This window comes from Streptomyces netropsis (genome assembly GCF_014203545.1).
GTDB lineage: Bacteria > Actinomycetota > Actinomycetes > Streptomycetales > Streptomycetaceae > Streptomyces > Streptomyces netropsis.
On sequence record NZ_JACHJG010000011.1, the window covers coordinates 1 to 112,682 of the forward strand.

Annotated in this window: 108 protein-coding genes, 1 rRNA gene, 1 pseudogene and 1 riboswitch; of the genes and pseudogenes, 65 read left to right on the top strand and 45 right to left on the bottom strand. The window is 71.4% G+C overall.

Annotated elements, in window-relative coordinates; all coding sequences use genetic code 11:
• From rrf to FHS38_RS24010, 11 genes are all read left to right on the top strand, one after another.
• Positions 1-66: ribosomal RNA gene (gene rrf / locus FHS38_RS36555) — 5S ribosomal RNA — on the top strand; the annotation flags it as partial.
• A 179-nt stretch (positions 67-245) separates the two neighbouring features.
• The gene (clsA, locus tag FHS38_RS23965; RefSeq protein WP_184736677.1) at positions 246-836 is read left to right on the top strand and encodes a cardiolipin synthase ClsA; all 591 of its coding nucleotides are present in this window, start codon (positions 246-248) and stop codon (positions 834-836) included.
• 116 nt (positions 837-952) lie between these two features.
• Positions 953-3,448, top strand: a complete 2,496-nt coding sequence (locus tag FHS38_RS23970; RefSeq protein ID WP_184736679.1) for a mannose-1-phosphate guanyltransferase — start codon at positions 953-955, stop codon at positions 3,446-3,448.
• Between the two features lie 129 nt (positions 3,449-3,577).
• Positions 3,578-4,498: a DUF881 domain-containing protein gene (locus FHS38_RS23975; protein ID WP_184736681.1), complete on the top strand. Its 921-nt coding sequence runs from the start codon at positions 3,578-3,580 to the stop codon at positions 4,496-4,498.
• Complete coding sequence (locus tag FHS38_RS23980; protein ID WP_184736683.1) at positions 4,495-4,827, top strand: small basic family protein; 333 nt, start codon at positions 4,495-4,497, stop codon at positions 4,825-4,827. The genes FHS38_RS23975 and FHS38_RS23980 overlap by 4 nt, the downstream gene beginning before the upstream one ends.
• Positions 4,828-4,832: 5 nt before the next feature.
• Positions 4,833-5,864: a DUF881 domain-containing protein gene (locus FHS38_RS23985; protein ID WP_184736685.1), complete on the top strand. Its 1,032-nt coding sequence runs from the start codon at positions 4,833-4,835 to the stop codon at positions 5,862-5,864.
• Between the two features lie 148 nt (positions 5,865-6,012).
• On the top strand, positions 6,013-6,834 hold the full coding sequence (locus FHS38_RS36400) for a double zinc ribbon and FHA domain-containing protein (RefSeq protein ID WP_373301779.1): 822 nt from the start codon (positions 6,013-6,015) through the stop codon (positions 6,832-6,834).
• Positions 6,835-6,852: 18 nt separating this feature from the next.
• Entirely contained in the window at positions 6,853-7,623 is a 771-nt protein-coding gene (gene ftsR / locus FHS38_RS23995) for a transcriptional regulator FtsR (RefSeq protein WP_184736686.1), read from the top strand.
• A gap of 53 nt (positions 7,624-7,676) precedes the next feature.
• Positions 7,677-8,150, top strand: coding sequence for a bifunctional nuclease family protein (locus FHS38_RS24000; RefSeq protein ID WP_184736688.1), 474 nt, complete (start codon positions 7,677-7,679; stop codon positions 8,148-8,150).
• A gap of 179 nt (positions 8,151-8,329) precedes the next feature.
• Positions 8,330-8,944, top strand: coding sequence for a MerR family transcriptional regulator (locus FHS38_RS24005; RefSeq protein ID WP_184736690.1), 615 nt, complete (start codon positions 8,330-8,332; stop codon positions 8,942-8,944).
• 116 nt (positions 8,945-9,060) lie between these two features.
• A complete protein-coding gene (locus FHS38_RS24010) occupies positions 9,061-10,599 on the top strand; it encodes a DNA polymerase IV (RefSeq protein WP_184736691.1) in 1,539 nt (512 codons plus the stop codon).
• On the opposite strand, the gene FHS38_RS24015 is transcribed toward FHS38_RS24010, so the two are convergent.
• The gene (locus FHS38_RS24015; RefSeq protein ID WP_184736693.1) at positions 10,569-10,946 is read right to left on the bottom strand and encodes a PRC-barrel domain-containing protein; all 378 of its coding nucleotides are present in this window, start codon (positions 10,944-10,946) and stop codon (positions 10,569-10,571) included. The two genes, FHS38_RS24010 and FHS38_RS24015, sit on opposite strands and share 31 nt — an antisense overlap.
• Positions 10,947-11,116: 170 nt before the next feature.
• A riboswitch (glycine riboswitch) is annotated at positions 11,117-11,224 on the top strand.
• A 187-nt stretch (positions 11,225-11,411) separates the two neighbouring features.
• Between FHS38_RS24015 and gcvP the strand changes: the two genes are divergently transcribed.
• Complete coding sequence (gene gcvP / locus FHS38_RS24020) at positions 11,412-14,297, top strand: aminomethyl-transferring glycine dehydrogenase (protein ID WP_184736696.1); 2,886 nt, start codon at positions 11,412-11,414, stop codon at positions 14,295-14,297.
• A gap of 133 nt (positions 14,298-14,430) precedes the next feature.
• Here gcvP and FHS38_RS24025 read toward each other — a convergent pair whose 3' ends face one another.
• Together FHS38_RS24025 and FHS38_RS24030 are read right to left on the bottom strand one after the other, a co-directional pair.
• On the bottom strand, positions 14,431-14,637 hold the full coding sequence (locus tag FHS38_RS24025; RefSeq protein ID WP_207303840.1) for a DUF5999 family protein: 207 nt from the start codon (positions 14,635-14,637) through the stop codon (positions 14,431-14,433).
• A gap of 336 nt (positions 14,638-14,973) precedes the next feature.
• Positions 14,974-15,561: a hypothetical protein gene (locus FHS38_RS24030; RefSeq protein ID WP_184736700.1), complete on the bottom strand. Its 588-nt coding sequence runs from the start codon at positions 15,559-15,561 to the stop codon at positions 14,974-14,976.
• A gap of 485 nt (positions 15,562-16,046) precedes the next feature.
• On the opposite strand from FHS38_RS24030, the gene FHS38_RS24035 reads away from it, so the two are divergent.
• Both FHS38_RS24035 and FHS38_RS24040 read left to right on the top strand, forming a co-directional pair.
• Positions 16,047-17,549, top strand: coding sequence for a glutamate-cysteine ligase family protein (locus tag FHS38_RS24035; protein WP_184736702.1), 1,503 nt, complete (start codon positions 16,047-16,049; stop codon positions 17,547-17,549).
• A 233-nt stretch (positions 17,550-17,782) separates the two neighbouring features.
• The gene (locus FHS38_RS24040; RefSeq protein WP_221495337.1) at positions 17,783-18,520 is read left to right on the top strand and encodes a CPBP family intramembrane glutamic endopeptidase; all 738 of its coding nucleotides are present in this window, start codon (positions 17,783-17,785) and stop codon (positions 18,518-18,520) included.
• Between the two features lie 40 nt (positions 18,521-18,560).
• Here the strand turns inward: FHS38_RS24040 and FHS38_RS24045 are convergent, their stop codons facing one another.
• Together FHS38_RS24045 and FHS38_RS24050 are read right to left on the bottom strand one after the other, a co-directional pair.
• Positions 18,561-19,376 (bottom strand): PhzF family protein, encoded by an 816-nt coding sequence (locus FHS38_RS24045; RefSeq protein WP_184736706.1) that lies wholly within the window; start codon positions 19,374-19,376, stop codon positions 18,561-18,563.
• Positions 19,377-19,515: 139 nt separating this feature from the next.
• Positions 19,516-19,893 carry a VOC family protein gene (locus FHS38_RS24050; protein WP_184736708.1) on the bottom strand — a complete coding sequence of 126 codons (378 nt, stop codon included), beginning with the start codon at positions 19,891-19,893 and terminating at the stop codon, positions 19,516-19,518.
• Positions 19,894-20,145: 252 nt separating this feature from the next.
• On the opposite strand from FHS38_RS24050, the gene FHS38_RS24055 reads away from it, so the two are divergent.
• The 5 genes from FHS38_RS24055 to FHS38_RS24075 all read left to right on the top strand — a co-directional run bounded on the left by FHS38_RS24055 (position 20,146) and on the right by FHS38_RS24075 (position 26,457).
• Positions 20,146-20,745 carry a PadR family transcriptional regulator gene (locus tag FHS38_RS24055; protein WP_184736710.1) on the top strand — a complete coding sequence of 200 codons (600 nt, stop codon included), beginning with the start codon at positions 20,146-20,148 and terminating at the stop codon, positions 20,743-20,745.
• A 233-nt stretch (positions 20,746-20,978) separates the two neighbouring features.
• Positions 20,979-23,237, top strand: a complete 2,259-nt coding sequence (locus FHS38_RS24060) for a glycoside hydrolase family 3 N-terminal domain-containing protein (protein ID WP_184736712.1) — start codon at positions 20,979-20,981, stop codon at positions 23,235-23,237.
• A gap of 436 nt (positions 23,238-23,673) precedes the next feature.
• Positions 23,674-24,198, top strand: a complete 525-nt coding sequence (locus FHS38_RS24065) for a Clp protease N-terminal domain-containing protein (protein WP_184736714.1) — start codon at positions 23,674-23,676, stop codon at positions 24,196-24,198.
• 59 nt (positions 24,199-24,257) lie between these two features.
• Positions 24,258-25,262, top strand: coding sequence for an EamA family transporter (locus FHS38_RS24070; protein ID WP_184736716.1), 1,005 nt, complete (start codon positions 24,258-24,260; stop codon positions 25,260-25,262).
• Positions 25,263-25,419: 157 nt separating this feature from the next.
• Positions 25,420-26,457, top strand: a complete 1,038-nt coding sequence (locus FHS38_RS24075; protein WP_184736718.1) for a DMT family transporter — start codon at positions 25,420-25,422, stop codon at positions 26,455-26,457.
• Here the strand turns inward: FHS38_RS24075 and FHS38_RS24080 are convergent.
• Positions 26,444-27,130, bottom strand: a complete 687-nt coding sequence (locus FHS38_RS24080; RefSeq protein ID WP_229822084.1) for a pyridoxamine 5'-phosphate oxidase family protein — start codon at positions 27,128-27,130, stop codon at positions 26,444-26,446. The two genes, FHS38_RS24075 and FHS38_RS24080, sit on opposite strands and share 14 nt — an antisense overlap.
• A gap of 35 nt (positions 27,131-27,165) precedes the next feature.
• Here FHS38_RS24080 and FHS38_RS24085 point away from each other — a divergent pair, with 35 nt between their 5' ends.
• Positions 27,166-28,497: an aminotransferase class I/II-fold pyridoxal phosphate-dependent enzyme gene (locus FHS38_RS24085; protein WP_184736721.1), complete on the top strand. Its 1,332-nt coding sequence runs from the start codon at positions 27,166-27,168 to the stop codon at positions 28,495-28,497.
• Between the two features lie 61 nt (positions 28,498-28,558).
• On the opposite strand, the gene FHS38_RS24090 is transcribed toward FHS38_RS24085, so the two are convergent.
• On the bottom strand, positions 28,559-29,653 hold the full coding sequence (locus FHS38_RS24090) for a DMT family transporter (RefSeq protein WP_184736723.1): 1,095 nt from the start codon (positions 29,651-29,653) through the stop codon (positions 28,559-28,561).
• A 75-nt stretch (positions 29,654-29,728) separates the two neighbouring features.
• Between FHS38_RS24090 and FHS38_RS24095 the strand changes: the two genes are divergently transcribed.
• On the top strand, positions 29,729-30,643 hold the full coding sequence (locus FHS38_RS24095) for a LysR family transcriptional regulator (RefSeq protein ID WP_184736725.1): 915 nt from the start codon (positions 29,729-29,731) through the stop codon (positions 30,641-30,643).
• Between the two features lie 156 nt (positions 30,644-30,799).
• On the opposite strand, the gene FHS38_RS24100 is transcribed toward FHS38_RS24095, so the two are convergent.
• Complete coding sequence (locus FHS38_RS24100; protein ID WP_184736727.1) at positions 30,800-31,267, bottom strand: pyridoxamine 5'-phosphate oxidase family protein; 468 nt, start codon at positions 31,265-31,267, stop codon at positions 30,800-30,802.
• A 167-nt stretch (positions 31,268-31,434) separates the two neighbouring features.
• Between FHS38_RS24100 and FHS38_RS24105 the strand changes: the two genes are divergently transcribed.
• Entirely contained in the window at positions 31,435-32,079 is a 645-nt protein-coding gene (locus FHS38_RS24105) for a cysteine hydrolase family protein (RefSeq protein ID WP_184736729.1), read from the top strand.
• A 27-nt stretch (positions 32,080-32,106) separates the two neighbouring features.
• Here the strand turns inward: FHS38_RS24105 and FHS38_RS24110 are convergent, their stop codons facing one another.
• Entirely contained in the window at positions 32,107-32,604 is a 498-nt protein-coding gene (locus tag FHS38_RS24110) for a Rieske (2Fe-2S) protein (RefSeq protein ID WP_184736731.1), read from the bottom strand.
• A gap of 138 nt (positions 32,605-32,742) precedes the next feature.
• A complete protein-coding gene (locus FHS38_RS24115) occupies positions 32,743-34,842 on the bottom strand; it encodes a S9 family peptidase (protein ID WP_184736733.1) in 2,100 nt (699 codons plus the stop codon).
• A 95-nt stretch (positions 34,843-34,937) separates the two neighbouring features.
• Here FHS38_RS24115 and FHS38_RS24120 point away from each other — a divergent pair, with 95 nt between their 5' ends.
• From FHS38_RS24120 to ung, 5 genes are all read left to right on the top strand, one after another.
• Entirely contained in the window at positions 34,938-35,762 is an 825-nt protein-coding gene (locus tag FHS38_RS24120; RefSeq protein ID WP_184736735.1) for a HipA family kinase, read from the top strand.
• A complete protein-coding gene (locus FHS38_RS24125; protein ID WP_184736737.1) occupies positions 35,759-36,154 on the top strand; it encodes a DUF3037 domain-containing protein in 396 nt (131 codons plus the stop codon). Before FHS38_RS24120 ends, FHS38_RS24125 begins: the two co-directional genes overlap by 4 nt.
• 166 nt (positions 36,155-36,320) lie before the next feature.
• Complete coding sequence (fabG, locus tag FHS38_RS24130; protein ID WP_184736738.1) at positions 36,321-37,082, top strand: 3-oxoacyl-ACP reductase FabG; 762 nt, start codon at positions 36,321-36,323, stop codon at positions 37,080-37,082.
• Between the two features lie 17 nt (positions 37,083-37,099).
• The gene (locus FHS38_RS24135; RefSeq protein WP_184736740.1) at positions 37,100-37,852 is read left to right on the top strand and encodes an SDR family oxidoreductase; all 753 of its coding nucleotides are present in this window, start codon (positions 37,100-37,102) and stop codon (positions 37,850-37,852) included.
• A 123-nt stretch (positions 37,853-37,975) separates the two neighbouring features.
• The gene (gene ung, locus FHS38_RS24140; RefSeq protein WP_184736741.1) at positions 37,976-38,662 is read left to right on the top strand and encodes a uracil-DNA glycosylase; all 687 of its coding nucleotides are present in this window, start codon (positions 37,976-37,978) and stop codon (positions 38,660-38,662) included.
• Between the two features lie 21 nt (positions 38,663-38,683).
• Here the strand turns inward: ung and FHS38_RS24145 are convergent, their stop codons facing one another.
• From FHS38_RS24145 to FHS38_RS24155, 3 genes and pseudogenes are all read right to left on the bottom strand, one after another.
• Positions 38,684-39,361, bottom strand: coding sequence for a hypothetical protein (locus FHS38_RS24145; protein ID WP_184736743.1), 678 nt, complete (start codon positions 39,359-39,361; stop codon positions 38,684-38,686).
• 96 nt (positions 39,362-39,457) lie between these two features.
• Positions 39,458-39,553: pseudogene (locus FHS38_RS24150) on the bottom strand (mycothiol transferase); the annotation flags it as partial.
• Positions 39,554-39,586: 33 nt separating this feature from the next.
• Positions 39,587-40,189, bottom strand: coding sequence for a TetR/AcrR family transcriptional regulator (locus tag FHS38_RS24155; protein WP_184736745.1), 603 nt, complete (start codon positions 40,187-40,189; stop codon positions 39,587-39,589).
• A gap of 90 nt (positions 40,190-40,279) precedes the next feature.
• Between FHS38_RS24155 and FHS38_RS24160 the strand changes: the two genes are divergently transcribed.
• Positions 40,280-41,470: an FAD-dependent monooxygenase gene (locus tag FHS38_RS24160; protein WP_184736747.1), complete on the top strand. Its 1,191-nt coding sequence runs from the start codon at positions 40,280-40,282 to the stop codon at positions 41,468-41,470.
• Between the two features lie 17 nt (positions 41,471-41,487).
• On the top strand, positions 41,488-42,393 hold the full coding sequence (locus FHS38_RS24165) for a Gfo/Idh/MocA family protein (RefSeq protein WP_184737152.1): 906 nt from the start codon (positions 41,488-41,490) through the stop codon (positions 42,391-42,393).
• Here FHS38_RS24165 and lnt read toward each other — a convergent pair.
• Positions 42,365-43,921 (bottom strand): apolipoprotein N-acyltransferase, encoded by a 1,557-nt coding sequence (gene lnt, locus FHS38_RS24170; RefSeq protein ID WP_184736748.1) that lies wholly within the window; start codon positions 43,919-43,921, stop codon positions 42,365-42,367. The two genes, FHS38_RS24165 and lnt, sit on opposite strands and share 29 nt — an antisense overlap.
• Positions 43,922-44,538: 617 nt before the next feature.
• On the opposite strand from lnt, the gene FHS38_RS24175 reads away from it, so the two are divergent.
• Both FHS38_RS24175 and FHS38_RS24180 read left to right on the top strand, forming a co-directional pair.
• Complete coding sequence (locus tag FHS38_RS24175; protein WP_184736750.1) at positions 44,539-45,447, top strand: SAM-dependent methyltransferase; 909 nt, start codon at positions 44,539-44,541, stop codon at positions 45,445-45,447.
• Positions 45,448-45,451: 4 nt separating this feature from the next.
• Positions 45,452-46,663: a terpene synthase family protein gene (locus FHS38_RS24180; protein WP_184736752.1), complete on the top strand. Its 1,212-nt coding sequence runs from the start codon at positions 45,452-45,454 to the stop codon at positions 46,661-46,663.
• Here the strand turns inward: FHS38_RS24180 and FHS38_RS24185 are convergent.
• The 5 genes from FHS38_RS24185 to FHS38_RS24205 are packed head-to-tail and all read right to left on the bottom strand — an operon-like array spanning position 46,555 to position 50,874.
• The gene (locus tag FHS38_RS24185; RefSeq protein ID WP_184736754.1) at positions 46,555-48,009 is read right to left on the bottom strand and encodes a cytochrome P450; all 1,455 of its coding nucleotides are present in this window, start codon (positions 48,007-48,009) and stop codon (positions 46,555-46,557) included. The two genes, FHS38_RS24180 and FHS38_RS24185, sit on opposite strands and share 109 nt — an antisense overlap.
• Positions 48,006-48,629: a GTP-binding protein gene (locus FHS38_RS24190; protein WP_184736756.1), complete on the bottom strand. Its 624-nt coding sequence runs from the start codon at positions 48,627-48,629 to the stop codon at positions 48,006-48,008. The genes FHS38_RS24185 and FHS38_RS24190 overlap by 4 nt, the downstream gene beginning before the upstream one ends.
• Entirely contained in the window at positions 48,610-48,969 is a 360-nt protein-coding gene (locus FHS38_RS24195) for a DUF742 domain-containing protein (RefSeq protein WP_184736758.1), read from the bottom strand. The genes FHS38_RS24190 and FHS38_RS24195 overlap by 20 nt, the downstream gene beginning before the upstream one ends.
• Positions 48,966-49,352, bottom strand: coding sequence for a roadblock/LC7 domain-containing protein (locus FHS38_RS24200; RefSeq protein ID WP_184737155.1), 387 nt, complete (start codon positions 49,350-49,352; stop codon positions 48,966-48,968). Before FHS38_RS24200 ends, FHS38_RS24195 begins: the two co-directional genes overlap by 4 nt.
• Before the next feature lie 25 nt (positions 49,353-49,377).
• Positions 49,378-50,874, bottom strand: a complete 1,497-nt coding sequence (locus tag FHS38_RS24205) for an ATP-binding protein (protein ID WP_184736760.1) — start codon at positions 50,872-50,874, stop codon at positions 49,378-49,380.
• Positions 50,875-51,275: 401 nt separating this feature from the next.
• On the opposite strand from FHS38_RS24205, the gene FHS38_RS24210 reads away from it, so the two are divergent.
• Positions 51,276-53,981, top strand: coding sequence for an ATP-binding protein (locus FHS38_RS24210; RefSeq protein ID WP_184736762.1), 2,706 nt, complete (start codon positions 51,276-51,278; stop codon positions 53,979-53,981).
• Between the two features lie 4 nt (positions 53,982-53,985).
• On the opposite strand, the gene ku is transcribed toward FHS38_RS24210, so the two are convergent.
• The gene (ku, locus tag FHS38_RS24215) at positions 53,986-55,023 is read right to left on the bottom strand and encodes a non-homologous end joining protein Ku (protein ID WP_184736763.1); all 1,038 of its coding nucleotides are present in this window, start codon (positions 55,021-55,023) and stop codon (positions 53,986-53,988) included.
• A 32-nt stretch (positions 55,024-55,055) separates the two neighbouring features.
• On the opposite strand from ku, the gene ligD (FHS38_RS24220) reads away from it, so the two are divergent.
• A complete protein-coding gene (ligD, locus tag FHS38_RS24220; protein ID WP_184736765.1) occupies positions 55,056-55,958 on the top strand; it encodes a non-homologous end-joining DNA ligase in 903 nt (300 codons plus the stop codon).
• A 4-nt stretch (positions 55,959-55,962) separates the two neighbouring features.
• Here ligD (FHS38_RS24220) and ligD (FHS38_RS24225) read toward each other — a convergent pair whose 3' ends face one another.
• Together ligD (FHS38_RS24225) and FHS38_RS24230 are read right to left on the bottom strand one after the other, a co-directional pair.
• Complete coding sequence (ligD, locus tag FHS38_RS24225) at positions 55,963-56,910, bottom strand: non-homologous end-joining DNA ligase (protein WP_184737157.1); 948 nt, start codon at positions 56,908-56,910, stop codon at positions 55,963-55,965.
• 53 nt (positions 56,911-56,963) lie between these two features.
• Positions 56,964-57,971, bottom strand: coding sequence for a PHP domain-containing protein (locus tag FHS38_RS24230; protein WP_184737159.1), 1,008 nt, complete (start codon positions 57,969-57,971; stop codon positions 56,964-56,966).
• A 176-nt stretch (positions 57,972-58,147) separates the two neighbouring features.
• Here FHS38_RS24230 and FHS38_RS24235 point away from each other — a divergent pair, with 176 nt between their 5' ends.
• The gene (locus FHS38_RS24235) at positions 58,148-59,575 is read left to right on the top strand and encodes an FAD-dependent monooxygenase (RefSeq protein WP_184736767.1); all 1,428 of its coding nucleotides are present in this window, start codon (positions 58,148-58,150) and stop codon (positions 59,573-59,575) included.
• Positions 59,576-59,578: 3 nt separating this feature from the next.
• On the opposite strand, the gene FHS38_RS24240 is transcribed toward FHS38_RS24235, so the two are convergent.
• A complete protein-coding gene (locus FHS38_RS24240; protein WP_184736769.1) occupies positions 59,579-61,009 on the bottom strand; it encodes a lipase maturation factor family protein in 1,431 nt (476 codons plus the stop codon).
• A gap of 68 nt (positions 61,010-61,077) precedes the next feature.
• Here FHS38_RS24240 and FHS38_RS24245 point away from each other — a divergent pair, with 68 nt between their 5' ends.
• From FHS38_RS24245 to meaB, 4 genes are all read left to right on the top strand, one after another.
• A complete protein-coding gene (locus tag FHS38_RS24245; protein WP_184736771.1) occupies positions 61,078-63,165 on the top strand; it encodes a SpoIIE family protein phosphatase in 2,088 nt (695 codons plus the stop codon).
• 131 nt (positions 63,166-63,296) lie between these two features.
• Positions 63,297-65,210, top strand: coding sequence for a methylmalonyl-CoA mutase small subunit (gene mutA / locus FHS38_RS24250; protein ID WP_184736772.1), 1,914 nt, complete (start codon positions 63,297-63,299; stop codon positions 65,208-65,210).
• The gene (scpA, locus tag FHS38_RS24255) at positions 65,210-67,468 is read left to right on the top strand and encodes a methylmalonyl-CoA mutase (protein ID WP_184736773.1); all 2,259 of its coding nucleotides are present in this window, start codon (positions 65,210-65,212) and stop codon (positions 67,466-67,468) included. The genes mutA and scpA overlap by 1 nt, the downstream gene beginning before the upstream one ends.
• Positions 67,469-67,481: 13 nt before the next feature.
• Positions 67,482-68,579 carry a methylmalonyl Co-A mutase-associated GTPase MeaB gene (gene meaB, locus FHS38_RS24260; RefSeq protein ID WP_184736774.1) on the top strand — a complete coding sequence of 366 codons (1,098 nt, stop codon included), beginning with the start codon at positions 67,482-67,484 and terminating at the stop codon, positions 68,577-68,579.
• Positions 68,580-68,618: 39 nt separating this feature from the next.
• On the opposite strand, the gene FHS38_RS24265 is transcribed toward meaB, so the two are convergent.
• On the bottom strand, positions 68,619-69,944 hold the full coding sequence (locus tag FHS38_RS24265; RefSeq protein ID WP_184736776.1) for an aldehyde dehydrogenase family protein: 1,326 nt from the start codon (positions 69,942-69,944) through the stop codon (positions 68,619-68,621).
• A 265-nt stretch (positions 69,945-70,209) separates the two neighbouring features.
• Between FHS38_RS24265 and FHS38_RS24270 the strand changes: the two genes are divergently transcribed.
• From FHS38_RS24270 to FHS38_RS24290, 5 genes are all read left to right on the top strand, one after another.
• Positions 70,210-71,157 (top strand): ATP-grasp domain-containing protein, encoded by a 948-nt coding sequence (locus tag FHS38_RS24270; RefSeq protein ID WP_184736778.1) that lies wholly within the window; start codon positions 70,210-70,212, stop codon positions 71,155-71,157.
• Positions 71,154-72,029, top strand: coding sequence for an ATP-grasp domain-containing protein (locus FHS38_RS24275; protein WP_184736780.1), 876 nt, complete (start codon positions 71,154-71,156; stop codon positions 72,027-72,029). The genes FHS38_RS24270 and FHS38_RS24275 overlap by 4 nt, the downstream gene beginning before the upstream one ends.
• 139 nt (positions 72,030-72,168) lie before the next feature.
• Entirely contained in the window at positions 72,169-72,726 is a 558-nt protein-coding gene (locus tag FHS38_RS24280) for a glycoside hydrolase family 25 protein (protein ID WP_184736781.1), read from the top strand.
• A gap of 248 nt (positions 72,727-72,974) precedes the next feature.
• On the top strand, positions 72,975-73,394 hold the full coding sequence (locus tag FHS38_RS24285) for a hypothetical protein (RefSeq protein WP_184736782.1): 420 nt from the start codon (positions 72,975-72,977) through the stop codon (positions 73,392-73,394).
• Between the two features lie 23 nt (positions 73,395-73,417).
• Entirely contained in the window at positions 73,418-74,338 is a 921-nt protein-coding gene (locus tag FHS38_RS24290; RefSeq protein ID WP_184736783.1) for a hypothetical protein, read from the top strand.
• Positions 74,339-74,369: 31 nt separating this feature from the next.
• Here FHS38_RS24290 and FHS38_RS24295 read toward each other — a convergent pair whose 3' ends face one another.
• Together FHS38_RS24295 and FHS38_RS24300 are read right to left on the bottom strand one after the other, a co-directional pair.
• Positions 74,370-74,546, bottom strand: a complete 177-nt coding sequence (locus FHS38_RS24295; RefSeq protein WP_184736784.1) for a hypothetical protein — start codon at positions 74,544-74,546, stop codon at positions 74,370-74,372.
• A gap of 103 nt (positions 74,547-74,649) precedes the next feature.
• Positions 74,650-75,522, bottom strand: coding sequence for an undecaprenyl-diphosphate phosphatase (locus FHS38_RS24300; RefSeq protein WP_184736785.1), 873 nt, complete (start codon positions 75,520-75,522; stop codon positions 74,650-74,652).
• A 271-nt stretch (positions 75,523-75,793) separates the two neighbouring features.
• Here FHS38_RS24300 and FHS38_RS24305 point away from each other — a divergent pair, with 271 nt between their 5' ends.
• Entirely contained in the window at positions 75,794-77,092 is a 1,299-nt protein-coding gene (locus FHS38_RS24305) for a helix-turn-helix transcriptional regulator (protein WP_184736787.1), read from the top strand.
• A 67-nt stretch (positions 77,093-77,159) separates the two neighbouring features.
• Here FHS38_RS24305 and FHS38_RS24310 read toward each other — a convergent pair whose 3' ends face one another.
• From FHS38_RS24310 to FHS38_RS24350, 9 genes are all read right to left on the bottom strand, one after another.
• Positions 77,160-78,092, bottom strand: a complete 933-nt coding sequence (locus tag FHS38_RS24310; protein WP_184736788.1) for an NADP-dependent oxidoreductase — start codon at positions 78,090-78,092, stop codon at positions 77,160-77,162.
• An 8-nt stretch (positions 78,093-78,100) separates the two neighbouring features.
• Positions 78,101-78,496: a nuclear transport factor 2 family protein gene (locus tag FHS38_RS24315; RefSeq protein WP_184736790.1), complete on the bottom strand. Its 396-nt coding sequence runs from the start codon at positions 78,494-78,496 to the stop codon at positions 78,101-78,103.
• Between the two features lie 125 nt (positions 78,497-78,621).
• On the bottom strand, positions 78,622-79,647 hold the full coding sequence (locus FHS38_RS24320) for a methyltransferase (RefSeq protein WP_229822075.1): 1,026 nt from the start codon (positions 79,645-79,647) through the stop codon (positions 78,622-78,624).
• A gap of 62 nt (positions 79,648-79,709) precedes the next feature.
• The gene (locus FHS38_RS24325) at positions 79,710-80,861 is read right to left on the bottom strand and encodes an acyl-CoA dehydrogenase family protein (protein WP_184736792.1); all 1,152 of its coding nucleotides are present in this window, start codon (positions 80,859-80,861) and stop codon (positions 79,710-79,712) included.
• 43 nt (positions 80,862-80,904) lie between these two features.
• The gene (locus FHS38_RS24330; protein WP_184736794.1) at positions 80,905-82,824 is read right to left on the bottom strand and encodes a flavin-containing monooxygenase; all 1,920 of its coding nucleotides are present in this window, start codon (positions 82,822-82,824) and stop codon (positions 80,905-80,907) included.
• A gap of 22 nt (positions 82,825-82,846) precedes the next feature.
• Positions 82,847-83,323 carry a flavin reductase family protein gene (locus tag FHS38_RS24335; RefSeq protein WP_184736796.1) on the bottom strand — a complete coding sequence of 159 codons (477 nt, stop codon included), beginning with the start codon at positions 83,321-83,323 and terminating at the stop codon, positions 82,847-82,849.
• Between the two features lie 15 nt (positions 83,324-83,338).
• Positions 83,339-83,596, bottom strand: coding sequence for an acyl carrier protein (locus FHS38_RS24340; RefSeq protein ID WP_130876636.1), 258 nt, complete (start codon positions 83,594-83,596; stop codon positions 83,339-83,341).
• A 2-nt stretch (positions 83,597-83,598) separates the two neighbouring features.
• Positions 83,599-84,864, bottom strand: coding sequence for a ketosynthase chain-length factor (locus FHS38_RS24345; protein WP_184736798.1), 1,266 nt, complete (start codon positions 84,862-84,864; stop codon positions 83,599-83,601).
• The gene (locus FHS38_RS24350) at positions 84,861-86,129 is read right to left on the bottom strand and encodes a beta-ketoacyl-[acyl-carrier-protein] synthase family protein (protein ID WP_184736800.1); all 1,269 of its coding nucleotides are present in this window, start codon (positions 86,127-86,129) and stop codon (positions 84,861-84,863) included. The genes FHS38_RS24345 and FHS38_RS24350 overlap by 4 nt, the downstream gene beginning before the upstream one ends.
• A 375-nt stretch (positions 86,130-86,504) precedes the next feature.
• Here FHS38_RS24350 and FHS38_RS24355 point away from each other — a divergent pair, with 375 nt between their 5' ends.
• The 6 genes from FHS38_RS24355 to FHS38_RS24380 are packed head-to-tail and all read left to right on the top strand — an operon-like array spanning position 86,505 to position 93,180.
• Positions 86,505-87,650: an acyl-CoA dehydrogenase family protein gene (locus FHS38_RS24355; RefSeq protein WP_184736802.1), complete on the top strand. Its 1,146-nt coding sequence runs from the start codon at positions 86,505-86,507 to the stop codon at positions 87,648-87,650.
• 55 nt (positions 87,651-87,705) lie between these two features.
• Positions 87,706-89,421, top strand: a complete 1,716-nt coding sequence (gene accD / locus FHS38_RS24360) for an acetyl-CoA carboxylase, carboxyltransferase subunit beta (RefSeq protein ID WP_184736804.1) — start codon at positions 87,706-87,708, stop codon at positions 89,419-89,421.
• Between the two features lie 13 nt (positions 89,422-89,434).
• On the top strand, positions 89,435-90,787 hold the full coding sequence (locus tag FHS38_RS24365; protein ID WP_184736806.1) for an acetyl-CoA carboxylase biotin carboxylase subunit: 1,353 nt from the start codon (positions 89,435-89,437) through the stop codon (positions 90,785-90,787).
• A 46-nt stretch (positions 90,788-90,833) separates the two neighbouring features.
• Positions 90,834-91,826, top strand: coding sequence for a DUF6081 family protein (locus FHS38_RS24370; RefSeq protein ID WP_184736808.1), 993 nt, complete (start codon positions 90,834-90,836; stop codon positions 91,824-91,826).
• Positions 91,823-92,257 (top strand): lipocalin-like domain-containing protein, encoded by a 435-nt coding sequence (locus tag FHS38_RS24375; RefSeq protein WP_184736810.1) that lies wholly within the window; start codon positions 91,823-91,825, stop codon positions 92,255-92,257. The genes FHS38_RS24370 and FHS38_RS24375 overlap by 4 nt, the downstream gene beginning before the upstream one ends.
• On the top strand, positions 92,254-93,180 hold the full coding sequence (locus FHS38_RS24380) for an alpha/beta hydrolase (RefSeq protein WP_184736812.1): 927 nt from the start codon (positions 92,254-92,256) through the stop codon (positions 93,178-93,180). Before FHS38_RS24375 ends, FHS38_RS24380 begins: the two co-directional genes overlap by 4 nt.
• A gap of 104 nt (positions 93,181-93,284) precedes the next feature.
• Here FHS38_RS24380 and FHS38_RS24385 read toward each other — a convergent pair whose 3' ends face one another.
• Entirely contained in the window at positions 93,285-93,863 is a 579-nt protein-coding gene (locus tag FHS38_RS24385) for a flavodoxin family protein (protein ID WP_184736815.1), read from the bottom strand.
• Positions 93,864-94,393: 530 nt separating this feature from the next.
• On the opposite strand from FHS38_RS24385, the gene FHS38_RS24390 reads away from it, so the two are divergent.
• Complete coding sequence (locus FHS38_RS24390; RefSeq protein WP_184736817.1) at positions 94,394-95,161, top strand: AfsR/SARP family transcriptional regulator; 768 nt, start codon at positions 94,394-94,396, stop codon at positions 95,159-95,161.
• Between the two features lie 109 nt (positions 95,162-95,270).
• Here FHS38_RS24390 and FHS38_RS24395 read toward each other — a convergent pair whose 3' ends face one another.
• On the bottom strand, positions 95,271-95,765 hold the full coding sequence (locus FHS38_RS24395; protein WP_221495322.1) for an acetyl-CoA carboxylase biotin carboxyl carrier protein: 495 nt from the start codon (positions 95,763-95,765) through the stop codon (positions 95,271-95,273).
• 46 nt (positions 95,766-95,811) lie between these two features.
• Positions 95,812-96,606: a cyclase family protein gene (locus FHS38_RS24400; RefSeq protein ID WP_221495323.1), complete on the bottom strand. Its 795-nt coding sequence runs from the start codon at positions 96,604-96,606 to the stop codon at positions 95,812-95,814.
• 247 nt (positions 96,607-96,853) lie between these two features.
• On the opposite strand from FHS38_RS24400, the gene FHS38_RS24405 reads away from it, so the two are divergent.
• Positions 96,854-98,404: an FAD-binding oxidoreductase gene (locus FHS38_RS24405; protein WP_221495324.1), complete on the top strand. Its 1,551-nt coding sequence runs from the start codon at positions 96,854-96,856 to the stop codon at positions 98,402-98,404.
• A gap of 148 nt (positions 98,405-98,552) precedes the next feature.
• The gene (locus tag FHS38_RS24410) at positions 98,553-99,509 is read left to right on the top strand and encodes an aromatase/cyclase (RefSeq protein ID WP_184736821.1); all 957 of its coding nucleotides are present in this window, start codon (positions 98,553-98,555) and stop codon (positions 99,507-99,509) included.
• A gap of 58 nt (positions 99,510-99,567) precedes the next feature.
• On the opposite strand, the gene FHS38_RS24415 is transcribed toward FHS38_RS24410, so the two are convergent.
• Positions 99,568-100,011, bottom strand: a complete 444-nt coding sequence (locus FHS38_RS24415; protein ID WP_184736823.1) for a nuclear transport factor 2 family protein — start codon at positions 100,009-100,011, stop codon at positions 99,568-99,570.
• A gap of 225 nt (positions 100,012-100,236) precedes the next feature.
• Between FHS38_RS24415 and FHS38_RS24420 the strand changes: the two genes are divergently transcribed.
• From FHS38_RS24420 to FHS38_RS24450, 7 genes are all read left to right on the top strand, one after another.
• Entirely contained in the window at positions 100,237-101,022 is a 786-nt protein-coding gene (locus tag FHS38_RS24420) for an SDR family NAD(P)-dependent oxidoreductase (RefSeq protein ID WP_184736825.1), read from the top strand.
• 48 nt (positions 101,023-101,070) lie between these two features.
• Positions 101,071-101,838, top strand: coding sequence for an SDR family oxidoreductase (locus FHS38_RS24425; protein WP_184736827.1), 768 nt, complete (start codon positions 101,071-101,073; stop codon positions 101,836-101,838).
• 269 nt (positions 101,839-102,107) lie between these two features.
• Positions 102,108-102,965: a metallophosphoesterase family protein gene (locus FHS38_RS24430; RefSeq protein ID WP_184736829.1), complete on the top strand. Its 858-nt coding sequence runs from the start codon at positions 102,108-102,110 to the stop codon at positions 102,963-102,965.
• Complete coding sequence (locus tag FHS38_RS24435) at positions 102,962-103,627, top strand: 4'-phosphopantetheinyl transferase family protein (protein WP_184736831.1); 666 nt, start codon at positions 102,962-102,964, stop codon at positions 103,625-103,627. Before FHS38_RS24430 ends, FHS38_RS24435 begins: the two co-directional genes overlap by 4 nt.
• A 77-nt stretch (positions 103,628-103,704) precedes the next feature.
• Positions 103,705-104,043, top strand: a complete 339-nt coding sequence (locus FHS38_RS24440; protein ID WP_184736833.1) for a hypothetical protein — start codon at positions 103,705-103,707, stop codon at positions 104,041-104,043.
• Positions 104,040-104,633: a hypothetical protein gene (locus tag FHS38_RS24445; protein ID WP_184736835.1), complete on the top strand. Its 594-nt coding sequence runs from the start codon at positions 104,040-104,042 to the stop codon at positions 104,631-104,633. Before FHS38_RS24440 ends, FHS38_RS24445 begins: the two co-directional genes overlap by 4 nt.
• 154 nt (positions 104,634-104,787) lie before the next feature.
• Positions 104,788-105,156 carry a nuclear transport factor 2 family protein gene (locus FHS38_RS24450; protein ID WP_184736837.1) on the top strand — a complete coding sequence of 123 codons (369 nt, stop codon included), beginning with the start codon at positions 104,788-104,790 and terminating at the stop codon, positions 105,154-105,156.
• A 67-nt stretch (positions 105,157-105,223) separates the two neighbouring features.
• On the opposite strand, the gene FHS38_RS24455 is transcribed toward FHS38_RS24450, so the two are convergent.
• From FHS38_RS24455 to FHS38_RS24465, 3 genes are all read right to left on the bottom strand, one after another.
• Positions 105,224-105,568, bottom strand: coding sequence for a DUF1036 domain-containing protein (locus FHS38_RS24455; RefSeq protein ID WP_184736839.1), 345 nt, complete (start codon positions 105,566-105,568; stop codon positions 105,224-105,226).
• A gap of 12 nt (positions 105,569-105,580) precedes the next feature.
• A complete protein-coding gene (locus FHS38_RS24460; protein WP_184736841.1) occupies positions 105,581-105,808 on the bottom strand; it encodes a hypothetical protein in 228 nt (75 codons plus the stop codon).
• Positions 105,809-105,979: 171 nt separating this feature from the next.
• On the bottom strand, positions 105,980-106,699 hold the full coding sequence (locus tag FHS38_RS24465) for a TVP38/TMEM64 family protein (protein WP_184736843.1): 720 nt from the start codon (positions 106,697-106,699) through the stop codon (positions 105,980-105,982).
• Between the two features lie 206 nt (positions 106,700-106,905).
• On the opposite strand from FHS38_RS24465, the gene FHS38_RS24470 reads away from it, so the two are divergent.
• The 3 genes from FHS38_RS24470 (at position 106,906) to FHS38_RS24480 (ending at position 108,292) form a co-directional block, all read left to right on the top strand.
• Positions 106,906-107,091 (top strand): AbfB domain-containing protein, encoded by a 186-nt coding sequence (locus FHS38_RS24470; RefSeq protein WP_184736844.1) that lies wholly within the window; start codon positions 106,906-106,908, stop codon positions 107,089-107,091.
• A gap of 45 nt (positions 107,092-107,136) precedes the next feature.
• Positions 107,137-107,352: a hypothetical protein gene (locus FHS38_RS24475; protein ID WP_184736846.1), complete on the top strand. Its 216-nt coding sequence runs from the start codon at positions 107,137-107,139 to the stop codon at positions 107,350-107,352.
• A 94-nt stretch (positions 107,353-107,446) separates the two neighbouring features.
• Complete coding sequence (locus FHS38_RS24480) at positions 107,447-108,292, top strand: spermidine synthase (RefSeq protein ID WP_229822068.1); 846 nt, start codon at positions 107,447-107,449, stop codon at positions 108,290-108,292.
• A 78-nt stretch (positions 108,293-108,370) separates the two neighbouring features.
• On the opposite strand, the gene FHS38_RS24485 is transcribed toward FHS38_RS24480, so the two are convergent.
• The gene (locus tag FHS38_RS24485; RefSeq protein ID WP_184736848.1) at positions 108,371-109,393 is read right to left on the bottom strand and encodes a DUF8017 domain-containing protein; all 1,023 of its coding nucleotides are present in this window, start codon (positions 109,391-109,393) and stop codon (positions 108,371-108,373) included.
• An 83-nt stretch (positions 109,394-109,476) separates the two neighbouring features.
• On the opposite strand from FHS38_RS24485, the gene FHS38_RS24490 reads away from it, so the two are divergent.
• Both FHS38_RS24490 and FHS38_RS24495 read left to right on the top strand, forming a co-directional pair.
• Entirely contained in the window at positions 109,477-109,929 is a 453-nt protein-coding gene (locus FHS38_RS24490; protein ID WP_184736850.1) for a DUF4442 domain-containing protein, read from the top strand.
• Positions 109,930-110,174: 245 nt separating this feature from the next.
• The gene (locus FHS38_RS24495; RefSeq protein WP_184736852.1) at positions 110,175-110,858 is read left to right on the top strand and encodes a DedA family protein; all 684 of its coding nucleotides are present in this window, start codon (positions 110,175-110,177) and stop codon (positions 110,856-110,858) included.
• 128 nt (positions 110,859-110,986) lie between these two features.
• Here FHS38_RS24495 and FHS38_RS24500 read toward each other — a convergent pair whose 3' ends face one another.
• Complete coding sequence (locus FHS38_RS24500; RefSeq protein WP_184736854.1) at positions 110,987-111,955, bottom strand: asparagine synthase-related protein; 969 nt, start codon at positions 111,953-111,955, stop codon at positions 110,987-110,989.
• 137 nt (positions 111,956-112,092) lie between these two features.
• Positions 112,093-112,671, bottom strand: a complete 579-nt coding sequence (locus FHS38_RS24505; protein ID WP_184736856.1) for a gamma carbonic anhydrase family protein — start codon at positions 112,669-112,671, stop codon at positions 112,093-112,095.
• Positions 112,672-112,682: the final 11 nt, after the last annotated feature.

Genomic DNA, 112,682 nt, shown 5'->3' on the forward strand with positions numbered 1-112,682 from the left:
GCTAAGCCTTTCAGCGCCGATGGTACTGCATGGGGGACCGTGTGGGAGAGTAGGACGCCGCCGAACAATTTTTAAGAGTAGCCCCTGTGGGAACCATCTGGTTCCTGCGGGGGCTACTCTGCGTTTCCGGGCCTTTTTCGCATTGCATAAAAAGCCCTCCCTTGCCCCCCTCTGCACGGAGCGCCGAAGTCTGCGGGTAGGGTCAGGGGGCATCGTTGGTACATATCCCCACAGGAGGCCCCCGGGTGGAGGTCCAGGAGACGCGCGTCCAGACCGACCGCGTCCTCACCATCCCGAACATCCTCAGCATGGCGCGCCTCGTCGGCGTACCCCTCTTCCTGTGGTTGATCCTCCGGGGAAGCGACGGCTGGGCACTGCTCGTGCTGGGACTGAGCGGCATCAGCGACTACCTCGACGGAAAGCTCGCCCGGCGCTGGAACCAGATCAGCAGCCTCGGCCGGCTTCTCGACCCGGCCGCCGACCGGCTCTACATCCTTTCCACACTGGCCGGCCTCACCTGGAGGGAGATCCTTCCGGTCTGGCTGACCGCGGCCCTGCTGGCGCGGGAAGCGATGCTGCTGGTCATGGTGTGGATTCTGCGACGCCACGGCTATCCGCCGCCGCAGGTCAACTTCCTCGGCAAGGCAGCCACCTTCAACCTGATGTACGCCTTCCCCTTGCTCCTTCTCAGTGATGGAGACGGCTGGCCGGCTTCACTCGCTGCTGTTTTCGGATGGGCGTTCGCCGGGTGGGGTACAACCCTGTATTGGTGGGCAGGGATCCTCTACGTGGTCCAGGTCCGCCGACTCGTCAAGGCGGACGCCACCACCGACTGACCTCGCCGTTGTTCATGAGCCGCACCAAGGAGCGGAAGCCGTACGCGAGACGCGTCGGCGATCCGAGCGGGTGAAGTCGGAACAGACCGTCGTCTCGCAAGGAGGACGTTTCCGACATGAAGGCCGTCGTGATGGCCGGCGGTGAAGGCACCCGCCTTCGCCCCATGACCTCGAGCATGCCCAAGCCGCTCCTGCCGGTGGTGAACCGGCCGATCATGGAGCATGTGCTGCGTCTGCTCAAGCGGCACGGGCTCACCGAGACCGTGGTGACCGTGCAGTTCCTCGCCTCACTCGTCAAGAACTACTTCGGTGACGGCGAGGAACTGGGCATGGAGCTCACCTACGCCAATGAGGAAAAGCCACTCGGCACGGCGGGCAGTGTCAAGAACGCCGAAGAAGCCCTCAAGGACGATGCCTTTCTGGTCATCTCCGGCGACGCCCTCACTGATTTCGACCTGAGCGACCTGATCCGTTTCCACAAGGAGAAGGGCGCACTTGTCACTGTCTGTCTGACGCGGGTACCCAATCCGCTGGAGTTCGGCATCACCATTGTCGACGAGGCGGGCAAGGTCGAGCGTTTCCTGGAGAAGCCCACCTGGGGCCAGGTCTTCTCCGACACCGTCAATACGGGCATCTACGTCATGGAGCCCGAGGTTTTCGACTACGTCCGGCCCGATGTGCCCGTCGACTGGTCGGGCGATGTCTTCCCGCAGCTGATGAAGGAAGGCAAGCCGATCTACGGCTATATCGCCGAGGGCTATTGGGAGGACGTCGGTACCCATGAAAGCTATGGCAAGGCCCAGGCCGACGTGCTCGAAGGCAAGGTCGATGTGGACATCGACGGCTTCGAGATCTCGCCCGGGGTCTGGGTGGCCGAGGGCGCCGAGGTCCACTCGGACGCGGTCCTGCGCGGTCCGCTCTACATCGGTGACTACGCGAAGGTCGAAGCGGGCGCGGAGATCCGTGAGCACACGGTGGTGGGCTCCAACGTCGTCGTGAAGAGCGGTGCCTTCCTCCACAAGGCCGTGGTGCACGACAACGTCTACATCGGCCCGCAGAGCAATCTGCGCGGCTGCGTCATCGGCAAGAACACCGACATCATGCGCGCCGCCCGGATCGAGGACGGCGCCGTCATCGGGGACGAGTGCCTCGTCGGTGAGGAATCGATTATTCAGGGCAACGTCCGGGTCTATCCCTTCAAGACCATCGAGGCGGGCGCGTTCGTCAACACCTCGGTCATCTGGGAGTCCCGCGGCCAGGCCCATCTCTTCGGGACCCGTGGTGTCTCCGGCATCCTCAACGTGGAGATCACCCCCGAACTCGCGGTGCGGCTCGCCGGTGCGTACGCGACGACGCTCAAGAAGGGCTCCACGGTCACCACGGCTCGCGACCACTCCCGTGGCGCGCGGGCGCTCAAGCGCGCGGTGATCTCCGCGCTGCAGGCCAGTGCCATAGACGTACGGGACCTGGAAAACGTACCGCTGCCGGTCGCCCGGCAGCAGACCGCGCGGGGCAGCGCCGGCGGAATCATGATCCGTACGTCACCGGGCGTGCCGGACTCGGTGGACATCATGTTCTTCGACGAGCGTGGCGCCGACCTCTCCCAGGCCGGGCAGCGCAAGCTCGACCGGGTCTACGCCCGGCAGGAGTACCGACGGGCCTTCCCGGGCGAGATCGGTGACCTGTCCTTCCCGTCCAGCGTCTACGACTCGTACACGGGCTCGCTCCTGCGGTCGGTGGACACGACCGGGGTCGCCGAGTCGGGGCTCAAGGTCGTCATCGACGCCTCGAACGGCAGCGCGGGGCTTGTTCTGCCCAGCCTGCTCGGCAAGCTCGGCGTGGACGCCCTCATCATCAACCCCGGCCTCGACGAGGCGCATCCGACCGAGACCGCCGACACCCGGCGGTCCGGCCTCGTGCGGCTCGGGGAGATCGTCGCTTCGGCGCGGGCCGCGTTCGGAGTGCGGTTCGACCCGGTGGGCGAGCGGATCTCGCTCGTCGACGAGCGCGGCCGCATCGTCGAGGACGACCGCGCCCTGCTGGTCCTGCTGGACCTGGTCGCCGCCGAGCGGCGCAGCGGGCGGGTGGCGCTCCCGGTGACCACGACCCGGATCGCCGAGCAGGTGGCCGCGTACCACGGTACCCAGGTCGAGTGGACGACCACGTCGCCCGACGATCTGACCCGGGTCGGTCGCGCGGAGTCGACGATCTTCGGCGGGGACGGACGCGGGGGGTTCATCGTCCCGGAGTCCAGCAGCGTCTTCGACGGTACGGCGGCGTTCGTACGCCTCATCGGTCTGGTGGCGCGTACGCAGCTCACCCTCAGCCAGATAGACGCACGCATTCCGCGGGCGCATGTGCTGCGACGTGACCTGGCCACCCCGTGGGCGGTCAAGGGACTCGTCATGCGGCATGTGGTCGAGGCGGCCGGGGACCGCTCGGTCGACACGACCGACGGTGTGCGGGTGGTCGAGGCCGACGGGCGCTGGGTGATGGTCCTGCCCGACCCGGCCGAGGCGGTGACGCACCTGTGGGCGGAGGGCCCGGACGACGCCTCCGCGCAGGCCCTGCTGGACGAGTGGTCGGCGATCGTGGACGGCGCCGGGCGCTGACCGGCGCGAAGCGAGGTACCGGACAGCGGTACCCGAGAGAGTCAACGGGACGTCGTCTCCCCGGTCCGGATCCGGCACGCCGGTGGGGCCATTGGGAGACGACGGCTCCGACGTGCGACGATGTGCGGCATGTCGCAGCAGCCCCCCGTTCGGAGCACCGCATCGCCGGCTCCGCGCCCCGATGCCTCCATGTCGCTGCTGACCAATGTCATGGACCACAGCCTCGACGACGGTTACGCGGAGGCGGCCGCCCGGCGCGCGGAGGGCGGCAAGGGGCTGCCGAACACGCTGCGCGCCAAGTTGGGGCTCGCCGCCGCCCTGTTGCTGGCCGCGGCGGTGGTGACGCTCGGTGCCGCGCAGGCGCGGATAGCGGCACCCACCCTGGCCAAGGAGCGCCAGCAGCTCATCGACCGGATCGAGACCGAGACCACGGCCGCGGACAACCTGCAGAAGAATGTCGACACTCTGCGCGACGCGGTCGGCACGAAGCAGCGTGACGTCCTGGAGAAACACGGCGGGGACAGCGCCGAGTTGGTGTCGCTGCTCGCGGGGGCCACTCCGGTGCGCGGCCCCGGGGTCAAGGTGGTCGTCGACGACGCCAAGCAGACCAAGCAGAGCGGCGCCGGGGGACCGCGCGAAAGCACCGGATTCTCCGACACGGGCCGGGTGCGCGACCGTGATATGCAACGCATCGTCAACGGTCTGTGGCAGTCCGGCGCCGAGGCGATCGCCGTCAACGGACAGCGGCTGACGGCGCTGTCGGCGATCAGGGCCGCCGGTGACGCCATACTGGTCGACAACAAACCGCTGGTACCGCCCTACACGGTGCTGGCGATCGGCGACGGGCAGCGGCTGAGCACCGCTTTCCAGGACAGTGCCGACGGACAGTATCTGCATGTTCTCCAGCAGAATTACGGCGTCCGGGCCAGCATTTCCGCCGAGGGTGAGGTCCGGTTGCCGGCCGCGCCGAGCCTGCTCGTACGTACCGCACAGCCGCAGGGCGGTGGCGCGGAGAAACGCGGCACCGACACAGGGAAGGGCACATCGTGATCGCCGTATTGGGCCTCATCGTGGGAGTCGTGGTCGGACTGTTCGTCCGTCCCGTGGTGCCGACGGTGGTCGAGCCCTACCTTCCCATCGCTGTCGTGGCGGCACTCGACGCGGTGTTCGGCGGCCTTCGGGCGATGCTGGACGGAATCTTCGACGACAAGGTCTTCGTCGTCTCCTTCCTGTCCAACGTGGTCGTGGCCGCGCTGATCGTCTTCCTCGGTGACAAGCTCGGTGTCGGCGCGCAGCTCTCCACCGGTGTCGTGGTCGTCCTGGGTATCCGTATCTTCTCCAACGCGGCCGCCATCCGGCGGCACGTGTTCCGGGCGTGAGGCCGATGAGCAGCGACGACACGCCGGAGAAGTCCGGAAAGCCGGAGCCGATCGAGGAGCCGGAGCAGCAGCGGGCGCCCGAAGGGCCCAGCGGACAAGCTGACAAGGGCGACGAGGCCGAGAAGGCACCGCAGCCCGACGAAGCCGCAGCGTCCGAAAAACCGGACAAGCCGGACGAGGTGAGCCGGCCCGAGCGACCGGAACAGCCGGATCGGTCGGAACAGCCGGAACAGCCGGAGCGGCCGGAACCCGCGCCGCCCGAGGACGACACGCCCGAACCCGTGACGTCGGCGGAAGAGCCTGCCGGGGCCGGGCCGTTGACCGGTCGTCAACGGCTCGCCAAGGGGCTGTGGCCCCCGAGGCTGACGCGGGCGCAGCTCATCGTGGCGCTGCTGCTGTGCGTGCTCGGACTGGGCCTGGCCATCCAGGTCCGGTCGACCAACGACAGCAGTGCCCTGCGCGGAGCCCGCCAGGAGGACCTGGTGCGGATCCTGGACGAGTTGGACAACCGCACGAAGCGGCTGGAGGACGAGAAACGGCGGCTGGAGAACCAGCAGTCGGAGCTGGAGAGCAGCTCCAACCAGGCCGCCGAGGCGCGTAAGCAGACCGAGCAGAAAGAGGGACAGCTCGGTGTGCTCGCCGGCACGGTGGCGGCCCGAGGGCCCGGCATCCAGCTGACGGTCAGCGACACCAAGGGCAAGGTCGAGGCGGACATGCTGCTCGACGCGATCCAGGAGCTGCGCGCCGCGGGTGCGGAGGCGATCCAGATCAACAACGTCCGGGTGGTCGCCGACACCTATTTCTCGGGTGCCGCGGGCCGGGTGGAGATCGACGGCAAGAAGGTCTCGCAGCCCTACCGGTTCAAGGTCATCGGCAAGCCGCAGGACCTGGAGCCGGCTCTGAACATCCCCGGGGGTGTGGTGCAGACTCTGGAGAAGGAGCAGGCGGGCGTGGCGGTGGCCCGGTCTGAGAAGATCATTGTGGATGCCTTGCGCCCGGCGAAGCGGCCTGACTACGCTCGGTCGTCATCGCAGTGAGGCGGGCATGGATGAGGGCTCCACGGGGAGCGTGGGAGGTTGCGGGGGGTCGGCGCACCAAGTTGGGGGCGCGTGGTGGAAACTGTGAGCTGACCACGGACGTTGTAGAGGTGTCCGGGTCGGACGGTGTGTGCATCGAGGGTTTGTCCTGCCCCACGGGCGGGTCTGTTTCGGTCAAGGGGAATCGCCCGTGAAGTTGTTTGGGAAGTTGTTCGGCAAGAGCGCACGCCAGGACGGCGGCTCCGCCCGTCACAGGGCGTCGCGTCCGTCGGAAGGCGGCGAGGGGGCCCAGGAAGGTCGCCCTCTGTTCCGGGATCAGGTGGGTGCCCCCGGAGGTGGTGTCCCTGGCGGTCAGGGCGCGCCCTCTGTTGACCCTGCCGCAGCCGGACGCATAGGTTTCGGAGCACCAGAGGCCTCAAGTGCGGGTGGAGGGTTTGCCTTGCCGGTCTGTACGAGGTGTGGTCACCGGGCCGGCGAGGCCAGCCGGTTCTGTTCCAACTGCGGTGCGCCGCTGCGGCCCGGCGCCGCTGCCGAGCGCGCCTCCGAGACGACCTCGACCATCTCCATCTCCGGTCTCGAGGCGTACGACTCGGAGACCACCGGGCAGACGCCGATTCCGTCGCTCTCCCCGGAGGCCCAGGCGGCCGTCGACGCGCTGCCGCTGGGCTCGGCGCTGCTGGTGGTCAGGCGAGGTCCGAATTCGGGCAGCCGCTTCCTGCTGGACGGCGACGTGACCACCGCGGGCCGTCACCCGCAGAGCGACATCTTCCTCGACGACGTCACGGTCTCGCGACGGCACGTGGAGTTCCGCAGAGGACAGGACGGCGGTTTCACCGTCACGGACGTCGGCAGCCTCAACGGCACGTACGTCAACCGGGAGCGCATCGACACGGTTCCGCTGTCGAACGGCGACGAGGTGCAGATCGGTAAGTACCGTCTGGTCTTCTACGGCAGCCAGCGCGGCATCTGACCCCGCGAGGGAAGGGCCATGCTTCGAACATCGTCGGGCGGTACCGGATCCTCCGGTACCGCCGGCGCGGACGGCCGACTGGTGAGCATCGGCACGGTGCTCAACCTGCTGCGGGACGAGTTTCCCGAGGTCACCATCTCCAAGATCCGATTCCTGGAGGCGGAGGGCCTGGTCGAGCCGCAGCGCACCCCGTCCGGCTACCGCAAGTTCAGTGCGGAGGACGTGGAGCGACTGGGGTTCGTGCTGCGCATGCAGCGTGACCACTACCTTCCGCTCAAGGTCATCCGGGAGCAGCTGGACGCCCTGGCCCGGGGCGAGCGGGTCCAGCTGCCCGCGCCGGGGCAGCAGCGGGACGCTCTCGACGCCCCGGTGGACCCCATCGGTCCGGAGGCCGTGGAGGCCGGCTCGAAGCCGCCTGTGGCCACGCGCATCGGCCGTGCCGAGCTGCTGGCGGTCACCGGCGTCACCGAGCCCGAGCTCGGTGAATGGGAGTCGTACGGCCTGATCGGCGCCCACCCGGACGGTGGATTCGACGTCGATTCGGTCGCCGTGGCCAAGCTCGTCGCGGATCTGGGCCGTTTCGGCCTGGAACCCCGGCACCTTCGCGCCATGAAAGCCGCCGCCGACCGCGAGGCCGGACTGGTCGAACAGGTGGTCGCACCCCTGCGGCGACACCGCAATCCGCAGACCAGGGCGCACGCCGAGGCCACCGCGCGGGAGCTGGCCGCGCTGTCCGTACGGCTCCACGCGGCCCTTGTGCGCAGCGCCCTGCACCCGCGTCCGCACTGACCGGAGGGCGGCCCGACTACCCAAACCTGCCGGGCACGTCCTAGGGTTGCTGTGTGAACGAGCTCGATGTCGTGGGTGTCCGGGTGGAAATGCCCTCCAACCAGCCGATCGTGCTCCTGCGTGAAGTGGGAGGCGACCGCTACCTCCCCATTTGGATCGGACCGGGGGAGGCGACGGCCATTGCCTTCGCCCAGCAGGGCATGGCCCCCGCCCGCCCGCTGACGCACGACCTCTTCAAGGACGTGCTGGACGCAGTGGGGCAGCAGCTCACGGAGGTCCGCATCACGGACCTGCGTGAAGGGGTCTTCTACGCGGAGCTGGTCTTCGCCAGCGGCGTGGAGGTCAGTGCCCGGCCGTCCGACGCCATAGCGCTGGCGCTGCGCACGGGCACGCCGATCTACGGCAGTGACGGGGTGCTGGACGACGCGGGAATCGCCATCCCGGACGAGCAGGAGGACGAGGTGGAGAAGTTCCGCGAGTTCCTCGACCAGATCTCGCCGGAGGACTTCGGCACCAACAGCCAGTGAGGCGTGCCCGCGGTTCCCGTAGGGGCGGCCGCGGCGCATTCGAGTAGCCCTTCCCGGCGCTGGGACACGTAAAACCACTCTCTGGGTGATTATCACTCGGCGTGCCGAGTGTGGCGATCGTTGACGCACCCCGAGTGACTGCCTACCGTCGAGAAGGCAGGTCAAGGACGGAGGTCGGCGTGAGAAGCACGGGCGACGGTACGGCGGTCGGCGGTCCGTATCCGCTGCATGGGGGAACGGTCGAACCCGGACCCCGTCATGGTGCGTCGGCGGCGGTCAGCGCGCCGCAGGAGCCGGGGGACGACCACGTCGGGTACCGGGGTCCCACGGCGTGCGCGGCGGCGGGCATCACCTATCGACAGCTGGACTACTGGGCGCGGACGGGGCTCGTGGAGCCGAGCGTGCGGCCCGCCTACGGCTCGGGCAGCCAGCGGCTCTACAGCTTCCGGGACGTGGTCGTCCTCAAGATCGTGAAGAGGCTCCTGGACACCGGGGTCTCCCTGCAGAACATCCGCACCGCGGTGCAGCACCTGCGTGCGCGCGGCGTGGCCGATCTGGCGCAGATGACGCTGATGAGCGACGGTGCCACGGTCTACGAGTGCACCTCCCCCGACGAGGTCGTCGACCTCCTCCAGGGCGGGCAGGGCGTCTTCGGGATCGCCGTGGGGGTGGTGTGGCGCGACGTCGAGAGCGCGCTGGCCAAGCTGCACGGGGAGCGCGTCGACACGGGCGAGACGCTCATCGGCCACAACCCGGCGGACGAGCTGGCGAGGCGGCGCAACCGGGTCGGCTGAGCGGCACCGCCGCCGCGCCCTCGGCCGGGTCGGGCCGGGCCGGGTGCCAGGCCCGGTGCGGGACGCTCCGCCGCAGGTCAGCGCGATTGTCAGTGGTGTAGGGCAGCATCGGAGATGTGAGAGCCGCACCGACCATCCTGCATCTGGACATGGACGCGTTCTTCGCTGCGGCGGAGCAGGCGGCCAAGCCCAGCCTGCGCGGCAAGCCCGTGGTGGTCGGCGGGATCGGCCCCCGGGGCGTGGTGGCCACGGCGTCGTACGAGGCACGGGCCTTCGGCGTCCATTCGGCGATGGCGACTGCCCAGGCACGGCGGCTGTGCCCCAACGCCGCCTATCTGGCCCCTCGGTTCACGCTCTACCGAGAGGTGAGCGAGGTGGTCATGAGGCTGCTCGGAGAGCTGTCGCCGCTGGTGGAGCCACTGAGCCTGGACGAGGCGTTCGTGGATCTCGAGGCCGGCGGCGTCGAGCCCTCCTCGGCGGCCGTGCGGGCGGTGGGGGAGCAGCTGCGGCGGGAGATCCGACAGGCCACGGGGCTCAGCGGGTCGGTGGGGCTCGCCGGTTCCAAGATGCTGGCCAAGATCGCCTCCGAGCAGGCCAAACCCGACGGCCTCGCCGTCATCGAGCCGGGCTCCGAGCTGGAGCTGCTGGCCCCGATGTCGGTGCGGGCCATCCCCGGCGTCGGACCGGCCACGGCCGAGACGTTGCGGCGGGCCGGGCTCACGACGGTGGGCGAGACGGCGGAGGCGGGCGAGGCGGAGCTGGTGCGGCTGCTGGGCAAGGCGCACGGCGCGGGGCTGTACGCCCTGGCGACCGCCCGCGACAACCGCCCCGTCGTCGCCGAGCGGGACGCCAAATCGGTGTCCGTGGAGGACACCTTCGAAGAGGACCTCACCGACCGGACCCGCGTGGAGCTGGAGCTCGCGCGGCTCGCCGACCGGTGCGTGCAGCGGCTGCGGGCTGCGGGACGGTCCGGACGCACCGTCGTGATCAAGGTGCGGAGCTATGACTTCTCGACGCTGACGCGCTCGGAGACGCTGCGCGGGCCGACGGACGACCTCGGGGTGGTGCGGGAGGCCGCGGGGCGGCTGCTGGACGGCGTGGACACCACGGCGGGGGTGAGGCTGCTGGGGGTCGGCGTTACCGGCCTCGCCGACTACACCCAGGAGGACCTCTTCGCCCAGGCGGCAGCTACGGCCGAGGCCGCCGCCGACGCGGAGAAGCCACCGACCGCCGAGGCGGAGGAGGAGCCGACGGCGGACGGGGCGGCCGGGACGGCGGGGCGAGGGCCGCGGCGCTGGCTGCCCGGGCTGGACATCCGGCACGCCGAGTACGGGACCGGCTGGATCCAGGGCAGCGGGGTCGGCCGGGTCACCGTGCGCTTCGAGCAGCCCTGGTCCGGGCCCGGCCGGGTACGGACCTTCGCCGTGGACGACCCCGCGCTCGAGCCGGGGGAGCCGCTGCCGCTGATCAGAGCCGCCTGGGAGCAGCCGCCGGAGCCGCCGGAGCCGGCGACCTCGTCCAGACCGGCGGCCCCGTCCAGACCGGCAAACCCGTCCGAGCCGACTGAGCCGTCCGAGCCGTCCGAGCCCGAGCCGGCCGTCGGGCCGGGGGCGCGGCCCGACGGTCAGCCGCTGGCCGGTGGCGTGTCCGGCTGAGCGCCGGGCCGAGGGGCGGGCTCGGGGTCCGGCGGGGGGAGGTCGAGTCCGTAGTGGTGGTAGAGCTGCAGTTCCTGTTCGGGGGAGAGGTGGCGGCCGACCCCGAAGTCCGGGGCGTCCTTGATGAGCGCCCGGTCGTAGGGGATGTGCAGGGTGTCGTCCTCGACCCGGCTCGGCTCCAGCGGCACGAACGCGTCCCGGCTGAACAGCCCGGTGCGCACCGCCGCCCACTCCGGTTCCCCCGTCGCGTCGTCGAGGTACACCTCGTCCACGGTGCCGATCTTCGCGCCATTGCGGTCGAACGCCTTGCGGCCGATGAGACTCCGCGGATCGATATCGGTCTGCACGGTTCCTCCCGTGGTCGCGCCTGCCCTCCGGAACTCCAGCGACCTCCGAGGCCCCTGAGAAAGCACAGAGAAGCACAGAGAAGCCCTGAGAACCACGAAAAGGCACAAAGCGGGAACCGGCCACTCGAGGGATCCGCCTGGACCCGCGCTGGTAGGCTGACAGTGGCTGCAGACCCCACGCGGGAGAGTCCTCCGAGATCCTTTGACAGGTTCGACGGGGGCGCCGAAGGAGCAAATCCTCCCCGGAATCTCTCAGGCACACGTACCGCGAGGACGAGGTCACTCTGGAAAGCAGGGCGGGCCGGGTCGGGTACAGCGACGAAGCCCCTCCTCACCGACGGTGAAAGTCGGCCCGCCTCGTGCGGCCGGTGAAGCTCTCAGGTTGAGATGACAGAGGGGGAGGCCGTCCGGGTACCCGCGCCGTGGTACCCCTCGCAGGTCGCAACGACCAGGAGGCCTCCGCAGATGACAGCCCACCGCATCTCCCTTTCCGACCTGGAGCGTGGCACGCCGTTCGAGCACCGCCACGTGGGGCCCGACAGCGCGGCCCAGGCGAAGATGCTCGCCCAGGTAGGGTTCGGCTCGCTCGACGAGCTCACCGCCGCCGCCGTACCGGCCGTGATCAAGAGCACCGAGGCGCTCCGGCTGCCCGACGCCCGCAGCGAGGCCGAGGTCCTCGCCGAGCTGCGCACGCTCGCGGACCGCAACGAGGTCCTCGCCCCGATGATCGGGCTCGGATACCACGGCACCTTCACCCCGCCGGTGATCCTGCGCAACGTCATGGAGAACCCCGCCTGGTACACGGCCTACACGCCCTACCAGCCGGAGATCTCCCAGGGCCGGCTGGAGGCGCTCCTCAACTTCCAGACCGTCGTCGCCGACCTGACCGGGCTGCCCACCTCCGGCGCCTCCCTGCTCGACGAGGGCACCGCCGCGGCCGAGGCCATGTCGCTGTCCCGGCGCGTGGGCAAGGTCAAGGACGGCGTCTTCCTCATCGACGCCGACGCGCTGCCGCAGACCGTCGCGGTGATACGGACCCGTGCCGAGCCGACCGGCGTCGAGGTCGTCGTCGCCGACCTCTCCCAGGGCATCCCCGACGACATCGCCGAGCGCGGCGTCTTCGGTGTGCTCCTGCAGTACCCCGGCGCCTCCGGTGCCGTGCGGGACCCGCGCCCCGTCATCGAGCGGGCCCACGAGCTGGGCGCGATCGTCACCGTCGCCGCCGACCTGCTCGCGCTGACCCTGCTCACCTCGCCCGGCGAGCTGGGCGCGGACATCGCGGTCGGCACCACCCAGCGCTTCGGCGTGCCCATGGGCTTCGGCGGTCCGCACGCCGGGTTCATGGCCGTGCGCGAGAAGTTCGCCCGCAGCCTCCCCGGCCGCCTCGTCGGCGTCTCCGTGGACGCGGACGGCAACAAGGCCTACCGCCTGGCCCTGCAGACCCGCGAGCAGCACATCCGCCGCGAGAAGGCCACCAGCAACATCTGTACCGCCCAGGTCCTGCTCGCCGTCATGGCCGGGATGTACGCGGTCTACCACGGCCCGGACGGTCTCGCGGGCATCGCGCGGCGTACGCACCGCTACGCCACGCTGCTCGCCGAGGGCCTGCGCGCCGGCGGGGTCGAGGTCGTGCACGGCGCGTACTTCGACACCCTCACCGCGCGGGTGCCCGGCCGGGCGGCCGAGGTCGTCGCCGCCGCCCGTGAGCGGGGCGTCAACCTGCGCCTGGTCGACGCCGACCAGGTCGGCATCGCCTGCGACGAGACCACCACGCGTACCGAGGTGGCGTCGGTGTGGTCCGCCTTCGGGGTGGACGCCGACATCGAGGCGCTCGACGCCCACGTCGCGGAGGCGCTCCCCGAGGGCCTGCTGCGCACCGACGACTACCTCACCCACCCGGTCTTCCACCAGCACCGTTCCGAGACCGCGATGCTGCGCTACCTGCGCCGGCTCGCCGACCGGGACTACGCCCTGGACCGCGGCATGATCCCGCTCGGCTCGTGCACCATGAAGCTCAACGCGACCACCGAGATGGAGCCGGTCACCTGGCCCGAGTTCGGTGCGCTGCACCCCTTCGCGCCGGTCGAGCAGGCGGGTGGCTATCTCACGCTCATCACCGAGCTCGAGGAGCGGCTCGCGGAGGTCACCGGCTACGACAAGGTGTCCATCCAGCCCAACGCGGGCTCGCAAGGTGAGCTGGCGGGTCTGCTGGCGGTGCGGGCGTACCACCGTGCCAACGGCGACGAGGGACGCACCGTCTGTCTGATCCCGTCCTCCGCCCACGGCACCAACGCCGCGAGCGCCGTGATGGCCGGCATGAAGGTCGTCGTGGTCAAGACCGCCGACGACGGCGAGGTCGACGTCGAGGACCTGCGCGCCAAGATCGCGCAGTACCGCGACGAGCTGTCCGTGCTGATGATCACCTACCCGTCCACGCACGGTGTCTTCGAGGAGCACGTCGCCGACATCTGCGCGGAGGTCCACGAAGCGGGCGGGCAGGTGTACGTCGACGGCGCGAACCTCAACGCCCTGGTCGGGGTGGCCAAGCCGGGCAAGTTCGGCGGCGACGTCTCGCACCTGAACCTGCACAAGACGTTCTGCATCCCGCACGGCGGCGGCGGTCCGGGCGTCGGTCCGGTCGCTGTCCGCGCCCACCTCGCCCCCTACCTGCCCAACCACCCGCTGCAGCCCACCGCGGGCCCGGCGACCGGCGTCGGCCCGATCTCGGCGGCCCCCTGGGGCTCCGCCGGCATCCTGCCGATCTCCTGGGCGTACGTCCGGCTGATGGGCGGCGAGGGCCTCAAGCGCGCCACGCAGGTCGCGGTGCTCGGTGCCAACTACATCGCCAAGCGCCTGGAGCCGCACTTCCCCGTGCTCTACACCGGCCCGAACGGCCTGGTCGCGCACGAGTGCATCGTCGATCTGCGGCCGCTGACCAAGGCGACCGGCGTCAGCGTGGACGATGTCGCCAAGCGCCTGATCGACTACGGCTTCCACGCGCCGACGATGTCCTTCCCGGTGGCCGGGACCCTGATGATCGAGCCCACGGAGAGCGAGGACCTCGCCGAGCTGGATCGTTTCTGCGAGGCGATGATCGCGATCCGTGCCGAGATCGAGAAGGTCGGCTCGGGGGAGTGGGACAAGGACGACAACGCGCTGCGGAACGCCCCGCACACCGCCGCCTGTGTGGCCGGCGCCTGGGAGCACCCGTACAGCCGCGAGGTGGCCGTCTTCCCGGCCGGGGTGTCCGCCGCCGACAAGTACTGGCCGCCGGTGCGCCGCGTCGACGGTGCGTACGGCGACCGTAACCTCGTCTGCTCGTGCCCCCCGATGGACGAGTACGACGGCTGACGGTCCGGGCCGCCCGGACGGGCGGCCCTTCCCGGGGAGATCTCCCCGGGGCTGACATAGGTCGGGGCCGGTTCGGCGATGTCGCCGGGCCGGCCCCTTCTGTATGCGGTTTTCGCGCTGTGCGGTGCCGGCACTACGCGGCGGTCACCACGTGCTCGGTGCCCAGCGGCCGGTGCGGAGCGATGATCTGCCCGTCCGGCAGCAGCTCACCGGTGTCCTCGAAGAACAGGACGCCGTTGCACAGCAGGCTCCACCCCTGTTCCGGGTAGTGCGCCACGAGATGGGCGGCTTCCCGGTCGGTGGAGTCGGCTGACGGGCATGCGGGCTGGTGCTGGCACATGGAAGGGTTCTTTCGCTGCGGTGTGGTCTGTGTCCTGCGGCTCGATGCGGTGGTCATGCCGCCCCCCGTTGTGAATCGTTCGGTCGCTCCCAGTGTTGCCCTACGGGCGTGATTCCGCAGGGATTTCCCGGCAGCTCTCCTCACAGGGAGGAGACGCATCACCCGTGCGGGCGGTTGCTGTCAACAAGACGGCCCCTTTGGGGGGTTCGGGATAGTCAATGTGGGCTACGCCTGGAGGGTGAGGGCAGCACGGCGCCCCGCGACCGGTGGGTCGCGGGGCGCTCGGTGCTTCGTAGCGGGACGGGTGGTTCGAAGATCTGCCCGGCCGACCCTGCCTCAGGCCGAGGTCTTCAAGCGTGGGGCGGGGGCGAGTCGGTGGGTGAGGACGGCCAGCAGTTCGGCGACCCGGTGCGGACGGTGGGCCGCGATTCCGGGCGGCGCGGGGGCGAGCGGCACCAGCAGATCGCCCGGCCCGGGGACGCCTGACGAGGCGTCGGCGGTGATGTCGGCATGCAGCCAGAGGGTGAGCATGTAGAGCTCGGGGACGGACAGCAGCCGCGGTTGGTACGGCGTCGTCATCGACTCGGCCTGTCGCAGGGCCAGCTCGGTGGAGGCGACGTACGGCCCTTCGAAGAAGTACGAGAACACCCAGCCGTCGGCGGTCAGCGTCGTCTCGCCCGCGGCCACCGCCCGCTCGGCTCCCTTGATCAGGAAGCGCCAGCCGGTGAGCCGGGTGCGCGGCGCGCCGCTCCGGGCGGTCACGTGCTCCAGGACGTGGACGGGCAGGGGGAGTTCGGCGGTGAGGGGGCCTTGGGCGGACTTGAGGGAAGGGGTGCGTGCCTCACGGACCGCGGTGGGGGAACCGAGGGCCGTGAGGACCGTGCGGAGGGCAGGCGCGGGGGCAGGGGGGACATGCAGGGGCATGGCGGGTCGCCTCTCACTTCGGAGACACGGTGATGCTGGGCAGGTGCGGACGACGCTGTCGGTGTGCAGGGTCAGAGGGGGGCCGGGACCGACTGCCAGGGCGCCTACTCTCTGCCTTGTCCATGGAGTTTATACGACACATGTTCACAGGGTGTTTCCGCTAGCTGTCGCGAGTATTTCCGGCAAGGGGAAATCCGGGCTCAGTTCCGGGGGGATTTCGGTGAATTTGTTCCCGGCCCGCTCTCGTGACCTCGGAATCTGCCCCGGATACGGTCGGCCGAATCTCGTCGGTGTTTATCACCAGCGCAATGCGATATGCCCGGGGTGTCGCTTCATGCCGACGGAATGTGCCGGAGTGCGCTTCGGGCCGAGCCTACCGGGTATGTGGCACCGGCATGGCGTTATCGATCACATTGCCTGGGCATCATCGATGCTGACACGAGCGCCTGGCGCCGCGGGCGACCCGCGTGAGGAGGGACCCTTCGATGGGTGAGAAGGTCGTGGCCGAGGGGTTCGACCTCGCTGACCGGCAGCGGTACCGGGACAAGCTCCGGCAGTGTCTGTGCGGGCTCGGGAGGTTGCTGGAGGAGAAGCGGTTCGACCGCCCCAGGAATCTCATGGGTGTGGAGATCGAGCTGAATCTCGCGGGGCCCGACGGGATGCCGAGCATGATGAACGCGAAGGTGCTGGAGCGTATTGCGAGCCGTGATTTCCAGACCGAACTGGGGCGGTTCAACCTGGAAGTGAATATCGTGCCGCACCGGCTGTCCGGAAGCGTTCTGGACCAGCTCGCCGAGGAGTTGCGCACGGGGCTTTCCTACGCCGACCGCAAGGCCGGGGAAGTCGATTCCCGGATCGTGATGATCGGTATTCTGCCGACCCTCACCCCGGAGGACCTGGTCTCCGCCAACCTCTCCGAGGCCGATCGTTACACCCTGCTCAACGACACGATCGTGGCCGCGCGCGGCGAGGATTTCACCATCGACATCGATGGCGTCGAGCGGCTGGCCTGCACCGCGAAGTCGATCACGCCCGAGGCGGCGTGCACGTCCGTGCAGTTGCACCTCCAGGTGACCCCGAGCCGGTTCGCCGCCGTGTGGAACGCGGCGCAGGCCGTCGCCGCCGCGCAGATCGCCGTCGGCGCCAACTCCCCCTTCCTCTTCGGCAGGGAGCTGTGGCGCGAGTCCCGCCCGCCGCTGTTCGTGCAGTCCACCGACACCCGGCCGCCCGAACTCCAGGCGCAGGGCGTACGGCCGCGCACCTGGTTCGGGGAGCGCTGGATCGAGTCGGTCTACGAGCTCTTCGAGGAGAACCTCCGCTTCTTCCCGCCGCTGCTGCCCATCTCCGCCGACGAGGACCCGATCCGGGTACTGGACGAGGGAGGAGTGCCCGGGCTGTACGAACTCGTCCTGCACAACGGCACCGTCTACCGCTGGAACCGGCCCGTCTACGGCATCGCCGACGGTGTCCCGCACTTACGGGTGGAGAACCGCGTCCTGCCCGCCGGCCCCACCGTCCCCGACACCATCGCCAACGCCGCCTTCTACTACGGGCTGGTCAGGGCGCTCGCGGAGGAGGGCCGGCCGGTGTGGACGCGGCTGCCGTTCGCCGTCGCCGGGGACAATTTCGACGCGGCCTGCCGGGACGGCATCGACGCCACCCTGCGCTGGCCCAAGGCCGGGCGCAACGGCACCCTGACCCGGGTGCCGGCCGTACGGCTCGTACAGGAGGAGCTGCTTCCGCTGGCCGCCGCCGGGCTCGACGCGTGGGGTGTCGAGCCCGCCGACCGCGACCGCTACCTCGGCATCGTCGAGGAGCGCTGCCGCCGCCGGGTGAACGGGGCGTCCTGGCAGGCCGACACCTATCACCGGGCCCGGGACGCGGGCATGGACCGGGACCGGGCGCTGGCCGCCACCACCCGGCGCTACCGCGAGCTGATGCTGACGGGGGAGCCGGTGCACACCTGGCCCGTCGGCCCCGGGGCCTGACGCGGGCCCCCGGCCGTCGGCCGTTTGGCGGGCGCGAGGTCGTCGGGCAAGCTGGTGACGACCATGGGCGACGCTCCTCTCCGCGGGTGTGAGGGCGGGAGGAAGTGGAGGCAGGTGTGCGACGAGGTGCGCGCGACGAGGTGGACGTTCCGCCCGGCGGCCTTCCCGGTGTTCTCCCCGGCTCCACGCCCGGGGCGGCCGAGGCGCGCGGCGCGGGGCTCACGCGGCGGACGCTGCGGGTCGAGCTGCTGCTCGTCCTGGCGCTGTCGCTCGGGGCCAGTGGCGTCTCGTCGCTGATCAGCTTTGTCGGCGCGGCCACCCGCCCCGGCGGGCTGAGCGACCAGGCCGCCACGCTCAACGGCAGCCACGCCCCCGGCCGGCCGTGGCTGGACCTCGCCTGGCAGCTCTTCGGCATCACGACCTCGCTGGTACCCGTCCTCCTCGTCGCGCACCTGCTGCTGCGCGAGGGCGCGGGACTGCGTGCCATCGGCTTCGACCGGCTGCGGCCGGGTTTCGACCTGAAGTGGGGGACGGCCCTCGCCGCGGCCATCGGCGGCACCGGGCTGCTCTTCTACCTCGGCGCCCGCGCGGCGGGGTTCAACCTGACCGTGGTGCCCGAGGCGCTCCCCGACGTCTGGTGGAAGCTTCCCGTGCTGATCGCCTCCGCCGCGCAGAACGCGGTGCTGGAGGAGGTCGTCGTGGTCGGCTACCTGCTGCGCAGACTCGGGCAGCTGGGCTGGACGCCGATGGCGGCCCTGGTGGCCAGCTCCGCGCTGCGCGGCTCGTACCACCTCTACCAGGGCATCGGCGGTCTCATCGGCAACATGGCCATGGGCGTCGTCTTCGTCCTGCTCTACCGGCGTTGGGGGCGCGTCGGGCCGCTGGTCGCCGCGCACGCGCTGATCGACGTCGTGGCCTTCGTCGGCTACGCGCTGCTCGCCGGCAAGGTGGGCTGGCTGCCCACGGCCTGACCGGGCCGGTCCCCGGGAGCCGTGGGCGGACGCGGCCCCCTTACGCGAGCAGTTCGCCGTCGATGACGGTGACGGCGGTGCCGGTCAGCAGGGTGCGGTCGCCGCGCACGGAGGTCCGTACGAGCCCGGAGCGGGTGGACGCCTGGAGGCCCGTCAGGTCGCCCTGGCCCAGACGGGCGGACCAGAAGGGGGCCAGCGCGGTGTGCGCGCTGCCGGTCACCGGGTCCTCGTCGATGCCGACGTTGGGGAAGAAGCAGCGCGAGACGTAGTCGTAGCCGCGCGCGGGGTCCTCGGCCGCGGCGGTGGCGATGATGCCCCGGCGGGAGTGCCGGGCGAGCGCCCGGACGTCGGGGGACAGGCCCCGGACGGTCTTCTCGTCGGCCAGCTCCACCAGGAGGTCGCCGATGTGCGGTCCGGTGTCGAGCACGGAGACCGGTTCGGCGCCGAGCGCGGCGGCGACACCGTCGGGGACGGTGGCCGGGGTGAGCGGCGACGTCGGGAAGTCCAGGGTGATCGAGCCGTCGTCGTGCGCGGTCGCGGTGAGGACGCCGCAGCGGGCCGAGAAGCGCACGGTGCCGGTGGCGGTGCCCGTGCTGTGCAGGACGTGCGCGGTGGCGAGCGTGGCGTGCCCGCACATGTCGACCTCGGTGGTGGGGGTGAACCAGCGCAGCGCCCAGTCGGCGGCGGCGTCCCCGGGCAGCCGGTGCGCGAACGCGGTCTCGGAGAGGTTGACCTCGGCGGCGATCCGCTGGAGTCGGGCGTCGTCGGGGAAGGTGTCGGAGTCGAGGAGCAGGACCCCGGCCGGGTTGCCGGCGAAGGGGCGGTCGGTGAAGGCGTCGACGATTCGTATCCGCATGGCCCGGACGGTAAAGGGCCGTTGACCTGCTGCGACACGGCCAATCCGGAAAATGTGGCCCTGTTCGGGGGGTGGGTGACAAGCACGTCGCCTGTACGCACTCCGGCAGAGCGTCGGCCCTCGTTGCCGACGAGGGCCGTCAGAGTGCGGCGAGGCGGGCCTTGAGCAGGCAGAACTCGTTGCCTTCGGGGTCGGCGAGGATGTGCCAGGGCTCCTCCCCGGTCTGGCCGACGTCGACGATCTCGGCCCCGGCGGCCAGGAGGCGCTCGAGCTCGGCGTCCTGATCGCGGTCGGTGGGATTGACGTCGATGTGCAGCCGGAGTTTCCCGTTCTTCGGCTCGTCGCTGCGGCTGAGGATGATCGTCGGCTGCGGGCCGCCGAACCCTTCGCGCGGCCCGATCTCGATGTCGCCCTCGTAGCGATCGAGCACGACGAAGTCCAGGACCTCGCACCAGAACCGCGCCAGCGCCTCGGGGTCGTGGCAATCGAGCACGAGCTCACTGATACGGCATGCCATCGACGAAATCTCCTTCAGCGTGGGTCCTGCCGGGGTGGCCGCGCGCGGATCTCCTGGGTTGCCCGCAGTGCGAACACCCTCGCGACCGTACCGGGCGGGGCGGGCGTGGGCGAGGGATTTCAGGCTCTCGCCCGGCCCGGCCGCCAGGCGAGGGTCGTAGGTCGCGCAGGAGGGCGGCCGGCATTGTCATGCGACCGGTTCCGATATATCGTTGATGCATCACGACGGATCAACGATGGGAGAAACGTCATCATGCGTTTTCATGGGCACGAGCACGGTGGACCCAGCCCTCGCGGTCGGGGTGAATCCGGTGGCGGCCGCGCCGCCTTCGGGCCGTTCGGACCTCCTTTCGGCGGGCCGCCCTTCGGCCGGGGTCCGTTCGGCGGTCACCGGCGCGGGGGCCCGGGCGGCCGGGCCCGGCGGGGCGATGTGCGGACCTCGATCCTGGCGCTGCTCAAGGACCGGCCGATGCACGGCTACGAGATGATCCAGGAGATCGTCGAGCGCAGTGGCGGGACCTGGAAGCCGAGCCCGGGATCGGTCTACCCGACGCTCCAGCTGCTGGAGGACGAGGGGCTGATCAGCAGCGCGAGCGAGGGCGGCAAGAAGCTGTTCACGCTCACCGAGCCTGGCCGGGCCGAGGCCGAAGCGGGGGCACAGGCCCCGTGGGAAGAGGCCGGGCGCGGTGCCGACTGGGAATCCGCGAACGAGATCCGCCAGGCGGGCTTCGGGCTGATGGAGGCCTTCGGCCAGGTCTGGAAGACCGGCAGCGAGGAGCAGCGGCAGAAGGCTCTCGCGGTCATCAACGAATCGCGCAAGAAGCTCTATCTGATCCTTGCCGAAGAGGACTGAGCCAAGAGGCCGCATGACGAGGGCGTTCCCGCGGTTTCCCGTGGGAACGCCCTTCCGGCGCCGGGGACGAGCGGGGTGTCGTGCCTTGACGGTGTGTCATGGCGCGGAAAGACTCCGGCATCCGACAGAAACGGAGTGCCGCCATGGCTTTGCGTCCCCGTGGGAATCCCGGAAACCGCCGGACCCGCGCGACCGGCCGGCCCCGCTCGCCGCGATGGCGGTACCCCACCTCCGTGCTCGCCGCCGTCACCGCCTGTGCGGCCGCCGTCGGCGCCGTCCCCGCGGGGTCCGCGACCTCCGCGGGCGGGGGCGGGCCGCTCTATACGGACGCCCGCGCCGGTACGGAACGGCGGGTACGGGATCTGCTGGACCGGATGACGCTCGACGAGAAGATCGGGCAGATGGACCAGATCGCCGTCGTGCGGATGCAGGGCGACTGCCGGGCAGGCGGTGGCGAACTCGTCGAGAGCTGCATGAAGACCGTGCTCGGCGACCACGCCACCGGGTCGGTGCTCTCCGGCGGCGGCATGGGACCGACGAGGAACACGCCGGGCGACTGGGCCCGCATGGTCAACGCGGTACAGCGATACGCCGTGGAGAAGACCAGGCTGCACATCCCCGTGCTGTACGGGGCCGACGCGGTCCACGGTCACAACAACGTCCTCGGCGCCACCGTCTTCCCCCACCAGATCGGCCTCGGCGCCACCTGGGACCCCGCGATCGTCCGGGCCGTCGCCGCTTCGACCGCCCGGGCCGTCGCCGCCACCGGCGTCGACTGGAACTTCGCGCCCGTCGCCGATCTCGCCCGCGACCAGCGCTGGGGCCGTTACTACGAGACCTACGGCGAGGACCCCCTGCTCGCCGGAACCCTGGCCGCCGCTCATGTGCGGGGGACCGAGGGCGCACAGGGCGCCAAGCGGGTCGCGGCGACGGTCAAGCACTTCGGCGGCTACTCCGAACCCGCCAACGGGCACGACCGCGTGCCCGCCGACGTGTCCACGCGCTACCTCCAGGACACCCTCCTCGCGCCGTACCGCACGGCGATCGAGGCCGGGGCGAAGAGCGTCATGGTCAACTCCGGCGCCCTCAACGGCGTACCGGCGACCGCTTCCCCCTACCTGCTCACCAAGGTGCTGCGGAAGCAGTGGGGGTTCACCGGCGTGGCCGTCAGCGACTGGGAGGACGTCCGCGCGCTGCACACCAGGTACAAGGTCGCGGCCGACTACCCGCAGGCCATCGCGCTCGCGGTCAACGCCGGCGTCGACATGACGATGGAGCCGTACGACGCGCGTCGGTTCACCGAGGGGCTGCGGGCGGCGGTAGAGCGCGGGCTGGTCGGCCGGGCGCGGATCGACGAGGCCGTCGGGCGGGTGCTGCGGCTCAAGTTCGACCTCGGGCTCTTCGAGCACCCGTACGTCGACGCGGACCGGGCCGACGCGGCGGTGCTCGGCGCCGACCGGGACCTCGCCCGGCGCGCCGCCACCGCGTCGCAGGTCCTGCTGCGCAACGAGAAGGGCACCCTGCCCCTCGGCCCGGCGACGAAGAAGATCGTCGTCGCCGGGGACCACGCGGACGACATCGACAGCCAGGCCGGCGGCTGGACCGTCGGCTGGCAGCGGGTGCCCGACGGGGTGCGGCTGCCGGGTACGACCGTGCTCGACGGGATCAGGCACGCGGCACCCGCGGGCACCCGGATCGTGCGGCCGCGGGACGCGGCCGACGCCGTGGCACAGGCCAGGACCGCCGATGTGACGGTCGTGGTGGTCGGTGAGAAGGCGGCGGCGGAAGGAGAGGCCGACAGCCCGCGGCCCGGACTCGCCGCGGACCAGCGGGCCCTGGTGAAGTCCTTGAAGGCGAGCGGCCGGCCGGTCGTGGTGGTGGTGATCGCCGGGAGGCCGCTCGCGCTGGGTGACGCGGCGGGGACCGAGGGGCTGCTGATGTCCTGGCTGCCGGGCACCGAGGGCGGGCACGCGGTCGCGGACGTGCTGTTCGGCAAAGCGAACCCGGGCGGCCGGCTGCCGGTGTCCTGGCCCAGGAGGACCGGGAACGAGCCCGTGCACCACCAGCAACTGCCCGGGACCAACGCGGGAGCCGAATCCGCGCACGACGTCGCGTACGACTTCGGCGCCGGGCTCTCCTACACCGACTACGGCTTCGACGCGATCGGACTCGGCTCCCCCTCGGTGCCGGCCGGTGCGGACGTGCGGGTGAGCGTGCGGGTGCGCAATACGGGCGCGCGCGACGGGGAGACGGTCGTGCCCGTCTACGTCTCCCGGCCGGTCAGCGCGGTGCTGGCCCCGCCGCGCAGGCTGGTGGCCTTCACCAAGGTGCGGCTGGCGGCGGGCGAGGCGCGGACCGTCCGTCTCACGGTCCCGGCGCGGGTGCTCGCGGTGACGCCGGGCGACCTCGACGGCTCGGGGAGCCCGCGCGTCGAGCGCGGGGAGTACACGTTCACGGCCGGGGAGCGGCGAGCCACGCTGAACGTCACCTAGGGCGCCTGTCCGGCGGATCTCCGTGGATCGGCGAGCGACGTCCGGTGCGTGTGAGCGCACGGGGGAGGACTGCCCTCGTCCCGGGCGTACTCGGGTGACTCCGACGGCGCGGCGAGCTCCCGCGGCCCCTGCTGGAGGCGGCCCCACTGCCGGTCGTGGAGAGCCCGCGAAGATCCACCGGACAGGCCCCAGCGGCCCCGGCACGGCAGCCGCGCGAGGCCGTCCGATGACGGGGGAGGGACGAACGGGGCGTGCGGCGTGGCTGTGTGCCGGTGCGCACGCGGCGTGCGGATGAGTGCCGTACGCCCCCGAGAGGGGATCCGGCGCCCTCCTCCTCAAGGATGAGAGTCTGATCGTCCGTACCCAACTGGCGTCGGATGCGGGAATGCTTCCCTCCGGGGATGCTCCGTCAGGACGGGACTGATGGGGTGGGAGGGTGCAAAGCCGTACTCCTGACACCGGACCGGCCGACGCCGCGGGCGAAGAGCCGCTCAGCGCGCAGTTGGCCTTCGCGGTCGCGGGAGCGCGCCGGCGCGCCCAGCGCGACGGCGACCGGCAGGTCGACACCGCTCATCTGCTGCACACCCTGCTGGAAGTCGACCCCGCGACGTCCCGGGCCTTCGACGGCGGACCGGCCCAGGTCGCCCGGCTGCTCGGCTACCTCGTCCAGCGCACCATCGGCTACGGACTGCGCTGGCGCGGCACCGTCGAGGACTCCTGTCTCCCGCCGGCGACCGGCGACGGGGGCGTGCCCCGCTGGTCGCCCGCCGCCGCCACCGCGATGGAGGGCGCACAAGCCCGCGCCCGCGCGCGGGGCGCGGACCGGGCGGAAGGTCTCGATCTGCTGGCGGCCCTGACCCGCGACCGCCGATGCCGGGCCGTTCACGTGCTGCGCCGGGCCGGGGTCGACCCCGACGTCCTCACCGCGCGTCTCGACAACCTCTTTGACCTGGAGAAGTAGCGAATTCGCCAGGAGCCAAAGGGGGTGACGCCCCTGACAACGGCTGCCATGATGCAGCGATGCAATCGTCTCAAGTCAAGGGCACGGGCAGGGTCTCGGGCCTCGGTCCGGCTCTGGTGTCCGCGCTCGCGTTCGGAGGCTCCGGTGTCGCGGCCAAACCACTGATCGAGGCGGGCCTGGACCCGCTCCACGTGGTGTGGCTCCGGGTGGCCGGGGCGGCGCTGGTCCTGCTGCCCGTCGCGTGGCGGCACCGCGCCCTGGTGATGCGCCGGCCCGCGCTCCTCGCGGGGTTCGGGCTGCTCGCCGTCGCGGGCGTACAGGCCTGCTACTTCGCGGCCATCGCCCGGATCCCCGTCGGGGTGGCCCTGCTGGTCGAGTACCTGGGGCCCGCCCTGCTGCTCGGCTGGGTGCGGTTCGTCCAGCGACGTTCCGTCAGCCGGGCCGCCGCCGTGGGCGTCGTGCTCGCCGTCGCCGGTCTCGCCTGCGTGGTGGAGGTGTGGGCCGGGCTCGGTTTCGACGCCGTGGGCCTGCTGCTGGCCCTCGGCGCGGCCTGCTGCCAGGTCGGCTACTTCGTCCTGTCCGACCACGGCTCCGACGGCGACGAGCCCGTCGACCCGGTCGGGGTCGTCGCCTACGGGCTGCTCATCGGCGCCGGGCTGCTGACGGCGGTCGCGAGCCCCTGGACCATGGACTGGCAGGTGCTCGCCGGACGGGCGGAGCTGGCAGGGGCGGCCGTGCCGGCCGGGCTGCTGCTCGCCTGGATCGTGCTGGTCGCGACCGTGGCGGCGTACCTCACCGGGGTCCTCTCCGTGCGCCGGCTCTCGCCGCAAGTTGCCGGTGTGGTCGCCTGCCTGGAGGCGGTCGTCGCCACCGTGCTGGCCTGGGTGCTGCTCGGTGAGCACCTGTCCACGCCGCAGATCGTGGGCGGCGCCGTGGTGCTGCTGGGTGCCTTCATCGCGCAGACCTCCACGCCCAAGGCGGCCCCGGCCGCTCCGGTGGCCGGCGGCGGAGCCGCCCCGGTGGGTGTCGAGGGGGAGTTGTCGAGCGGCTCCCGTCCGGCTTAGTGTGCTGATCATGCCGATGACTGTTCTGCCGCCTCCCGCCGCGTAGCGCGGGCGGCCGCTCCCGGAGGACCGGGCTCGGGGCGATGCCCCGGGCGGATCGCCGCTGCCCGCACAGGGGACCACGCGATCACCTCTTGTCTTCCGCGGGAGAACAGTCATGCAACGCTCCACCCTTTCCCCCTGCCCTGAGACGGGCGTCTCCTCCCCGCTGCCCTCGGGTGACCGGCCCTTCGGGGCCGGGCCCTCCGTCGGGCGCGGGCTGCTCTACGTGGCCTTCGCGGCCGCCGCCTGGGGGACCACGGGCGCGACCGCCGCCCTGGTCTTCGACAGCAGCGGGCTCGGCCCCGTCGCGCTCACTTTCTGGCGCACGGCCGGAGGCCTCGTCCTCCTGCTCGCCGTAGGGGCCGTGCGGGCGCGCCGCGCGCAGGCGGGCCCCGTGCGGCCGTACGAGCCGAAGCGGCGCCGGGCGGTCCGGACGCTGGTCATCGGTGTGGGGCTCACGGTCTTCCAGACCGCCTACTTCGGGGCGGTGGACGGGACGGGCATCGCGGTCGGCACCGTCGTCACCCTGGGGGCCGCGCCCGTGATGGTGGCGCTCGGCGGCAGGCTGCTGATGGGCGAACGGCTCGGCGCGGGCGGCCGGGTGGCGGTGTGCGGCGCGCTCCTCGGGCTGGCCGTGCTGATGCTGGGCAGCGACGGTACGGGCACGGTGCGGCCGACGGGGGTCGCCCTCGGGCTGCTGTCCGCCGCCGGATACGCGCTCGTCACCCTCGCCACGCGGTTCCTGGGCCGGAAGGGCGCGGGCGCCGACCCGTTCACCACGACGCTGACGTCCTTCGCCGTCGGCACGGCCTGCCTGCTGCCGCTCGCGGCCGTCGAGGGGCTGTGGCCGCACGGGCGTGAACTGGGCCGCACCCTGTGGCTGATGGGGTACCTGGTCACCGTGCCGACGGCGCTCGCCTACGGGCTGTTCTTCGCCGGTCTGCTGGTGGTGCGGGGCACGACGGTCGCGGTCGTCACGCTCATCGAACCCGTCACGGCCGCGGTCATCGCCGTCGCCCTGCTCGGTGAGCACCTCACCGCCGCGACCGTGGCGGGCACGGCGGTACTCCTGTGCGCGGTGGCGGCGCTGGCCGTCGTCGAGGCGCGTGGCGCGGCCGCCCCCGCGGTCGGGGCCCCGCTCAGAGAGCGGTGAGGTAGCCGGGCACGGGAATGCCCGGCGCGAGGTCGTCCGCGGGGACCGGGGCGCCGTAGCCGGTGGTGAGGGGGACGACGCCGCTCCAGAAGGGGAGGGCGAGGTCCGCCTCGGAGTCCATCGGCCCGGCGTCGCGGACCTTGGCGGACACCTCGGTCAGATCGATGCCCAGCACGGCCGTCGCGGCCAGTTCCTTGGGCGACGCCGGCCGGGAGTCGGCGGCGCGGCCCGGCATCACCTGGTCCACGAGGGCGTCGAGGGCGGCCTTCACCTCTTCCTCGTCCGTCACCGGCCGGGCCGTGCCGTGCACCACGACGGAGCGGTAGTTGAGGGAGTGGCTGAAGGCGGAGCGCGCGAGGACGAGCCCGTCGACATGGGTGACGGTGACGCACACGGGGAGGCCGACGTCCGTCTGCCCGGCGGCGCGCAGCGGGCGGGAGCCGGTCGAACCGTGCACGTAGAGCCGCTCGCCGATGCGCCCGTAGAGGGTCGGCAGGACGACGGGCGCCCCGTCACGGACGAAGCCGAGGTGGCAGACGTAGCCCGCGTCGAGTATCGAGTGGACCAGCTCGCGGTCGTAGTGGGCGCGCTCGCGGTGGCGGGTGAGGGTGGTCCGCTCGGTCCGCTCGTACGCGGACGTCTCCTGCGAGGCGGGGGCGACGGGTGCCGACATTGCGCTCTCCATTGCACTAGTGCATACTTGGCTTTGTGCTAGGAGACTATCGGATCGAAGGCCGTCGCGCAGCGGACATCTCGGCGAACGTGGAGCGGGCCGTCGGGGCGGGCAAGCTCCCTCCGGGCGAACTGCTGCCGCCCATGCGGGAGTTGGCGGTCGAGCTGGGGGTCAATCCCAATACGGTCGCGGCCGCTTACCGCATCCTGCGCGAGCGGGGGGTGATCGAGACGGCGGGCCGCCGGGGCAGCCGGGTGCGGCACCGCCCGGCCAGTACGCACCGTGAGCTGATCCGCGTGGAGGCGTCCGAAGGCGTGCGTGACGTGTCGACCGGCAACCCCGACCCGACGCTGCTGCCCCCGCTCGGCGAGGCGCTCACCGAGGCCGCCGCGCGCGCCGCCGAGGGCCCGGTGCTCTACGGCTCGTCCGCCGTCGACTCGGAGCTGGAGCGGATGGCCCGCGCCGCCTTCGACGCGGACCGCGTCCCGGCCGGGCCGCTGGCGGTCACCTCCGGGTCGCTGGACGCCATCGAGCGCGTGCTGAGCGCCCATCTGCGGCCCGGGGACGAGGTGGCGGTCGAGGACCCCGGCTGGGGCAGCCTCCTCGACCTGATCTCCGCGCTCGGCCTGCGCGCGGTCCCCGTCGCGCTCGACGACGACGGGCCGCTGCCCGAGGACACCGACCGGGCGCTCCGGCAAGGGGCCCGGGCCCTGGTCGTCACCGACCGGGCGCAGAACCCCACCGGCGCGGCCGTCAGCGCGGCGCGCGCCCGTGAGCTGCGGGCCGTGCTCGCCGGGCACCCGCACGTGCTGCTCATCGAGGACGACCACGGCCACGGCATCGTCGACCTCCCGCTGCACCCCCTCGCGGGCGGCACCGACCACTGGGCACTCGTGCGCTCCGTCGCGAAGGCGTACGGGCCGGATCTGCGGCTCGCGGTGCTCACCGGCGACGCCGTCACCGTGGACCGGGTGCGCGGGCGGCAGCGCCTGGGGCCGGGCTGGGTCAGTCATGTGCTGCAGCGGGCCGTGGCGCACCTCTGGCGGACCGGCGCGGTGGACGCCGCGGCGGTCGCCGGCTCGTACGGACACCGCCGTGAGGCGCTCGTGCGGGCGCTGCGGGACCGGGGGGTCGTGGCACACGGACGCAGCGGGATGAACGTATGGCTTCCGGTGCCGGACGAGACGGGGGCGGTGGCGCGCCTGCTGCAAGCGGGGTGGGCGGTGGCGCCGGGTGCGCGTTTCCGGGTCTCCTCCCCGCCCGGAGTGCGGTTGACCGTGTCGCCCCTGTCCATGGACGACATAGGGCCGGTCGCGGACGCGCTGGCGTCCGTGACCGGCCCGGATACGGCGGGGCGTTACGACTGAGGCGGTTGCCGGACCGTTCGCCGGACCGCTTGTCCGATGGCCGGCCGGATCGGGTGCCGGGTCACTTCCCCGGGTGCTGCTGTGCCGGCCGCCGGGTGGGCTCGGGGACCGCGTCGGCGGCGGGCCGGCGGGAGGCCTTCGCCCGGGAGCCGCCCTGGGTGAGCGCCGCTCCGGCCAGCACGATGAGCGCTCCGACCGGGGTGTTCCAGGTGAGCCGCTCGTCAAGGAGGGCGACACCGGCCGCGGTCGCGATGACCGGGATGAAGTACGTGGTCATGGTCGCGGTCGTCGGCCCGACCTCCGCGACCAGCCCGTACTGGAAGAGGAAGGCGAGCCCGGTGCCCAGCGCCCCGAGCGCGACGATCGCCAGCACGGGCACCACGGGGAACGAGGTGGGCAGCGGGCTGAACACCGGGGCGACGACGGCGAGCTGGGCGGTGGCGAGGAGCAGCTGGGCGCCGGACATCGACAGATGGGAGTTGCCGGTGTCGGACAGCGTCCGCCGGACGTAGATCCAGCCGATCGCGTAGCTGAGCGAGGCGATCAGGGCCAGCAGCGTCCCGGTCGGGTCCTGCCCGTCGAAGCCCTGCCAGGCGCCGAGGACGGTGAGCACACCGATGAAGCCCAGGCCGAGACCGGCGAACCGGCGCCGGGTGGGGCGGTCCTCGGAGAGGGCCACGAGTGAGAGGACCATCCCCCACAGCGGGGTGGTGGCGTTGCAGATGCCGGCCAGGGTGGAGGAGATGGTCAGCTCGGCGTAGGCGAAGAGCGAGAAGGGGAGGGCGTTGAGCAGGAGCGCCGCGACGGCGAGGTGCCCCCAGGTGCGGGCGCCGCGCGGCAGTCGCTGCCGCTTGACGGCGAGGATGGCGACGAGCACCAGGGCGCCGAAGAACACGCGCCCGAAGGAGACGTAGAGCGGGGCGAAGCCGTCCGTGCCCAGCTTGATGAAGAGAAAGCTGAAGCCCCAGATGAGCGAGAGCGCGCCGAAGCGGATGCGCCAGTCCACCGTGGACCGGCCCTGACCGGAGCCTCCCGCGGTGCCGGGGCCGCCGGGGCGGGCCGCGGTGCCGGTCGAGGGGCCGGTGGCAGAAGGGCCTGCCGTAGAGGGGCGGGTGGTGGCTGTGGCGGAAGGTGATCCTGATGCGACGACGCTCATGGAGATCACCATGCAGGGGCGATACCTATTAGAACAAGCAAATAATTGTGTGTGGCATCGCGTAGCATCCCTTACATGTTGAACCTGGACCGCCTGCGCACCCTCAACGCCGTCGCCCGCCACGGTTCCGTCAGCGGCGCGGCGGACGGACTGCACGTGACGACCTCCGCCGTTTCGCAGCAGCTGGCCAAGCTGGAACGGGAGACCGGTCAGCAACTGCTGGCCAAGAACGGCCGGGGCGTGCGGCTCACCGACGCCGGCCGGCTGCTCGCCGAGCACGCCTCACGCATCCTCTCCCAGGTGGAGCTGGCCCAGGCCGACCTGGAGGCGCAGCGCGGCCAGGCCGTCGGCGAGCTGCTGCTCGGTGCCTTCCCCACCGCGGCCCGCGGGCTGTTCCCCGCCGCCCTCGCGGAGTTGCGCGACGCGCACCCGCAACTGCGCGCCCGGCTGGAGGAGATGGAGCCCGACGAGGCCGTGCCGCGCGTGGTGCGCGGCGACATCGACGTCGCGGTCGTCCTCGACTGGTACAACAAACCGCTGCCGATGCCCGACGGCCTGGCCAAGGCCCCGATCCTCGACGACCCCGCCGACGTGGCGCTGCCCGCGGGTCATCCGCTCGCCGACCGGGCCGAGCTGGATCTCGAGGACCTCGCCGACGACGAATGGGTCTCCTGGCCCCGAGGGGAGTTCTGCCACGACTGGCTGATGCTCACCCTGCGCGGCAAGGGCATCGAGCCCCGCATCTCGCACATGGCCGAGGAGCACCACACCCAGCTCGCCCTCGTCGCCGCCGGGCTCGGGGTCGTGGTCGCGCCCCGCCTCGGCCGGGGCCCGGTGCCGGACGGGGTGCGGGTCGTGCCCGTACGGCACACCATGTGCCGCCATGTGTACGCGGTCTGGCGGGCGGACGCCGACCGCAGGCCGTCGATCCGGGCGGCGGTCGACGCGCTGCGCACCGCGGGGGAAGCGGTCGGCGGCCGGACCGGCTGAGCGGACGTCGCGAGCCCGCGCTCGGAGCCCCGCGGCGTCCGGTGCGGGCGACGGTGAGGCGGAGGGTCGCCGCCGTGTCGGGCGCGCCAAGGTGACACCGACACGCTGCGGGTCTGTGCCGGGATGCGCGGGGCCGGACGGGACTTCGTGGACGCCCTACGCGCGGGGCAGCTTGCGGAAGTCCCAGGAGGCGACGGCCTCCGGAGTCAGCCGCAGCCAGGCGTGCCGGCCGTCATGGGGCATGACGTCCAGACCGAAGTACTTGGCGGCGAACAGTGCCTCCGGAGCGTCGAGTTCGGGGCACGGCTCGCCGGTGCGCGGGGCCTCGCCGACGAACGCCGCAGTGCCGGACAGCTCGGCGCCGCGCAGCTCCCCGTACTCCCGGCCGTCGTCGACGACCACCGCCACCCGCGGGTCCCGGCGCAGATCGGCCCACCGTCGGCTGCGGGTCAGGGAGTACAGCCACAGCGCGGCCCCGTCCCAGACGAACCACAGCGCGCCGACGTGCGGCCGCCCATCGGGGCCGACCGTGGCCACTCGGCAGGTGCGCCGCTCGGTGAGGAAGGCGTCCAGTTCGGGCTGCGTCATCATGATCCGGCGGCCCCGCCGCTGTGTAGCGGTCATCTCCCGCACCACCCTCCCCAGAGCTGACTGAACGTCAGAAATCATGGACGTCGGAAATCATCGGGCAACTTCCCCCGTCGCGCAATGCCCGCTACCCTCACGCGACTTGGGTCCGGGGCCTGCGCGGCCCGCCCGTACCGTACCGAGAAGCCGACGAGGAGCGCGCCATGGCGCCGCAGGACCAGCCCGGTGAGCGGCTCGACCCGGCGACGACCGTGCTCCTGACCGTGGAGTGCCAGCGCGGTGTCGTCGGCCCCGACAGCGCACTGCCCGAGCTCGCCGCCGTGGCCCGCGCCTCCGGCGCCCTGGGCAACGTCGCACGGCTCGTCGAGGGCGCGCACGCGGCGGGCGTCCAGGTCGTGCACGCCATCGCCGAGCGCCGCCCCGACGGCCGCGGCGCGGGCCGCAACGCCCGCCTCTTCCGCGCCGCCGAACGACTGCCCGTCCAGCAGCTGACCGGCACGCTGGCCGTCCGCGTCGCCGAGCCGATCCCGGTCGGCGAGGACGACCTCGTCGTACGGAGACTGCACGGGCTCTCGCCGCTCGCCGGCACCGGCGTGGACGCGCTGCTGCGCAATCTCGGCTGCCGCGCCCTGATCGTCACCGGGGTCTCGGCGAACGTCGCGATCCCCAACGCCGTCTTCGACGCCGTCAACCTCGGTTACACCGCCGTCGTCCCCGCCGACGCCATCGCCGGCGTGCCGGCCGACTACACCGCGGCGATGGTCCGCCACACTCTGGCCCTCGTCGCCACCATGACCACCACCGACGCCGTCCTGCGCGGGTGGCGGCGCCCGGGCGGGCCGCGCTGAACGCGGCCGCGCCCGGCCGCCGTGACCTCAGACGAGCCCGATGGAGTCGCCCTGCACGGAGATCTTCATCTCCGGCAGCGGCAGCTTCGCCGGGTCGTGCCGGACGCTGCCGTCCTCGATGCTGAATTTGCTGCCGTGGCAGGGACAGTTGATCGTCCCGTCCGACACGTCCTTGACCACGCACTTCTGGTGGGTGCACACCGCGGAGAACGCCTTGAACTCACCCTTGGAGGGCTGCGTCACCACCACCCGCCGGTCCGCGAAGACCTTCCCGCCGCCCTCCGGGATCTCCGACGTCCGGGCCAGCGCCCGGCCTCCGGTGGCCCCGGCGGCCGAGGACTCCTGCCCGGCCGTGGAAGGCGGCCGCGCCGTGTCGGGCGTGGCATCCGCGTCGGGGGTGCCGGGCGTCGTCGACTTCTCGTCCGAGCCGCACGCCGCGAGCGCGGCGGCGAGGCCGGTGGCCCCGACCGCCGCGACGACGCTGCGGCGGCTCGCGCCGCCCGGGGCGGGTGACGTGTGCGTCATGTTCGCTCCTTGGTGCCGTTGCCGTACTGTCGGCGGGCCGGTGCCGGGCCCGCCGTCGTGCGCGCGACCGGTGCACGACGCGACGGGCACGCGATGCGACCGGTACAAGGAGACCTACGGGCCCGACGCCGCCCGCGTTCAGCGCTCGAGTGCCTTTCGCAGAAAGTCCAGCTCGAACAGCAGGAGGTTCTCGGTGGTCCGCTCCGCCGCCATGTGCGTCGATCCCACCAGCGGCAGCACCGAGTGCGGCCGCCCCGCCGCCAGCAGCGCCGCCGACATCCGCAGCGTGTGGGCCACGGCCACGTTGTCGTCCGCCATGCCGTGGACGAGCAGCAACGGGCGGCGCAGCAGGCCCGCGTCACCGATCGTCGACGAGCGCGCGTAGTTCTCCGGCTCCTCGTCCGGGTGGCCGAGGAAGCGCTCCTTCCAGTGTGTGTCGTACAACCGCTGATCGGTCGGCGCCGCACCGGAGACCGCGGCGTGGAAGACCTCGGGCCGGCGCAGGACCGCGGCCGCCGCGACGGTACCGCCGAACGACCAGCCGCGGATCGCCACCCGCCCCGGGTCGAGGTCCGGGTACCGCTCGCAGGCCGCCCGCAGCGCGTCGGCCTGATCCTCGAGGACGGGCGTCAGCTGGTCGCCGCGCACCGCTTTCTCCCACGCGGGCCCCCGGCCGGGCGTGCCCCGGCCGTCCACGATCAGCACCGCGAAGCCCTGCTCGGCGAACCACCGCGCCACGCACGTCCACCACGCGCGGGCCCGCACCACGAGCCGCACCCCTGGCCCGGCGTACGGGCAGAGCAGCACCGGCAGCTTCCGCGCCCCCGGCTCGTGCCAGGACGGCAGAAACAGCATGCCGGGCAGTTCCCGCTCACCGAGCGTCAGGAACTCCGGCCGCGGCGCGAGCAGGGGGTCGGCGACGGACGAGGCGATCGAACCGGCCGGCTCGCCGTCGCGCAGGACCGTCACCGTGTGCCCGTCCTGGGTCAGGCCGTCCAGCACCACCGTGGAGCCGCCCATGACGGCCGTGTACATGCCCGGCTCCCGGCTCAGCCGGGTGAGACCGTGACCCGGTTCGTAGGACCAGACGTGGCACTCGGTCGGCTCCTCCCAGGCCGTGAACAGCACCCGTTCGCCGTCCGTGCCGAGCACTGCGGCCAGGTGCAACCCCTCGGGGGTCACCGGGTGACCGCCGATCCCCAGCCGCCTGGTGTCCTTGGACTCGAGGGGTTCCACCAGGGCGCCGGAGCGGGTGCGGGCCGGGGTGCCGGGGACGAGCTCCACCCACGCGGGGTCGTGCCGCTCGCCCGCCGTCCCGGTCGCGCCGGTGTCCGGATCCACCGTCAGCACCCGCAGGTGACGCTGGTCGCGGCTCTGCACACCGATCAGCGGACCGTGCGCGTCCCAGCCGGCCGTGGCCAGGTATTCGAAGGCCGCACGGTCCCAGCTCACCTCCGTGCGCCGGCCGTCGAGCGTCACCACGGACAGGGTGACGTCGGCGTTGGTGGTGCCCGCCGCCGGGTAGCGGAGGGGGCGGGGCGTCTTCGCCGGGTCGGCCGGGTCGGCGAGGTACCACAGCGGTACGGGCGTGGGGTCGACACGGGCGACCAGCAGCGCCCGCCCGTCCGGCGCCCACCAGTGGCCCCGTGAGCGCCCCATCGACTCCATCGCCGTGTACTCCGCCAGGCCGTAGGTGACCTCCGGTTCCTCCGGCGCCAGGCGGAGCAGCTCCTCGCCCGCCACGGACACGACGTGCAGCGCGCCGCCGCTGACGTACGCGACATGACGGCCGTCGGGTGAGGGCCGCGGGTCCACGACCGGCCCGGCCGTCGGCAGCCGGAAGGGCGCGGTGCCGTCCGTGCGGACCGCCCAGAGCGCGCCGCCCAGGGCGAACACGGCCAGCCGCGCCTCGCGGTCGGTCGCGTACGACACGATGCCCGCCGACTGCTCGCGTGCCCGCTCCCGCCGTGCCCGCTCCGCGTCCGGTATGCCGGTGCCGCCCGTCATCGCCGTCGGGTCGGCGAGCAGCCGCTCCCGCCCGTCCTCGTACAGCCACAGCCGGCTCAGTGGGTCCAGCCCGCCGCCGGTGCGCGTGAACAGCACCCGCCGTCCGTCGGGCGAGACCGTGAAGCCGCGCGGCGCGCCGAGGGAGAAGCGCCGGGAACGGGCGAACCGGCGGGGGAATCCGGCGACGTCCGTGCCGTTCCCGGCACCGGGGTCCTCTGCCTTGTCGATCATGTTGTCCATGCTGGGCACCCTGACAGGAATCCACCCCCGCCGGTACCCGGGCCACCGTGCTCGGACCGCCTCCGCCGCCGCAGTAGCCTGAGGCAATGCTCCCCGAAGTCACCGCCACCCGCTATGTCACGCCCTTGCGTGAGGGTGGCTCGCTCCCCGGCATCGTCGAGGCCGACGATCTCGGTACGTACGTCATGAAGTTCACCGGCGCCGGCCAGGGCCGCAAGACACTGGTCGCGGAGGTCATCTGCGGACAGCTGGGCCGCCGGCTCGGGCTGCGCGTCCCGGACCTGGCGGGGATCCAGCTGGACCCGGTGATCGGCCGGGCCGAGCCGGACCAGGAGGTGCAGGGCCTGCTGAAGTCGAGCGGCGGCCTCAACCTCGGGATGGACTTCCTTCCCGGGGCACTCGGCTTCGACCCGCTCGCCTTCGAGATCGGTGCGGCCGAGGCCGGGCGCGTGGTCTGGTTCGACGCGCTCATCAACAACGTCGACCGCTCGTGGCGCAACCCCAATCTGCTGGTCTGGCACGGCGAGCTGTGGCTCATCGACCACGGTGCCACGATGATCTGGCACCACAACTGGCCCACCGCGCAGGCCGCCGCCGGCAAGGCCTACGACGCCTCCGACCACGTCCTGGCCACCTTCGGCCCGGACGTCGCCGCCGCCGGGGCCGAACTCGCGCCCCGGATCACCGAGGAACTGCTGACCGAGGTCACGGCCGACGTGCCGGACGAGTGGCTGGTCGACGAACCGGGCTTCGCCGACCCGGACGCGCTGCGGCGCGCGTACGTCGAGACGCTGCTGGCCCGCGCCACGACCATCGGTGACCGCATCACGCTCGGCGAGCGCAGCAAGGACAAGCCCTCGCAGGCCCCGGAGTGGGTGCGGGTCAGGCTCGACGGAAGGGCCGGAAAATGACCGGGCGCCACAATGGACGCGAAGTTTTCGAGTACGCGCTGCTGCGCGTCGTGCCGCGCGTGGAGCGCGGTGAGCTGATCAACGCCGGGGTGGTCGTCTACTGCCAGGCGAAGTCGTTCGTCGCGGCCCGCGTCCACCTGGACGAGGCCCGGCTGCTGGCGCTCGACCCGACGGCCGACGTGGCGGGCGTGCGGGCGGCGCTGGGCGCCGTCGAGGGCGTCTGCTTCGGCGGGGAACGGGCCGGTCAGGCCGCCGGGGACGACCCCGGGCGGCGTTTTCGCTGGCTGATCGCGCCGCGCAGCACGATCGTCCAGCCCGGGCCGGTGCACACCGGGCTGACCGCGGATCCCGAGCGGGAGTCCGAGCGGCTGCTGGACCTGCTCGTGCGGTGAGGGCGGGCGGGCTCCCGGGGGAGCGTTGACAGCGGGTGGCGGGGCTTCTAGCGTCTGTCTGCTGAAGCTACTAAGCGGTTGCTCACCCAAGGGCCGGCTCCGGGACCCGGGGCCGGATTCCTCGGCGAGCCGCCGTGCCCTGTCGTCCGAGGTGAGGAGAACCCGCATGTCCACCACCGAGCAGCGCGTAGCCGTCGTCACGGGCGCGGCCCGTGGCATCGGCGCCGCGACCGCCGTACGCCTGGCCGCCGAGGGCCGCGCGGTCGCCGTTCTCGACCTCGACGAGGCGGCCTGCGCGGACACCGTGGAGAAGATCACGGCGGCCGGCGGCAAGGCCCTCGCCGTCGGCTGCGACGTCTCGGACGCGGCACAGGTGGACGCCGCCGTGACCCGTGTCGCCGCCGAGCTGGGCGCGCCGGTGATCCTCGTCAACAACGCCGGGGTGCTCCGCGACAACCTGCTGTTCAAGATGAGCGAGGACGACTGGGACACCGTCCTCGACGTGCATCTGCGCGGCGCGTTCCTGATGTCGCGGGCCTGCCAGAAGCACATGGTGGACGCCGGGTTCGGCCGGATCGTCAACCTCTCCAGCAGCTCGGCCCTCGGCAACCGCGGCCAGGCCAACTACGCCGCCGCCAAGGCCGGGATGCAGGGCCTCACCAAGACCCTCGCCAAGGAGCTCGGCAAGTTCGGCATCACCGCCAACTCCGTCGCCCCCGGCTTCATCGCCACCGACATGACCGCGGCCACCGCGGCCCGCGTCGGGATGGGCTTCGAGGACTTCAAGACCGCCGCGGCCTCCCAGATCCCGGTGCAGCGCGTCGGGGAGCCCGCGGACATCGCCAACGCCGTCGCCTTCTTCGCCGACGAGCAGGCGGGCTTCGTCTCCGGCCAGGTCCTGTACGTGGCCGGCGGACCGCTCAACTGACAGGGGTGCAGCACCACATGACCACACAGGACAGCGGAAAGGTCGCCCTCGTCACGGGCGCCAGCCGGGGCATCGGTTACGGCATCGCCGAGGCGCTCGTCGCCCGCGGCGACCGCGTCGTGATCACCGGCCGCAACGAGGAAGCGCTCAAGGAGGCCGTCGAGAGGCTCGGTGCCGACCGGGCGGTCGGCGTCGCGGGCAAGGCCCACGACGAGGCCCACCAGGCCGTCGCCGTCGAGCGCGCCATGGAGGCCTTCGGCCGCGTCGACTACCTGGTCAACAACGCCGGCACGAACCCGGTGTTCGGCCCCATCGCCGAGCTGGACCTCGCGGTCGCCCGCAAGGTCTTCGAGACCAATGTGATCTCGGCGCTCGGCTTCGCCCAGCAGACCTGGAAGGCGTGGCAGAAGGAGAACGGCGGGGCGATCGTCAACATCGCCTCCGTCGCCGGCCTCGGGGCGTCCCCGTTCGTCGGCGCGTACGGGATCAGCAAGGCCGCCATGGTCAACCTCACGCTGCAGCTCGCGCACGAGCTGGCGCCGGGGGTGCGGGTCAACGCCATCGCCCCCGCCGTGGTGAAGACCAAGTTCGCCGCCGCGCTCTACGAAGGGCGCGAGGAGGAGGCCGTGGCGTCCTACCCGCTCGGCCGGCTCGGTGTCCCGGAGGACATCGGCGGCGCGGCGGCGTTCCTGCTCTCCGACGCCGCCGGGTGGGTCACCGGCCAGACGCTCGTCGTGGACGGCGGGCTCTTCCTCAACGCGGGGGTCTGAGACGGGCGGCCGCCCGGGTGCCCCACCGGGCCCCGGGCGGCCGAACGGCTCCGTGGCGGGCGTTGTCAGTGGTCGCCGGTAAGTTCTCCGATGAGAACAGAACGAACCCCGGAGGTTGTTGACGTGACCTACACCGACATGCTGCCCGAGTCCTGGCGCGGAGTCCTCGGCGAGGAGCTGGAGAAGCCGTACTTCAAGGAGCTCGTCGACTTCGTCGAGGAGGAGCGGGCGGCCGGGCCGGTGTACCCGCCGCGCGAGGAGGTCTTCGCGGCCCTCGAGGCGACCCCCTACGACCAGGTGAAGGTCCTGATCCTCGGGCAGGACCCCTATCACGGCGCGGGGCAGGGCCACGGCCTGTGCTTCTCGGTCCGCCCCGGGGTGAAGACCCCGCCCTCGCTGCGCAACATCTACAAGGAGATGCACGAGGAGCTGGGCCACCCGGTGCCCGACAACGGCTACCTCATGCCGTGGGCCCAGCAGGGCGTCCTGCTGCTCAACGCCGTGCTGACCGTCAGGGCCGGCGAGGCCAACTCCCACAAGGGCAAGGGCTGGGAGAAGTTCACGGACGCCGTCATCCGCGCCGTCGCCTCCCGGCCGGACCCGGCCGTCTTCGTGCTGTGGGGCAACTACGCCCAGAAGAAGCTGCCCTTGATCGACGAGGAGCGCCACGTCGTCGTCAAGGGTGCGCACCCCTCGCCCCTCTCGGCGCGGAAGTTCTTCGGCAGCCATCCCTTCACCCAGATCAACGAGGCGATCGCGGCCCAGGACCACCGACCGATCGACTGGCGGATCCCGAACCTCGGCGCCTGATCACCCCGGCCGGGGCGGCGGTCACCGCCCGTACACCTGGCGGCAGATCCGCGACGCGTCGTCGCCCTTCTGCCAGCGCCCGTACGATTCGCCCAGCCCGCACACGTTCGAACCGGAGCGGGGCGGGGCCTGCTGTGCGGGGCGCGACTCGGAGCGCTGCGGCGGCGGAGGCGCCTGCTCGGAGTGGTGCCGGGAGGGCGGGGCCTCGCCGGGCGGGGGCGCGGGCGCCGATTCCGGCTCCCGGTCCGGTGCCGAGCGGGTCGGGGGAGCGGCGCGCGGCGAGCGCGGATCAGGGTGGTCCGGGCCGTCCCACCGGTCCGGATCGGCCGCCCGCGACGAGGACGGCCGTGAGTCCGCCCGCGGGTCCGCGTCGTCCTCCGTGCGGGCCTCCGCCTCGGTGCTCCGGCCCGGCTCCCCGTCCTCGCCCCGATCCCGGCCCTCCCCGGTCGCCGACGGCGTCTTCGCCGTCGCCGCCGCGGACGGGGACCGTGAGCCGTCCGATCCCTCCGGGCCGCCCGGCCCCGTCATGCCCAGGGATTCCCGGGCGGGGGCCGGTGACATCCTCGGTTCGGTGACGCGGGCGAAGCCGGAGCGGCCGTCGGACGCGGGGGAGGCGGCGTGGGGCGAGAGGGCGACGCAGCCGACGGCGGCCGACATCGCCACCGCCGCCAGAGCCGCCGCCGCGGGCATTCGATGCATTCGCCCCACCCTGCTGCCTGACGAGGCGAGTTGGGTATTCCCCGCACGGGTGACGCTCGACGACCCGTCGGCCGCGGGTGTTCCCCCGGGGCCGGGTCAGTAGCCGGCCGCGCCGTCGATCCGTTCGCGGACGAGGTCGGCGTGACCGTTGTGCCGCGCGTACTCCTCGATCATGTGGAGGTAGATCCAGCGTCCTCACCCGGGCCGGGCGCCCGATGCCACGGGTTATCGCCCGAGCACGCCGCGCAGCAGCTCGCCGATCCTCTCGCGCAGTTCCTCCCGCCCCGGCACCTCCGCGTGGTAAGCCCCTGCCGCGCACGAGAACATCAGCCCCTCGCCCCACGCGAGCACGGACAGCGCATGCCGCTCCGGGGTGGCGGACCCGGCGGCGGCCATCAGGGCGATCAGCGGCTCGCGGAAGGCCCGGCCCTCCTCGTCGTAGATCTTCCGCAGCTCCGGCCGCCGGGTCGCCTCCAGCGCCAACTCGTACCGCGCCACGAGCAGTTCGCGGTGGTCGGTGAGCGTGCGGTGCAGCGCCAGGGCGAGCGCGTCGGCCAGCGTCTCCAGCCCGGCGGCGGGGCCCGGCAGCTCCTCCAGCGTCAGCGCCCGGGCCTCGCGTGCCGCGTGCCGCCGCAGCGCCAGTTCCAGCAGCGCCGCGCGGGTGCGGGCGTGGTTCGAGGTCGAGCCCGGCGGCAGTCCGGCCGCCTCGTCCACCGCGCGGTGCGTCAGCCCCCGCATGCCGCGCCCGGCGAGCAGGGCGATGGCGGTGTCGGCGATCAGTTCGGCACGGGAGACGCCCGAGGTACGGGCGCTGCGGTCGGCGGTCATGGTGCCAACCTAGCCGTTCCACTACGAACGTAGTAATCTCCCACTACAGTTGTAGTGACTACGGATGTAGTGACGAAACGGGGAGGAATCATGCGGCAACCACGTGCCGTCGTCATCGGAGCCGGGATGGGCGGGCTCACCGCGGCGGTGGCCCTCCACCGTCAGGGCTGGCACGTCACCGTTCTCGAACGCGCGGCCACCCTCGAACCCGTGGGCGCGGGCATCTCCCTCGCCCCCAACAGCCAGCGCTCCCTCGACGTCATCGGCCTGGGCGACGACGTCCGGGCGCTGGCCGCCTGGCAGGGTGACGGCGGCCTGCGCGCGCCGGACGGCCGCTGGCTCTCGCGCACCAGCAGCGAGGCCGCGGCCCGCCGCTTCGGCGGACCCCTGGTCCTCCTCCACCGCGCCACCCTCGCCGACCTGCTCGCCGGTCACCTGCCGGACGGCACCGTCCGTACGGGCGGTGCCGCCACCCTCGCCGACCCCGGCGCCGCCGACCGGCCGGCCCGGGTCACCACCCCGGACGGCGACATCGAGGCGGACCTCGTCGTAGCCGCCGACGGCATCAACTCGGCGGCGCGCGCCGTGCTCTTCCCCACCCACCCCGGTCCCGTGTACTCCGGGTTCACCACCTGGCGCGTCGTCACCCCCGCCCCCGACCGGCCCTTCGCGGCGCACGAGACCTGGGGCCGCGCCCGGCTCTGGGGCACCCATCCGATGAAGGACGGCCGGACCTACGCCTACGCCGCGGCCGCGGCCCCCGCGGGCACGCGCGCCCCCGACGACGAGAAGGCCGAGCTGCTGCGCCGCTTCGGCGCCTGGCACCACCCGGTGCCCGACATCCTCGCGGCGGCCGCGCCCGGGCGGATCCTCCGCCACGACGTCCGTTTCATGGCCGAGCCGCTGCCCGCCTACCACCGCGGCCGCGTCGCCCTGCTCGGCGACGCGGCCCACGCGATGGCCCCCACCCTCGGCCAGGGCGGCAACCAGGCCATCGAGGACGCGATCGTCCTCGCCCACCACGTGACTCCCGGACCCGGGGACCTCTCACCCGCGCTCGCCGCCTACACCCGGGACCGGCTGCCCCGCACCATGGACGTCGTGCGCCGCTCGGCCCGGACCGCCCGGCTGTTCCTGCTCTCCGGCGCCCCCGCCGTCGCCCTGCGGGACACGGCTATCGCCGCCGTCAGCCGTTTCGGCCCCGGGCTCCTGCTGCGTGGCTTCGACGGCATCGCCGACTGGGAGCCACCCGTACGGACGTATGCTTCTCCAACGGGATGACGCACCAGGGAGGCTCCGTGAAGGTCGGCTGCATCGGGCTCGGGGACATCGCACAGAAGGCCTATCTGCCGGTCCTGGCCGCCCAGCCGGGACTCGAACCCCACCTCCACACCCGCACCCCGGCCACCCTCCACCGGGTCGCCGACACCTATCGCGTCCCCGAGGGCCAGCGCCACACCGACCTCGACTCACTGATCGAGGCCGGGCTCGACGCGGCGTTCGTGCACGCGGCGACCGCCGCGCACCCCGAGATCGTCACCCGGCTCCTCGAAGCGGACGTGCCGGTCTACGTCGACAAGCCCCTCGCCTACGACCTCGCCGCGAGCGAGCGCCTGGTCCGCCTCGCCCAGGAGCGCGGAGTGAGCCTCATGGTCGGCTTCAACCGCCGCTTCGCACCCGGCTACGCGCAGTGTCAGGACCACCCGCGCGAGCTGATCCTGATGCAGAAGAACCGCGTCGGCCTCGCCGAGGACGCGCGCTCCCTGGTCTTCGACGACTTCATCCACGTCGTGGACACCCTGCGCTTCCTCGCACCCGGCACCATCGACCACGTCGACATCCGGGCGAGGGTGCGCGACGGCCTCACGCACCACGTCGTCCTCCAGCTCTCCGGCGACGGCTTCACCGCCATCGGCACCATGAACCGGATGAGCGGGTCCACCGAGGAGATCCTCGAGGTCTCCGGCCAGGACACCAAGCGCCAGGTCCTCAACCTCGCCGAGGTGGTGGACCACAAGGGGCAGCCGACCGTCCGCCGACGCGGCGACTGGGTGCCGGTCGCCCGTCAGCGCGGCATCGAGCAGGTCGCCCTCTACTTCCTCGACGCGGTCCGCGCGGGCAAGGTCCTGGACGCCGAGGACGCGCTGCGCACGCACGAACTGTGCGAGCGGATCGTCACCGCGGTGACCGAGCAGGCTTCCTGACCTCACGCCGCAGCGCGCGGGCGCCCTCGATGGCGCAGAAGACACCGAGGGCGGCCAGCGAGCCGTACACCACCCAGTCCCCGAACCGGACGTAGGGGCTGGTGCCCCGCGCGAGCGGCACGTCGTAGACGGCGAAGGCGCTGCGATCGGTGCCCAGCCGCTCGCCGACCTGCCGTCCTCGGGCGTCCGCCACCGCGCTCACCCCCGTCAGCGTCGCGTGCGCCATCGGCCGCCAGGTCTCGGCGGCCCGCAGCGCGGCCAGTGAGGCGTGCTGCCGGGGTGCCCAGCTGTGCTGGAAGGTCGAGGTCGCGGACTGGGCGACGATCAGCTGGGCCCCGTCGCGCACCAGCCGACGGCTCATGTCGGGGAACGCCGACTCGAAGCACACCAGCGGGCCGATCAGTGGCCCGTCGGTGCCCGGCAGCCGCATCAGCACCGGGCCGTCGCCGCGCCGCCGGTCCTCGCCCGCCGCCTTGCCCACGGAGGTGGCCCAGCCGAGCAGCGAGCGCGCCGGGACGTACTCGCCGAACGGCACGAGACGCGTCTTGTCGTAGCGGTCACCGGTCGGCCCGTCCGGTGAGACCAGCACCGAACTCTTGAAGATCCCCGGGCGGTCCGCGCGTCGCGCGTCGACGTTGACGAGCAGAGGCGCTCCCACCTCCCGGGACAGGGCGGCCAGCCGTCGCCGCAGGTCGGGCCGACGGTCCAGGTCCTGGCCGACGCTGCTCTCGCCCCACACCACCAGATCCACCCGGCGCCCGGCCAGTTGGCGGGTGAGCACCTCCTCGCGGTCGAAGCGCCGCTGCGGACTGTGACCGCCGGCGATCACGCCCGGCTGTACGAGCGCGATCCGTACCGTGCCCGCCCGCTCCGGCAGCGGTGCCCACACCCACACCCCGGCCACCGCCACCGCGCACGCGAGCACCCCCGCCGCACCGGCCGCCCGGGCCCGGGGTGCCGAAATCAGCGCGGCGACCGCGGTGTTGACCGCCACCAGCACGAAACCCACGAGCCAGACCCCACCGACCGAGGCGACCCGCAGGGCGGGCGCGACCTGCCACTGGCTCGCGCCGAGCAGCCCCCACGGCCCGCCGAGGTACTCCCAGGAGCGGACCAGCTCGACCGTCAGCCACCCGGACGGCACCAGGACCAGTGCCGCCGCCACCCGGCCGGGACCCGGGGCCCCGCCCAGCAGCCGTCGCACCAGCAGCCCCCAGGGCGCCCACAACAACCCCAGCAGCGCGGCCAGTACGAGGATGAAGACGTGCAGGCTCGGCAGCAGCCAATGGTGCACGGCGAGCAGGAAGCCGGCGCCGCCGAACCAGCCGTCCAGGGCGGCGCGCCGGGGCGTGGCGGCCGACGCGACGATCAGCAGCCACGGGACGAGGGCCGCGTAGGCCAGCCACCACAGCGCGGGGGCGGGAAAGGCCAGCGCGGGCAGCGCCCCCGCCAGCAGTGCCGCCACCGCCCGCCACCAGGGTGAGGCACCGGGCCGAGACCACCGCCGTACCGCCGACATCAGTGCCATGCCGCGCCTCCCTTGTCCCGGCCGGTCCACCAGTGTGCGGGAGTGAGGCGATCAAGGGCAGGGTGCGGCGGCCGCGACACGCTGAGCGGCCGAGCGGTCCGTGCCCGGACCGGCGCCGCCGCCCCGGCCGAAAGTGCCACAGGCGTCCCTGAGTCCGCGTGGCCCTGCTGCTTCCCCAACAGTCCAGGGGCGCATACGCAGAAGCCGTGCCCCCCTCCGGTCGCCTGCACACCATATGCGTAAGAGGGTTCCGGCCATCCCCGGCACGTCTGGATACTGGCCTGTCGGAAGGCCAAAACCCCGACAACAGCGCGCAATTTTCAGCCTTTCTGGTCGTGAAGCAAGCCAATGTCAGCTCAATTTGGTCTAAATTGAGCTGAAGTGATCCTGGCGTCATGCGTCAGAAAGGCGCACGACGGTACGTAATGTGGGTTATCGCTGGCCCGGCATGGGCAGGTACCGGGCAAAACTGGACAGGCGTGCTGGTTGTGTGTCGCTGGGGGGCGGCGCGACATACGTGCGAGACCGAACATGCGATTCAGTCACCAGAGAGTCCCTCCCGTGGCCCATCTCCCCGTCCGCCTCTTCACCGACAGTCGACGTCTCGGAGGTATCCCATGGAGAACCTTGTCGCCGAGGTGACCGCTGCTCCTGACGCGGTGCGCGATGAGACCCAGGTGCCGCTGTACTACTCGAGGAAGACCGCCGACATCCTGCACAAGTACGGCCCTGGCCCCCGAGTCCACTTCCATGTGGGGCTGTTCGACTCCGGTGCGGCACCGAACACCACGGTCTCCCAACGCGTCATCCGGCGCCGCCTCTTCGAGTCCCAGGAGGCGGCACTCGATCACGCCGCCGACTCCTGGGGGGTGACGGGCAACCCGCCCGGCTCGCTCTTCGACATCGGCTGCGGCCTGGGCGGCGGGTCCATCTACTGGGCCCAGGAGCACGGTTGCGCGGTCACCGCGATGACCGTGACCGCGAAGCACGTACCCGTGATGGCGGACCTCGTACGGCAGGCGGGCGTGGAGCACCTCGTCACCCCGGTCCTCGGAGACATCCACGACCTGTGCGAAGAGCGTCAGTACGACGCCGCCGTGGCCATCGAGAGTTCGGGCTACATGGACCGCGAACGGCTCTTCTCCGTCGTGGCCAAGGCACTCAAACCCGGCGGCTGGTTCGGGATCCAGGAGCACTTCCTGTGCCGGCCGGAGTGGACCAGCTTCATCGACGGGTACTACAAGACCAGGCTGGGCACCCTGTCCGAATACATCGACGCCGGTCACGCGGCCGGCTTCGAACTGGAGCAGGACGAGGACGTCACCGACCAGGTCGCGGAGTTCTGGGTGCAGTCCATGGCCTGGACGACGGCCGAGCTGGACCGGATGGCCCGGACGGGCGACCAGTCCCCGATCGCCACCGACCGGCTCGTCGAATCGGCCCTCACCCACGGGAAGTTGTTCCGTGTCTGGCGGGATCACGCGGTCGAGACCAGGCTCCTTCTCTTCCGTCTCGAAGGACACTGACGCCATGACCGAGACCGCGACGCGCGCATCCGCCATCGGCTGGCGGCTGCCCCCCTTCTACTGCCCGATCGACTCCGCCATCCATCCACGGGCGGACCAGCTGGAAGAACGGGCCATAGCCTGGCTCGACGCGATGGGCATCTTCCGCGACGGCACCGAGCGGGCCTGGAGCATCGCCACCCACAGCACCGACTTCAGCTGCCGGATGATCCCGTACGGGATGGACGAACCGCTGCTGCTGTTCATCGAGTGGAATCACTGGGCGTTCGCTCTCGACGACTTCTGGCACGATACGGGCTCCGCGGACATCCGCACCTCCCGCATCGTCGACCTCAACGCCCGGATCTCCCGCTGCCTCGAAGCACCGGGTTCCGCCATGCTCGGCAACACCCCGTTCGCCGCCGCCCTGGAGGACCTCGCGGCCCGCACCAGGGACCTGGCCACCCCCGTCCAGCTCCGGAGGGTGGCCGAGGGCATGCGGGACTGGCTGTTCGGTGCCGCATGGCAGGTCAGCAATGTGGAACGCGGCATCATGCCGACCCTGTCCGACTACGTCGCCTTACGGCCCTCGATCAACGGCACTCGCTTCTCCCTGGCCTGGAGCGAGATCGCGAGCGGCATCGAGATCCCGGACGGGAAGCTGTACTCCGCCCCCGTCCAGGCCCTCACCGACGCCGCGGGATTCATCGTGAGCTGCGACAACGACCTTTTCTCGTATGCCAAGGAGGACAACCAGGAAACCACCGACCAGAACATCGTGAACGTCCTGGCCCACCAGGACGGCAGCCCCCCGGACAAGGCCCTCGGCGAGGCCCTCGCCATACGCGACCGGGCCATGACGCTCTTCCTGGAGCTGCGCGACCAGATCGCCCGGGACGCCGACCCCGAGCTACGCCGCTACCTCGAAGCCCTGGGGCACTACATCGCCGGCTGCATACGGTGGATGAACGCGGCCCCCCGCTACGCCAGCCCCCGCAACCGGCACGAACTCCCGGTCCCAGGGGCGACGTACGGCATAACGTGGCGGGACACGCCCAGCGATCCCGGCACCGGACCGCTGCCCATAGCGTCGGCGGCCTGGTGGTGGGACCAGCTGGACAGCGTCACTCACCGCCGCCGGAACCACCCGGTCAGCGACTTCCACACCGACGTCCGGGAGCGGGACGACTTCGGCGGCGCGGGGATCCCCGCGGACCTGTCCGCCGTGGAGGTCTGAGGCTCCGGGGAATCCTGCTCCGAGGCGTCCGCCGCGGACGGGACGGGCAGCCCCGACTCCTCGGGCGGCTGCGGCTGCTGCGGAGTGAACTGCACGGGCAGCGCGACCAGATGACGCGACATCAGGGAGGAGACCCAGTTCAGTTCGGACTCCGCGACGGCCAGCCGGATGTCGGGCAGCCGGTTCAGCAGCGCGTCGATGCCCGTGTCGGCGATGGCCCGGCCGATGTCCTGGCCGGGGCATTCGTGCGCGCCCCCGCTGAAGGCCAGGTGGGAGCGGTTGCCGTGGACGGGCGCCGTCGGGTCGGGGCGGATGGCCGTGTCCACGTTGGCCGCGGCCAGCCCCAGCACGAGGGCGTCACCCGCCTTGATCTTCTGGCCAGCGAGCTCGGTGTCCTGGGTGGCCCAGCGGCCGAGGATCGTCGTGAACGGCGGTTCGTCCCACAGGACCTGCTCGACCGCGTCCGGCAGGGTCATGTGGCCGCTGGCCAGGTTGGCGCGGCACCGCGGGTCGGACAGCACCATGCGCACCGTGTTCGCGATCAGGTTCGCCGTGGTCTCGAATGCCGCGATGAGCACCAGCCGCAGGTGCTGCTGGACCTCCTCGTCGGAGAGCTTGGCGGGGTGCTCCAGCAGCCAGCTGGTGAAGTCGGGGCCCGGGTCGGCGTGCTTGCGCACCACCAGCTTGCGCAGCGTCTCCTGCACGTAGGCGTTGCTGGCGACGGCGGTTTCGGTGCCCTTGATCATGTCGCGGGCGGCCTTGACCAGCTGCGGCCCGTACTCCTCGGGCATCCCGAGCAACTGGGTCAGCACCAGCATGGGCAGGTGCTCCGCGAACTCGTGCACCAAGTCGGCCTTGCCGGTGGTGCAGAAGCGGTCGACGAGCTGGTTGGCGAAGCGGGTGATGTGGCGGCGGACACCGCGCCGGTCGAAGCGGCCCATGGCGTCGTTGATGGCCCCGCGCCACCGCTCGTGCACCTGGCCGTCGGCGAACGCGCAGATGGGCTGCCAGGTGGAGATCGGAGCCAGCGGGTGATCGGGGGGGAGCTTGCCCTCGCGCATGTCGCGCCAGTTCCGGGAGTCGCGCGAGAACCGCGACGGCGTCCGCGTGACGTCGAGGTTCTCGCGGTAGCCGAGGATCAGCCAGGCCGGGAGATCGCCGTGCAGCAGCACCGGGGCGACCGCGCCGTGCCGGTCGCGGAGCTGTTCGTACAGTCCCATCGGGTCGGCCTCGGCCGCGGGTCCGTACAGTCGCGCGACGCCGCCCTCGCCGTAGGCATGGGCGGGGCACTGCGGGGGAGCGACCGTCGCGGAGTCGGCGCGGGAGTGTTCGTCACGGGGGGTCACTGTGGCTCCGGGGATTCGTTCGTGAGGGTGTAGAGGTAGCGCATGAGGGTCATCAGCGCGTCCCGGCAGGAGGCGCGCTCGCGGGCGTCGCAGGTGAACATGGGCACGGAATCGGGGAGGTCCATGGCCGCCCGCAGCTCCGCCATGGCGTGGACGGGGGAGCCGGGGAAGGTGTTGACGGCGACGACGAAGGGCACGCCCCGCTCCTCCAGCAGGCCCATCACGTCGTAACTCACCTCCAGACGGCGGGTGTCGAGGAGGACCACCGCGCCCAGCGCGCCTTCGAACAGGCCGTCCCACAGGAACCAGAAGCGCTCCTGGCCGGGCGTGCCGAACAGATACAGCACCAGCTGTTCGTTGATGCTGATCCGGCCGAAGTCCATCGCCACGGTCGTCTCGGTCTTGTGCTCGATGCCGGCCAGGTCGTCCACGCCGACCCCGGCCTGGGTCATCGTCTCCTCGGTGGTCAGCGGTCTGATCTCGCTCACCGCGCCGACGAGGGTCGTCTTGCCGACCCCGAATCCACCGACGATCACCACCTTGACGGCCGCCGCGGTCGAGGCGGGGAGGATGTCCTCGGTCCTGGGTCCGGCGTGTGTGTCAAAGGTTCTGTAGTCCATGCATCACCGCCTCCAGGAGTCGCACATCGGGTAGTGCGGCGACCGGGACCGGGGGCCTGGCCTCCACTTGATCGTTCGTGAGCAGATCCGTGAGCAACACGGTCACGGTGCTGACGGGCAGGGTGAGATAGGCCGATATTTCGGCGACGGAGAGCGGGTAGTCACACATCCGCACAATGGCGGCGTGCTCGGGCTGGAGTCCGGGATCGGTCTCGGACCGGGCGACGATCAGCGTCACCAGATCGAGCCTGAGGTCCTTGTCGGTGCTGGCGCGCCCGGTGGTGAGGATGTATAACCGATCCGGATTTCCCTGGTCCCACGGATTTTTGGGCTTACTCACGTGACCGGCCCGCTGACGCGCGGCGGACTGGTGAGATGCTCGCCGATCCGGGCCACCAGATCACGCATCCGCTGCCCCATCAGCCCGGCGTCGACGTCGTCGTCCGCCAGCACCGCCAGATACGCCCCCGCGCCGGCCGCCATCAAATAGAAGAAGCCGCCGTCGACCTCGATCACGACCAGTCGCATCTGCCCGTCGCCGTGCGGGAACTCCGCGGCCACCGCCGTGGACAGGCTCTGCAGTCCCGCACAGGCGGCGGCCAGGCGATCCGCGGCGTCCGTGTCCGAACCGTGCTGCGCCATGCGCAGACCGTCCGAGGACAACACGATCACGTGGCGGGTCTGAGGAACGCTGGATGCCAGGTCCTTGAGCATCCAGTCCATGTTGAACCGCAGCTGCGTCACTTGGCTACTCTTCCTTGTCTGACGATTCATCACTGAACGGTCCCCGCGAGTCGGTCGTCGGCTCCTCACCGTTGACGGCACTCGTGAAGGCGGCCAGCCACAGGCCCGGCTGCGGGGGAGGCTCGGCCGCCGGGGAGCGCCGCCGGGGGGGACGGCCCGCCGCGGCGGCCGCAGCCTGCCGGGCGGCCCGCGAGGGGATGCCGGGAGCGCGCCGACGGCGCTGCGGAAGCCCGCCCGAGCCGTCGGACTCCTCGGTCGGCTGGTCGAGCTCCGGGGGCGGCGGCAGCGGCCGGCCCGGCTTCTTCCTGGGCTTGGGGGGCGGCAGGGTGGCCGCACGGGCGATCTCGCCGCCCGGTGTGGCGCTCGCCGTGATCAGGTTCTCCGGCACGATCAGTACGGCGCGCACACCGCCGTACGCCGACGGCCGCAACGAGACCCGGAAGGCGTAGGTCTTGGCGAGCCGGCTGACGACGGCCAGCCCCAGCCGCGGCGTCTCGCCGAGGTCGTTGAGGTCGAGGCCGCGGTCGGCGAGCTCGAGCACCGCGTCGGTGCGGCGGCGGGCCTCGTCGGTGAGGCCGACGCCGGCGTCCTCGATCTCGACCGCCACTCCCGACTGCACCTCGACGGCGGTCAGGTGCACCCGGGTCTGCGGGGGCGAGTAGCGGGTGGCGTTGTCCAGCAGCTCGGCCAGCGCGTGGATCAGCGGCTCCACCCCGGGGCCGGTGACCGCGACGTCCGCCACCGAGTGCAGGTCCACCCTGCGGTAGTCCATGATCCGGGACATGGCGCCGCGCAGGACGTTGTAGAGGGGGATCGGGTTCTTCCACTGGCGTCCGGGGCGGGAGCCGCCGAGTACCGCGATGCTGTCCGCGAGCCGGCCGATCAGCGCGGTCCCGTGGTCCAGGTGCAGCAAGTCGCCGAAGACGTCGGGGTCGTTGCCGTGCCGGTCCTCCATCTCCCGGAGGTCGGTGGCCTGTTGGTGCACGATCGCCTGCACGCGGCGGGCGATGTTGACGAAGGCGCGGTGCGCGGAGTCGCGCAGCCCCTCCTCGGCCTGCACCGCCTCCACCACCGAGCGCAGGACCGAGCGGTGCGCGGCCTCGAACGACGGGTCGAGCGGGGTCAGTGGCCTGACCTCGCGGAGCACCTCATCGGCTGACGCCCCCTGCTGCAGCAGGTTCACCGCGGCGGGCAGCAGCTCGCGGGCCAGTCGCCGGGTCTCGATCTCCTGTTGGACGAGCCGGTGACGGAACGCGGCCTCCTGCTCGGCGCAGCGCCGTCGCAGCGTGTCGATGATGCGGCCCCGCCGCACCGCTTCCGACGAGGTGAGGGCCACCGCGACGGTCGCCGCGGTCCCGCACCAGGCCACGGGGGAGCGGGCGCCGAGGGGTACGAGGACTGCGGCGGTCACCGTGCAGACCGCCAGCACGACAGGGGGGACCAGCCATATGAGAGCGGAGGCGGGCCGCCTGCCTTGGTGTGACGATCCAGTACCAACCATCGAGATCCTCGGTGTTCTTGGGAAAAGGCTTACGGGGCGCCGCGGAAATGGGCGACGCCGTACGCGGAATGCTGGGTGATGTTCTCCGGCCTGCGGTGGCACGGCGGTTGGGGCAGTCGGCTCGAGTTGCCTCGACCCGCTGCGCGACATGGAGCGTAGCCTGTCACGCGGTGCCGGGGCCGCGAAGTTGTCATATTCGCGGATTGGGCTGACGGGTGAATTCGAAAGGCTTCACAATGACCCCGATCTCGGAATATCGAAGAGATTTCCGAGTGCAACGAATATGTGTTCGGCGTCGGGGGAGGGTCACGCGGGTGGGTGGATCCCTGTGGTGAACCCTGCCCCAACGTCCGCCGACGGGGCTAGGCTCGGCCCACCACATCCCTACAGGAGACACTGCCATGACGGGGCATCAGCGTGATCGACGCCAGTACACCGCCCTGTTCGAGCGCGAGCAGGAGATCGCCGCCGCGGAACAGGCTGTAGACGGTCTGTGCGGCCGTATCGCCGACGGGGAAGCCATCCTCGGCGGACTGTTGCTGTACAGCGGGGAGGCGGGAGTCGGTAAGACGGCCCTGCTCGGCCGGTTGCGGAGGGTCGCCGCCGAGCGCGGCTGCACCGTGCTGACCGGCCGGGGCAGCGAGTCGGCCCAGTCCGTTCCCTTCCACATCGTGCGCCAGCTCCTCCAGCCGGCCCTGGCGCCCATGACACCGGCCCGGCGGCAGGAGTTGCTGGGCGACTGGTACGACGTCGCGCTGCCGGTCCTCGGCATCGCGCCGCCCCTCGGGCCGCCGGCCGACCCCCAGGGTGTGCGCGACAGCCTCGACTGGGTGGTCACCCAATTGGCGATGACCAACTCGCCGTTGGTCGTCGTCATCGACGACGCCCAGTGGGGCGACGCCGAATCCCTCACCTGGCTGGCCTCCTTCGCCGTGCGGCTGCGGGAGCTGCCACTGCTCGTGGTCGTGGCCTATCGGCCGGACGAACTGCCCGAGAACACACCGGCGTTCAACGATCTGGTCAACGGCCGCGGCAACCGGCCCGTCAGTCTGCACGCCCTCACCCCGGCGGCGGTGGCCGAGCTCGTACGGGCCACTCTCAGCAGGGAGGCGGACGACCCGTTCTGCCGTGAGGTGTGGGCCGTCACCGGCGGCAATCCCTACGAGGTCGTCGAGCTCATCGCCAAGGCGCAGGACCGGGGGCTGCGGCCGGCTGAGGAGTCCGCCTGTCTGCTGCGCGAACTCGGCGCCGCCGCCCGGGGCAGTGGCCTCGTCACCCGGCTGGAGCGGCTCGGCACCTCCGTCACCCGCTTCGCCTGGGCGGCGGCCGTCCTCGGTACGGAGATCTCACCGCGCGTCGCCGCGATGCTCGCCGGAATGAGCCCGTCGGAGGCCGCCGAGTGCGCCGACCGGCTGCGCGAGGCCCGCATCCTCACCGGCGCCGCCGATCTCGAATTCGTCCACCCGCTGATCGCCACCTCCGTCTACCAGGCCGTGCCGCCCGCCACCCGCACCGCGATGCACGGCCTCGCCGCCTGGGCGATCACCAACGCGGGCCACGGCGCGGCCGCCGCCTCGCGGCACCTGCTGGAGGTCCACCCCGACGACGACCCCGATCTGGTCCGGCAACTGCGCGCCGCCGCCCAGGAGCACCTGGCCGTCGGCGCTCCCGAAGCGGCCCGCCGCTGTCTGGAGCGCGCGATGGCCGAGCCGCCGCCGGACGAGGACCGGGCCTCGGTGCTCTACGAGCTCGGCTGCGCCGTCCTGCTCACCTCGCCGTCCACCACCATCAACCATCTGCGCGCGGCCCTCGCCCTGCCGAGCCTGCCCAAGGACCTGCAGGTCGAGGCCACCTACCGGCTCTCGCAGGTGTACGCCCACAACGGCCAGCTCGTCGACGCGGCCGAAGTGGTGGCCGCCCGGGCGGCCGAGATGCCGACCGGCTCCGGACGGATGCGGCTCCAGGCCGCCCACTTCCTGTGGAAGGGCATTCAGTACGAGGAGGAGGGCGCCGAACAGCGCTCACGGCAGATCGCCGACCTCGCCGACGGCCTCGAAGGGCGGAACAACTCCGAGCGTGCCCTGCTCGCGCTCCGCGCCTTCGACGGCATGGTCCGCGGTGAGGACGCGGTACGCGTGGCCGAGCTGAACGACCGCGCGCTCGACGACGGCCGGCTCGCAGCGGGCATGTCCTGGACCAACACCGGATGGGGCTTCGAGGTCCCCAGCGTCATCGGGATCACCTACGCCTACACCGACCGGCTCGACCGTGCCGAGCGGCTGTTCAGCGAGGCGGTGCGGGCGTTCGAGATCTCCGGCTGGAGCGGTGCCCATCTCGCCTTCGCCCACGACTTCCTCGGACTCGTGCACCGACGGCGCGGCAATCTCGCCCTCGCCGAGGACTTCCTGCGCGAAGGGCTGCGGCTGGCGGGCCGGCTCGGTCCCGGACTGCCCATCCAGTGGGACGGCACCTGCTTGCTGGTGGAGACCCTGCTGGCCCGTGGCCACTTGGCGGAAGCCGAGGCCGTGGCGGAGAAGTACTCCTTCAGGCCGCCCTATCCTCCGGCGATGGTGATGCCCGACGCCCCCTCCGTGGTCGGTCGGCTGCTGCTCGCCCGTGGCCGCAGGAAGGAGGCCATCGCCGAACTCGAGGCCGTCGGTCGGATCATGGAGGAGCGCGGCCGGAACAACACGCTCTGGGCGCCGTGGGCGCTCGACCTGGCCTCGGCGGTCGCGGAGGACAACCCCGAGCGGGCCCGTGCGCTCGCCGACCAGGCGATCCGGCACGCCGGGCGGTTCGGCACCGACACCGCGATGGGCGAGGCGCTGCGGCGGGCGGCGCAGTTGACCGAAGGGGACGAAGCCCTGGACATGCTCGGCCGTGCCGTGACGCATCTGCGCAGATCTCCCTGCCGGCACGAGCTGGCGATGGCACTGGTGGACCACGGCACCGCGCTGCGCGGTGTCGGTCTTGCCCACGAGGCCGCCGAGTTGCTCCGCGAGGGCCTCGCCCTCGCAAAGCGCTGCGGCGCGGACGGACTCGTCGAGACCGCCCTCGGTGAACTCAAGGCGTCCGAGGAGGAAGGGGCGGCCGGGTCCGGCGGGTAGCGGTTCAGGAGGCGCGGCTCGACTTCCGCGCGGCGGCCTTTTTGGTGGTTTTGGCGGCGGTCTTTCCGGCCGCCGCCGACTTCTTCGCGGTCGTGCCTTTGCCCGACCGGCCGGAGGACGAGCTCGACCGCTCGGTCTTCTTCGCGGCACTCTGTGCCGTCGCCTTCGCCGGTTTCCGTTCCGCCGTCGACTTCTTGGCCGTCGTCTTCTTCGCGGCCCCCCGGGAGCGCCGTCCGGCGGGCTCCTCCTTCCGGTCGCCCGTGTCGCCGCGCTCGGCGGCCCGGTCGATGGAGGCCTGGAGCGCGGCCATCAGGTCGATGACGTTGTCGGGCGCCGGGGCGGTCTCCTTCTTCGGTGCGGGCCTGTCCTCCAGATGGGCGGAGATCAGCTCGGCGAGGGCGACCTCGTACTCGTCCTCCAGGGCGTCGAGGTCGAAGTCCTCGGAGAGGGTGTCCATCAGGCTCGTGGCCATCTTCAACTCCTGCGGCCGCACGGTGACCGAGGAGGGCGGGGCGAGATCGCCGCTGTCGCGGACCTCGTCGGGCCAGTACATGGTGTGCAGGGTCAGCAGCTCGTCGTGGACCCGCAGCAGCGCCAGCGACTCCCGGGTGCGCAGCGCGATCTTGGTGACGGCGACCCGCTCGGTCTGCTTCAAGGTCTCCCGGAGCAGGACGTACGGCTTGTTGGCCGCCGGGCTCTCGGGGGCCAGGTAGTACGCGCCGGAGAGCTGGAGCGGGTCGATGCTCTCGGCGTCCACGAAGGCCAGCACGTCGATGAGGCGCTTGCTCGGCAGCGGCAGCCCCGTCATCTCCTCCTTGGTGACGACGGCGACGTGCCCCTCGTCGTCCTCGTAGCCCTTGGCGATGTGTTCGAAGTCGACCTCCTCGGAGCAGAGGTCGCAGACGCGCTTGAGATGGATCCGGCCCCCGTCGGCGTCGTGGACCTGGTGCAGCTTGACGCCGTGCTCCTGTGTGGCGGCGTACAGCCGTACGGGCACGGACACCAGCCCGAAGCCGATCGCGCCTTTCCACATCGTCCGCATAGTTTTATCCCTCCAAGGGGAATTCCTACCTTATGCCCGCTTCTTCGGACCGGCAGGTGGTGGAAGTCGACGGTCACCGGCTGTCCCTGTCGCACCTGGACCGGGTGCTGTTCCCCGCCACGGGCCACACCAAGGCGCAGCTGCTGCGGTACTACGCCGGGATCGCCCCGGTGATGCTGCCGCACGTCACCGGGCGGCCCGCCTCCTTCGTCCGCGCCCCCGAGGGCCCGGCCGGGGAGAGCTGGGTCGCCAAGAACCCGCCGCCCGGGGCACCCGGATGGGTGCCGGTGGTGCCGGTGGAGCACCGCGAGGGGACCACCGAACAGGTCGTGATCGACTCCACCGCCGCGCTGGTGGCCATGGCGAACCTCGGCGCGTACGAGGTGCACGTCCCGCAGTGGAAGGCCGCCGCCGGGCGCGACGGCCACGACCGGCTCGTCCTCGACCTGGACCCCGGCCCGGGCGCCGACCTGGTGCTCTGCTGCCGCGTCGCCCAGCGGCTGCGCCAACTCCTCGACGCCGACGGGCTCACCGCCCACGCCGTGGTCTCCGGTTCCAAGGGCCTGCACCTCTACGCGCCCATCCACCCCGCCTCCGGCCGCGCCACCGCGCACTACGCCAAGGACCTGGCCGGCCGCATGATGGGCGAACACCCCGGGCTCGTGGTCGTCTCCATGACGCGCGCGGAACGCCCCGGCAAGGTCCTCATCGACTGGTCGCAGAACGCGAGCGCGAAGACCACCGCCGCCCCCTACACCGTGCGCCTGCGCGAGAGCCCCGGCGTCGCCGCCCCGGTCGGCTGGGACGAGGTCGCCGCCGCCGGCGAGCCGGGCGACCTCGCCTTCACTCCCGAGGAGGTCCTCGACCGCGTCGCCGCGCACGGCGACCTCCTCGCGCCGCTGGCCGCCGACGCCCCCCGCGGCGCGCTCCCGTGACGGCTCATTCGAGCCGCGTCAGATCCGGGCGCAGCCGGTGCCAGGTCGGATGCCGCATCCGGCCGGCGGGCGTCCAGCCGGAGAAGGCGACCTCGGCGACCAGCCGGGGCTCGACCCAGTGCGCACCCGGTACGTCGACCGGGTTCACGAACGGCGGATCGGCGCGCCGGAGCACCCCGAGATAGCGTGCGAGATCCCGGCGCTCGTACTCGGACAGGCCCGACCCGACGGAGCCGATGTACCGCAGACCGGCCGGCTCCCACAGACCCGCCAGGACCGCCCCGGGCAGCCCGGTGAGCCCGCCGCGGCCCTCCGCCCAGCCGCCGATGACCACGTCGAGGGTCGACAGGTGCTTGGTCTTGCGCCACTCGGGTGACCGGACCCCCGGGGTGTACACGGACCACAGCCGTTTCGCCATCACCCCCTCCAGCCCGTTGCGCAACGTGGCATCCCACGCCTGTCGCCCGTGCCCCTCCAGATACCCCGGCACCGACCAGCTCGGTCCGCCGAGCCCCATCCCGGACAGCACCGCACGCCGCTCCCGGTAGGTGGAGCCGAGCAGCGACCAGCCGTCCAGATACATCAGGTCGAACAGCATCAGGTGGACCGGGCACTCCATCGCCAGGTGTGCCGCGCGGCGCGGATTGACCACACCGATCCGGCGCTGGAGCAGCCCGAAGTCGGGGCGGCCCGAGGCGTCCAGGACCACGACCTCGCCGTCGAGGACCGCGGGCCGGCCGCGCAACTGCTCCCCGAGCGCGGCCAGCTCGGGATAGGTCGTGGTCGCGTCGTTGTCCGCCCGGGTGGTGAGCTTGAGGGTGCCGTCGCCCGGCGCGCCGACGACGAGGCGCACCCCGTCCCACTTGGCCTCGAACGCCCAGCCCGCGTCCTCCCCCTCTGCCGGCAGCGGGCCGGGGGTGGCCAGCATCGGCCGGATCACGGGCAGCGTCATGTCTTCGATGATCAGGGGGGTCGCGGACGCTCGCAGGTCGGCCGCGCGGGCCGTCAGCGGGAGCGGGTCCACTTCAGCAGCTCCGGCGCGCTCCACGTGTTGACGATCCGGTCGGCGGGCACCCCGCACTCCTCGGCGCGGGCGCAGCCGTGGATCTGCCAGTCCAGCTGGCCGGGCGCGTGGGCGTCGCTGTCGATGGAGAACAGCACCCCCGCGTCGAGGGCCTGCCGGAGCAGCCGGCGTGGCGGGTCGAGCCGCTCGGGACGGCTGTTGATCTCCACGGCGGTACCGAAGCGGGCGCACGCGGCGAAGACCATCGCCGCGTCGAACTCCGACTCCGGTCGGCTGCCGAGCAGCCGCCCCGTGCAGTGACCGAGGATGTCCGCGAGGGGGTTGGCCACGGCCGACACCAGACGACGGGTCATGCTCTCCGCGTCCATCCGCAGCTTCGAATGCACCGAGACGACCACCACGTCCAGCCGCTCCAGCAGCTCGGGATCCTGGTCGAGCGAGCCGTCGGCGAGGATGTCGCACTCGATCCCGGTCAGCAGCCGGAAGTCCTTCCCGAGCCGCTCGTCGACCTCGGCGACCACGTCGAGCTGCGCCCGCAGCCGCTCCGCCGTGAGGCCCCGGGCGACCGTCAGCCGGGGGGAGTGGTCGGTGAGCACCGCGTACTCGTGCCCGAGCGCCTTGGCCGTGGCGGCCATGACCTCGATCGGGCTGCCGCCGTCCGACCAGTCCGAATGCAGATGGCAGTCGCCGCGCAGTGCGGCCCGCAGCTCCTGCCCGCCCTCGGTCAGCGGCCCGCCGGCCTCTTCCTCCAGCCGTGCCAGGTATTCCGGTACCCGGCCCGCCGAGGCCTCGGCGACGACCGCCGCGGTCTTCGGCCCGATCCCCTTCTCCCGGGTGAGGGAGCCGTCCGCCGCCCGTCGGCGTACCTCCTCGGCGGGCAGCGCGGAGATCACCTCGGCGGCCGTACGGAACGCCTTCACCCGGTACGTCGGCGCCCCGGTCCGCTCCAGCAGGAACGCGATCCGGTCCAGCGCCTCCACCGGTTCCACCACGTCACCGCCTCGCCTCGTCCCGGACCCGGGCCCCACCCTCTACCGTGCGCCACCCCCCGCCCGGGCGCACGCCGTCCCGCCCGGGAAGGGTTCAAGGCTTGGGCCGTATGGGCAGTGACCTCTCGTCACTGCCCCTCGCGCGCCTGCGCCCAGCCCGTCAGGAGAGCCGAGCCATGAGCGATCCGCACAGCGGCACTACCGCCCGACGCACCGGGACCGGCCGGGCGGTGGTGCTCGGTGGCGGGATGGCCGGGATGCTGGCCGCGTCCGTCCTCGCGGACCGGGTCGACGAGGTCGTCGTCGTCGACCGGGACCGGATGCCGGCCGGGGCCCGGTCGCGCAAGGGGCTGCCGCAGGCCCGCCACGCCCATCTGCTGATGGCCGGTGGCGCCCGGGCCGTCGAGGCCCTGCTGCCCGGCACGACCGACCGGTGGGTGGCCGCCGGCGCCCGGCGGATCGCGGTGCCGACGGATCTGGTGGTGCTGGGGCCGCACGGCTGGTTCCCCCGTCGGCCCGAGATGCAGTTCATGGTGGCCTGCACCCGTGACCTGCTGGACCTGGTCGTACGCGAGCAGGTGCTGGCCCGCCCGGGGATCACCCTTCGGGAGGGCACCGAGGCGGTGGCCCTGACCGGCGGCGCCGGGCGGGTCACCGGGGTACGGGTCCGTGACACCGGCGCGGACCGGGCCGGGACGATCGAGGCCGACCTGGTCGTCGACGCCTGCGGCCGTGGTTCCCGGGCGGCCCGCCGGCTCGCGGAGCTGGGGCTGCCCGACGTCCGAGAGGAGACCGTCGACGCCGGGCTGGTCTACGCGACGCGGATCTTCCGGGCCCCGGCGGGCAGCGAGAACTTCCCCCTCGTGACCGTCCAGTCCGACGCGCGAGTCCCCGTGCCCGGCCGCGGCGCGACACTGGTCCCGATCGAGAACGGCCGCTGGCTGGTCACCGCCTCCGGGACGCGCGGCGGCGAACCCTCGCGCGAAGCCGAGGATTTCGAGCCGTTCCTGCGCAGCCTGCGCCACCCCCTCGTCGCCGATCTGATCGCGGGCGCCGAGCCGCTCACCGAGGTGCACCTCACCCGCAGCACCGTCAACCGCCGCCGCTATTTCGAGCGGCTGCCCGTCTGGCCCGAGGGGTTCGTGGTGCTGGGCGACGCGCTCGCGCAGTTCAACCCCGTCTACGGGCAGGGCATGTCCGTGGCGGCCCAGAGCGCCGCCGCGCTGCGCGACGTCCTCGGGGAGCGGGAGCCGGACGCCCCCGGACTGGCCCGGAGCGTCCAGCGGTCGGCCGCCCGGGTGGCGGGCCGCGCCTGGGACCTGGCGACGGGCGAGGACATCAACTACCCCGGTGCCGTCGGGGCACGGCCCCCGGTCGCGGCCCGGCTGCTGCGGGGCTATTTCATGCGGCTGATGCGCACCTCGACGGGGAACCCGACGGTGCTGCGGCACCTGATGGACGTCATGACGCTGTCCGCACCGATGACCGACCTGGTCAGGCCGGAGGTGGTGCTCGGTGTGCTGCGCGGCCCCGGACGTGCCGCCCAGGCCGGGCCGACGATCACCCCCGCCGAGCTGGCGCTGTGCGGACCGGGCCCGAGCTGAGGCTCAGCGGGGCCGCAGGGCCACCGGCGGCAGGAACTCGTGCTCCAGCGTCCGGTGCCACCAGGCGCCGGTGGCCCGCCGCTCCTGGCGGGTGGTGAAGCGGTAGCGGTAGACCCGGGCCCGGACATGGGTGGGCGGGGCGTCGGGAAAGGGGTTGTACCGCAGCAGGCGCAGCGTCGCCGGGTCGCCCTCCAGCAGCCTTTCGACGAACGGGCCGAACCAGGACTGCGCGTAACTCGGCGAGATGCCGGCGAACCACATCAGCCAGTCGAGCCGTAGATGGTAGGGGGCGAACTGGCGCGGCGTCCGGCGGACGTCGCCGGGCTTCCCCTTGAAGCCGTACTCCTTCCACACCGTCCCGGGCCCGAGCCCCGCCGCGTCGGTGCCCTCCACCACCACCTCATGACGGAGGCGGTTGATGCTGCCGAACGCCCCGTAGGTGTTGACCAGGTGAAACGCGTTGAAGGACATATTCATCCGCTGGTGCCGCGAGAGCATGTTGCGCGCGGGCCACCAGCTCATGACGACCACGAGGGCCGTCGCGGCGACGACGAGGACCTCGTACCAGAGCGGGGGAGCGGGCAAGGGGGTGTGCGCGGGCAGCGACAGCAGCTTCGCCAGTGCCGCCCCGTCGACGGCGGCGAAGGCGAGGACGATCGTCAGCCAGTTGAGCCAGGCGAAATTGCCGGAGGCGACGAGCCAGAGCTGGGTGCAGATGATCAGCCCCGCCGCGCAGCTCGCGACGGGCTGCGGGGTGAAGAGCAGGACGGGCACCACCAGCTGGGCGACGTGGTTGGCGGCCACCTCGACCCGGTGCAGGGGCCGGGGCAGACGGTGGAAGAACCAGCTCAGCGGGCCGGGCATCGGCTGGGTCTCGTGGTGGTAGTACAGACAGGTCAGGTCCCGCCAGCAGCTGTCCCCGCGCATCTTGATCAGCCCGGCGCCGAACTCGACGCGGAAGAGCAGCCAGCGCATCAGCCACAGCACCAGCACGGGCGGGTCGGTGCGCGCGTTGCCGAGGAAGACGGCGAGGAACCCCGCCTCCAGCAGCAGGGATTCCCACCCGAACGCGTACCAGGTCTGGCCCACGTTGACGATCGACAGATACATCACCCACAGGGCCGCCCACAGCACCATCGACGCCCACAGCGGCACCGCGTCCGCCGCCCCCGCCACGACCGCGCCCGACAGCAGGACACCAGCCCACGCCCAGACGGCGAAGAAGCGGTCCGAGTAGTGCAGCTGGAAGACCCCGGGAGCCCGTAGGAAGGGCACCCCGCGCAGGTACCGCGGCACCGGCAGCATGCCCCGCTCCCCGATGAGCGGGCGGAACTGCAGGGCCGCACCCAGGAAGGCCACCAGGTAGACCGCGGCGAGGGCCCGCTGGAGCACCAGTCGGCTCAGCCAGTACCCGGACTCCGTGAACCACTCCATGGCGTATCCGTACCACCCGACCGCGCAGTCGCATCGAAGAAACGGACAAAAGATGGCAGAGTGGCTCCATGGTTGATCGGGGAGCGACGCCTGCCGCCGGAGCGCAGCCGGACGACTGGCCCGCTCGCCCGGAGCTGAGCCTCGCCCTCAACCGCATCGGCACCTTCGACTGGGACCTCGACAGCGGGCGGCTGCACCTGGACCCCGAGGCGCTGGAGATCCTCCATGTGCCGACGGAGGAGTTCGAGGGCCACATCACCGACATCGGCGGCCGCGTGCCGCGGTCCGACGCCGTCATGCTCGACTCCCTGGTGGCCAGGGCGATGAAGGACGGCAGCGAGACCTACGGCGCGTACTACCACGTGCGGGACGACGACGGTGCGCTGCACTGGACCTACACCCAGGGCCGGATCCTCCGCGACGAGCAGGGGCGCCCCTGCCGCATCGTCGGCGTCGTCCGCGACGCCGCCGAGGAGCTCAGCCACGTCGCCGAGCCGCGCGACGGAGCCGAGGAGCCCCGCCACCAGACCACCGTCGTCGAGACGACCACCGCCGCCCTCGCCCACGCCAGAACGGTCGAGGACGTCATCGACTTCTTCAAGGACTCCCGGGCCGTGGAACACCTCGGCGCCGACCTCCTGGTCCTCGGCCTCGTCGACTCCGGCCGGATCCATCTCGTCGCCGAGGGCCCGGAGGAGCACTACATCCCCGGCACGCGCTACACCCGGATCGACGACAACTTCCCCATGAGCGAGGTCATCCGCACCCTGACCCCGCGCTTCATCGAATCCCGCGAGGAGTTCGCCACCTCCTACCCCTGGCTCTGGGAGCGCATCAAGGACATCGGCATCTCCTCCGCCGCCTACCTGCCGCTGATCGCCCAGGCCCGCCCCATCGGCGCCCTCGGCCTGCTCTACCGCGAGGGCCGCGGCTTCACCCGGCAGGAGCGCAACCTCTTCATCGCCCTCGGCAGCAGCCTCGCGCAGAGCCTGGCCCGGGCGATGCTCTTCGACCAGGAGCACGACCTCGCCGAGGGCCTTCAGCAGTCCATGCTGCCGCGCCGCATCCCCGACGTCCCCGGCGCGCAGATCGCCGTGCGCTACCGCTCCGCCCGGATGGGCCGGGACATCGGCGGCGACTGGTACGACGTGATCCCGCTGCCCGGCGGCCGGGTCGGAGCGGTCATCGGGGACGTACAGGGCCACGACACCCACGCCGCCGCCGTCATGGGCCAGCTGCGGATCGTCCTGCGGGCCTACGCCACCGAGGGGCACGCCCCGGCGACGGTGATGGCCCGCGCCTCGTCGTTCCTGCACGAGCTGGACACCGACCGCTTCGCCACCTGCTCCTACGTCGAGGCCGACCCTTCCACCGGCATGCTGCAACTCGTCCGCGCCGGCCATATAGACCCCCTGCTGCGGCACCCCGACGGCACCTGCCGGCGGCTGCCGCTCGCGGGCGGGCTGCCGCTCGGGCTCTCCGCCGAGTTCGGCCGGACCGACTACCCGGTGACGACCGTGGAGCTGGACCCGGGGGAGACCCTGCTGCTGTTCACCGACGGCCTGGTCGAGCAGCCCGGGGCCGACCTCGACGACGGCATGCAGATCCTCGCCGGCATCGTCCGCGACGGCCCCTACGACCTCCAGGCCCTGGCCGACAAGCTGTGCGACGTGGTCGAGGAACGGGTCGGCGAGGACGACATGGCCATCCTGCTGCTGCGCCGCGAGGGCGTCGCCGCCCGTGGCGGCGGCCGGCTCCAGCAGCACATCGCCCCCGCCGACCCCGAGGCGCTGTCCGCGGCCCGTCATATGATCCGGGCGGCGGTACGGGCCTGGGGCGCCCGGGAACGCTCGGACGAGATCGAGCTGGTCGCCGACGAGTTGGTGACCAATGCCCTGCTGCACACCGACGGGGCCGCGGTGGTGACGATCCGTATGCTCAGCGGCCCCGAACGCCGGCTGCGGCTCGAGGTGGAGGACAAGTCCAGTACGCTGCCGCGCCGCCGGGAACCGGGCGAGTCGGGGGTCTCGGGCCGGGGCCTGCTGCTGGTGGACCGGCTGGCCGACGTCTGGGGCGTGGAATCGCGCGGCACCGGCAAATCCGTATGGTGCGAATTCGTCGTGCCCGAACGGCACGAACGCCAGGAAGCGGACTGACGAACGGCGTTCGAAGACCACGCCGAAGCAGGGGGCGCCGAACGGCGGCGGGCGCCGTCGGACCCGGAAGAGGCCAAGGTCACAGCGGTTGCCCCTGCTACGGGACGCGTCCGCGCCCTAGCCTTCCCCCCATGACGGTCCAGCCTGATGACGGCTTCTCCCTGGCCGCCGAGTTCCCGGACGCGACCCGTGAGCAGTGGCAGCGCCTTGTCGAGGGCGTACTACGCAAAGCGGGCACGGCGGATGCCACGGGCTCGGCGGCCGAGGACGCGCTGAACACCGCACTCCAGGACGGGCTCACCACCCGCCCGCTCTATACCGCCGAGGACGCCGAAGCGGCCGGTACGGGCCCCGCCGGGCCCGGCTATCCCGGCTTCCCGCCGTTCGTCCGGGGCGGACGCGTGGCGGGCACCGCCGTCGCGGGGTGGGACGTCCGCCAGCGCCACGCCCTCCCGGACCCCCGGCGCGCGAACGACGCCGTACTCGCCGACCTCGAGAACGGCGTCACCTCCCTCTGGCTGACCGTCGGCGCGGCGGGCCTGCCCACGGACGGCCTCGCGGCCGCCTTGGAGGGCGTCTACCTGGACCTCGCACCCGTCGTACTCGACGCGGGCACCGAGACCGGGGCCGCCGCCCGCGAGCTGCTGCGCCTCTACGACGAGCGCGGGGTCGCGCCGCACGCGGCGATGGGCAACCTCGGCGCGGACCCACTGGGCACCCTGGCCCGTACGGGCACCGACGGCGACCCGGCCGAGCCCCTGGCGGCCGCCGCCGAGCTCGCCGCGCTGTGCGCCCGCGACTACCCCGGCCTCCGGGCCCTGACCGTCGACGCGCTGCCCTACCACGAGGCCGGCGGATCGGCCGCCCAGGAACTCGGCTGCTCCCTCGCCACCGGCGTCGCCTACCTCCGAGCGCTCACCGCGGCGGGGCTGGGCACCGAAGCGGCCTGCGCGCAGCTGGAGTTCCGCTACGCGGCCACCGCCGACCAGTTCCTGACCATCGCCAAGCTGCGCGCCGCGCGCCGGCTGTGGGCCAGGGTCGCCGAGGTGTGCGGCGCGACCCCGGGCGCGGCAGCACAGCGCCAACACGCCGTCACCTCCTCGGTCATGATGACCCGTCGCGACCCGTGGGTGAACATGCTGCGCACCACCGTCGCCGCGCTGGGCGCCGGAGTGGGCGGCGCCGACTCCGTGACCGTACTGCCCTTCGACGACGCCCTCGGCCTGCCGGACGCCTTCGCCCGCCGGATCGCCCGCAACACCTCCTCCATCCTGCTGGAGGAGTCCCACCTGGCCCGGGTCATCGACCCGGCCGGCGGCTCCTGGTACGTGGAGCGGCTGACCGACGAGCTCGCCCACGCGGCCTGGGCCTGGTTCCAGGAGATCGAGCGCGCCGGCGGTCACGCCGCGGCGCTCGGCTCCGGGCTCGTGGGGGAGCGGCTGGCGGACACCTGGCAGCAGCGGTCCGCGCGGCTCGCGACCCGGAAGGAACCGATCACGGGCGTCAGCGAGTTCCCGAACCTGGCCGAGGAGCCGGTGCGGCGCGAGGCACCGGCCGCCGCGCCGGCCTCGGGCGGCCTGCCGAGGGTCCGCCGCGACGAGGCGTTCGAGGCGCTGCGGGCCCGCTCCGACGCGCACCTGGCACGGACCGGGGCCCGGCCGCGGGTGTTTCTGGCCAATCTGGGCCCCGCCGCGGCCCACACCGGCCGCGCGACCTTCGCCGCCAACCTGTTCCAGGCCGGCGGCATCGAGGCCGTGCCCGGTGGCGGCCCCCTCGGCGTCGACGCGGACACCGCCGCCAAGGCCTTCGCCGACAGCGGAGCCACCGTGGCCTGCCTGTGCTCCAGCGACAAGCTGTACGCGGAGCGGGCCGAGGACGTCGCGACCGCCCTCAAGGCGGCGGGAGCGCGATGGCTGTATCTCGCGGGAGCGCCGGGCGAGCGGCGGGAAGCATATCTACGGGCCGGAGTCGACGAGTTCGTCGTCGCGGGCGGCGACGCGGTCGCCGTCCTGACCTCCGTCCTCGACCGTATGGGAGTGGCGTGATGCAGGGCAGCACGGGAGCGCCGGGAAGCCCCGGCCGGACGGGCGGGGTCCCGGACTTCACCGACATCGAGCTGGGCCCTCCGCACACCGGGGCCGACGGCCCGGCCGACCCCGGCCAGTGGCGGGCGGCCCTGAAGGAGAGCACCGGCAAGAGCGCCGAGGACCTCGTCTGGGAGACCCCCGAGGGCATCGGCGTCAAGCCGCTCTACACCGCCGAGGACCTCGACGGGCTGGACTTCCTCGCCACCTACCCGGGCGTCGCGCCCTACCTGCGCGGCCCCTACCCGACGATGTACGTCAATCAGCCCTGGACCATCCGGCAGTACGCCGGATTCTCCACGGCCGAGGAGTCCAACGCCTTCTACCGCCGCAACCTGGCGGCCGGCCAGAAGGGTCTCTCCGTCGCCTTCGACCTGCCGACCCACCGCGGCTACGACAGCGACCACCCGCGCGTCACCGGCGACGTGGGCATGGCCGGCGTCGCCATCGACTCCATCTACGACATGCGGCAGCTCTTCGACGGCATCCCGCTGGACAAGATGAGCGTGTCGATGACGATGAACGGGGCCGTACTGCCCGTCCTCGCCCTCTACATCGTCGCCGCCGAGGAGCAGGGCGTACCGCCCGAGAAGCTGGCCGGGACCATCCAGAACGACATCCTCAAGGAGTTCATGGTCCGCAACACCTACATCTATCCGCCCCGGCCCTCGATGCGGATCATCTCGGACATCTTCGCGTACACCTCGCAGAAGATGCCGCGCTACAACTCCATCTCCATCTCCGGCTACCACATCCAGGAAGCCGGAGCCACGGCCGACCTGGAGCTGGCCTACACCCTCGCCGACGGTGTGGAGTACCTGCGCGCCGGGCTCGGCGCCGGACTGGACGTGGACGCCTTCGCGCCCCGGCTGTCGTTCTTCTGGGCGATCGGCATGAACTTCTTCATGGAGATCGCCAAGCTGCGGGCGGCCCGGCTGCTGTGGGCCAGACTCGTCAAGCAGTTCGAGCCGCAGAACACCAAGTCGCTGTCGCTGCGCACCCATTCGCAGACCTCCGGCTGGTCGCTCACCGCGCAGGACGTCTTCAACAACGTGGCGCGCACCTGCGTCGAGGCCATGGCGGCGACCCAGGGACACACCCAGTCGCTGCACACCAACGCCCTCGACGAGGCCCTCGCCCTGCCCACCGACTTCTCCGCCCGCATCGCCCGCAACACCCAGCTCCTCCTCCAGCAGGAGTCCGGGACCTGCCGGGTGATCGACCCCTGGGGCGGCAGCGCCTACGTCGAGCGGCTCACCCACGACCTCGCCCGCCGCGCCTGGCAGCACATCCAGGAGGTCGAGGCGGCCGGCGGCATGGCCCAGGCCATCGACGCGGGCATCCCCAAGCTGCGCGTCGAGGAGGCCGCGGCCCGCACCCAGGCCCGCATCGACTCCGGGCGCCAGCCGGTGATCGGCGTCAACAAGTACCGCGTCGACAGCGACGAGCAGATCGACGTCCTCAAGGTCGACAACTCCTCCGTGCGCGCCCAGCAGATCGACAAGCTGCGGCGACTGCGCGCCGAGCGCGACGAGCAGGCCTGCCAGGACGCGCTGCGCGCGCTCACCGCCGCGGCCGGCGCCGGCCACCAGGAGGGCGGCGGCCTGGAGGGCAACCTCCTCGCGCTCGCCGTGAACGCCGCCCGCGCCAAGGCGACCGTCGGCGAGATCTCCGACGCTTTGGAGAAGGTGTACGGACGGCACGCCGGCCAGATCCGTACGATCTCCGGTGTGTACCGCGACGAAGCCGGACCCTCGTCCGGGGTGGAGCGCACCCGCGCCGTGGTGGAGGCGTTCGAGCGGGAGGACGGCCGCCGCCCCCGCATCCTGGTCGCCAAGATGGGCCAGGACGGCCACGACCGCGGCCAGAAGGTGATCGCCACCGCCTTCGCCGACCTCGGCTTCGATGTCGACGTCGGCCCGCTCTTCCAGACGCCGGAGGAGGTCGCCCGGCAGGCGGTGGAGGCCGATGTGCACATCGTCGGCGTCTCCTCGCTCGCCGCCGGCCACCTCACGCTCGTGCCCGCGCTGCGCGAGTGCCTGGCGGAGGAGGGCCGGGAGGACATCATGATCGTCGTGGGCGGGGTCATCCCGCCGCAGGACATCCCGACACTGCGGGAGATGGGCGCCGCGGCGGTCTTCCCGCCCGGAACGGTCATCCCGGACGCGGCCCACGACCTGCTGAAGACCCTCGCCGGGGTCCTCGGCCACGAGCTGTGAGCCCGGATCGCTGATGGCTCCCTTTTCTCCCGAGAGTGATCCCCGCGAGGCCGATCCCCGCGAGACGGTTCCCCGTAAGGCCGTCCCGCGCCGGGCGATCGATGTCGACGCCTACGTCAAGGGCGTGCTGGACGGCAAGCGGGCGACCGTCGCCCGCGCCATCACCCTGGTCGAATCGGTACGGGCCGATCACCGGGAGGCCGCCCAGCGGATGCTCACCGAGCTGCTGCCGCACGCGGGCACGGCACGCCGGATCGGCATCACCGGCGTGCCCGGCGTGGGCAAGTCCACCTTCATCGACGCCCTCGGCACCCTGCTCACCGGCCTCGGCCACCGGGTCGCGGTGCTGGCCGTCGACCCCTCCTCCAGCCGCACGGGCGGCAGCATCCTCGGCGACAAGACCCGCATGGAGCGGCTCGCCGTCGACCCCGCGGCGTTCGTCCGGCCCTCACCCACGGCTGGCACCCTCGGCGGCGTGGCCAAGGCCACCCGCGAGACGATGGTCGTGATGGAGGCGGCGGGCTACGACGTCGTGCTGGTCGAGACCGTCGGCGTCGGCCAGTCGGAGACCGCCGTCGCCAACATGGTCGACACCTTCCTGCTGCTCACCCTCGCCCGCACGGGCGATCAGCTCCAGGGCATCAAGAAGGGCGTCCTGGAGCTGGCCGACATCGTCGCCGTCAACAAGGCCGACGGCCCGCACGAACGCGACGCCAAGTCCGCCGCCCGCGAACTGGCCGGTGCGCTGCGCCTGCTCCAAGCGCCCGACGCGGCCTGGAACCCGCCCGTGCTGACGTGCAGCGCACGGGAGGGCACCGGCCTCGACACCTTGTGGGAGCGGCTGGAACAGCACCGACGAGTCCTCGAGGCCACGGGCGAACTGGCCGCCAGACGCCGGGAGCAGCAGGTCGACTGGACCTGGACCATGGTCCGTGAACAGCTCCTCGCCGAGTTGCGCGACCATCCCGAGGTGCGCCGCACGGGCCCCGGCCTCGAACAGCGGGTGCGCGAGGGCACGCTGCCGGCGAGCCTGGCCGCCGAGCGGCTGCTGGAGGCGTTCCGCGCCCCGCGCGACGGCGGGGGATCCGCCCCGGGCCGGTCCGGGGCCTGACGCGGCGTCGGCTCCGGACCGGGCACCCGGCCCGAGCGGTCAGGCCGCCAGCGGCTTGTCGAGCACGGCCTTGCGGTGGCTGAACGTCTCGATCGAATAGCGGCCGTGGTAACGGCCCATGCCGCTCTCGCCGACCCCGCCGAACGGCAGCTCCGGGACGGTGAGGTGCGCCAGCGGCAGCCCGAACCCGAGGCCCCCCGAGGAGGTCTCCTCCGCCAGCCGCCGCCGGGTGGCGTCCGACTCGGTGAACGCGTACAGGGCCAGCGGCTTGTCCCGCTCGTTGACGAAGTCGATCGCCTCGTCGAGCCCCGGCACCTCGACGATCGGCAGGATCGGCCCGAAGATCTCCTCCCGCATGACGGGGGAGCCGGGGTCGACGCCGGCCAGCACGGTCGGCGCGATGTACTTCGCCGCCCGGTCGTGCCCGCCTCCGACGACGAGCCGCCCGGAGTCCAGGAGCGCGGTCAGCCGGTCGAAGTGCCGGGTGTTCACGATCCGGCCGTACTCGCCGGACGCGGCGGGGTCGCTTCCGTACAGGGCACCGACCGCCTCGGCCAGGGCGGGCTCCAGGGCGCGGGCGGTCTCCGGGTCGGTCAGCACGTAGTCGGGCGCCACACAGGTCTGGCCGGCGTTGAGGAACTTGCCCGCCGCGAGCCGGGCCGCCACCGTCCGCACGTCCGTACCCCGGTCGACGAAGACCGGTGACTTGCCGCCGAGCTCCAGCGTGACCGGGGTGAGGTGCCGGGCCGCGGCCGTCATGACGATCCGTCCCACGACGCCGTTGCCGGTGTAGAAGATGTGGTCGAAACGCTGCTCCAGCAGGGCCGTGGTCTCCGGAACGCCGCCCTCCACCACGGCCACCGCCCGTGCGTCGAGGTACTCGGGCAGATACCGGGCGAGGGCCGCCGAGGTGGCGGGGGCCAGCTCGCTGGGCTTGGCCACCACGCAGTCGCCCGCGGCGAGCGCCCCGACGACGGGAGCCAGCAGCAGCTGCGCCGGATAGTTCCAGGGGGCGATGACGAGGACGACGCCCAGCGGGTCGAGGACCGTCCACGCCGAGGCGTCCGCACCCAGGCGGGCCGGCACGGCGGCGGGCTCGGGGCGCAGCCAGTCCTCCAGGTGCTCCAGGGTGTGGTCGATCTCGCGCACGGTGAAGTCGATCTCGGTGCGGTACGCCTCGGCCCGGCTCTTGCCCAGGTCCGCGCGGAGAGCCTCGGCGAAGTCCTCGCCCCGCTCGGTGAGCATGGCGCGCAGCGCGCGCAGCTGCCCGGTGCGCCAGGCCAGGGGCTTGGTGCCGCCGGTGCGGAAGAACGCGCGCAGCCGGGCGACGGCGTCGGCGGGCTGCTCGGACTCGTGGGGTCGCATGGTGTCCTCGGTTTCCTTGCCGGTCGAAAGCTTTAGGGTTTCAAGTAATAATACATGTAAATACCAATGATTGATGTTGTCAAGTTAATCGGTGTGTGGTGGAAGCGGTGCCGAGCGCCCGACGGGACGGCCGGTGGGCGCGGTGCGCGGCCCCGGCGCAATACCGACAGCCCGGAAGCTCTTGTCCGAACGCCCATGACATCCTGAGCCGGTCACAGTTCTGCCGGACGGGATCGGCGGACGTCCGGGATTCGAGGATGCACCAATGAGACTCTGCTTCCTGGTGGAGGAGCAGTACCGGCACGACGGCATGCCGGTGAACGTGATCCGCCAACTGACTGCCTGGGGTCACCGGGTGGATGTGGTGCGCCCCGGCAGCTCGCTGCTGAGACTCTCCGAGACGGTACGCGCGGGCGACCACGACGCCTGGGTGCTCAAAACGGTGTCCGGCGGACCGGGGCTGACGCTGCTGGAAGCGGCCGCCACCATCGGTCTGACCACGGTGAACGACGCCCGCGCGATCCGCGGGGTGCGCGACAAGGCGCTGGCCGCGGTCATCGCCGAACGCCACGGACTGCCCGTCCCGGTGACCTACGCGGCCGCCCGGCCGGAGGAGTTCGCGGAGATACCCGCGGCCGAGTACCCACTGGTGGTCAAGCCCGCCGACGGCAGCTCGGGGCGGGCGGTCCGGCTGGTGCCGACCCCGGGGGAACTGGTGGCCTCCGGACGGGAGGGCGCCGGTGAGGGCATGCTGATAGCCCAGCCGTACGTGCCCAACGCGGGCGTGGACCTCAAGGTGTACTGCGTCGACGGCGAGTTCTTCGCGACCGAACGCTGCTCCCCGCTGCACCCCGACCGGCCGGGCCGTGAGCGCCAGGTGCCGCTGACCGCCGAGGTGGCGGCGATCGCCGCCGAGGTCGGGGCGGCTTTCGGCCTCGACCTGTACGGGCTGGACGTCGTCCTCGGTCCGGACGGCCCGGTGGTCGTGGACGTCAACGACTTCCCGAGCTTCCGTCAGGTGCCGGACGCGGTGGCCCGGGTGGCGTGGGCCGTCCTGCGACTGGCCCACGCCGGTACACAGGCGCCCGGGACGGCATCCGGTCCGTACACCTCTTCCTTCGCTTCCTCCCCGTACGCCCCGTCCGCCCTGGACCTCCCGAACCTTCCGGCCGAGTCGGCATCGGCCTCCGCCCCGGTCGGCGGCACCGCATGAGGGTCTGTCTGCTGACGCCCGCTCCGGATCACCCGCTGCTGGCCGCGACCACCGAGCTACTGACGCCCCGCCACCGGGTCGAGACCCTGGACCCCGGCGCGGGCAGCGGCCCGGCCGCCCGCTCGGTGGACCCGTCCGCGCTCGCCGACGTCTATCTGATGAAGACCCGGACGCCCCGGGCCCTGGCCCTCGCCCGCCATCTGGAGGCGAACGGGGCACCGGTCCTGAACTCGGCCGCGGCGACCGAGCTGTGCCAGGACCGGACGGCCATGGCAGACCTGGCCCTGAGTGCCGGGTTGCCCTTCGTCGCCACGACCACCGCGCCCCGCCTCGGGCACCTGATGGAGACGGACGCGTCCCTGACCGTTCCCGTGGTGGTCAAGAGCCGCCACAGCCGGCGCCACGACCTGGTGGCCCGCGTCGACGACACCGCACGGCTGCGGTCGCTGGCCGCCGAGTGGCGCGACGAGCCGGTGGTCGTCCAGCAGTTCACCCCGAACGACGGCTGGGACCACAAACTCTGGGTGATCGGGGACGCGGTGTTCGCCGAGTTCCGCCGGTCGGAACTGGCCGCGCCCGCGGCCGCGCGGACCCGCCCGCTGCCGGTGCGCGACCTGCCCGCGGACTGGCTCGACGTGGTGCGGCGCGTCGGCGAGGTCTTCGCGCTCGACGTGTACGGGGTCGACCTCCTCGACGTGGCGGGAGCGCCGCTGATCGTCGACATCAACGCCTTCCCCGGTGTCCGGGGACAGCGCGGCGCCCCCGAGGCGCTGGCGGACCTGGCGCTGCGCACGGCGGCCGGCCGGCACCGCCCGCGCACGCTCGCCGTGGGCGCTGCCGCATACGGACCCCGGCCGACTGTAAAGGCTTAGCGGCTTTCTCCCCGCGGGCAGGGCGAACGTTTCGTATGAGTATCCCCACCGGATGTCGGAGCTCTCGCCAATGCGCCGGTCCGGATCGATACTGCTGACGCTCCCTTGTCGTGCTGTCCGGAATGCGGAGGAGGCCGGCATGATTCACGGCATCGATGTCAGCAGTTACCAGAGCGAGAAGTACCCGGTGGACGGATACGACTTCGTCTTCGTCAAGGTCACCGAAGGTGTCTCCTACACCAACCCGAAATGGGTGGCCCAGCGCGACCGGGCCCGGGCGGCGGGACTCGTGGTCGGCTACTACCACTACGTCACGGCCGGGTCCATGTCCGCGCAGGGGGACTACTTCCTCGGCAAGATTAAATTGCAGCCGGGGGACGTCCTGGCCCTCGACTGGGAAGAACCGAAGGTCCCCTGCAAGGACAAGGACCGCTGGCTGAACCATGTGCGCGCCAAGGCGCCCGGCCATCAAGTGGTGCTCTACTGCAACCGCGACTACTGGCTCAACCGCGACACGACCAGCGAAGCGGGCGACGGGCTGTGGATCGCGGACCCCGATCATCCGGCCGGTCGCCCGGCCGTCAAGCACCCGTGGACGTTCCACCAGTACAGCTCGGCGGGCAATCTGGACCGTAACGCCGGCCGGTTCGACGACCGCGCGGCGCTGCGGGCATGGGCGCGCGAGAAGGCGGAGTAGGAGGGAATCAGGTCACCGGCCCTCTCCCGCGGGGCGGTTTGGGGCGATACGCGGGACCTTCGTACGGGCATACCCCGCCATTCCGGATGGATGCCATGGACACGCTCTTTGCGGGTGGGCTAGGTTCGCCCTGCTCGAAAGCCGGGCTTTTCCTTTCCGAGGTCACGCCCAGGCGCACGCAACGTACGTGCCCCCTTTTCGCCCGGACGTGAATGCCCCGACGTCCGCCCAGAATGGCAGGTGGTTCGATGCGACTGAAGCATGCCCTCATCGCGGCCTCGTTGACGGGTGCCGCGACCCTCGCGCTCGCCCCCACGGCCCAGGCGGCGGCACCGCCGGACCCCCATTGCCTCGGGGCCCGGGCATTCTGCCTCTGGTACAACTCCAACCAGCAGGGCTCGGTGGCCGGCTGGGACCTCAGCACGGGGTTCCAGGGATTTCCCAACCTGAAGGACGCGGGCAGATTCCTCACCCCCGGCGCGGGACAAGGCGTGCCGGTGAAGAACAATGCCGCCTCCGCCACCTATCAGTTCCCCGGCCAGTGCCACGGCGATGTGAAGGTGTTCGTCAACAGCGGATGGAGCGGCCCGTACGACACGGTGCCGGCGTGCAGCGCGATCAATCTGGTGAAGACCAAGAATGACAATGCCTCGTTCCTGGTGAACTGAAGCCCACCGGGAGGCAAGAGCGCATGACGCGTCCGACTCGCCGCCGCGTCGGCAGGTCCCGGCTCCCGATCGCGCTGCTCGCGTGCGGCGCCTGCCTGATCACGGCGTCCTGCACCACGGGCGGCGAGGAGGACGCACCGGCCGCGGAGCCGTCGGCACCCCCGACGGTGCACACCACCCCGTCGGCCGGTGCCCGGCCGGGCCCGCTGCCCCTGGACGGCCACTTCCTCTCGCGGGAGGACCACGAGAAGCTCCGGTCGGCGCTGGACCTGCTCGTCGCGGCATGCATGAAGCGGGCGGGAGTGCCGCTGCCACCCGCACCGGCGGTCGCCGCCGAGCCGCCGCGGCACGAGCGGCGGTACGGAATCAGCACCCCCGAACAAGCGGCCCGCTACGGCTACCACTTGGCGGAGCGTACGACGCCGCCGACGCCCCCGCCGGTCACCGCGCGCCAGCAACGGGCGCTGTCGGGCACACCCGACGGAAAGCCGGGGCCGGGCGGCAGCCCGCCCCAGGGCTGCAACGCGGCGGCCGCAGAGAGGATCACCGGCACGGATTCCTTTCCGGCCGATGCTCTCGTCGTACGGCAGCTGAACATGGACTCGTTCGAACAGTCGAAGAATGACGCGCGCGTGCGCATCGTGCTGCGGAAATGGTCGGACTGCATGAAGGGCGACGGGTTCTCCTACACCGACCCGCTGGCCGCCCCTCGGTCGATGGCGGCCGGACCCCGCGCCTCCGCCCGGGAAATCGCCACGGCCCGCGCGGACGTCGCCTGCAAGGAGAAGACGCGTCTCATCGGTGTGTGGAGCGCGGTGGAATCCGCTTACCAGAACCGGCTCATCAAGGAGCGTGCGAAGGAACTCACCGCCGCGCGGCGGGAGCACGACGACCGACTACGACGCGCCGCCGAGGTCCTGCGCTCCTTTGCCCCCTCCTCCTGACGAGCCCCCTCCAGGCCCTGCCCGCGGCCCGTCACGCCGCCGTCTCGAACCCCGCCCGCACGGCCGCCACCCACCGCGCCCGTAGTGCTTCGTACTCGGACCGCTCGGATCCCGACAGCGCCCGGCCGCGCCGCGCCGACAGGAACGCCCGTATCGCGGCGTTCAAGGCAGTGGCGTCCGGGTGCGGGGGAGCAGCGGTAGTTGACATGGCAACAGGTTAAGGGAGGCCGCTGACAAAGGAGCCGGTATCGCGGCCGCGGTTCCGTGGACGTCGGCCCTCCGCCGTCCCGCACACGGGCGGACTGTCCGGCTCAGCCCGCGTTCTCGCCCGCGTGCGGGCTCAGCACATCCGCCCCCACCAGCGCGAACAGCAGCAGACCGAGCAGGACGCGGTAGATCACGAAGGGCATGAAGCTCTTGGACGAAATAAACCGCATGAACCACGCGATGACGGCGTAGCCGACCACGAAGGCGATGACCGTGGCGAAAATCGTCGGCCCCCACGCCGTGTGCCCCTCACCCGCGTCCTTCAGTTCGAAGAGGCCCGACGCGAGGACGGCGGGGATGGCCAACAGGAACGAATAGCGGGCGGCGGACTCCCGGGTGTAGCCGATGAACAACCCGCCACTGATCGTCGCTCCGGACCGTGAGACACCCGGGATCAGCGCCATCGCCTGGCAGGCCCCGAAGATGAGCCCGTCGCGGGTATTGAGCTGCTCCAGGCTCTTGCGCTCCTTGACGGCCCGGTGGCGCCCGCCCTGCTCGTCGCGTGCCGCGAGCCGGTCGGCGAAGCCCAGCACGATGCCCATGACGACGAGCGTGGTGGCGATCAGCCGCAGATCGCGGAACGGGCCCTCGATGGCGTCCTTGAGCAGCAGGCCCAGCACTCCGATGGGGATCGAGCCGACGATCACGAGCCAGCCCATCTTGGCGTCGTGGTCATGACGCATCCGGCGGTCGAACAGCGATCGGAACCAGGCGGAGACGATGCGTGCGATGTCCTTGCGGAAATAAATGATGACGGCGGTCTCGGTGCCGATCTGTGTGATCGCGGTGAATGCGGCTCCGGGATCCTGCCAGTCCGCGAACGCGGCGGTCAGCCGCAGGTGGGCGCTGGACGAAATCGGCAGGAATTCCGTCAAGCCCTGGACGAGCCCGAGGATGAGAGATTCGAACCAGGTCATGGAGTCAGCGCCATCCCAAAAATGATCATGGCCCGACCGGTGCAGATGGGGTCAGGCGGGCTCTACGGGTTTCCGAGGGAGCCAGTCGATGCGGATCATCCACCGGGCAGGAGGCAGATTAGCGTCATCGAAGTGAACGTTTACTGAAGTCGCGGCCGTCCGGGGCGAGGTGTCCACACATTGTCCTGAACGCCTCTGCCTAGTCTTCCGGCTAGCCAGGACTAGCCGGAAGGCCGGTAGGCGGAGGTGGGGTGTCCACTACCATCGACATATGGTGTATGCGGACTGGGGGGACCCGCAGCGCACGCTGGCTGTGGCGAAAGCATTGATGCGGGCGCCCCTCAAGGAGATTCTGTCCACGCTGTCGGAGGCCATGACCGACCTCATACAGCACCACGCCCTGGTCATGCTCACCGGCGACTGTCCCAAGTCGGCGACGTGGAATCACGGTGACGCCGAGCTGACGCAGGACGTCACCTCCACCGAGCTGGCGGCCCTCGCCACGCACGTCGACGTCGGCAAACCATGGTTCGGCGAGGCACGCCTCGCGGGCTCGCTCCGCCCGGTGCTGGCCGTGGCCTCCGCACCACCCGGCTCGGCGGGGGCCATGCTGGCGGTGCTGCCGGCCGACGGCAGCGCCCCCGAACCGCGGGTGCTCGCGGTGATCCAGCAACTGTGGGACCTCGCGACCGTACGGGTGATCGACCTGATGCCCCAGGCGGTGCCGGTCGACATGGCCGGCCCCTGGATCGCCAACAGCGAGCGGGCCCGGGTCGTCGCCAATCTGACCGACGCCCACGCCACCACGCTCACCACTCTGCTCGGCGTCCTGCGCACCCGCACCCTCGACGCCGAGGCCGCTCGCCGGACCGCCACCGACATCGCGGTCTCGGCCCTGGTCGAGCTGCGGGCGACCGGTGAGGACGAGGAGCTGCCGCCCGAGGAGACGGTCGGCGGTGCCTTCGGGCGGCTGTCCGACATGCTGGGTCTGCTCTCCCGGTACAGCAATGTGGAGCTGGAGTTCTCCCCGCCCGACTGCCGGCAGCGTCTGTTGCCCGCGGACATCGCCCGGGCCGCGCTCACCACGGCACGTGGCACCGTACTGACCATGCTCGAACAGGGCGGGGTCAGCCGGATCCGGGTGAGCTGGCAGGTCGAGGACACCGAACTCCGGACGACCATCCGGGACGACGGTCCGGGGACACTCGCCGCCGAGGCGCTCGCCGTGCACCGGCTCACCGACCGGGTCGCGGCGCTCAACGGCGCCCTGCACGTCGACGCCGTCCCGGAATGGGGCACGATCGTGACCGCCCGGCTGCCGCTGACCGCACCCGACCGCCCGCACAGCGATCCCTTGGGCGGCCTCAACCCCCGTGAGCTGGACGTCCTCGAGCGGCTGGTCCACGGCCACCGCAACCGGGCGATCGCGCAGCAGCTCCAGATCAGCGAACACACCGTCAAATTCCATGTGGCCAAGATCCTCAAGAAACTCGGCGTCAATTCCCGGGGCGAAGCGGCGGCGCTCGCCCGCGCCTCGGGATTCCCCACCGCGCTGTCACTGGTGACCTAGAGCGCCCGGCGGACGGACGGGGGAGGACCCGGCGGCGTGGTCCGTCAGGTCCTCCTCGCGCCCGGTCTCACATGGTGAGGACGACCTTGCCCGTGGTGGAGCCCGAGTCGATCAGCCGATGCGCCTCGACGGCCTCGGCGAGCGGCAGTATCCGGTCGATCCGGGGCCGTAGCCGGCCCGCGTCGACCAGCTCCGCGAGCGCCGCCAGCCCCACCTGATCCGGCTCGGCGGTCACCCCGACGACCCGCAGACCGCGCTCCGCCGCCCGGCCGGCGAGCCCGGTATCGCGCATGTCGACGATCGTGACCAAGGAACCGCCCGGCCTGAGCACGTCCAACGAACGTATCGCGGTGTCACCGCCCACACCGTCGAGCACGACGTCCACCTTGCCGACCACGGCCGCGAAGTCCACCGCGCGATAGTCGACGACCTCGTCGGCCCCCAGCCGGCGGACGAAGTCGTGCTTGGCCGCGCTCGCGGTCGTCACGACCTCGGCCCCCCGGGCCTTGGCGATCTGGATCGCCAGATGACCCACACCGCCACCGCCGGCGTGGATCAGGACCCGCTGACCGCTCCCGACCGCCGCCGCGTCCACCAGCGCCTGCCAGGCGGTCAGCCCGGCCAGCGGCAGCCCGGCCGCCGCGGGGTGGTCGAGGGCGGCCGGCTTACGGGCCAACTGCCGGGAGGGTGCCGTGAGGTATTCGGCGTACCCGCTCGCCGCGCGCGGAATGAGCGGCATGCCGTAGACCTCGTCGCCGACGGCGAAGCGGGTGACCCCCGGAGCCACCTCCTCCACCACGCCGGAGACGTCCCAGCCGAGGGTGAACGGCGGCGGACCCAGAAAGGGGACGGCACCGGAGCGCACATGCGCGTCGATCGGATTCACCCCGGCCGCGTGGACCCGGACGAGCACCTCGTTCAGCGACGGACGCGGACGGTCCACCTCGGTCAGCTCCAGCACCTCCGGTCCGCCGAAGGACCGTTGGGTGATCGCTCGCATCCTGGCCGTCATCGGGCGTCCGACACCATCTCGTCCAGGGTGGTGCCCTCGGGAACGGCCTGCCCCACATCCCAGTGCTCGGCCAGCTTGCCGTCCTCGACGCGCCAGATGTCGACCACGACCGCCGGCGGCGCGTCCGGGGCGATCCTGGCCACGCTGTGGGTCCAGACGAACTCACCCTCGGCGATCATGCGCCGGACCGTCAGCGAGAACGCCGGGAACGGCCGGGCGGCCTGCTCCCGGAAGCTCTCGACCGTCCGGTTCCGTCCCACGCCGACCCCGGGATGGTGGTTGGCGAAATCCTCGGTGAGCAGCGACTTCGCGCGGTCGAAGTCCTTGTCGTTGTAGAACGCCTCGATGTACTCGGAGACGAGGTCCTTGTTCGCCTTCAGGGAATCGGACATCCGGTGCTCCTCTGTCGGAAGGTCTGCGCGTGTGCAGGGGGGTGTGCAGGGGGTACGTGTCCAGGCGCCGGGCCGTGTACACCTGGGGGAGGCGGCCATCGGCGAGGTCGCGGCCTCGCCTCACGTCACTCCTTGATTCCCACCACGATCGAGTCGGGCCCGGCGAGGTGCTCCGTGCGGGTGCGGGTGAATCCGGCTTCGGTCATCCAGTCCACGCACTCGGCCGCGGTGTAACCGAAACCGCCGTCGGTCACCGCCCGCATGGTCAGGCTCATCAGCAGGGCGAACGCGTTCTCGGACCGGTCGTCGTCGATGAGCGCGTCATAGACGATCACGGCACCGCCCTTGGGCAGCGCGTGCCACGCCTTCTCCAGGAGGAGCTTCTTCTTCTCCAGGTCCCAGTTGTGCAGGATGTGGCCGAAGGTGATGACATCGGCCGACGGCAGCTCCTCGGCGAAGAAGTCGCCCCCCACGAACCGCAGCCGGTCCCGCAGGCCGTTCTCCTCGACGTACTCGTCGAACACCGGCGCGGCCGCCGGCAGGTCGAAGCCGACCCCGGTCAGATGCGGATTCGCCAGCAGGACCTGCACCGCCAGGTCGCCCTGGGCGGTGCCCATGTCGGCCAGGGTCCGGTAGTCCTGCCACGGCACCTGCTCGGCGATCTTGAGATTGGCCGTGTGACTGATGCTGGTCATCGACGCGAGGAACTGCTTGAGGCGAAGGGGATCGGAGTAGAGCGCGTCGTAGGTGTCCAATTCGCTGGACTTCGACTCGTCCTGCGACTCACCCGTGCGCAAGGTGTCGGTCAGATGGTTCCAGATGCCGAACAGCCGCGCGTTCGCCATCTCCAGCATGCCGCCGACGTGCGCGTAGGACGGCTTGGCCCGGTCCAGGAAGGCGTCCGTGTCCTCCGCGTTGTGGTAGACACCGTCGATCCGCCGGAGGAAGCCCAACGCCACCAGCGTGTCGAAGAAGTCACCCGCCGCGCGCGGGTGCAGGCCCAGCCGGTCGCGCAGGGCCGGGGCGTCCGCCGGGCTCTTGGCCAGCTCGGTGAAGACGCCCACCTCGACGGCGCTCAGTAGCGTCTTCGACGCTTCGAAGCCCAGGCCGATCTGCATGATGCGGTCCGGGGAGGGCTGGGGTCGGGTCACGGTGTGCTCCTTCGCGTTCCGGTGGTGCTCTGATGCGGGTTCGGTGGCGGTCAGGTGCCGGATCAGGCCCTGGCGAACAGTGACCGCGTGTAGTTCCGGGCCGTCGGCTCGAATTGGAGTGCCTGATGGGTGGCCATGGAATTGACGTCACGCCAGAGCCGCTGCAAGGGGCCGTCGGCCGCCTGCCCGTTCGTCCCCGCGGTGCGGAAGATCCGATTCACCGCGGTGACCAGCACCTCGATGGCGAACGCGCTGTCCCGCGCGTTCCTGGCGACCTCCACGGGAGTGAACTCCTCCTGGCGGTCGGCCAGGTCCGCGATCCGCTCCAGCAACAGCTGCACGGCGTCTATCTCGGCGGCGGAGCGCGCCAGCACGGTCTCGTAGGTCGCCAGATTGCCCGCCACGCCCGGCACCCCCGGCAGCGCGGGCGTGTCACGGATCTTCTTCCCGAGGTAGTCGGACAACAGGGCCAGCGCGCCACGGGCCGCACCGAGGGCGGGGACCACGAACGTCAGGCCGTTCACGGCGGCCAGCGGAGCCAGCGGGGCGGCCGGGGGCTCGGCGCCCGGATCCGCCGGACGGCCGGCGAACACCGCCGTCCGGTCCCCGACCCGGTGGGCCGGGACGAAGACGTCGTCGAGCACGACGGTATTGCTGCCGGTCGCCCGCATCCCCACGCTGAACCAGGTGTCCTCGACCTGGCACTCCGCCCGGGGGACGACGACCAGCCGCAGCTCCGGCTCACCGTCGCCGAGCACCTTCGGGCACACGATCACCCAGTCGGCGAACTCGATGGCGCTGATGTACGGCCACCGCCCGGACACCCGTAGGCCGTCCTTCTCGGCGACGGCTTCGCCGAAGGGAAGAACCGAGCAGACGACACCGGCGTCCGGCCCGTCGGCCCACACCTCCCGGCGGCCCTCCGGCGGGAAGAACGACACGAGCCGGGGCGTGCTCGCGAACAGCGAGGCACACCACGCGGACGCCGCACACTGCTCGCCGATGGCCGTCACGGCGCCCAGCAACTCCCGGAACGTACCGGCCCGCCCGCCGAACTCCGCCGGCACGAAGTGCCGCATGAACCCCGCATCGATCATGGCCTTGATCACGTCCGCACTGAGCTGACGGTCACCGTCCATGCCGTCGGCGAGGCCGGCGGCGATCCGGGCGATGTCCCGTGCGGCCGCCGTCAGTGGTCCGCTGGCTTCGTTCATCTCTCGTCACCCTCGCTTGCTCGGAAGCGGCTTGTGGAGCGATTCACTGCAGCTCGTACTCGGTGGGGTCGACGGCGTGGGTCAGCCGCCAGTAATCACCAGCCGTATAAGGCCAGTTGGTGGCCGAACGGCCGCCCTCGTTGTACCAACCGCCCACCTTCGACCAGCCCCACGCACGGTCGCGGTTGCCCGCGTCCACCCAGGCGTTGTAGGCGTCGTGCACCTCCGCGCGGACGGACAGGGAGCGGCTGCCGCTCGCCAGCAGGAGCCGGATCGCATCGAGTATGTACGTGGCCGCGCACTCGGAGAAGTAGACGATGCTGCCGCCCTGGCCCACGAGATTGGTGTTCGGTCCGTACATGCAGAACAGATTGGGGAACTCCGGGACCGTGATCCCGAGGTACGCCCGGGGCGCGCCGTTCCAGCCGTCGTGGAGGTCGACGCCGCCGCGGCCGGTCACCCTCATCGGGGTGAGGAAGCGGGAGGCCTCGAAACCGGTGGCGTAGACGATCACGTCCACGTCGAACTCCTCGCCGCCGGCCCGGAGCCCGGAGGGGGTCATCCGCTCGATCGGGGCGGTCACCACCCGGACGTCGTCCCGTTTGAGGGTGGCGAGCCAGCGACCGTCGTCCCGCAGGACCCGCTTCGCGCCGACCGGGTACGCCGGGATCACCAGCTCGCGCAGCTCCGGGGCGTCGGTCAGCTGAGCCTCCATCGCCTGGAGCAGGGTGGCGCGCAGCCGGTCGTTGAGCGCCGACACGGCCCGCTCGGTGGGCGGGTGGTCGTGGTCGACGACCCACCCTTCGAGGATGCCCCGCAGGCCGGGTGCGAACAGCCAGAACCGGTACCACTGGGCGTAGTAGGGCACGTGCTCGAACAGCCAGCGGGCGCTGTCCGGCACCGATCGGTGGTAGTGCGGGGTGGGTCGGAGCCACGGTGGGTTGCGCTGGAGGACGACGACCTCGGACGCGGTCCCGGCGATCTCCGGGATGATCTGGTAGGCGCTGGCGCCGGTGCCGATGACGGCGACGCGCTTGCCGGACAGGTCGGTCCCGTGGTCCCAGGCGGCGGAGTGGAACGCCCGGCCGGCGAAGGAGTCCCGGCCGGGTATGTCCGGCAGCCGGGGCCGGTTCAATTGTCCGACGGCGCTGATGACGGCGTGGTGGACGACGGTCCGCTCGCCGGCCGGTCCGTCCAGCGTCAGGTGCCAGAGGGACCGCTCGTCGTCCCACCGCATGGCGGAGACCTCGATGCCGAAGCGGATCCGGTCGCCGACGCCGGAGTCCTTCGCGAACGCCCGGAGGTATTCCAGGACGACGTCCTGGCCGCAGAAGTGATCGGGCCAGTCGTATTTCGGGGCGAAGGAGTAGTTGTAGAGATGGCTGGCCACATCGGTCCGGCAGCCCGGGTAGGTGTTCTCGAACCAGGTGCCCCCCACGTCGGGGTTCTTCTCGTAGACGACGAAGGGGACGCCGGCCTGGGCGAGGCGGTAGGCGGCCAGCAGGCCGCTGAATCCGGCCCCGATGACGGCGACCTGGAAATCGCTGCCGGGACTCAGCCCGGCCCTGGTCCAGCCGGGCGCCTTCGGGTCGTCGCCGGGGCCCACGAGCTCCTCGGCCAGCAGCGGCAGCAGGTCCTCGGTGTCCGAGCCCATGGCCCAGGTCGTGATCGCGTGCAGCAGGTCGCGGCCCGGCGGCTCCGGGAGCGCCTCCGGCACCTCGCCGCCCGGCCGGAGAAGCACCTCCAGCGCGCTCTCGCGGACCTCGGCCTGCTGCTCGGCGGTCAGCCCGCCCTGCGGCGCGAACAGCCAGCCCGGCGCCCGGAGGTCCTCGCGCAGCACCGACACGTCACCCGTCAGATGGGCGATCGTCATCAGCAGCGCGGGAATCTCCGCGTCCGCCAGATGACCGCGCAGCGTTTCCTCGTCGACGGCGACCGGCCGGACCGGGGGGCTGAACCCCATGGACAACAACCACCTTCCGGATTCATTGCGCCGAGCTGAGCGCTGCGAACTTCCGATTGAAATAGACCGCGGGGCCTCCGGCGTCGGAGAGCAGTTGGTCGACGACCTCGCCGACGAGAATGACGTGGTCGCCGGCGTCGTGCCGCCGGTCCACCTTGCATTCGACCGTCGCCAGGGCGTTGTCGACGACCACGCCCCCTCGGGAGGTCCGGACGAACCCACCGTCACCGAACTTCCTGGCCTTGCTGTTCGCGAACCTCAGCGCCAGCTCCACATGGCGCTCGCGCAGCATGCTGACCGCGAACTCGCCGGTCCGCGCGAACACCGGAAAGCACTTGGCGGACTTGGCCACACAGATCAGCACCAGCGGCGGTTCCAGGGACACCGAGCAGAACGAGCTGACCGTCAGCCCATGAGGATCGCCGTCCTCGTCACAGGTCGTGGCGATGGCTACCCCGGTCGGAAACCGGGCCATCACTTCCTTGAAGTCGTCGGCCATCTGATGCCCGCCCGGTCAACTCGGCTGGGCGAGCGCGTCGTTGACGAGGTCGAGCACCTCGCGCGGCGTGCGCAGCTCGGCGATTCGCTCGTCCGGGATCTGCACCCCGAACTCCGCGGTGATGCGCGCGGCGGTCTCCATGAGCGCCAGCGAGTCATAGCCGAGCGACGCGAAGTCCTGGTCCTGGATGTCGCCGGAGAGGCTGCCGTCGTCCGTCTCGCCCGCGCATTCGATCAGCACGCGACGGAGGTCGTCGATGGTCATCTTGCTCATGGTCAACTCCTCGAAGGTGATGTGTTCACGGAAGGGGGAGCGGGCTCGGCGGGCACCGCACGGACGACGATCGCGGAGTTGAACCCCCACTTGCCCCGGGCCAGCACCAGCGCCGAGCGCACCCGGCACGGTCGCGGCGCACCGCGCACCAGGTCGATCCCGTACTCCCCGGGCACGTCCGTCGTGCCGCCGGACGGCGGGATGACGCCGTCCCGGATGGACAGCAGAGCGCCCGCCACGTCCACCGGCCCGCCCCCGGAGTAGAGCCGGCCGGTCAGTGCCTTGGGCGCGGTGACCGGCACGGCCCCCGGCCCGAACAGCCCGCTGATCGCCGCCGCCTCGGCGCGGTCCAGCTCCCGCACCCCGGAAGCGTCGGCGAACACCACGTCGATCTCCGCCGGGGCGAGCCCGGCGTCGGCGAGGGCCAGCTCCGCGGCCCTGCGCAGCCCGGGCGGCCGCGACGAGCCCGCCGGCGGGTCGAAGGTGGTCGCGTACCCGGCGATCTCGCCGTAGACGTGCTGGGCGGCCCGGGAGCGAGCCGCCCCGGCGGACTCCAGGACGAGGAGGGCGCCGCCCTCGCCGGGCACGTAACCGCACGCGTCCGCGTCGAAGGGCAGATAGGCGCGGTGCGGGTCGGTCGCCGGGCTCAGCCGCCCGCTGGAGATCTGCGCCACCCAACCCCAGGGGTCGAGTGCCGAGTCGACGCCGCCGGTGACCACCATGGGCGTCCCGCGCAGCACGGTCCGGCGCGCGTGCCCGAGGGCGTCCAGACCGCCCGCCTGCTCGGCGACCAGCGCGCTGCTCGGCCCCCGCAGCTGGTGGCGAATGGAGATCTGGCCGGTGTTCACGGCGTAGAACCAGGCGAAGGACTCATAGACGCTGACCGAACCCGGCCCCTGCGACCAGAGCTTCTTGAACTCCCGGTGGGTGAACTCGAAGCCACCCGAGGCGTTGGAGGTCACCACGCCCATCTCGTAGTCGGCGAAGGCGCCCTGCTCGATCTTGGCGTCGGCCAGCGCCCAGTCCGCCGCCACCAGGGCGAACCGTGTGGACGCGTCGGTCTGCGGCAGGAGCCTGCTGGGCAGGTGACCGGCGGCATCGAAGTCGTCGATCTGCCCGGCCAGCCGGATCGGATAGCCCGAGACGTCGAAACGGGTGAGGGTGCCGATCCCCGTACGCCCTTCGAGGGCGGCCTCCCAGTACCGCTCGAGGCCCACACCGTTCGGGGCGAGCAGACCGATGCCGGTGACGTAGACCTTCTCCGTCATGCCGCCGCACCCCCGGCGTCGCGCAGGATCATCGCGCTCTGGAATCCGCCGAAGCCGCTGCCGACCGTGAGGACGCTGCGCAGCCGCTTCTCCCGGGCCGTCAGCGGGACGTAGTCGAGGTCGCATTCCGGGTCGGCCTGCCGCAGATTGGCCGTCGGCGGGATGACCCCGTTCTCGATCGCCAACGCGCAGGCGGCGATCTCGATCGACCCGATCGCGCCGAGGGAATGCCCGACCATCGACTTGATGGAGCTGATGGGCACCCGATAGGCGTGTCCACCGAGGCTGCGCTTGTACGCGGCGGTCTCGTGGCGGTCGTTCTGCTTGGTGCCCGAGCCGTGCGCGTTGATGTAATCGATCTCGGTGCCGTCGATCCGGGCCTCGCCCAGCGCCACCCGGATGGCTTCGGCCATCTCGCGGCCGTCGGGCTTCAGCCCCGTCATGTGGTAGGCGTTGCACCGCGTGGCGTAGCCCGAGATCTCCGCGTAGATGTGCGCGTCCCGCCGCTTCGCGTGCTCGTATTCCTCGAGCACGAACATCGCGGCGCCCTCGGCGAGGACGAATCCGTTACGGGATCCGTCGAACGGCCGCGAGGCGTGCTCGGGATCGTCGTTGCGTGTGCTCGTCGCCTTGATGGCGTCGAAGCAGGCGACGACGATCGGGGTGACAGGGGTGTCCGACGCGCCGGCCAGCATCACGTCCGAGGAGCCCTCACGGATCAACTGGCAGGCGTGCCCCACCGAGTCGATTCCCGAGGTGCACCCGTTGGAGACCATGGCCACCGGCCCCTCCGCCGCGACGGTCCAGGCCACCTCCGCCGCCATCACGCTCGGTACCAGGTAGTCGAACATGTGCGGCGACAGGCTGGTGTGGTCGACGAGCCAGTTCCGGCCGCTGTCGGACAGGACGAGATATTCCTGTTCGAGACTGGTCGCGGCGGCCACCGCGCTGCCCAGACTGACCCCGACCCGGCCCGGGTCGAATTCCTCGAATTCCAGGCCGCTGTCGGAAATCGCGTCCCGTGCACAGGTGACGGCGAATTGCGACGCGCGGTCCATCCGGCGGATCTCCAGCGGGGAGAGCCCCTCGTGCACCGGGTCGAAATCGGCCTCCGCGGCGACCTGGGAGCGGTAGGGCGACGGATCGAAATGGGAGATGCGGCGGGTGGCGGACTGCCCGGAAGTCAACAGCTCCCAGAAGGCCTTGACCCCATTTCCCCCCGGCGTCCGCACACCGATTCCGGTGATCACTACTCGACGCGTCATCGCGTACCGCCTATTGCCGTCACACCTGCTGAGCCGATCATGGTGTTGCCCCTTTCGCCAGAAGCGCACGACATCAGCGCGGGAGAGAAGTGCGGAAACGTAAAGCGCACAACCTGCTGCCGCGCGCCGCAACGAAGACGATCGTCAGCGTCCGTGGGGTTACTCGAGCGTCGCTCGAACCGCGGTCGTACGGCCTCGTCGATCACCGTGCGCCCGTCGGGAAACCGGGGGAGCGGCGGGGGAGTTGTGCGCGGGCTCAAGCGAGGATCGAGCGATCTCCGAACCGGGGCGACGAGCTTTGGCGGTAGTGGTCGGCCCGTCCAGCGGTGGCCGGGTTCCACGAGCCGATTCACCCGAGCCGAGGAGCGAATCAGGATGGACCTGACGTCAACCACGCTGTCGTCGGCGGCGCGCGAGGTCGCGGAGGCCGCGGCCCGGAGCGCGGCCGCCGCGGAGGCCAACCGTCGGCTCGATCCCGATGTGGTCAAGTCCGTCGTCGCCGCGGGCTTCCCCCGTCACTTCGTGCCGGCCGACCGCGGGGGGAGCGTCGGCACCTTCCTGGAGCTGAACCGCGCGGTGAGCGCCGTCGGGGAGGGGTGCACCGCCACCGCCTGGTGCGCGTCCCTGGCCGCACACGTGTCCCGGATGGCCGCGCACCTGCCCGCCGAGGGACACCGGGAGGTCTGGGCCGACGGCCCGGACGCCTTCCTGGTGGCGGCCCTGACACCGATCGGCAGGGCCGAGCCCGTCCCCGGCGGCTACCGCCTCACCGGGACCTGGCCGTTCGTCAGCGCGATCGACTACGCGGACTGGGCCCTGCTGGCCGCGATGACCGACCGGGACGGCCGGCCGGAGCCCAGGATGTTCGCCGTGCCGCGCACGGCCTGGCGGACCGTCGACACCTGGGAGAACGTGGGCATGGCCGCCACCGGCAGCAACACGGTGATCGTCGAGGACGTCGTGGTCCCCGCGGCCCGCACGGTCAGCCGGGACGACCTGTTCACCGGCCGGGCGCCGGCCTCGGACGCGCCGTGCCACGCGATACCGATGCAGGCCACCACGATGATGTTCGCGACGCCCGCGCTGGGCGCCGCCAAGGGGGCCCTCAAGGCTTGGGCCGGCTACGTCACCCCGAAGATCCGGGCCGCCGCGCAGCAGCCCAAGCCCGCCCTGGCCGGGATGCCGACCTTCCACCGCACGTCCTACGACGTGATCCTGACCCGCAGCGCCACCGAGATCGACGCCGCCGAAATGCTCCTCGAGCGCGCGGCGGCGACGGCGGACTCCGGCCCCGGCATCACGCCCCTGGACACCATGCGGAGCTGGCGGGACTGCGCGATGGCCACCGACATCCTGGTCGGCGTCGTCAACCGGCTGTTCCGCAGCGTGGGCACCACCGGCCAGGCCACGAGCAACCCCGTCCAGCGCTTCTGGCGCGACGCCAACTCGATCGCCGGGCACCAGGGGCTGCAGGTCGAGTCCGCCGCGACCGCCTACGCCCATCAAGTGATCGAGATCTGACCGGGTCCCGCACCCCGACACCCCCGTGCACCAGACGGTTATCAGGAGACCAAGGATGACTGAGACGATCGAAGAGGCCGCCGAGGTCGAGTGGGTGCTGTGCCACGGCTGCCGGGTGCCGGTCTACGGCAAGCGGCTGATACGCAACCTCCACGTCTGCCCGGAGTGCGGCCTGCACCTCCCGGTGACCGCCCGCCAACGCCTGGCCCAGCTCGCCGACGACGGCCGCTTCGAACCGCTGCCCTTCACCGTGAGCAATTCCGATCCGCTCGACTTCGTGGACACGGTCGCCTACACCGACCGGCTCTCCCGCGCCCAGGAGCGCACCGGGATGCGGGAGGCGGTGCTCTGCGTCAGGACGACCATCGAGGGCAATCCCGCGATCGTCGCCGTGATGGACTTCCGGTTCCTCGGCGGCAGCCTGGGCACCGCGGTCGGCGAGCTGATCACGCTCGCGATCGAGACCGCGCAGGAGGAGCGCGTCCCCCTGATCATGGTGACCGCCTCGGGCGGCGCCCGGATGCAGGAGGGCGTGCTGTCCCTGATGCAGATGGCCAAGACCAGCGCGGCACTCGGCGAGCTGGACAAGGCCGGCATCCTGTCGGTCTCCGTGATCACGGACCCCACCTTCGGCGGTGTCGCGGCCTCCTTCGCCACCCTGGGCGACGTCATCATCGCCGAGCCACGCGCCCGCCTCGGCTTCGCCGGGCGGCGCGTGATCGAGCAGACCATTCGTCAGCGGCTGCCGGAGGACTTCCAGACCGCGGAGTTCCTCCTCGAGCGCGGATTCGTCGACATGATCGTGGAGCGGTCCTCGCTCCGTGCCGAGCTGGGCAAGCTGCTGCGGATCGGCGGGGCCAAGGTCTGCGGGCGGTACGCCAGCACCGCGCGGCCGTCCGCACCGGTGGTCACCGACCCGAACAGGCTGCCGGAAGCCGATCCCTGGGACCAGGTGGGCAAGGCCCGGGCCCTCGACCGTCCCACCGCGCTCGACTACCTCGGGCTCGCCTTCGACGATTTCCAGGAACTCCACGGCGACCGGGCGTCCGGCGAATGCCCGGCCCTCATCGGCGGCACCGCCTGGATCGACGCCATACCGGTGATGGTCCTCGCCCACCAGAAGGGGCACACCGCCGCCGAGCTCGCCCGGCGCAATTACGGCATGGCCTCGCCGGCCGGATACCGCAAGGCCGCCCGGCTGATGCGCCTCGCCGACAAGCTCGGGCTGCCCGTCGTCACCCTCGTCGACACCCCCGGCGCCCACCCGGGCGCCGACGCGGAGGAACAGGGCCAGTCGGTGGCCATCGCGGAGAACCTCCGGCTGATGGCCACCCTGTCCGTGCCGGTCGTGAGCGTGATCATCGGCGAGGGTGGCAGCGGCGGCGCTCTGGCGCTGGCCGTGGCCAACCGGGTGCTCATGTACTCCGACAGCATCTATTCGGTGATCAGCCCCGAGGGGTGCGCCGCGATCGTCTGGAAGGACCCCTCGGCCGCGCCCACCGCGGCGCGGGCCCTCCGGCTGAACGCCCGGGAGCTCCTTCGCCTCGGCGTGGTGGACGCCGTGCTGCCCGAGCCGGACGGGGGCACGGGCGCCGCGCCGTGGGCGGCGGCCGAGCGGCTGCGCGCCGCCCTGAGCAGTGAGCTGCACGAGCTGGCCGGGCTCGGGGAAGCCGCGCTGCGCGTGGGCAGGCGGGCCCGGTTCCGGCAGTTCGGCTCGGCGATCACGGTCGAGGCGGAGCTGCTCCAGATCAACGACGGCAGGCTCGCCTGACATGGAACGTGCGATGTTCAAGAAGGTACTGATCGCCAACCGGGGCGAGATCGCGGTGCGGGTGGCCCGTGCCTGCCGGGAGCTCGACGTCCGTTCGGTCGCCGTCTACTCCACCCCCGACCGGGACTCGGCCGTCGTCCGTCTCGCCGACGAGGCGATCCGCATCGGCCCGGCGGCCCCGGCGAAGAGCTATCTGAACGCGGCGGCCGTGCTGGAGGCGGCAGCGCAGAGCGGCGCGGACGCGATCCACCCCGGTTACGGCTTTCTTTCGGAGTCCCCGGACTTCGCCGACGCGTGCCTGGCCCAGGGCATCACCCTGATCGGCCCGCCGGCGTCGGTCATGGCCCGGCTCGGGGACAAGACCTCGGCCCGCGCCCTGATGCGAGGGGCGGGCCTGCCCTTGCTGCCGGGCAGCGTGGAAGCCCTCGATCCGCACGCCGCGGAGGATCTCGCCCGGCGGATCGGCTTCCCTGTCATCGTCAAGGCGGCGGCAGGCGGCGGCGGCCGCGGCATGACCGTGGTGGACGACGCGGACCGCTTCGCCGACGAGTACCGCCGAACGCAGTCCACGGCCCAGATGCTGTTCGGCGACGGGCGGGTCTATGTGGAGAAGTACCTGCCGAAGGCGCGGCACGTGGAAGTCCAGGTGCTCTGCGACGGCCACGGCAATGCCGTCCATCTCGGTGAGCGGGACTGCACCGTTCAGCGGCGCCACCAGAAACTCGTCGAGGAGACCCCGGCTCCCGCCCTGCCGGAGGGGCTGGCGGAGCGGATGGGCCGCTCGGCCGTCGAGGGTGCGCTCGCCGTCGGCTATACCGGCGTGGGCACCTTCGAATTCCTTCTCGCACCGGACGGCAGTTTTTACTTCATGGAGGTGAACTGCCGGATCCAGGTCGAACACCCCGTCACGGAAATGGTCACCGGTGTCGACCTCGTACAGCAACAGCTGAAGGTCGCCGCCGGGAACGAACTCGAACTGTCCCAGGCGGACATCGGGCTTCGCGGTGTGGCCATCGAATGCCGTATCAACGCCGAGGACCCGGCCGCGGGCTTCGTGCCCGCCCCGGGGCCCGTCGAGCGCCTCGTGGTGCCGGGCGGGCCGTTCGTGCGGGTCGACACCCATGTCCGGCAGGGTGATGTGATCCCGCCCCACTACGACTCGCTGCTGGCCAAACTCGTCGTCTGGGCGCCCCGGCGCGAGGAGGCAATCGCCCGGATGCTCCGCGCGCTCGATGAATTCGAGGTGTCCGGACCGGGTATCAAGACGACTCGGACGTTTCTCGCCGAGGTGCTCTCCCATCCGCGGTTCCGGACAGCGGAGCATTCCACCTCGCTGGTCGACGACCTGCTGTCGGGAAAACTCTGAAAATCGGTTCGAACAACAGGTTCGCATTTCCAGGAAGGGGCAATATATGACCGGCAATCACATCGTCTGGGACGACGACTTCTCGGACGGCTTCAGCACCGAGGGGCCCGACGCGCGCTACGCGTTCCTGCCGTTCGGCACCGAGGTGGGCCACGACGGCGTGGCCAGCACGTCCCGGCAGGGGCTGCGGGTCGTCGCCGCCGGGACGAACCCGAAGACCGGCGAGCCCGCGTTCACCATGTCCCTGGGGCAGAGCGACCCCAGCGGGCTGCCGGGCACCCTCGACCACGTCAAGTGGCTGGTCTACGCGAACAAGCAGTCGTCCGGCGGAGTCCTCGGCTTCGACACCGGCCCGGGGCACGAACTGTCCTGCGAGGCCCGGATGTCGGGCACGGCGTACGGCGTAGCGGCCCATCCCTTCGGAGCGGGCGTGCCCGACCCGGGCGCCGACCCCAGGCTGGCCTCGGCCTGTCTGGCTCTCCAGGACCCCGAGTCCGACGTCGCCTTCGAGTTCTCCCTCACCAACGAGGCCGTCTACGTCTACTACGAACGGCTGCCGAACGCCCGTGCCCAGCTGGGCGACTACGCCTCCTTCCTCCACACCGTCCCGGTCGCCCGCCGCACCCCCTACGACGAGCACCACCTCAAGATCTCCTACGACGGCTCCCGCGGCGTCGTCACCTGGTTCCTGGACGGTCGGGAGGTCTTCCGCCTCGACCGGATCGGCTATCGGCTGACGTCGCGCGACCACCTGGTGGTCGACCACGGCGGTGTCGAGGAGCAGGTGGCGCCGCGCCAGCTGGCCTGCGGGATGGGCCTGTTCAACTTCCTCGACGGAGGGCTGCCCGGCCGGGCCGGCTCCGGTCTCGTACGGCTGACCACCACGCCGAAGTACTACTACGACCCGACGACGGGCGAGCCCACCCCGCAGCGATTCCTCGACGACGCGAGCCTCGCGTCCAACCGCCTGTTCGGCCAGGGCGCGGGCTTCCGGATGCGCCGGTTCACGGTGTCGAGCAAGCCCGTCGGGTCCGCATGACGAACACGGCGAGCGACGCGGTCTCTCCGGCCGACCTGATAGGAGCGTGGCAGCTCGAGTCCTATGTCGGCGTCGACGAGGACGGCGGGGTCAGCGAAGGCCCGCTGGGCCCCGACCCCGAGGGAGTGCTGATCTACAGCGCCGACCGCCATATGACGGTGAGCATGATGCGCGCCGGTCACGAGGCGTCCCCGGGCGGCGGCCCGGTCACCCGCTTCATGGGATACGCCGGTACCTGGCAGCTGTCCGAGCGGCAGATCGTCCACGAGGTCGCCGTCAGCTCACACCGCCATATGGTCGGCACCCGGCAGGTCCGTGGACTCACCCTCAGGGGTGATCTGCTCATTCTCTCCGGTACGGCGCGCACCGCGGACGGACGACAGGAGCAGCGCGTCCTGAACTGGCGACGGTTTTCCGGAGGGCGACCGTGAGCTATGACTTCGACCCCGAGCTGAAACCCTTCGTCCCCCGGATGAGACCGCTCGACTACACCGAGCCCAGGACCGCGCGGGCCACGATGCGGGAGGTCATGGCCCGCCAGCCCGCCTACGAGCCGATATCGCGGGTCTTGGTGGAGGACCGGCGCATCCCCGTGCCCGACGGCCCGGAGACGACCGTACGGCTCTACCGGCCCATGGACCGGCCCGGTCCGCTGCCGGCCCTGGTCTTCCCGCACTGGGGCGGCTTCGTCACGGGCGACCTGGACACGTCGCTGACCGCCGCCACCCGCATCGCGGACCTGGTGGGCGCGGTGGTGGTCTCACCGGACTACCGCCTTGCGCCGGAACACCCCTTCCCCGCCGGGCTCCAGGACTGCTACGCGGCCCTGGAATGGACCGTCGCCCACGCCGGGCAGTTGCGGATCGACCCCGACCGGATCGGCGTGGGCGGCTTCAGCGCCGGCGGCGGGCTGGCCACGGGTCTCGCCCTGCTCGCCCGGGACCGGAAGGGACCGCCGCTGCGCTGTCTGTACCTGCTCTTCCCCCAGCTGGACGATCGGCTCGACACCCTCTCCGCCCGGAACTTCGTGGACACACCCATGCTCGACCGGGCCAATCTGGCGGTGAGCTGGCAGCACTACCTCGGCGGTGGCAAAGCCACGCACTACGCCGCACCCGCTCGTGCCGAGGACTTGTCCGGGCTGCCGCCGGCCTTCGTGGGAGTGTGCGAGTTCGACCCGCTCCGGGACGAGGGCATCACCTTCGCCCACCGGCTGATCCAAGCGGGGGTGAAGACCGAACTGAGGCACTACCAAGGAGCGTTCCACGCGTCCATCGGCCTCGCCCACGCGGCTGTCTCACAGCGCATGGTGACCGACCAGGTCGAAGCGCTGTGCCACGGCCTGGCCGCCTGACGGGACCGGCCTGGCGGCCGGTCCCATGTGGTTCGTGCTGCCGTGGGAGAGGGAAGCCCCCGAGCCCCCCGTGCTCGGGGGCTTCCGCGTGCCCCGTAGGCGTGTCACGCCGCCGATCTGGCCAGCTGGAGCAGTTGCGCGTGCTGGGCGACGCGCTGCCCGAGGTGGGCCGCGGTGAGCAGGTCGGACTTCTTCATGGACTCCGGCCCTTCGTCCCCGGCGCACTGCCCCATCGCGCCCAACCAGCCTCCGAGTCGGTTGAGTTCGTCCTCGGAGGTACCGGGCAGCAGGTCGAGGTTCACCCAGTGCATCCCGTGCTGCGCCGCCAGGACGGTGAAGTACTGAAGCGTGTTGACCTTGTCGCCGCTCATCGACCCCGATGTGGTGAAGCCCGCGGCGACCTTGTCCTTCCACGTCTGTGCGTACCACCGACCGCTGGAGTCGTGCGCGAAGGTGTGGAACGCCGGGCTGGCCGAGCCCATATAGGTGGGTGAACCGAAGATGATCGCGTCTGCTGAGTCCAGCGCGGCCCACTGCTCGTCCGTGAGCGCTTCGACGGAGATCATCTGGACGACGGCACCCTTGACCGACGCCGCGCCGTCGCGCGTCGCCTCGGCCATCCTGGTCGTATGTCCGTAGCCGCTGTGGTACGCGATGACGACGGACACCGAACGATCGGACATGTGCATCCCCTTTGTGATCTCAAGTAAAGGTCCCGGGGCCCAGACTGACAATCATTCCGGTGCAGGTGTACTGACCTTTCGGGCTGTCGTACCTGCCCGAAGGGAGGGGTGGCACCCCCCGCCAGCCCCTGCCAAGATCACCTCTGAGGCAACATCAGCCCGCGCGGATCGAAACCACCCCGTCGAGTGGTGTGAATACGAAAATCTGACCTTAATGCTTGGGCAAATTTTTCGGGCAGTTCCTCAACCATCAATTGGAGCAGCGGGATTCGCCGATCCCCAGCAATTCGATCAGTGTGATGCGGCGCACAGATAAACATGTGGCGGGGCGGGTTCGCGTCGGATATCTTGCGAGTGGCACCAAAAGCGCATCGCCGTACCCACTTGGGGGTGAATGGGTCTCGGCGACGGGGGTTGTAGCGCTTGGCGGATCCGACAACGTCGTTGATCCACTTTCGAAATGTATGAATTTCGAACGATGCTGGATCACTCTCTTGCCGGAGTTCGCTGATCAACTACGGGGGAGTACGGTGAAATTCAAGCTGCTCGGACAATTCGAGATCGTGGTCACCGAGGACCGTTCGTTCTTCCTGAGCCGGTCGAAGGTCAGTCAGCTCATCGGCCTGCTGCTGGTTCAGAACGGCGAAACGGTCAGTGTGGACACTTTGATCGAGGAACTATGGGGAGAGAACGCGCCACGCAGCGCGCTCACCACTCTCCAGACGTACATCTACCACGCACGGAAGATCTTCGCGGGCATGCCCGGCGGGGAGCACGTGCTCGTCACCAGGCCTGCCGGGTACGTCATCCAGGTGCCCGACGACGCGATCGACGTCGCGGTCTTCGAGCGACTCGTCCAGCGGGCGAGGCGGTTGCTGGACGGCGACCGGCCGGAGGAGGCGATGGGCTGTCTCGACGAGGCGCGGGCGCTCTGGAGGGGTCCCGTCCTCGTCGGCATGATGATCGGAAGCGTCCTCGAGGCGCACCTCACCTACATCAACGAACTCCGGTTCGCCGCCACTCATCTCCATATCGAGGCCAGTCAGCGCCTCGGCCGGCACCAGGAGATCATCCCGCAGCTGCGGCTGCTGGTAGCCGAAAACCCGCTCAACGAAAGCCTGCACGCACAACTGATCAAGGCGCTCGACAAGTGCGGGCGGCGGGCCGAGGCCCTTCAGGCCTACCGGAACCTCTGGCGCATCCTCGACGCGGAGCTGGGCGTCGAACCTGCCCCTGAACTGCAGCTGCTGCAACATGAGCTGCTGTCCAGGGGCAGTGTCGTCCACGGCCGGAGCTGACAGCCGTCCGGCGTGAGCCGGGTCGGACCGGATCGGACCGGTTCGACGGGTGCCGGGCCCGACCGGAATCGGTCGGGCCCGGCACCGCGCGTTCCCCGGCCCGTTCGCGCTAGGTCCCCTGCGGGACGATATGGAACAGCGGCTCGTCGTACTCGACCGGATCGCCGTCCGACTTGAGCGTCCGGGCCACCTTCCCGGTCACGTCCGCCTCGACCGGGATCATCAGCTTCATCACTTCGACGATGGCGATCTGCGCGCCCTTCACGACCATGTCGCCCGCCTTCACGAACGGCTCGGCCCCCGGCTTCGGGGCGCTGTAGAAGGTCCCCACCGAGGGTGCGCGCACCTCGTGCGGGCCGTCGTCGCTCCGCGCCGGTGCGGTGGCCTCCGCCGGCCCGGCGGGCGCCGCGACCGGCTGGGGAACGGCGCCGTTCACGGCCGGCGGGCCCTGTGGCCACTCGGCCTCCAGCGTCACCCCGCCGGCCTGGACCCGTAACCGCTTCGGCGGGCTGTCGAATCCCTTGAGCAGCTCCAGGACGTTGTCCCGGACGAGGTTCAACGCGGCCGATGTGCTCGACGCGCTGTCGTCTTCCCATGCACTCACCTTTTGCCCCTGCCCTTCATCCCTCTCGTGCCGTGGTCCGTCCATGTCAGCCGACGAGGCCGACGACCCGCGTCCACCCGGCGCCCGCCCCGGCCACCGACACGGGGAAGCAGGCCACGGTGAATCCCGTCGCCGAGGGGAGCTCTGCCAGCTGGGCGAGCTTCTCGAGCTGGAGGTATTCCCGGGTGCGGCCGTAGAGGTGCGCGGGCCACAGGTACCCCCGGTCGCCGGTGCGGCGGTAGTCCTCGATCATCGACCGCATCGGCCGGTCCAGGCCCCATGCGTCGATTCCGATGACCCGCACTCCGTGCTCCACCAGGAAAGCCGTGCCCTCACCGGTCAGACCGGGGTATTCGGTGAGGTACTTCGCCGATCCCCAGAGCGCGTCGGCTCCGGTCCACAGCAGAACGATGTCGCCGGCGCGCAGCTCGTGCCGTGCTTCCGCCAGTGCGCCGCGGAGATGGTCGACCGTGATGCCCTTGCCGGCGGGCACCTCCCGCAGGTCGAGGCGGACGCCGGGGCCGAAGCACCAGTCGAGCGGCACCTGGTCGATGCTTTTCGCCGGAAGCCCGCCGCTGAGCGGGCCGTAGTGCAAGGGGGCGTCCATATGGGTGCCGGTGTGCGTGGTGAGCGTGACGGTTTCATTGGAAATGGCCATCCCGTCCGGGAAGTCTTCCGGCGCGAGTCCGAGGACGGTCGCCGCCTCCTCGTGGCCGAGCACCTCCACCGTCACCGGCGTGGCTTCACTGTCGGTGTCGCGGGTGGCCACACTGAGGTCGACGAAACGGGTCACTCCGCTTGCCTTCCCGTCAGCGAACAACGTCCGTTCGATGTTTCGCATGACTTGTCTCCTCTCCATGCCGCCGCTTGGCCGCCCGGTCATCGTTCACGGACGGGATCGAATAACGCTCGAGAACGACCCGGATCGCGGGAAGTGGAACGCGGTGAACCATTCGTCGCGACTGCTTGGAAAGCCTCTGGGCGTATGGAAGGATGCGTGCCGTTCGCACGCGACACGGGGTTCGGGGCGCCGTGCGCCGCCCGTGCCCGATCACAGGGGAAAGTGAACTACGGGGGGATCTATCACCATGCCGGTCGAACGAGAAGACGTTTCGGCGGAAGCGCCGGAATTCGGTCCGGTGTCCATCGGTCCGGACGACCGTCGCTATCCGGAACTTGTTTCCGGATTCAATCGCCGATGGTCCGCCGCGCCTGAGTCCGTACGCATGGCCGGAAAATCCGAACATGTGTCACAGGCGGTCCAGGCGGCGGTCAGCACCGGAAAGCGGCTCTCCATCCGCAGTGGTGGGCATTCGTACGCCGACTTCACCTACAACAAGGACGTCGAAGTCATCGTCGACCTGTCGATGATGAATGACATCTCCTACGACCCGCGCCGCAAGGCCTTCGCCATCGAGAGCGGTGCGCAGCTCGGGCACATCTACGAAACGCTTTTCCGCGGCTGGGGCGTGACCCTGCCCGGCGGGGTCTGCCCCGCGGTCGGTATCGGCGGCCATGCCACCGGCGGCGGCCACGGCCTGCTGTCCCGGCAGTTCGGCAACGTCTGCGATCTCATCGAGGCCGTGGAGATCGTGGTCGCCGACCGTCCGAACAAGGTCCGCACGGTGATCGCCTCGCGGGAGGACACCGGCGACCTCAAGGACCTCTGGTGGGCGTGTTCCGGAGGGGGCGGCGGTAATTTCGGCGTCATCACGAAGTTCTGGTTCCGCAGCCGCGGGGCGACGGGCAGCCGCCCGGCCGCGCAACTCCCGCAGCCGCCGCGCGAGGTACTGATCAGCACGGCCTTCGCGCCCTGGCAGCAGATGGACGAGACCACGTTCACCAACCTGCTGCGCAACCAGTGTCAGTGGTACGTGGAGAACAGCGACCCCGCCTCGCCGACCTCGGCGCTGTGCGGTCTGCTGTTCGTCCAGCACGTGTCGAGCGGTGGGATCGGCATGCTCACCCAGGTGGACGCCTCCGCGCCGAACGCGGAGAAGATGCTCGAGGACTACCTCGGCGCGGTGACGGCCAACACCGGCATCACCCCGTTCCCGTTCCGGCGGCTGCCCTGGATGGCGTCCACCGTGACGATCGACACCAGCAACCCCACGGTGATGACCAACGCGACCCTGCGCGGCGCCGTCAAGCACGCGTATCTGCGGCAGTCGTTCACCAAGGAGCAGTGCGCGGCCATCTACCAGCACATGACGCGCCCGGACTACGCGAACACCAGCCCCGGCACGGCGATGATCCAGCTCGGCGCGATGGCCGGCGGCAGGATGAACGCGCTCGCCCCCGGGGACACCGCGCTGCCCCAGCGCCGGTCGGCGCTCGTGGCGATGTTCGAGAACTTCTGGGTCGAGGCGGCCGAGGACGCCAAGCACCTCGGCTGGGTGCGTGACATCTACGGCCAGGTCTTCGCGTCGACCGGCGGCTACCCCGTGCCCGGCGACCGCTACGAGGGCTGCAACATCAACGCGCCCGACCTCGACATCACGAACCCGAAGTTCAACAAGTCCGGGGTTCCCTGGCACACGTTCTACTTCGGCGACAACTACCGCCGACTGCAGCGGACGAAGGCCCGCTGGGACCCGAAGAACGTCTTCCGCCACTCGCTGTCGGTCACCGCTCACTGACGCTCACCACCTGTCAGCGGCTCTCGCGTCGGGCGGGCCCGGGTGTGCACCCCGGGCCCGCACCCGTGTGTGCGTGTCGCCGGTCGCGGTCCTGGTTCCCCTACGCGACCTCGAGTGGTCTTCGAGCCGGTTGCAGCAGCTTGGGGCCATGGAAACCACCCATGAGCATCGCACCGAGCACACCCGGGTCGTCGCAGCGCCGCCTCGGGTGCTCTACGGCCTGGTGGCCGACGTGACCGTGTGGCCGGCTCTCTTCGGCCCCAGCGTCCACGTCCGCCATCTGGAGCGCTCCGAGCGCGCGGAGCGCTTCGAGCTGTGGGCGACCGTGAACGGAGAGGTCAGCAGCTGGGTGTCCCGGCGGACGCTGGACCCGGACCGGCTGCGGGTGACCTTCAGGCAAGAGGTGAGCCAGCCGCCGATCGCCTCGATGGGAGGGGAGTGGCTCTTCCGCGAGCTGCCCGGCGGCCACACCGAAGTGGTGCTGCGGCACTCCTTCTCGGCCGTCGACGACAGCCCCGAAACGGTGGCGCGGGTCAACGCGGCGCTGGACCGCAACAGCCCCGAGGAACTGGCCGCGCTGGGCCGCACAGCGGAATGCGGCCACGCCCCCGAGGACATGGTCCTCACGTTCACCGACACCGTCGAGCTGTCCGGTGCCGCCGCCGACGCCTATGCCTTCGTGGCGCGGGCGGATCTGTGGGCCGATCGGCTGCCGCACGTCGACCGCGTCCGCCTCGCCGAGCCCGCTCCGGGCGTCCAGGACCTGGAGATGGACACGGTGACGGCGGACGGGGCGCGCCACACGACCCGGTCGGTGCGGGTGTGCCGGGCGCCGGAGTGGATCGCGTACAAGCAGTTGGTGCCGCCGAAGCTGCTCCTCGGCCACAGCGGACTGTGGACCTTCACGGAGGGGCCCGAGGGGGGCGAGGGGGCGGTCCTGACGTCCCGGCACACGGTCGTGATCGACCCGGACGCGGTGGCGGCGGTGCTCGGCGCGGGCCGGGACCTGGCCGACGCACGGAAGTTCGTACGCGAGGCGCTCGGCCGCAACAGCGCGACGACCATGGCGTACGCGGCAAAGTACGCGGCCCGCACCGAGGGGTAGATCCCGCTGCGCCCCGCCCGGAGCGGACCGGGCGGGGCGGAGCTGACGGGAGGGACGCTCACGGCTCCAGCAGCAGCCGGTCCTGCCTGACGTGCCGGGAGCGGTTCGACAGCACGCCGTCGGTGCGCACCAGCACATCGGTGACCACACAGACGGGGCCCGGCTGCGGCTCGCTGCCGGGCCTGGTGTTGATCACATAGGCGTAGTAGGTCGCGCGCAGCGATCCGTCCTCCTGCGGATCGAGGACGATCATGTTGAACCAGTGCCTGCGGACGACGGGGTCGTCGTCGAACCGCCGGTGGAACCGCACCAGCTCGGCCACGATGCCCGGTCGGGTCCGGGCCAGCTGGCCCGGTGAGTGACTGAACTCGCCGTCCTCGGTGAACGTGGCCGCGAACGCCTCGAAGTCACGACGGTCCATCAGCTGCATCTGCCGGGCGTAGAAATGCTGGACCTCGGCGTAGAGCGAGGTGACGTCGGTGCGGGTGTCGATCGCTGTCATGGGGATCCTCCGGGAGACGGCAGCAACTGCCGTCACCGTGGCCGCGCCGGATCGCGGTTGGCTCGAGGATCGGCCGGACCGGCGCGGGCGGAGGACGTGCGGGCCGGGGAGGGCGGAGGGCGCGCGGAGCGACGCCGGATCAAGGCTCGTCCGAGCGAGCTTCGAGTGGGCCCGGCCACGCTGACGCCCATTGCCTGTGCTGCGGCGTGAGTGGGAGGAACGGAAATGGCACGAACCGACAGGCCGGTCGCGATCGTCACCGGTGCCACCAGCGGAATGGGCCTGGTCATCACCGAGCGGCTGGCTCAGCAGGGTCTTCGGGTCTATGTGTGCGCGCGGGGGGAGGGCGTCCTCGCCGAGAGCGTCAAATCGCTCCAGAACAGGGGCTTCGACGTGGACGGAAGCCCCTGTGACGTCTCCTCGCCCGACCAGGTGCGGCAGTTCGTCCAGGCGGCCGTCGACCGGTTCGGCTCCGTCGACATCCTGGTCAACAACGCCGGGCGCAGCGGGGGCGGCGCCACCGCCGATATCCCCGACGAGCTGTGGTTCGACGTCATCAACACCAATCTCAACAGCGTGTTCCTGATGACCAAGGCCGTGCTCACCACCGGCGGGCTGCGGGAGAAGGACTGGGGGCGCATCATCAACATCGCCTCGACGGGCGGAAAGCAGGGCGTGGTCCACGCCGCTCCCTATTCGGCGTCCAAGCACGGTGTCGTGGGCTTCACCAAGGCGCTCGGGCTGGAGCTGGCGCCGACGGGCATCACGGTGAACGCGGTGTGCCCCGGCTTCGTCGAGACCCCCATGGCGGAGCGCGTCCGTGCGCACTACGCCGAGATCTGGGGCGTCTCCACCGACGAGGCGTTCGACCGGATCACGACCCGGGTGCCGATCCACCGCTACGTGGAGTCGGACGAGGTCGCGGCCATGGTGGAGTACCTGATCAGCGACCGGGCCGGCGCGGTGACGGCGCAGGCACTGAACGTGTGCGGGGGCCTCGGAAATTACTAGGCTGACCACCAGAACCGACCGGGACCACCCACTGCGGAAGGCTTCACGATGACCGACGGACAGCACCACGGCGAGGTAGCGCTGGTGACCGGAGCCAACAAGGGCATCGGCAAGCACATCGCCCGACGCCTGGCCGGTGAGGGAATGACCGTCTACCTCGGCGCCCGTGACGAACGGCGCGGTCGCGAGACGGCGCGTGAACTCACCGAAGAGGGACTGGATGTTCGATTCCTCCAGCTCGATGTGACCGACCAGGAGCAGGTCGACGCTGCCGCCCAGCGGATCGAGACGGAATCCGGACGGCTCGACGTCCTCGTCAACAACGCCGGGGTGGTCGTCGAATGGGGGGTCACGGTGCCGGAGGTCACCAGGGAACACATGCGTACGGCCTTCGAGGTCAATGTCTTCGGCACCGTCGCCGTGACGCAGGCCTGTATCCCGCTGCTGCGCAAGTCGGGCGCGGGCCGTGTGGTGAACATGTCCAGCCCGCTCGGGTCGCTCAGCCTGCTCAGCGACCCGGACCATCCGATCTCCACCCGCAACCTGCTGCCCTACAGCTCCTCCAAGGCCGCGCTCAACGCCATCACCATCGTCTATGCCAACGCCTTGCGCGAGGCCGGCATCCGGGTCAACGTGGCCAACCCCGGGCTGGTCGCCACCGATCTCAACGCCGACTCCCCCTTCAGCCGGGGGACCCGCACCCCCGAGGAGGGCGCGGAAGTGCCCGTGCGCCTCGCCCTCATGGGTGCTGACGGTCCGACGGGAAGCTTCCGCGGCAGCATGGACGGCTCGGTGGACGAGACGGTGCCGTGGTGAGTGCCACATGTGGCGCCCCGTGAAGGGCCACTTGGGGGCCCGCCCGTAGAGGTCACAGGCCGACGCGTCGGCCTGTGACATGGGCAACAGGCCACACAACATCATCGGGGCGATATGGCAGTATCTGGTCCACACGTGCCGGAAATTGTCTGTGGATGAACGAGCGGGGCCAACACCGCAGTTGAGGGACCGGATCGGCCGGCAGTGAGCCCGGCCGACGGCCGGCCGCGAGGCAGTCGGGCGGGGGCTCCGTCGAGAAGGATGCCACTGTGCCCCAGAGGAAATTGCTCGCCGTCAGTGATCTGCATGTGGCGTACCAGGAAAACCGCGCCATCATCGAATCGCTGCGCCCGCAGTCGGACGACGACTGGCTCATCCTGGCGGGAGACGTCGCCGAGCTGTACGCGGACATCGAATGGGCGCTGCGGCTGCTCAGCGGCCGCTTCGCCAAAGTGATCTGGGCGCCGGGCAATCACGAGCTGTGGACCCACCCCAAGGACCCCGTCGACCTGCGGGGCGAGAGCCGCTATCTGCACCTGGTGGAGCTGTGCCGATCCCTCGGTGTCTCCACGCCCGAGGACCCCTATCCGGTGTGGCAGGACGAGGACGGCCCGGTGACGGTCGCCCCGCTCTTCGTGCTCTACGACTACACGTTCCGGGCCCCCGGCGCGACCACGAAAGAGGAGTCGCTGCGCATCGCCTACGACTCGGGCATCGTCTGCACGGACGAGCACTTCCTGCACCCCGACCCCTACCCGGGGCGGGACGCCTGGTGCCGGGCCCGGGTGGCCGAGACCGAGCGCCGTCTCGCGGCCGTGGATCCGACGCACCGCACCGTCCTCGTCAACCACTTCCCGCTGACCCGCGAGCCCACCAGGATCCTGCGCTATCCCGAATTCGCCCAGTGGTGCGGCACGGAGCTGACGGCCGACTGGCATGTGCGGTTCCGCGCCACCACCGTCGTCTACGGACACCTCCACATCCCGAGGGTGACGTGGAGCGACGGGGTGCGGTTCGAGGAGGTCTCGATCGGCTATCCGCGCGAATGGCGCACCCGCACGCCGCGCGATCCGCTGCGGCAGATCCTGCCGCAGCGCACCGCGGTCGGTGTGGGGGGAGCGCGGTGATCGAGGAGATACTGCCCGCCGCCGTGGTCGGTGTGGAGACCTTCGCCGACCTGCCGGACGACGAGAGGGGCCTCTTCCCGGAGGAGGAGGCGGTCGTGGCCAGGGCGGTACCGAAGCGGCGGCGCGAGTTCGCCGCCGTACGGTCGTGTGCCCGGCGCGCGCTCGGCCGGTTCGGACTGGCACCCGTGCCCTTGATCCCCACCCCGCGCGGCGCGCCGCAGTGGCCCGAGGGGATGGTCGGCAGCATGACGCACTGCGACGGCTACCGGGCGGCGGCCGTGGCCAGAGCGGGCGACGCGGCCTCGATCGGCATCGACGCCGAGCCCGACGGGCCGCTGCCGGAAGGCGTTCTCGACATCATCGCGCTGCCGAGCGAACTCCGGTGGATCCACGCCCGCGCCGCCGCCGGCCCCGGGGTGCACTGGGACCGGCTGCTGTTCAGCATGAAGGAGAGCGTGTTCAAGACGTGGTACCCGCTGACCGGCCGGGAGTTGGACTTCTCGGAGGCGGAGATCGACGTCGACCCGGACGCGCGCACCTTCTCGGCCCGTCTGCTGGTGCCCGGCCCCGTGGTGGCCGGGCGCCGCATGGACGGCTTCTCGGGCCGCTGGACGGCCGGTGCCGGGTTGGTCGTGACGGCCATCGTGCTGCCGGGTAGCTGAATCGGGAGGCGGGCCTCGTCGATCGAGTGTCAAGAAAAAGTTGACAGAGGGTGTGGCGTCAAGGAAACATTGACGCCATGATCAATTCGACGCGGCCCGCGTCCGCTTCCAAGCCTGCTGCCGCCGCCCTCATCCCCGCCGTGCTCGGCACCCTCACCGTTGTCGTCTGCCTCATCAGCGTGGCGGTGACGTCCGCCGACGATCTCGGCAACGGCCCCTTCGCCGTCCTCCTCGGAGCCCAACTCCTCCTGGTCGCCGCCATGGGGACGCTCGCCGGCGCGATGCGGATGCAGGCGGTCGCCGACGCGGCGGGAGCCGAGGAAGCGCGCATGCGGCGGGACCAGGAGACGTTGGACGCGCTCGAACCGCTGCGGTCGGCCGACCATGCGGAGCTCCGCACCGACGAGCGCCGATGAGCGCCGCGGAACCGCTCAGCGCCGAGGAGACCGCCCGGATCCGGGAAGGGATCGCCGGGGCCGTCCTCGGGGCGCCCGACGGGCTGGCCGAATCACTGGAGCACGACCCCGACGGGTTTCTGCGCCTGGTCGCCGCCACCCGGGTCGGCGCCGAGGAGTCCAGCCGGCTCCTGCGCGAGGCGGTCCAGGGCGCTCGGGCGGCGGGCCACAGCTGGGACACCGTGGGCCGCATCCTGGGCGTGAGCCGACAAGCCGCCCAGCAGCGGTTCTCCGTCAAGGGCGACTCCGCCCCCTCCGGGGCGGGCAAGGGGATCGGCGAGCGCCGGGTGCTGACCCCGCTGACCGCCTTCGACGAGATGCAGGCACTCGCGGAAGCGGGCGTGGGGCGCTGGGAACTGGTCGACTACGGACCGCTGTACCACGTGGTGGAGGCGTCCGACCGCCCCTGGGAGTACCGCCGCGTGCCGTTCGCGGTCGGTGGCCGGCACCGGCGGATGGAGGTCGAAGGCTGGATCCAGGTCGGCAGCGGCTCCTTCCCCTGGCGCTACTACAAGCGCCCGCTGAAGACCTCCGAGGGCAAGCAGCCGTAGCCGCACCGGCCGGGCTGTTTCCCTTACCTGCAAGGTAATCGCGCGTTTTCCGGCGCCTCGGCATGCTGAGGGCAGCGGATTTCGGGCCGGCGCCCTCCGGCCCGAAATCCGTGCCCCACCCCCCTTATTCAGCACCGAACGAGGAGAACTCGCCATGTCGCAGTACGAGACCGCCGTCGCCCGCTACTTCGAGGCCTGGAACGCCACCGACCCCGCCGCCCTCGCCGAGGCGGTCGCCGCCGCGTGGACGGAGGACGGGTCCTACACCGACCCGCTTGCCGACGTCAGTGGGCACGAGCAGCTCGCCGCGGTCATCGCGGGTGCCCACGGACAGTTTCCCGGCTTCGAGTTCCGGCACACCGGGACGGTCGACGGGCACCACGACACCGCGCGGTTCGCATGGGAGCTCGTGTCCACCGTCGACGGGTCCGCGCCCGTCGCGGGGTTCGATGTGATCACGCTGGCCGAGGACGGTCGGATCCGTGGCGTCCTCGGTTTTCTCGACCGGGTGCCCACGGCGTGAAATCCTGAATGTCCGAAGGCCTCGGCTCGTTCGGAGGGGGACGGTTCTCTCCCCCTCCGGTAGGTCGTCAGGGCGTCAGGTTGATCGTGAAGTTCGTGAATCCATTGACGTCGAACTCACGGAAACCTTCATTGCGGGTGGGTGGGTCACACCGGTTGAGACACCATTCGAAGGCGTTGTTCGTGACGCATGTGACGATCGGCCCCGCCCACACCGCGCCGTCCGTGGCCTCGGCGTGGAAATACCAGAAGCGGTTGACGGCCGATACGTTCGCGCCGTCCACGGTCACCGTCGCGCCCGGCTGGATGTTCCACCAGCCGCGCTTCAGCCAGCCTTCCGGGCAGTTCGGGAAGCGTTTGATGTATGCCACCGAGACGAGGGTGCGGTAGCTGTTGCGGAAAGACAGCGACATCGGATTCCCCCCTCAGCTCTCGGACGGTGTGAGTCGGAAGCTCGGGCCCGCGCCGGCCTGTGGCGCGTGTTCCTCGGTCACCAGAAGGCCCGGCCGGTGGCGGACGACGCCCTCGGATTCGACCTCCACTGCTTCCTCGGCGGTAGTGGGCGCGGCGGCCGTCCGGACGGCGTTCGCCACCTCTGGATCCAGATCGGAACGGGCGTCCGCGCCTGTGTCGTCCGCTGGTTGCTCCGTCATGCGACCCCCTCATGCGCTGCGCCCGGTCCGTCACCGGACGTCGAATGCCGAGAGTAATCGGATGACTTCATAGTGTGATAGAGCGTGCGGTGGCGTAGTAGCCGGACCGTTCTGCGGCCATCACGCGCCAGCGCGCGGGCGGACCGCGAGCCCCCCGCTAACCGGCCAAGGTCAGGACGAGGTGTGCTCGCCGGACTCGCGCATCCGGCCCCGCTTGCGCCAGGCCACGACGACCGCCGCGAGCCCGGTGAGCGCGATGAAGGCCATGGCGGCGATGAACGCCGGTGACGTGGGAGTCGACGCGTGGCTGCCCGCGATCACATAGGCCGCGGTGTTGGGCACGCTCCCGAGGCCCGTCGCCAGCAGGAAGGGGAGCCAGCCCATCCGGGAGACGGCCGCGCAGTAATTGGCGGCCGCGAACGGCACGCCCGGGAAGAGACGGATCGCCATCATCGAGCGGAAGCCGTGCCGGCTGAGCTGCCGGTCCGCGGCCCGGAGCCACCGCCCGCGCAGCAGCGGACGCAGCGCGTCCTGCCCCAGCAGCCGCCCCAGGCCGAAGGCGATGCCCGAACCGAGAACCGTGCCGGCCAGCGCGGCGGCGGTACCGAACTGCGCACCGAAGAGCGCGCCCGCGGCGAGGTTCAGGATCGGGCGCGGCACGAACGCCGCCGTGCACAGCCCGTACGCGACCGCGAACAGTACGACCGCGGCGCCGCCGGACAACTGCGGCGGCCAGCCGTCGGCGAGCAGCCGCTCCGGGCGGCACACCAGCACGGTCACCGCGGCGGCGGCGAGCAGCGCGGCGAGCAGACCCAGCCGGGACCACGGGGACAGCAGCACGCGGCTGCAGCGCGTGGCGAAACCGGGGGAGGGCGCGGCGGAATCGAGCATCGATGGAGCGTAACTGACGCGGGCGTAAGGCGGATGTGATGTCACGGAGACGGGACAGAACCGGGACGGCCGGTCACGTGCCGTTCGCTCCGCCGACACCGGTCGTCCGCAGCGGCCGCGCGCCGCCCGGCGCCAGGCCTGCCCCTCTTCACGCTGCCGTCCCCGCATGGGCGGGAACGGCCTGAAGAGCTTTGCCGGGGGGTTTTATGACCGAATATGCGGCACGGCATTTTGCCGTCAATCGTTTCCGGTCCTTCGGCTTCCCTGACCGCTTCATCGGGCACAGGGATTTCCCTCTCTTCGTCGAACAGGTCAACACGGACCTGGACCGAAAAGATGCGACCTTCAAGGTCGTCCCCGGGCTGTCGCCGGAGCCGTCGGGGCCGCGCTGAACATAATCACGTGCCCCCGGGCGGGGCCCGGCCTAGGGTGCAGCCATGGAAGAACGGCGGGAAGGGGCACTCGAAAGGGCTGAGCAGATGGTGTTGTTCATAGCGGCGGAGCGACGGGCCAGGCTCGCGTTGCGCCAAGGGCAGTTGGAGAAAGTGCTCACCGCCCTGCAGCTCAAGATGGTGATCCGGCAGATGACGCAGATGTGGATGGACGGGTTCGTCGTCGGCACGGCACACCGTGCCCGGGGCGAGCAGCCCTAGGGGGCACCGGTGCCGTGACCGCAATGCTGTGAGAGGGGAAGGTTTCACGGGGGTGGCCGAGCGGACGAGCCGGGCGCATCGGCACAATGGGGGAGTGGACGAACCGATACCCGTGACCCGGGACGTGGACTGGGGCACCGCCAAGCTGATGCCCGACGTGGACCGGGCGCGGGCCTGGCTGCTGACGGTGAACGGCGCCCCCCAGTCCTATGTGGATCTGGACGATCCCACCCACCTCGAATTCGAGTACGCGCGACGGCTCGCCCACGCCGTGGACGCCGCCACCGAGCCGCGCCGGGCCCTCGACGTGCTGCACCTGGGCGGTGGCGCGCTCACCCTGCCGCGCTATGTCGCGGCCACCCGGCCCGGCTCGCGCCAACGGGTCGTCGAGGCGGACCGCGGCCTCATCGCCCTCGTCGCCGAACACCTGCCGGTGCGGGACGGGTCGGGGATCGAGGTGCGTGCGGCGGACGCCCGTACGGCGCTGGAGGCCGAGCCCGACGCCTCCGCCGACGTGATCATCGCGGATGTCTTCGGTGGCTCGCGGGTGCCCGCGCATCTCACATCGGTGGAGTACGCGCGCTGCGCGGCCCGGGTGCTGCGCCCCCAGGGCCGGTACGCGGCGAACCTCGCCGACGGCGCGCCCTTCACCTTCCTGCGCTCGCAGGTGGCGACGTTCGCGGCGGCCTTCGCGCACGTGTGTCTGATCGCCGAGCCGCCGATGCTGCGGGGCCGGCGCTTCGGCAACGCGGTCCTCGTCGCCTCGCACACCGAGCTGCCCGTCACGGCGCTCGCCCGCCGTGCCGCCGGCGACGCCTTCCCGGCGCGGGTCGAGCACGGACCGATGCTGGAGCGCTTCACCGCCGGGGCGGCGCCCGTGTACGACGTGGACGCGGCGCCCTCTCCCGAGCCGCCGGGCGGGACGTTCAGCATCGGCTGACACCGGGCGGGGTGTCCGGGCCGCCGTCACGGCGGCCCGGAATCCCACAGGGCCGGGCGGAGTCGGTGCCGGGGTCGCTCAGGAGGACTTGAGCGGCCGGAGCGAGCTCATGATCTTCTTGATGGTGTCGTCGGGGAGCTCGCCGTCGAAGCCGGTGCCCGCGTAGAGGATCCAGGTCGCGAGGTCGCCCGACGTGTCCTTGTACGTCACCGCGAACGCCTTGCCGTCCGTCACGCACTTGTCGGTCTTCTTCACGCCCGTCACCGTCGCCGAGGCGGTGTAGCCGGTGATGCCGTGGTCGCTCTTGAACGGCTTGGCCTTGGTGGTGTCGAAGCGGCCCGTCTTCTTTTGGTCGAACGCCGCGAAGACCCAGTTGAGCGACTCGATCTCGGCGGCCGACCCCTCACTCTTGGCGCCCTGCGCGCCCTTGGTGCCGGCGCCGCCCCGGTGGTCGTTCTTCGCGCACTCCCCGTCCTTGTAGACGGCGTTGCCCGACATGGTGACCAGGGGCTTGCCGTCCTCGTCCTCGAAGCCGGTGGACATCGTCGGGGAACGGACCGTCCAGTCCGCCGGGACGTCGAAGGCGTTGTGCCGCTTGCCGTTGACGACGACCTTCCAACCGTCGATCACCGGCTTGGTCTCTTCGCCGTCGCGCGGATTGTCGTCCGGGGCCGCCGCGCTCTGGCTCGGGGCCGCCGGGGCCGCCGGGGCGGAGGACGCCGGCTTCGGGTAGCCGCCCTTGGCGGCGGGCTGCTCGTCGTCGTCCTTCAGTACGACGACCCCGGTGACCACGGCCGCGGCCACGACCGCCACCGCCGCCCCGATCGCGATCATCGTGGTGCGCTTGCGGTTGTCCCGCGGCGACTGCGGACCGCCGGGCGCGCCCGGCGGGGTCCACTGCGGGACGCCCGGCTGACTCGGGTAGCCCGGCGCTCCGGGCTGTCCGGCGGGCTGCTGGTAGGGATTGGGCTGCTGGTAACCCGGCTGCTGATACGGGTTGGGTTGCTGGTACGCCGGCTGCTGGTACGGGTTCTGGTTCGGCTTCTGATTCGGGTCCTGCGGGTTCTGCTCGCCCCCGGGCGGCTGCTGTCCTGGCCACATGGCCGATAACCATAGAGGGCGCCGGTGACGACGCTGACCGGCGCCCCTTCCCGATCCTTGCTACTGGCTGGTAACTTGCGGGTATGTCTCAGACCACGCCCTCGATCGGCGACATGCTCGCGGCCACCGTGCCCATGGCCCGTACGCTCAACCTCGTCTTCGACGAGACGACCGCCGAGCGCGCCGTCGTCCGACTGCCCGACCAGCCCGACTACCACAACCACGTCGGGGGCCCGCACGCCGGCGCGATGTTCACCCTCGCCGAGTCCGCCAGTGGCGCGATCGTCCTCGCCGCCTTCGGCGACCAGCTCTCCCGGGCCGTGCCGCTCGCCGTGCGCGCCGAGATCGGCTACAAGAAGCTCGCCATGGGCGAGGTCACCGCCACCGCAGAGCTGGGCCGCCCGGCCGCCGAGGTCGTCGCGGAGCTGGACGCGGGGGAGCGCCCGGAGTTCCCGGTCAACGTCGCGATCACCCGCGCGGACGGCGCGGTGACGGGCGAGATGACCGTGGTGTGGACCCTGCGGCCCAATGCGTAGCCTCCGCTCCGGTAAGCGGTGATCTGCTGCTTTCGCGGGGGGACGTCCGTGGCCGTCCGGTCTTCGACGTCGCGGGCTGCCTGCCGGCGGTCGGTGGTGCTCCGTCCGGTCCCTTGTCCCACTCGTGACCCTCGATCGAGCAACCGGCGGCCCCGCGAATGAGTCCTCCCCTCCAGTAGGCTGCCCGGCGTGTGCCCTCGTGGCGCACGCCGGGCATTTGATCACCAACCGGGGAGGAACCGGCGTTGCACATCCAGGAGTGGCTCGAAACAGTACCGGCGGTAGCCGTCTACCTGCTGGTGGGCGGGGTCATCGGACTGGAGAGCCTGGGCATCCCGCTTCCCGGTGAGATCGTCCTGGTCAGCGCCACGCTGCTGGCCGCCACGCAGGACCACATCAACCCGTACGTGCTGGGCGCGTGCGCCATCGTGGGCGCGATCGTCGGTGACTCCATCGGCTACATGATCGGCCGCAAGGGCGGGCAGCCACTGCTGGACTGGCTCGGCCGCAAGTTCCCCAAGCACTTCGGGCCCGATCACGTGGCCACCGCCGAGCGGTCCTTCCACAAGTGGGGCATGTGGGCGGTCTTCTTCGGTCGCTTCATCGCCTTCCTGCGGATCTTCGCCGGTCCGCTCGCGGGTGTGCTGAAGATGCCGTACTGGAAGTTCCTGATCGCCAACGTGCTGGGCGGCATCGTCTGGGCCGGCGGCACGGTCGCGGTGATCTACACCGTCGGCAAGGTCGCCGAGGACTGGATCAAGCGCTTCTCCTACGTCGGCCTGGCTGCCGCCGTGGTGTTCGGTCTCGGCTCCCTGCTGGTGATGCGCCTGCGGGCCAAGAAGGCCGCCGCCAAGCGTGCCGAGGCCGAGGCGGCCGCGGACCCGAGCGCCGAGCAGCCCGCCGCCGCGCCCGTCGCGGTCAACGACTGACGACGGCTCCGGGGCCGCGGCCCCACCCCGTACACAGCTCGCCCGGGCATCCCGGGCGAGCTGTCGTGTTTCCGCGCCACCGAACCGGTCGCGAGCGAGGCCGTTCCGGCGTCCGGTCGTCTCAAGGGTCACTGGTCGCGCGGGCCGTCCGGAGGGAGATGGCCGGCGAGCCAGAGGGTGACGGCTGTCAGCTCCGGTGACTCACGGGCGGGGCGTACGGCCCATTCCGAGCCCGGTGCTTCGGCCGCTCGTTCACGGGCGGCGTCGAGCATGGCGTCCAGGATTCCGGAGGACTTCTGGAACGGGGACTTGGGCCGCCACGCCGTCCGGTGAGGGACGCCGAGTCCGGCTGCCGCGATCCGCAGGGGCACCTTGTCCAGGGCCGTGCCGGGATCCCGGGTGTCGTCGTCGCGCCACATCACCCGGTGATCGATGCGGCGGGTGAGGGCGAGCAGGTCCAGGTGCTGCATGACGCGGCACCAGCGGCCCGGGGCGTCGGGTCCGACGACCTCGCCGATGTCCACGCCCGGTCGGCGGGCTGTCCAGTAGCGGCCCGCCTCGGCGAGGACTCCGCTGTCGAACGCGCCCTGGGAGTGCACCGGGGCGTCGCCTCCCATGGTCACGACGTCTGCTCCTTCGCCGGTCAGCACGGCTCCGCGTCCCCGTAGACGAGGAGCGGCCGCCATGATCGCCACGGCTTTCCCGATGATCCACGGGTCGGCCGTGCCGGTCATCGCGACCGCGGCCGCCGCATGGTCCTTCGCCTCTCGGAAGGAGACCGATACCGGTTCATGGGCGACGTCGAAGTGCCGGGCCACGTCCCCGGCGTCGGCGTCGGCCGGCGCGTCACCGGTGAGTACGGTGACGGCGACGGGATCCCACGGCGCGGCGGCCGCGAGCACGGCGGAGGAGTCCACACCGCTGGAGAGCAGAACCACCGGCCGTCCCGGTGTCCGGGCGATGGAGTCCGCCACCCGGGCGCGCAGCCAGTCAGCGATCAGCTTGCCCGCCGCTTCCGCGGTGTGGATGTCCACCCGCGGTCTGGGCGGTGGCCAGTCGGGAGCGTCGGCCGGGTAGTCGAAGAGTCGTTCTGTCATGACCTGCCTTCCTGTCAGAAGTGCTGGGCCAAGCGCGATGCGCGATCTCCGTGGCAGTCTGCGGCAATCGGTCGTTCCTGGGGAATCCCCGGGGGTGGTCGGCTCCGCGCGGTGACCGCGCGCCTGGCCGACATCGCTCAGGCGGATCCGGCGTTCCCGCCGCCCGGCGCCGCGTCGCGGTGCTGTTTCGCCAGTTCCAGATACATCGTGGCGTTGAGCCTGATGTGCTCGCGCTCCTCCTCGGTCAGCTCCCGCCTGACCTTGGCCGGGACGCCCGCGACCAGGGAGCCCGGGGGGATCCGCATGCCCTGGGGGACGAGGGCCTGGGCGGCCACCAGCGAACCGGCCCCGATCACCGCGCCGTTGAGGACCGTGGCCCCCATGCCGACCAGCACGTCGTCCTCGACCGTGCAGCCGTGCAGGACGGCGTTGTGGCCGACCGTCACCCGCTCGCCGACGCTGACCGGGAATCCGGGATCCACGTGAACCGTGCAGTTGTCCTGGATGTTGCTGTCCGCGCCGAGCGTGATGGGACCGCAGTCCGCCCGCAACACGGCGTGGTACCAGACGCTCGCGCCCGCCGCCATCGTCACCTCGCCGATCACGACCGACGTCGGCGCGGTGAACGCCCCCGGGTCGATCCTCGGCTCGCGCCCGCCCACACCCGAAATCAACGCTCGCTCCGCCACCGTCTCTCCTTCTGCCTCACCCGTCATGATCCATCACG

Coding starts and splice junctions, on each gene's coding strand:
- lnt (WP_184736748.1), bottom strand. CDS start 43,921: ATGGCACTGATGTCGGCGGTACGGCGGTGGTCTCGGCCCGGTGCCTCA.
- FHS38_RS24285 (WP_184736782.1), top strand. CDS start 72,975: ATGCGACTGAAGCATGCCCTCATCGCGGCCTCGTTGACGGGTGCCGCG.
- FHS38_RS23985 (WP_184736685.1), top strand. CDS start 4,833: ATGAGCAGCGACGACACGCCGGAGAAGTCCGGAAAGCCGGAGCCGATC.
- FHS38_RS24070 (WP_184736716.1), top strand. CDS start 24,258: ATGCAATCGTCTCAAGTCAAGGGCACGGGCAGGGTCTCGGGCCTCGGT.
- ku (WP_184736763.1), bottom strand. CDS start 55,023: ATGCGGACGATGTGGAAAGGCGCGATCGGCTTCGGGCTGGTGTCCGTG.
- FHS38_RS24205 (WP_184736760.1), bottom strand. CDS start 50,874: ATGGTTGGTACTGGATCGTCACACCAAGGCAGGCGGCCCGCCTCCGCT.
- FHS38_RS24295 (WP_184736784.1), bottom strand. CDS start 74,546: ATGTCAACTACCGCTGCTCCCCCGCACCCGGACGCCACTGCCTTGAAC.
- FHS38_RS24120 (WP_184736735.1), top strand. CDS start 34,938: ATGCTCCCCGAAGTCACCGCCACCCGCTATGTCACGCCCTTGCGTGAG.
- ligD (WP_184737157.1), bottom strand. CDS start 56,910: ATGACGCTGCCCGTGATCCGGCCGATGCTGGCCACCCCCGGCCCGCTG.
- FHS38_RS24500 (WP_184736854.1), bottom strand. CDS start 111,955: ATGACAGAACGACTCTTCGACTACCCGGCCGACGCTCCCGACTGGCCA.
- FHS38_RS24145 (WP_184736743.1), bottom strand. CDS start 39,361: ATGCATCGAATGCCCGCGGCGGCGGCTCTGGCGGCGGTGGCGATGTCG.
- FHS38_RS24190 (WP_184736756.1), bottom strand. CDS start 48,629: ATGGACTACAGAACCTTTGACACACACGCCGGACCCAGGACCGAGGAC.
- FHS38_RS24135 (WP_184736740.1), top strand. CDS start 37,100: ATGACCACACAGGACAGCGGAAAGGTCGCCCTCGTCACGGGCGCCAGC.
- FHS38_RS24125 (WP_184736737.1), top strand. CDS start 35,759: ATGACCGGGCGCCACAATGGACGCGAAGTTTTCGAGTACGCGCTGCTG.
- FHS38_RS24280 (WP_184736781.1), top strand. CDS start 72,169: ATGATTCACGGCATCGATGTCAGCAGTTACCAGAGCGAGAAGTACCCG.
- FHS38_RS24490 (WP_184736850.1), top strand. CDS start 109,477: ATGTCTCAGACCACGCCCTCGATCGGCGACATGCTCGCGGCCACCGTG.
- FHS38_RS24160 (WP_184736747.1), top strand. CDS start 40,280: ATGCGGCAACCACGTGCCGTCGTCATCGGAGCCGGGATGGGCGGGCTC.
- FHS38_RS24350 (WP_184736800.1), bottom strand. CDS start 86,129: ATGACGCGTCGAGTAGTGATCACCGGAATCGGTGTGCGGACGCCGGGG.
- FHS38_RS24440 (WP_184736833.1), top strand. CDS start 103,705: ATGATCAATTCGACGCGGCCCGCGTCCGCTTCCAAGCCTGCTGCCGCC.
- FHS38_RS24450 (WP_184736837.1), top strand. CDS start 104,788: ATGTCGCAGTACGAGACCGCCGTCGCCCGCTACTTCGAGGCCTGGAAC.
- mutA (WP_184736772.1), top strand. CDS start 63,297: ATGACGGTCCAGCCTGATGACGGCTTCTCCCTGGCCGCCGAGTTCCCG.
- FHS38_RS24310 (WP_184736788.1), bottom strand. CDS start 78,092: ATGCGAGCGATCACCCAACGGTCCTTCGGCGGACCGGAGGTGCTGGAG.
- FHS38_RS24420 (WP_184736825.1), top strand. CDS start 100,237: ATGGCACGAACCGACAGGCCGGTCGCGATCGTCACCGGTGCCACCAGC.
- FHS38_RS24210 (WP_184736762.1), top strand. CDS start 51,276: ATGACGGGGCATCAGCGTGATCGACGCCAGTACACCGCCCTGTTCGAG.
- FHS38_RS23970 (WP_184736679.1), top strand. CDS start 953: ATGAAGGCCGTCGTGATGGCCGGCGGTGAAGGCACCCGCCTTCGCCCC.
- FHS38_RS23975 (WP_184736681.1), top strand. CDS start 3,578: ATGTCGCAGCAGCCCCCCGTTCGGAGCACCGCATCGCCGGCTCCGCGC.
- FHS38_RS24340 (WP_130876636.1), bottom strand. CDS start 83,596: ATGAGCAAGATGACCATCGACGACCTCCGTCGCGTGCTGATCGAATGC.
- FHS38_RS24105 (WP_184736729.1), top strand. CDS start 31,435: ATGGCGCCGCAGGACCAGCCCGGTGAGCGGCTCGACCCGGCGACGACC.
- ligD (WP_184736765.1), top strand. CDS start 55,056: ATGCCCGCTTCTTCGGACCGGCAGGTGGTGGAAGTCGACGGTCACCGG.
- accD (WP_184736804.1), top strand. CDS start 87,706: ATGACTGAGACGATCGAAGAGGCCGCCGAGGTCGAGTGGGTGCTGTGC.
- FHS38_RS24330 (WP_184736794.1), bottom strand. CDS start 82,824: ATGGGGTTCAGCCCCCCGGTCCGGCCGGTCGCCGTCGACGAGGAAACG.
- FHS38_RS24180 (WP_184736752.1), top strand. CDS start 45,452: ATGACCGAGACCGCGACGCGCGCATCCGCCATCGGCTGGCGGCTGCCC.
- FHS38_RS24235 (WP_184736767.1), top strand. CDS start 58,148: ATGAGCGATCCGCACAGCGGCACTACCGCCCGACGCACCGGGACCGGC.
- FHS38_RS24485 (WP_184736848.1), bottom strand. CDS start 109,393: ATGTGGCCAGGACAGCAGCCGCCCGGGGGCGAGCAGAACCCGCAGGAC.
- FHS38_RS24345 (WP_184736798.1), bottom strand. CDS start 84,864: ATGACGGAGAAGGTCTACGTCACCGGCATCGGTCTGCTCGCCCCGAAC.
- FHS38_RS24025 (WP_207303840.1), bottom strand. CDS start 14,637: ATGTGCCAGCACCAGCCCGCATGCCCGTCAGCCGACTCCACCGACCGG.
- FHS38_RS24175 (WP_184736750.1), top strand. CDS start 44,539: ATGGAGAACCTTGTCGCCGAGGTGACCGCTGCTCCTGACGCGGTGCGC.
- FHS38_RS24050 (WP_184736708.1), bottom strand. CDS start 19,893: ATGGCATGCCGTATCAGTGAGCTCGTGCTCGATTGCCACGACCCCGAG.
- FHS38_RS24455 (WP_184736839.1), bottom strand. CDS start 105,568: ATGTCGCTGTCTTTCCGCAACAGCTACCGCACCCTCGTCTCGGTGGCA.
- FHS38_RS24115 (WP_184736733.1), bottom strand. CDS start 34,842: ATGATCGACAAGGCAGAGGACCCCGGTGCCGGGAACGGCACGGACGTC.
- FHS38_RS24240 (WP_184736769.1), bottom strand. CDS start 61,009: ATGGAGTGGTTCACGGAGTCCGGGTACTGGCTGAGCCGACTGGTGCTC.
- FHS38_RS24470 (WP_184736844.1), top strand. CDS start 106,906: ATGACCGAATATGCGGCACGGCATTTTGCCGTCAATCGTTTCCGGTCC.
- FHS38_RS24155 (WP_184736745.1), bottom strand. CDS start 40,189: ATGACCGCCGACCGCAGCGCCCGTACCTCGGGCGTCTCCCGTGCCGAA.
- FHS38_RS24505 (WP_184736856.1), bottom strand. CDS start 112,671: ATGACGGGTGAGGCAGAAGGAGAGACGGTGGCGGAGCGAGCGTTGATT.
- FHS38_RS24305 (WP_184736787.1), top strand. CDS start 75,794: ATGGTGTATGCGGACTGGGGGGACCCGCAGCGCACGCTGGCTGTGGCG.
- FHS38_RS24465 (WP_184736843.1), bottom strand. CDS start 106,699: ATGCTCGATTCCGCCGCGCCCTCCCCCGGTTTCGCCACGCGCTGCAGC.
- FHS38_RS24425 (WP_184736827.1), top strand. CDS start 101,071: ATGACCGACGGACAGCACCACGGCGAGGTAGCGCTGGTGACCGGAGCC.
- FHS38_RS24275 (WP_184736780.1), top strand. CDS start 71,154: ATGAGGGTCTGTCTGCTGACGCCCGCTCCGGATCACCCGCTGCTGGCC.
- FHS38_RS24415 (WP_184736823.1), bottom strand. CDS start 100,011: ATGACAGCGATCGACACCCGCACCGACGTCACCTCGCTCTACGCCGAG.
- FHS38_RS24475 (WP_184736846.1), top strand. CDS start 107,137: ATGGAAGAACGGCGGGAAGGGGCACTCGAAAGGGCTGAGCAGATGGTG.
- FHS38_RS24365 (WP_184736806.1), top strand. CDS start 89,435: ATGTTCAAGAAGGTACTGATCGCCAACCGGGGCGAGATCGCGGTGCGG.
- FHS38_RS24080 (WP_229822084.1), bottom strand. CDS start 27,130: ATGTCGGCACCCGTCGCCCCCGCCTCGCAGGAGACGTCCGCGTACGAG.
- FHS38_RS24375 (WP_184736810.1), top strand. CDS start 91,823: ATGACGAACACGGCGAGCGACGCGGTCTCTCCGGCCGACCTGATAGGA.
- FHS38_RS24370 (WP_184736808.1), top strand. CDS start 90,834: ATGACCGGCAATCACATCGTCTGGGACGACGACTTCTCGGACGGCTTC.
- FHS38_RS24460 (WP_184736841.1), bottom strand. CDS start 105,808: ATGACGGAGCAACCAGCGGACGACACAGGCGCGGACGCCCGTTCCGAT.
- FHS38_RS24035 (WP_184736702.1), top strand. CDS start 16,047: ATGGGTGAGAAGGTCGTGGCCGAGGGGTTCGACCTCGCTGACCGGCAG.
- FHS38_RS24335 (WP_184736796.1), bottom strand. CDS start 83,323: ATGGCCGACGACTTCAAGGAAGTGATGGCCCGGTTTCCGACCGGGGTA.
- FHS38_RS24290 (WP_184736783.1), top strand. CDS start 73,418: ATGACGCGTCCGACTCGCCGCCGCGTCGGCAGGTCCCGGCTCCCGATC.
- FHS38_RS24355 (WP_184736802.1), top strand. CDS start 86,505: ATGGACCTGACGTCAACCACGCTGTCGTCGGCGGCGCGCGAGGTCGCG.
- FHS38_RS24410 (WP_184736821.1), top strand. CDS start 98,553: ATGGAAACCACCCATGAGCATCGCACCGAGCACACCCGGGTCGTCGCA.
- FHS38_RS24095 (WP_184736725.1), top strand. CDS start 29,729: ATGTTGAACCTGGACCGCCTGCGCACCCTCAACGCCGTCGCCCGCCAC.
- FHS38_RS24385 (WP_184736815.1), bottom strand. CDS start 93,863: ATGTCCGATCGTTCGGTGTCCGTCGTCATCGCGTACCACAGCGGCTAC.
- FHS38_RS24300 (WP_184736785.1), bottom strand. CDS start 75,522: ATGACCTGGTTCGAATCTCTCATCCTCGGGCTCGTCCAGGGCTTGACG.
- FHS38_RS24030 (WP_184736700.1), bottom strand. CDS start 15,561: ATGCCCCTGCATGTCCCCCCTGCCCCCGCGCCTGCCCTCCGCACGGTC.
- FHS38_RS24325 (WP_184736792.1), bottom strand. CDS start 80,861: ATGAACGAAGCCAGCGGACCACTGACGGCGGCCGCACGGGACATCGCC.
- FHS38_RS24405 (WP_221495324.1), top strand. CDS start 96,854: ATGCCGGTCGAACGAGAAGACGTTTCGGCGGAAGCGCCGGAATTCGGT.
- FHS38_RS24270 (WP_184736778.1), top strand. CDS start 70,210: ATGAGACTCTGCTTCCTGGTGGAGGAGCAGTACCGGCACGACGGCATG.
- FHS38_RS24055 (WP_184736710.1), top strand. CDS start 20,146: ATGCGTTTTCATGGGCACGAGCACGGTGGACCCAGCCCTCGCGGTCGG.
- FHS38_RS24445 (WP_184736835.1), top strand. CDS start 104,040: ATGAGCGCCGCGGAACCGCTCAGCGCCGAGGAGACCGCCCGGATCCGG.
- FHS38_RS24400 (WP_221495323.1), bottom strand. CDS start 96,606: ATGCGAAACATCGAACGGACGTTGTTCGCTGACGGGAAGGCAAGCGGA.
- FHS38_RS24110 (WP_184736731.1), bottom strand. CDS start 32,604: ATGACGCACACGTCACCCGCCCCGGGCGGCGCGAGCCGCCGCAGCGTC.
- FHS38_RS24090 (WP_184736723.1), bottom strand. CDS start 29,653: ATGAGCGTCGTCGCATCAGGATCACCTTCCGCCACAGCCACCACCCGC.
- fabG (WP_184736738.1), top strand. CDS start 36,321: ATGTCCACCACCGAGCAGCGCGTAGCCGTCGTCACGGGCGCGGCCCGT.
- meaB (WP_184736774.1), top strand. CDS start 67,482: ATGGCTCCCTTTTCTCCCGAGAGTGATCCCCGCGAGGCCGATCCCCGC.
- FHS38_RS24200 (WP_184737155.1), bottom strand. CDS start 49,352: ATGGACTGGATGCTCAAGGACCTGGCATCCAGCGTTCCTCAGACCCGC.
- gcvP (WP_184736696.1), top strand. CDS start 11,412: ATGACAGCCCACCGCATCTCCCTTTCCGACCTGGAGCGTGGCACGCCG.
- FHS38_RS24245 (WP_184736771.1), top strand. CDS start 61,078: ATGGTTGATCGGGGAGCGACGCCTGCCGCCGGAGCGCAGCCGGACGAC.
- FHS38_RS24265 (WP_184736776.1), bottom strand. CDS start 69,944: ATGCGACCCCACGAGTCCGAGCAGCCCGCCGACGCCGTCGCCCGGCTG.
- FHS38_RS24045 (WP_184736706.1), bottom strand. CDS start 19,376: ATGCGGATACGAATCGTCGACGCCTTCACCGACCGCCCCTTCGCCGGC.
- scpA (WP_184736773.1), top strand. CDS start 65,210: ATGCAGGGCAGCACGGGAGCGCCGGGAAGCCCCGGCCGGACGGGCGGG.
- ftsR (WP_184736686.1), top strand. CDS start 6,853: ATGCTTCGAACATCGTCGGGCGGTACCGGATCCTCCGGTACCGCCGGC.
- FHS38_RS24100 (WP_184736727.1), bottom strand. CDS start 31,267: ATGACCGCTACACAGCGGCGGGGCCGCCGGATCATGATGACGCAGCCC.
- FHS38_RS24315 (WP_184736790.1), bottom strand. CDS start 78,496: ATGTCCGATTCCCTGAAGGCGAACAAGGACCTCGTCTCCGAGTACATC.
- FHS38_RS24075 (WP_184736718.1), top strand. CDS start 25,420: ATGCAACGCTCCACCCTTTCCCCCTGCCCTGAGACGGGCGTCTCCTCC.